The following is a 115,343-nucleotide window of genomic DNA, read 5'->3' on the forward strand; positions in this document are numbered from 1 at the left end:
GGTGTAGAAGCGGATGCTCTCGGGGCCGTACATGTGGGTGTCGCCGAAGAGCGAGTTCTTCCAGCCGCCGAAGGAGAAGCTCCCCACCGGAACCGGGATCGGCACGTTGACGCCCACCATGCCGGCCTCGACGTCGAACTCAAACTGCCGTGCGGCGCCGCCGTCGCGGGTAAAGATCGCCACGCCGTTGCCGAACTCGTTGTCGTTGACGAGCCTGACGGCGTCGGCGTAGGTTTCGACGCGGACCACGGAGAGGACCGGGCCGAAGATCTCGTCGTCGTAGACCTTCATGCCGGGCTTGACGTGGTCAACCAGGCTGACGCCGATGAAGAAGCCGTTGGAATCGAACTTCTGCTCCCGGCCGTCCACCACCACGGTGGCCCCCTCGCTGGCCGCGCCGGCGACATAGGAGGCGACCTTGTCCCGGTGCGCGGCGGTGATGAGCGGGCCCATCTGGGATGAGGGGTCCGTGCCGGGGCCGATCTTCAGGGTCCCCATCCGGGTGGTGATAGCGCCGACGAGTTCATCGGCGATGTTCCCGACCGCGACCAGGACGCTGACGGCCATGCAGCGCTCGCCGGCGGATCCGTAGGCGGCGGAGACAGCCGCGTCGGCGGCCATGTTCAGGTCCGCGTCCGGCAGGACCACCATGTGGTTCTTGGCGCCGCCCAGGGCCTGGACGCGCTTGCCGTGGTCGGCGGCGCGCTTGTAGATGGACTGGGCAATCGGCGTCGAACCGACGAAGCTGATGGCCTTGACGTCCGGGTGTTCCAGGAGCACGTCGACGGCTTCCTTGTCACCATGGACGACGTTGAGGACACCGGCGGGGAGGCCAGCCTCGGCGAAGACCTGGGCGATGAAGACGGCCGAGGACGGGTCCTTTTCGCTCGGCTTGAGCAGCACGGTGTTGCCGCAGGCCAGGGCGCTGCCGATCATCCACAGCGGCACCATGGCCGGGAAGTTGAACGGCGTGATGCAGGCGACCACCCCGACCGGCTGGCGCACCGAGTGGACGTCGACGCCGCCGGCCACCTGCTCGGAGCGCTCACCCTTGAGGGCGTGGGACAGGCCGGTGGCGAATTCGATATTCTCCAGGCCGCGGGTGATCTCGCCCTCGGCGTCGGAGAGGACCTTGCCGTGTTCGCTGGTCAGCAGGGCGGCCAGCTCGGGCCGGCGCTGCAGCAGCAGTTCGCGGACCTTGAAGAAAATGTTGGTGCGCTTGCCGAGGCTGGTGGCGCGCCAGCCGGGCAGGGCCGCGCGGGCGGCACGGATGGCCTCCTCGACACGGTCGGCGGAGGCGAGGGCAACTTCCTTTTCCTGCTCGCCGGTGGCCGGGTTGAAGACGGGGCCGTAGCGCTCGGCGTCGGAAATCAGGGCGCCGTTGATGAAGTGCGGGATGCGTTCCATGGGGGGTTCTCTTTCGTGGGGAGCTGTTGTGGGCAGCGGTGCGCGGCGTTTGCCTGCGCAGGGCCGTTGCGTGGCTGCGTTTGCCCGGCCGCGTTGGCTGGGAGGTGCCTACTTGCCGGTGTCCAGGGTGCCGTCGACCAGCTTGACGATCGCGGAGCAGTCCATGCCGGCGTTGCCGGAGTCGATGAGGCGCTGGAAGAGCTGCTGGACGTGCTCGCCGATTTCCAGCGGGGTGCCGGTGTCGCGTGCCGCGCTGATGGCGAGTCCGATGTCCTTGTTGGCCAGCTCGGTGGTGAAGGTCGGGGCGAAGTCGTTGTTGGAGGCCGCGGTGGGGACCACGCCGGCTACCGGGTACCAGGTGCGCAGCGCCCAGCTGTCGCCGGAGGAGACGGATGCGATGTCCCAGAAGACCTGCTTGTCCAACCCGAGCCGGTCCGCGAGGACGGCGCCTTCCGCGGTGGAGGCCAGGTTGATGAAAAGCATGAGGTTGTTGCAGATCTTTGCGGCCTGGCCGGTGGTGGCGCCGCCAGTGGGGATGATGTTGGCGGCCATCGGCTTGATGTACTCGGTGGCCTCGGCCACGGCGCCGGCTTCGCCGCCGATCATAAAGGTCAAGGTGGCGGCCTTCGCGCCGCTCATGCCGCCCGAGACCGGGGCGTCGACAAAGCGGAAGCCGGCGGCAGCCGCGGCGTCGTGTAGGGCCTGGGCGGAGGCGATGTCGATCGTGGAGGAGTCCACCAGCAGGGTCCGGGTGTCCGCGTGGGCCAGGACGCCGTCCTCGCCAAGGTAAACAGCGCGGGCGTGCTCGCCCTTGGGGAGCATGGTGAAGACGACGTCCGCACCGTCGACGGCGTCGGCGATGCTTGCTGCAGGCTTTACTCCGCCTGCTTCCGCGGCGGCGACGGCCTCGGCGTTGAGGTCGAACCCGCGGACATCGTGGCCGGATTTGGCGAGATTCACAGACATGGACCCGCCCATGTTCCCCAGTCCGATCCAAGCGATAACTGCCATGGCGTAAGCTCCTTTGCTTTGCTGCGCGTAGTGCTGTGGGTGCTGCTTTGCGGCGGCTTGTGTGCTGCCTGTGGTCCGGCCGTTCCGCCGGACTCTCCGGGTCAAGCATCACACCCTGCTACAGTGCAATCAAGGGAAAAAACTACAGATGGTATGTGCATGGATGCACATACCTGATTTCAGAGGAGTCATTGTGGACTTGCGGCGGCTTCCGAGTCCGGACGACCTGCTCATCCTGCTGACCGTGGCCCGGCTGGGCAGGTTCAATGCGGTGGCGGAAGCCCTCGGCACGACCCACACCACCATCTCCCGCCGGATCCTGGCGCTGGACAAACAGCTGGGCGGCCGGACGCTGGAACGGAGCCCGCACGGCTGGGAGCTGACGGACCTTGGCAACGAGGCCGTGGCAGCCGCCGAAGCGATCGAGGGCACCCTCGGGGCACTCACGAACCGGATCGCCCGGTCCGAAGATGTGCTGTCGGGGCTGGTCCGGATCAGCACCCCCGACGGCTTCGGCGCCGAGTTCGTCGCCCCGGCGCTGGTCCGGCTGCAGCGGGGCCACCCGCTGCTGAACGTTGAAATGCTCAGCGCCACCCGCAAGGTCAGCCAGAACCGGTCCGGGGTTGATCTCGAGGTGGTGGTGGGCAATCTGGACGTTAGCAACGCGCAGACCATCTTCCTGTCCAACTACTTCCTCCGGCTGTACGCCAGTCCGCAGTACGCCCGGGAGCATGGCCTGCCGGCGACGCTCGACGACGTCCGGCAGCACGGTTTTGTCTCTTACGTGGAGTCCGCACTGCAGGTCGCCGAGCTCGGCCACCGCTCCACCCAGCTTCCCGTCCCCCGCTCCAGCTTCCAGGCCACGAGCATCTTTGCCCAGCTCGAGGCTGTCCGGCGGGGTGCAGGGATCGGCCTGCTGCCCAACTTCCTGGCCGTCGGCGACCCCAATTTCGTGCCCGTGCTGCCGGACGACTTCCAGCGGCAGCTCCCGATCTGGGCGGCGGCACGCGCCGAATCGCTGCGTTCGGCCCCGGTGCAGGCGGTGCTCGGGGCGGTCCGGACGGAGATCTCCGAACGCCAGGATGTCCTCGCGGGCTGAGCCGAACACGCCGGCTGGGCCGTCCCGCCGGGATGGGCCGTCCCGCCGGGCTGGGCCGTCCCGCCGGGCTGGGCCACCCTAACAGCGACAGCCCGGGTCCCCGCACTGCAGGGACCCGGGCTGTCGCTCATCCGCTAATGATTCGTAGCGGGTGGATATTGCCAGTTACTTCTTGACTGCTATTTCTTGACTGCTACCTTGCTTGCGGCAAGGAGGTCGGCGGTGCCCTGGGCGTCGGCGGCGTCGACGTCGTGCAGCGAGACTCCGCGGGTTTCCTTGAGGAAGAACACGGCCACCATCGTGACCAGGCAGGCGCCGAGCAGGTAGATCGCCACCGGGGTGGAGGATTTGAACTGGCTCAGCAGGGCGACGGCGATGATCGGGGCCAGCGAGCCGGCGACGATCGAGGTGACCTGGTAGCCCAGGGAGACGCCGGAGTAGCGCATCCGGGTGGGGAACATTTCAGCCATGATGGCCGGCTGGCCGGCGTACATCAGGGCGTGGAAGAGCAGGCCGATGGTGACGGCGGCCAGGATGATGAAATCGTTCCCGGTGTCCATCATCGGGAACGCGAAGAAGCCCCAAGTGGCGCCCAGGACGGCACCGGCCATATAGACGGGCTTGCGGCCGAAGTGGTCGGACATGCGGCCGACCATCGGCACCACGCAGAAGTGGATGAAGTGCGCGATGAGCAGCAGGAGCAGGATCCGTGAGGTGTCGGTGTGGACCACTGTCTTGAGGTAGGTGATGGAGAACGTGACCACGAGGTAGTAAAGGATGTTCTCCGCGAAGCGCAGGCCCATGGCGGTGAAGACACCGCGGGGGTAGCGGCGGAAAACTTCCTTGACGCCGTAGCCCTTGTGGCCGGCGTCGACCTCTTTGCGGGCCTCCAGGAAGATGGGGGCGTCGCTGACCTTGGTGCGGATGTAGTAGCCCACGAGTACGATCACGGCGGAGAGCCAGAACGCCACACGCCAGCCCCAGGACAGGAAGTCCGCGGAGGAAAGCAGCGCGGAGAGGCCGAACAGCACCGCGGTGGCCAGGAGGTTGCCCAGCGGTACGGCCGACTGCGGCCAGCTGGCCCAGAAGCCGCGGGACTTGTTGGGGCTGTGCTCGGCGACGAGCAGGACGGCGCCGCCCCATTCACCGCCGACGGCGAAGCCCTGGGCGAAGCGCAGGAAGACCAGCAGCGCCGGAGCCCAGTAACCGATCTGCGCGAAGGTGGGCAGGCAGCCCATGAGGAAGGTGGAAACGCCGACCAGGATGATGCTCAGCTGCAGCAGCTGCTTGCGGCCGAACTTGTCGCCGAAGTGGCCAAAGACGATGCCGCCGATCGGGCGGGCGATGAAGCCAACAGCGTAGGTGAGGAAGGCGGCGAGGATGCCGTCCAGCTCGGTCCCCGAATTGGGGAAGAAGGCCTTGCCGAAAACAAGGGTGGCCGCGGAGGCATAGAGGAAGAACTCATACCATTCGACGACGGTGCCGGCCATGGAGGCCGCAACTACCTTCTTCAGGCCGGACGATTTGACGTCCGGCTCTTCTGCGCGCCTCGCGGCCGCGTTTTCCGTACTCATTGTGACTCCTTCGGTGTCTCCGTCGACACCCTATGGACCATTCGGGAGGAGGGCGCCTGTGATGTAAGACACGCGGCACCATTACCCACGAGTATGGTCCCATCCGGAGCGGGCCTCAACGGCCATTAGTGCAGGGGGCATCTGCAAAAATGCACACGGGACGCCGTTTCAGGCCGCAGGACTAGCCGAAGAAGTGCTGCCGGAGCTGGTCGTTGAGCTGGCCGATCTCGGTCAGGAAGCCGTCGTGCCCGATCGGCGCCTGGATGGTGTGCACCGCAACCTCGCCCGGCAGGGCATCGGCGAGCGCGTGGGACTGGGCCGGGAAGTACAGCCGGTCCGAGTCGACGGCCGCCACCAGGAACGCCGCGGTGGCCGGAGCCAGGGCCTCTGTGAGGGCGCCGCGGCCCCGGCAGATGTCGTGGCTCATGAGCGCCTCGGTGATGGCGATGTAGCTGTTGGCGTCGAAGCGGCGGACCAGTTTGTTGCCCTGGTGGTCGAGGTAGCTCTCCACCTGGTAGCGGCCGCGCCCGGCGAGGGATCCGGCTTCCAGCGGGGCCTCGGAGGCCTGGGCGTTCCGGCCGAAGCGTCCGTCTAGCTCTGCCGCCGAGCGGTAGGTGATGTGCGCTATCCGCCGGGCCAGGGCCAGCCCGGCTTCCGGTTCGGGTCCGCCGTAGTAGTCCCCGCCGTTGAAGTTCGGGTCCTGCCGGATGGCCAGCGTCTGGGCCTGGGCGAAGGCAATCTGTTCGGCGGTGCTGCTGGCTCCGACCGAAATCACGGCGCAGCGCTGGACCCGTTCCGGGTAGCTGACGGCCCATTCCAGGGCACGCGCCCCACCCAGGGACCCCCCCAGCACGGCGTACCAGCTGCGGACGCCCAGGGCGTCCGCCAGTCGTGCTTCGGCTTCGGTCGTGTCCCGGAGCGTGACAAGCGGGAACCGTGAGCCCCAGGGCTTTCCGTCCGGCGCCGTCGACGAGGGGCCCGTGGAGCCGTAGCAGCCGCCAAGGATATTGATCGAGACGACGAAGTACTTGTCCGTGTCCACCGGCGCGCCGGGACCGGCGAGCTGCTCCCACCAGCCCGGCTCCTCGGTGGCGCCCCGCGTGACGTGGGTATCCCCCGTCAGCGCGTGCTCGATCAGCACGGCGTTGGAGCGGTCCGCGTTGAGCGTCCCCCACGTCTCGTAGCCGAGGGTGACGTCAGGCAGCCGGGCGCCGGACTCGAGCTCCAGGTCGCCGATCCGGAGGTACCGGACCGTACCATCCGGGACAGTGCCGCCCGGGTCAGCGGCGTCCGGACCACCTGGGGCGGAGGCATCGGCGTGGGAGGTTTTGCTTACAGGTGCACCCTGGCGGGTGACGGCAATCGTCATCTGAGGACCTAACTTCGCGCTTGCCCGCCGACAGCTGACCGGCAGGCCAGGTCTTCACCCGGGGCACCCCGCCGCAAAAGGAGGGTTGCCGGCCAGCAAGCCGGGGCTGTCGCTGGCACTCATGACCTTCACTGAGTGTACGAAATGCGGCGCCCCGGTGGCGAAGATTGTGACGCCCGTATGACTCCCCGGGTCAAACCAGCGCGCCGGCCCCGACACCCCGGCGCCCGGCAGTGCGGCCGGGGGCGCCGGGCGTCGGGGCGCTCAGGCGGTCTTGGCCGCGCGGAATCCGGCGTCAAGGTCGGCGAGGATGTCGTCGATGTGCTCCAGGCCCACCGAGAGCCGCACCAGGCCGGGATTCACGCCGGCAACGGCCTGCTGCTCCGGGGAGAGCTGGCTGTGCGTGGTCGACGCCGGGTGGATGACGAGGGAGCGCACGTCGCCGATGTTCGCCACGTGCGAGTGCAGCTCGAGGGCGTCAACGAAGCGCTTTCCGGCCTCGGCTCCGCCGGCGAGATTGAAGGACACGACGGCGCCGGTCCCCTTCGGGCCGTACTTGCGGCCGCGCTCGTACCAGGGGCTGGAGGGCAGCCCCGCGTAGGCGACGGATTCGACGTCGTCCCTCGCCTCGAGCCATTCGGCCACCCTGATGGCGTTGGCGACGTGCCGCTCCATGCGCAGGCTCAGGGTCTCGATGCCCTGGGCGATGAGGAAGGCGTTGAACGGGGACACCGCCGAGCCGAGGTCACGCAGCAACTGGACGCGCGCCTTGAGGATGTAGGAGAGGTTGGCGCCGAGGGCACCGTCCGCGCCGAGGTCCCGGGCGTACACCAGGCCGTTGTAGGTGGGGTCCGGGGTGTTGAAGCCGGGGAAACGCTCCGGGTCCTTGCCGAAGTCGAAGTTGCCGGAGTCCACGATCACGCCCGCGATCGCGGCGCCGTGGCCGCCAAGGTACTTGGTGGCGGAGTGCACCACGATGTCCGCACCCCACTCGATCGGCCGGATCAGGAAGGGGGTGGAGAGGGTGTTGTCCACGATCAGCGGGACGCCGGCCTCGTGCGCAACCTGCGAGATGCCCTCGATGTCCAGCACGTCCTGGCGGGGGTTGGAGACCACTTCGCCGAAGAACAGCTTGGTGTTCGGCTGCACGGCGTCACGCCACTGGGCCAGGTTGTCCGGGTCCTCCACGAAGGTGACGGTGATGCCGAACTTCTTTAGGGTGTGCGCGAGCAGGTTGTAGGTGCCGCCGTAGAGGCTGGGGCTGGCCACCACGTGGTCACCGGCCTCGGCGACGTTGAGGATCGCGAAGGTCTCCGCGGCCTGGCCGGAGCTCAGCAGCAGCGCCGCGAGTCCGCCCTCCAGGCTGGCCACCCGCTGTTCGACGGCGTCCTGGGTGGGGTTGCCGATCCGGGTGTAGATGGGAGCCAGTTCGGCAAGGGCGAAGCGGTTGGCGGCGCTTTCCGCGCTGGGGAAGACGAACGACGTCGTCTGGTAGATCGGCAGCGAGCGGGCGCCGGTGGCGCTGTCCGGCTCCTGGCCGGCATGGATCTGGCGGGTTTCGAAAGACCAGGCATTGGACATCTGGAGGCTCCTTTTAGGGACTGGGCACAGACAACCCCGGACCCCGTTGGCCCGGGACAGTACTGGCGCCGCGCTTGCCGGCCGGCGGGCGCCGGCAGGCCAGGTCTTCACCCGGGGCACCCCACCGCGATACGAGGGTTGCCGGCCAGCGAGCCGGGGCTGTGTGCTGGCACTCATGACCTGCCCCCAGTCTAGGAACAGTGTGCGGGCTGTGAATAGCTTTATGACGAAGATGAAGTTGCCCTCGGAACGGTCCGGATGGCCCTTCCGTTCCGCCTTGCGATAAGAGATAGTGCCCCGCCGAGAGCCCCCGAAATGACATCCCACCACGGTTAGGGGAGCCTAAGCTGAGAGGCGCATCACAAAGTGTCAAGATGAGGGCATGCGCATGGATCACGTCTCTTACGCCTGTGAACAAGATGGCCTCGCTGCCACCACCGAACGAATTGCGTCTGCCCTCGGCGTGGAAGCCGTGAAGGGCGGAGTACACCCCAGATTCGGGACCCGCAACATGATCATCCCGCTCGCGGGACACAAATATGTCGAGGTCGTGGAGGTTCTAAACCACCCGGCATCGGACAAGGCACCCTTCGGCCAGGCCGTCCGCGCCCGCTCCGAAGCAGGCGGCGGCTGGATGGGCTGGTGCGTCGAAGTGGACAACCTTGCCCCCTTCGAGGAACGGCTCGGCCGGGCCGCTGTCAGCGGCAACCGCAAGTTCCCCGACGGCCGCGAACTGGTCTGGAAGCAGATCGGCATCCTCGGACTCATCGCCGATCCCCAGGTCCCGTACATGCTCAAGTGGGAAGGCGATCCGGAACTCCACCCGTCGAAGGCCTACGAGAGCAACGTCAAGATGTCCGCACTCACGATTGCCGGCTCGGCAGAGCGCGTGACCGAATGGCTGGGTGTTCCGGTGGAGAAGCCGCTGGAAGACGTGGCCGTGAACTGGCTCGCTCCCCGCGGCACCCCCGGCATCCTCTCCGTCACCTTTGAAACGGCCTCCGGAGCCGTCACCATCTAACGCCCTACCGCCCTACACTTCGGCCGCCATCAGCGGGTGCCAATGACGTCACCCAACGATGGCGGCCGAAATCTTTTAACGGCCGCCCGGCAACGCGGGGTCAGTTAGCGCCGGTCCGGAGGCTCCGGATGGGCGCTAAGTGACAGCGCGTTGCTTGGTGGGTGGGGCTTGGTGGGTGGGGCTTGGGACTTGGGGGTTGGTCGTTTGGGCTGGGTCAGCCCAGGCCGATGGCCTTGCCGAAGAGGCTGAAGCCGACGAACGCCACGGTGTCGAGCACGGCATGGGCGATCACCAGCGGCATGAGGCGCCGGGTCCTGGTGTAGACCAGCGCGAAAATCACGCCCATGATGGCGTTGCCGATGAACGGCCCGAAGCCCTGGTAAAGGTGGTAGCTGCCGCGCAGCATCGAACTGGCGAAGATCGCCAGCGGCAGGCTCCAGCCGAGCTTGGGGAGCCGGTCCAGCAGGTATCCCACCACGATCACTTCCTCCACGACCCCGTGCCGGACCGCGGAGAGGATCAGCACGGGCACCGTCCACCAGTAGGCGTCCAGCGCGCTGGGGATGATCGACGTCGTGATGCCAAGGGCTCGCCCGGCGGCGTAGAGGCCCAGCGACGGGATGCCGATCAGCGCCGCCAGGCCGAAGCCCTGCAGCAGGTCCCTGCCGGGCCGCGCAAAATTGAGCCCCAGTTTCTGGAATGCCGTGGCGCCATGGCTGCCGCGGCCGGCAGGGCCCGGCGTCAGGTGGTCGGTCAGGAAATAGAGCGCCAGGACCACCGGCACCAGCGCGAAGAAGATGTCCAGCAACTGGTAGGTGAGGTCAAAGTATTCGCGGGTGCTTTGCGAACGGTTCAGCGTGGAGGTGGCCTCGGACAGTGGCGCCCGGGTCAGCTTGTCGAGCAACTGAACGACCGAATACACGGCGGACTGCCCCAGGGACAGGCCCAGGACTATCCAGACTTCTAGCCGCAGGCGACGGCGGGAGGGAACCAGCATGTTCCTATCTTGCCCGGTCCCGGCTTGCCCTGCCTTACCGGCGTTGCCGCCTATGCTTGGGGTTTATGAGTGCGCCCGGGAAAATCATCATGATCCGGCACGGCCAGTCCGCCGCCAACGCCGACACCTCGATCTACAACCGGGTGCCCGATTACCGGATCCCGCTGACTGAACGCGGCGTGGAACAGGCCCGGGCGGCCGGCGAGGAGGTCCGGCGGCTGCTGGACGGGCGCCAAGTCTGCGTGTACGTCTCCCCCTATCTGCGTGCCTACCAGACCCTTGAGGCGCTCAAACTCGGTCCGCTGATCGAGCGGGTGATTGAGGAGCCGCGGCTGCGGGAGCAGGACTGGGCCAACTTCCAGATCGCCGGCGAGATCGAGGACCAGAAGGAACTCCGGAACGCCTACGGCCACTTCTTCTACCGCTTCCGGGAAGGCGAGTCCGGCTCCGATGTGTACGACCGGATTTCCTCCTTCATGGAGACGCTGCACCGCCACTGGTCCAAGCCGAGCTACGCCCCGAACGCCCTCTTCGTCACCCACGGGCTCACCATGCGGCTGTTCTGCATGCGCTGGTTCCACTGGTCGGTGGAGTACTTCGAGTCCCTCAACAACCCGGACAATGCCGAGGTCCGCACCCTGTACCGCACCGATGAGGGCAAATACGAGCTGGACAAGCCCTTCAGCCAGTGGGAGGACCGGCGGGTCGATGAGACAGTGCTGGACGCCCCGCCGATGTTCTTCTAGCGTCCCGCACGTCATTCCGGCAGGCGGGCGATCACCTGCCGGAACTTCCCGCTCTGGCCGCTCTGTTCCGGCGGCTCTTCCGCGCGCACGACGCCGACGTTCCCCAGTTCCAGCCCGGCGAGGTACTCCGACAGCTTCGCGGAGACGGTGAGCCACACCGCGCCGGCGTCGGCGCCGGGTTCCGGCTCGAGCCGGAGCCGGAGGGACTCCGGGGCCGTCTGGACCAGCTGGCTGCGGTGCAGTCCAGGAGTTTCGTCGAGGACAGATCCGATGGCGAGCGGGAGGATGCGCACCGTGGTTCCGTCGGCGGCCAAGAGCCGGAGGACGTCGTCGCGGCGGCCGGCGACCCGGATGGCCGGCAGCGGGTTGCCGCATTCGCACGGGCCGGACTTCGCCAGCACGGAGTCGCCGAGATCGTAGCGGATGATGGGCTGGACCCGGTTGGCGAGGTTGGTCAGCAGCACCGTGTGGGAGTACTCCCCCGCTAGCGTGGGGCCGTAGTCTGCCTCGACCGGTTCCAGGATGGCCCAGTCGCTGTTGACGTGCAGCCAGCCGCGGGCGCAGTCGTACGCCAGCGGTGTGAACTCTGAGGCCGCATAGGCGTCGTGAACGGCACCCCCGAACGCCTCCGCGATCCGGGCCCGCTCCTGGGGACCACTGGACTCACCGGCCAGCTCCACCACCACGGGCCTCAGGTGCAGCCGGCCGGCCATTTGTTCCCCGGCGAGCAGCGCGAGGGCACTCGGGTAACCGGTGATGGCCGACGGGTCGTAGTCGTTGAGGGCTGCCACGAGCCGCGCCAGCTTCTGTTGCACCGGAAACGCCTGGAATGCACGCCGGCGCCACCAACTGCGCCGGCGCTGCCACTGCACCCAGCCCGCCCCCGCGAAATGTCCGCCGGTGCCCACAACGGCCGCCCAGCGCACGCCGCGGCGGGCCATGGCCAGAAGGCCGGCGGGCGAGAGCCAGGCCAGGTCGATGCGGAGAATGAAGGACTGGGAGACGGCAAGGGAATGGGGATCGTGCACGAAGATACCGGGACGCCCGGTGGTCCCCGACGTGGTGCAGACGAAATACCGGCCCAGGAACGGCGTTCCGGCCAGGGACGGATCGGCGATGAAGGCCTCGACGCCGGCCCGGGTGACGGCGGGATCGGTGACCCAGTCATCGAAGTTGGCCATGAGCTCCTGCTTAGTGACCGGCGGCAGCTCCGCCAGGACGACGCCGCCGGAAGGCCGAGGGGGCGCCACGTCCCGGTAGCGGTGCCGGTAGAACGGCGAGCTGGTCCGGGCGTGCGCGACGATCGCGGCCAGCCGGGCTTCGCGGCGCCGGGCCAGGCCGGCTGGCCCCTGGCGCTGGGCCCGCAGCTGGTCCAGGGCGATGCCCAGTTCCTCCAACAGCCTGGCCATGGTTGCCTCCTGGCTAAAAACGGCGAAAGATAGGGTCAGCGGGCGCGGACGCCCGCCCGCCAGACGGCGTGGGTCAACGGAATCCCGGGCCGGTAGGCAAGGTGCGTGGCCGAGGGGGCGTTCAGCAGGTGCAGGTCCGCGCGGTGGCCGACGGCGATCGAGCCGACGGCGCGTTCGCCGTCGGCGTCCTTGCCGGACTCCCGGCCGAGGGCCAGCGCGCCGCCGTACGTCGCGGCACGCACGGCCTCGTGGACGCTGAGGCGCATCTGGAGCACGGCGGTGGTGACGCAGAACGCCATCGAGCTGGTGTAGGAGGTGCCGGGGTTGCAGTTGGAGGCCAGCGCGAGCTGCACGCCCGCGTCGAGCAGTTCCCGGCCCGGTGCCAGCGGCTGGCGGGTGGACAGGTCGCAGGCCGGCAGGCAGGTCGCCACCGTGCCGCGAGCAGTTCCTGTGTCGCCGTCACAGCCGTCCCAGCCGGACCAGCTGGCGGCGAGGGCGTCGACGTCGGCGGCGGACAGGTAGTTCACGTGGTCCACGCTGGCCGCGCCGAATTCCACTGCGAGCCGCACCCCGGGCCCAACGCCCAGCTGGTTGCCGTGCACGCGCAGCCCCAGTCCGGCGTCCCGGCAGGCCTGGAGCACGCGCCGGGACTGGGCCTCGTCGAAGGCGCCCCGCTCGCAGAAGACGTCGGCCCAGCGCACGAACGGCCGGACGGCGGAGAGCATGGGGCCGCAGACCAGCTCCGTGTACTCCTCGGCGTCCATCCCGGCCGGGACCAGGTGGGCGCCGAGGTAGGTGACCTCGTCCACCACGGTGGAGGCGATCCGGGCGCTGCGGGCCTCGTTTTCGACGTCCAGTCCGTAGCCGGTCTTGGTCTCAAGATAGGTGGTGCCCTGCGAGACGGCCTCGGCCACCCGGCCCATGGCGAGCCGGGTGAGGTCGAAATCGCTGGTGCTCCGGGTGGCGCCGGTGGTCACGGCGATCCCGCCGGCACTGTAGCTCTCCCCCGCCATCCGGGCCTCGAACTCGGCCGTCCGGTCCCCGGCGAAGATGAGGTGGGTGTGGGAATCGACCCAGCCGGGCAGCAGGGCCCTGCCGCCGGCGTCGATTGACTCGTCGGCGGCCGGCGCGTCCGCCGCGGGCCCGAGCCAGGCGATCCGTTCGCCCTCGAGAAGCACGGCCGCGTTCTTCAGGATGCGGTGTTCGGTGTCCTGGGTCATCAGCTCGGCGATGTTGGTTATCAGGGTGCTCATGGGTCCATTCTTCAGCGCCGGATGGACCAGCGCGTCGCCGCCAGCGCCTCCGCTGTCCGGGATGCCGGACCGGCGGCCGCAGCCGCCGCGGTTCCGTGGCCGGCAAGGATGAGCCCGGCGGCGAGTTCGGCGATCCCGGAGGAGGTCTGGAAGCCGTAGCCGCCCTGTCCGGCGAGCCAGAAGAATCCGGGGGCCTCGGCGTCGAACCCCACCACCGGCACTCCGTCGGCCGCTTCCGTCCGCAGGCCGGTCCAGGCCTGGCGGACGCCGCGGATGCCGAGGGCGGTGAGGTTGTTGAGCCGAATGATGAGTGCCTCGATGTCCCCGGGGTGCGGCTGCGCGTCCTCGGGCCCGCTCGGCTCGTGTTCCGAGGGCGAGATCAGGACCTGGCCGCCGTCGCGCCGGAAGTAGAACGAGTCGTCGGCGGCGGCGACCATGGGGCTGCTTTCCGGGAGGGGGTGCTCGACGTCGACAATCGCCGCGGTGCGCCGGTAGGGCTGCAGCTGGACCTTCTCGACGCCGCTGAGCACGGCAAGTTCGTCGGCCCAGGCGCCGGCGGCGTTGACCACGACGGCGGCCTGGAAGCCTTCCTGCCCGGCGCCCAGTTCCCAGCCGGAGCCGAGGCGCTGGGCCGAGTGGACCCTCGCGCCGGTGATGATGTCCACACCGCCGGCTTCCGCGATCCGGCGGTGCTCCTCGAGCAGCAGGGGCGCGTTGCAGGCGAAGGAGCCGGTGTCCAGCCCGGCGGCGGAGAAGGAGTCCGGGAGCAGGGCCGGGCAGAGTTCCAGTGCCTCGGCGTGCGTGATCGGACGCATGTGGCCGCTGGCCTGCTCCCGCACGGCGGCGTCGTCCCCGATCAGCATGAAGCTGCGCGGTGAGAGTACCGGTTCCGGCCGGTTGGCGTCCTGGGCGGCGATAAGTTCGAGGGTCCGGAGCGTGAGCTCCTGGACCGCGGGAGGCCCGTAGCTGGGGATCAGCTGCCGGGCCGAGCGCGCCGAGGTGTGGTAGGCCAGCGTCTGCTCGGCTTCCACCAGCGCGACGCTGCATTTCCCGGCAAGGGCTGAGGCAAGGGACAGGCCGGCGATACCGCCGCCGACAATCACGACATCGTAATTAGCTGACATGGTCCCATCCTTGCAGACGGAACGGTTGCGGCGCCGTTTGTGGCGCCGCAACCTTGGATCTGCCCGGCCGGTAAAGCTCCGCTCAGCCGGCGACGGCGGCGCGGCTGCGCACGAAGGCCTGCACGCACGCCTCGACATCTTCGGCGCTGTGCGCGGCGGAGAGCTGCACGCGGATCCGGGCCGCGCCCTTGGGCACCACGGGGTAGCTGAACGCGGTGACGAAGACGCCGTTGTGCAGCATCGCATCCGCCACCTTGGCGGCCATCACGGCGTCGCCGAACATGACCGGGACGATCGCGTGCTCGCCCGGGAGCAGCTCGAAGCCTTCCTCGGACATCCGGCTTCGGAACAGCCCGGCGTTGGCGAACAGCTTGCTGCGCAGTTCGCCGGAGTTCTCCACGAGGTCCAGGGCCGTGAGCGTCGCCGCCACGATGGCCGGGGCCAGCGAGTTGGAGAAGAGGTACGGGCGGGCCTTCTGGCGGAGCATGGCGACCACTTCGCGGCGGCCGGAGACGTAGCCGCCGGAGGCACCGCCCAGCGCCTTGCCGAAGGTGCCGGTGTAGATGTCCACCCGGTCCGAGACGCCGGCGTGCTCCGGGGTGCCGGCACCGCTGGCGCCCATAAAGCCGACGGCGTGGGAGTCGTCCACCATGACCATGGCGTCGTACTTTTCCGCGAGGTCGCAGATCGCTTCCAGCGGGGCGAGGAAGCCGTCCATCGAGAAGACCCCGTCCGTGACGATGATCTTGCGGCGGGCCGGATTCTCCTGCGTGGTGGCCTCGATCAGCTTCGATTCGAGGTCCGCCATGTCCTGGTTGGCGTAGCGGAAGCGCTGGGCCTTGCAGAGCCGGATGCCGTCGATGATCGAGGCGTGGTTCAGCGCGTCGGAGATGACGGCGTCTTCGGGGCCGAAGAGCGACTCGAACACGCCGCCGTTGGCGTCGAAGCAGCTGGAGAACAGGATGGTGTCCTCGGTGCCGAGGAACTTCGAGACGCGTTCCTCGAGGGCCAGGTGCAGGTCCTGGGTGCCGCAGATGAACCGGACGCTGGCCATGCCGAAACCGCGGGCGTCCATGGCTGCCTTGGCGGCGGCGATGATCTCCGGGTGGTCCGCAAGGCCCAGGTAGTTGTTGGCGCAGAAGTTCAGCACGTCGGCGCTGGACTCGCCGATCTGCCCGGCCTTGATGTGGCTGGCCTGGGGCGAGTCGATGTGCCGCTCGGTCTTGAACAGGCCGGCGCTGCGGATCTCGTCCAGTTCGTGCTGCAGCTGGTCCTTGATGGCTGAATACATGGGTTGTGCTCCTCAGCTGGTGGGGTCGGTGGGCCGAATCGGTGGCGGGTTAGAAGCAGGTCCAGTCGAGGACGACCTTGCCGCCCACGCCGGCGCGGGCGATCTCGAAGCCCTTTTCCCAGTCGGTGGCGGGGAGGGTGTCCGTCACGACGGCGGAGATGTTGGCGCGCAGGACCGGGTTGGAGGACAGCATGGCGCTCATGGCGTACCAGGTCTCGAACATTTCGCGGCCGTAGATGCCCTTCATGGTCAGCATATGCGTGACCACTTTGCCCCAGTCGATGTCGATGGACTGGCTGGGCAGTCCCAGCATCGCGATCCGGCCGCCGTGGTTCATGTTGTCGATCATCTCAGGCAGGGCCGTGGGGTGTCCCGACATTTCCATCCCGATGTCGAACCCCTCGCGCATGCCCAGTTCGCGCTGGGCGTCCTTGACTCGCATCTTCGAGACGTCGATCGCGAGGTCCACGCCGAGGGTGCGGGCCAGTTCCAGCCGCGGGGCGGAGATGTCCGTGATGGCGATCTTGCGGGCGCCGGCGTGGCGGGCGACGGCGATGGCCATCAGCCCGATGGGCCCGGCCCCGGTGATCAGCACGTCCTCACCGACGAGGGGGAAGCTGAGCGCGGTGTGGACCGCGTTGCCGAAGGGGTCGAAGATGGCGCCTAGTTCCGGCGTGACCGAGGGGTCCTGGTGCACCCAGACGTTGGTCTCGGGGATCACGACGAACTCGGCGAAGGCTCCGTCGCGCTGGACGCCGACGCTGACGGTGTTGATGCACATCTGCTTGCGGCCGGCACGGCAGTTGCGGCAGATGCCGCAGACGATGTGGCCTTCGCCGGAGACGCGGTCCCCGACCAACACGTCCAGGACATCCTCGCCGGTCTCGACGACTTCGCCGTAGAACTCGTGGCCGGCAATCAGGGGGGCGTTGATGATGCTCTGCGCCCAGGCGTCCCACGACTGGATGTGCAGGTCGGTGCCGCAGATGCCGGTGGTCATGACACGGATCTTCACGTCGCCGGGGCCGGTCTCCGGTTCGGGGCGGTCGAGAAGTTCAAATCCTGCGTGGGCGCCGGCTTTGTACAGAGCCTTCATGGGCGTTCCTAACTGTTTTCTGCTTAGTACACGTTTTGATCCGCTGCCGTCGGGCAGCTTGTGTGGGACTTGTGTGGGACAACTCACCCCCATTAGAGCCGCTGCAACGCATTAGCACAACCGGACTTTTCTCAATCGACGATTTAGATTTTGCTTGCGCATATACTGGGCGGCATGGAAATCCACCAGCTGGAGATGCTCCGCGAACTCGGGGCGCTCGGGAGCGTCAAGGCCGTCGCCGAAACCCTGCTCGTCACGCCCTCGGCGGTCTCGCAGCAGCTGGCGGCCCTGCAGAAATCCGTGGAGGTGCCGCTGACCCGCAAGGAGGGCCGGAACCTGGTCCTGACCGAGGCCGGGCAGGTGCTCGCGGATGCCGGGGCCGCCGTCGTCAGCGCCATGGCGGACGCCCGGACGGCGATCGGCGCGTACCACGGCTCCCCGGTGGCGCCGGTGACCCTCAGCGGTTTCCACAGTGCGGGGCAAGCGCTGTTCGCCCCGCTCGCCCGGCTGCTGGCCGGGCCGGGGCAGCCGCGGATCCTGCTCTCCGACGAGGACGTGGCCCAGCAGGACTTCCCGGCGCTGACGGCCCGGTATGACCTGGTGCTGGCGCACCGGATGGACCACAGCCCGCGCTGGCCGCAGGAGCGCGTCGCGGTGATTCCGCTCGCGCACGAGCCGCTGGATGTCGCACTGCCGGCCGGGCACCGGCTGGCCGGCCAGCGGTCGGTATCGGCGGACGACGTCGTCGGCGAACCCTGGGTCACCAGCCACGCCGGCTACTCCCCCGCGGATGTCCTGTCCGCCGTCGCGGCCGTCTCCAGCCGGGAACTGAACATCGTCCACCGGATCAACGATTACTCCACGGTGGCGGCGCTGGTGGCGACGGGCGGCGTGATCGGGCTGCTGCCCCGGTACACGGCACGGCCGGTGCTGAACCCGGGCATTGTGCTGCGGCCGCTGGAGGGGATCAGTACCCGGCGCCGGATCGACGTCCTGGCCCGGCCGGAGAACCTGAAGCGCAAATCGGTCATGATGGTCTGCGATGCGCTGCAGACCATCATGACCGGGCTGGTCACCTGACCGGCCCCGGGGTGTGTCCCGCGATCGTGCAGACGATCAACGGCCCGACTCCCGGGAGGCAGCCCTACGGGGCCTGGCCCGCGGCCTGGTCTTTCCAGTGCCCGTTTCCGGGGTGCTTGCCCACCCCGTTGCCCAGTCCGTTGCCCAGTCCCCTGCCCACTCCGTTGCCCGGCCCCGGAACGCCCGGGGCTCCGGCAACAATGTGCGTTGCAGTGATGCCGGACCCGTCCTTGACGCCTGTGATCCGCACCTGTTCGCCGGTCGTGAGGTCCGCTGCGGTGGCTGCGGCGGGCTTGAGCCGCTTGCCCGCGCTGTCCTTCTGAATCGTGCCGTCTGCGGCAGGAGGTGGCAGTTTCGTGATTTTTGTTCCGGCGTTGAGGGCGTAGGTCTGGCTGAAGCCGTCCTCGCTCTTGACGGTGATCGACGCACTGCTGACGGCCTCGACGGCCCCCTGCTGTGTCAGCCGGGTCTCGAATCCGCCGTCGTCTTTTTTGACCACGCTTTCGCCATGCAGTGGCACGGCACGTTTTTTCTGCTGGGCCTGCCCTTCGGCGGGCGGACTACCGGGTGGCGCGGCCGCCGAAGTCGTGGGGCTGGCCAGCGGGGTTGCTGACGGTGCGGCGCCGGCCCAGACTGCCGCCGCCCCGGCCCCGCTGAGGGCGACGGCGATTCCGCCCGCCAATACGACTCTTCGCCATCCGTTGCGCTGTGGAACCGCCATTGGTCCGCCCTTCCCCCTGCCCCGGCCTGTCACCGGAACCTTGGGCACCAGCATAGGGCCGGAACGGCCGGCTGAACATCTCCGGCGTTAACCCAAGCAGCTCGCAGTTGTGGACGTTTTGAGAGCTCAAAACGTCCACAACTGCGAGCCAGTTGGGCAGGACGGGGTGTCAGCCTTCGACGCCGAGGCGCTCCAGGATCAGCTCCTTGACGCGGCCGGCGTCGGCCTGGCCCCGGGTGGCCTTCATAACGCTGCCCACGATCGCACCGATCGCCTGGAGCTTGCCGCCGCGGATCTTGTCCGCGACACCGGGCTGCGCGGCGAGGGCCGCGTCGATGGCTTCGAGCAGCGGCCCGTCGTCGGAAACCACGGCGAGGCCGCGCTTCGCCACGATTTCCGCCGGGGTGCCTTCGCCGGCGAGCACGCCGTCGAGGACCTCGGTGGCCATCTTGTTGTTGATCTTGCCGTCCTCGACCATTTTGTTCAGTTCCACGATGGTGGCCGGTGCGACGCCGAGCTGGCCGGGGTCGACGTCGGCGTTCTTGGCCCGGCCGACGATCTCGCCCATCCACCACTTGCGCGCCACCGTCGCGGTGGCGCCGGCGGCGATGGTTTCCTCGATCTCATCCATCACACCGGCGTTGACGACGTCGCGGAACTCCAGGTCGGAGTAGCCCCAGTCGGCCTTCAGCCGCTTGCGGCGGGCGGCGGGCGGCTCGGGCAGCGTGGCCCGGAGCTCCTCAACCCACTCGCGCGATGCCACGATCGGCACCAGGTCCGGCTCCGGGAAGTAGCGGTAGTCGTCGGCGTCGGACTTGGGCCGGCCCGAGGTCGTGGTGCGGGTGTCCTCGTGCCAGTGGCGGGTTTCCTGGACGATCGGCTCGCCGGAGTCCAGCACGGCGGCGTGCCGCTGGATCTCGTAGCGGACGGCGTGTTCGACGGCGCGCAGCGAGTTGACGTTCTTGGTCTCGGAGCGGATGCCGAAGCGTTCCCGGCCGTGCGGGCGGAGCGAGACGTTGGCGTCGCAGCGCACGTTGCCGCGTTCCATCTTCGCGTCCGAGACGCCGAGGTTCTTGACGATTTCCCGGACCGCGGCGACGTAGGCCTTGGCGAGCTCGGGGGCACGGCTGCCCGCGCCCTCGATCGGCTTGGTGACGATCTCGACGAGCGGCACACCGGAGCGGTTGTAGTCCACAAGGGAGTAGTCCGCGCCCTGGATGCGGCCGGTGGCACCGCCCATGTGGGTCAGCTTGCCGGCGTCCTCCTCCATGTGCGCGCGCTCGATTTCGACGCGGAAGATCGTGCCGTCGGAGAGCTCGATGTCCAGGTAGCCGTCGTACGCGATGGGCTCGTCGTACTGGGAGGTCTGGAAGTTCTTCGGGGTGTCCGGGTAGAAGTAGTTCTTCCGGGCGAAGCGGCAGGTCTCGGCGATCTTGCAGTTGAGCGCCAGGCCGATCTTGATCGAGGACTCGATCGCGGTCTTGTTCACCACGGGCAGCACGCCGGGCATGCCGAGGTCCACCTCGTTGACGTTGGTGTTGGGCTCGTCGCCAAAGACGTTCGGGGCGGAGGAGAACATCTTGGACTTGGTGTTGAGCTCGACGTGGACTTCGAAGCCCAGTACGGGATCGTACTTCTCCATCGCCTCTTCGAAGCTGAGGGTTGCGTCAGACATTAGTGGGAACCTCCGTGGCTCGAAGCGGCAGCGTCAGTAAGGGCGGAGCCCGTCAGTGAAGGGTCCGTCAGGGAGGGGTCCGTCAGGGAGGGAGCACGGTCCAGCAGCGGGCCGCCCCACTGCGCCTCGAGCAGGGACTCCAACACGGCACCGACGCGGTACAGCCGGGCGTCCTGGCGGGCCGGAGCCAGCAGCTGGACGCCGACCGGCAGCCCGTCCTCATCGGCCAGGCCGCCGGGCAGCGAGAGCCCGGGAACGCCGGCCATGTTGGCGGGGATGGTGGCGACGTCGTTGAGGTACATCGCCAGCGGGTCGTTGAGCTTCTCGCCGAGCTTGAACGCCGTGGTGGGCGCCGTCGGGGAGATCAGCACGTCGGCCTTCGCGAACGCGGCGTCGAAGTCGCGCTGGATCAGGGTGCGCACCTTCTGGGCCGAGCCGTAGTAGGCATCGTAATAGCCGGCGCTCAGCGCGTACGTGCCCAGGATGATGCGGCGCTTGACCTCGTCGCCGAAGCCGGCGGCGCGGGTGGCACCCATGACGCGCTCGATCGTCATCGGGCCGTCCTCGGGCAGGACCCGCAGGCCGTACCGGACGCCGTCGAACTTGGCGAGGTTGGAGGACGCCTCGGAGGGCATGATCAGGTAGTAGGCGCCCAGGGCGTACTTGAAGTTGGGGCAGGAGACCTCGACGATTTCGGCACCGGCGCCCCTGAGCAGCTCGAGGGATTCGTTGAAGCGGTTCTCGACGCCGGCCTGGTAGCCCTCGCCGTGGAGCTCCTTGATGATGCCGATCTTCATGCCCGCCACGTTGCCGATCGAGGCGGCTGCGACGAGGTCCTCCAGCGGGTCCTGCAGCGACGTGGAGTCGCGCGGGTCGTGGCCGCCGATGACCTGGTGCAGCAGGGCGGAGTCCAGCACAGTGCGCGAGACCGGGCCGATCTGGTCCAGCGAGGAGGCCATCGCGATCGCGCCGTAACGGGAGACCCCGCCGTAGGTGGGCTTGACGCCGACGGTGCCGGTGACGGCGCCGGGCTGGCGGATCGAGCCGCCGGTGTCGGTGCCGAGGGCAAGCGGGGCCTCGAAGGCCGCGACGGCGGCCGCGGAGCCGCCGCCGGAGCCGCCGGGGATCCGGTCCAGGTCCCAGGGGTTGTGGGTGGGGCCGTACGCGGAGTGCTCGGTGGAGGAGCCCATCGCGAATTCGTCCAGGTTGGTTTTGCCCAGGATCGGCATTTTCGCGGCGCGCAGGCGCTCGACCACGGTGGCGTCGTAGGGGCTGTGCCAGCCTTCGAGGATCTTCGAGCCGGCGGTTGTGGGCTGGCCGATCGTGACGATCAGGTCCTTGACGGCGATCGGCACACCGGCCAGGGCGTGGAGTTCCCCGGCTGCGGCGCCGCCGGCGGCGCGGATGGCGTCCACCTCGGCGGCTACGGCGAGCGCCTCGTCCGTGTTGACGTGCAGGAAGGCGTGGACCTTGCCGTCGACGGCGGCGATGCGGTCCAGGTGCGCCTGGGTGACCTCGACGGCGGAGACCTCGCGGGCGGCCAGCTTGCCGGCGAGCGCTGCGGCGGAGGAGCGGATCAGTTCGTTGTTTTCAGTCATGTTCTTAGCCCTCATCCAGGATTGCCGGGACCTTGAAGCGGCCTTCGTACGCGTCGGGGGCGCCGGAAAGTGCCTGCTCGGCGGTGAAAGTGTGGCCCACAACGTCCTCGCGGAACACGTTCGTCAGCGGGATGGGGTGGGACGTGGCCGGGACGTCATCACCGGCGGCTTCACTGACGGATTTCACTGAATCGACGATGACGGCGAGTTCGCCGGCCATCCTGTCCAGCTCTTCAGCACTCATCTCGATGTGCGCGAGATGCGCGAGATGCGCGACGTCGTCGCGGTTGATCGCAGCCATGGATCTCCCCTGCAAGTAAAGGATTATTTTCCGTCCCAGTCTACGTGGGTTGGGCTGCTGTTACTGTCCGCCCCCGCCCCAAACAACGCGGGGTCACCTACGGCCCATCCGGAGGGCCGGAATGGGCGGTAAGTGACCCCGCGTTGCTGGTGGTGGTGGGGGTTAGCCGATGCCGATGGCTCCGGTGAGGACGCCGACGGCGAGCATGACCAGGGAGATGACGGCGGTGCGCCAGAGGACCTTCTTGTGGTGGTCGCCCAGTTCCACCTTGGCGAGCGAGACCAGGAGCAGGATCGCCGGGACCAGCGGGCTCTGCAGGTGGAACGGCTGGCCGGTGATCGAGGCGCGGGCCATGTCCGCGGCGCTGACGCCGTAGTGTGCCGCGGTCTCGCTGAGGACCGGCAGGGCGCCGAAGTAGAAAGCGTCGTTGCTCATGAAGAACGTCATCGGGATGCTCAGCACGCCGGTGATGATCGCCATGAACGGGCCCATGTCGGCGGGGATGATCGCCACGAGCCACTCGGACATGGCCTTGACCATGCCGGTGCCGTTCAGGACCCCGGTCAGGACTGCCGCGGCCATGACCATGCTGACGACGGCAACGATCGACGGTGCGTGGGCGATCAGCTGGGCGCTCTGTTCCTTGACCTTCGGGAAGTTGACCAGCAGGGCGATGGCGGAGCCGACCATAAAGACGTACGGGAGCGGAATGACGTTGGCGACGAGCGTCACCATGACTGCCACCGTCAGGCCGAGGTTGAACCAGAACAGCCTGGGACGCAGTGTCTTGCGGTTGGGGTCCAGTGCGGTGTCCGCCATGGCGGAATCGCGGTCGTCCACGAGGTCCTCGGTGCGTTCCAGGACCGCCACGGAGGAACCGCCTGCTGAGGGGCTTCCGGCGGCGGGGGTTCCCCCGGCAGGGCTGGAGGGCTTGCGGCCGAAACCGAAGCGGCCGGAGCTGCCCAGGGGCGAGCCGCCGTCGAACGCGTTGGCGGTATCCCAGATTTCCGGGGCGACGGCGCGGAGCCGGTTGCGTTCCTGCAGGCCCAGGAGCCACGCGAAGACGAAGACCACAACAAGGCCGGCAATGAGCGAGGGGATCATCGGAACGAAGACATCGTTGACGTCGAGCTTCAGTGCGGTTGCGGCACGGGCGGTGGGGCCGCCCCACGGCAGGATGTTCATGGTGCCGTTGGCGAGGCCCGCCACACAGGTCAGCACGACGGGGCTCATCCTGAGGCGCAGATAGACCGGCAGCATGGCCGCGGTGGTGAGGATGAAGGTGGTGGAGCCGTCGCCGTCGAGAGACACTGCCGCTGCGAGGATGGCCGTGCCCAGGACCACCTTGGCGGGGTCGTTGCCGAGCTTGCGCAGGATGAACCGGACCAGCGGGTCAAAGAGCCCGACGTCGATCATCAGGCCGAAGTAGATGATCGCGAACATCAGCAGGGCTGCGGTGGACGTCATGGACTTCATCGAGTCCATGACCATGGGGCCGATGCCGAGGCCTGCGCCGGCGAAAAGTCCGAAAACGGTGGGGACGATGATGAGCGCCAGGACTGGCGTCAGCTTCTTCGTCATGATCAGCACCATGAATACCGCGATCATGGCGAATCCTAGTAATACCAGCACGGCCGGCTCCTTCTTCAGTGAATCGCACCACCCCGGTGTGATGCGTACAACAGACGTTAGAGTGGCGTCCGTCACGGCTGGGCCTTTGCCTCATTTGATTGGCATACTGCTTATTGGACGCATTTTGCGCATTTTGCTCACCCGCTTGGAAGGACCGCCGTGCCACGCTTGACCCGCCGGGCTCCCCTGCGCTTCTCCACCCAGACATTGCTGCTCCAGCTGGGGGTCGTGGCGCTGGTGGTGCTCCTGACCAGCGCCGTCCACGTCTGGCTCACCTGGGAGCGGCTGGGCCGCGAGGCGGAGAACCAGGCGCTGACGCTGGCCCGGACCGTGGCCTCGGACCCGCAGGTGCGGGCGGAGGTCCAGCAGATCAGCGCCCAGCCCGGCACTCCCCCGGCCGCCGAACTGCTCGGCGGGCCGCTGATGGCCGCCGCCGAGGGTGCCCGCACCCGCACCGGCGCCCTGTTCGTGGTGATCACCGACGAAACCGGCTTGCGCCTCGCGCACCCCGATGCCGAGCGGCTCGGCGAACGGGTCAGCACTGACCCGTCCGAGGCACTGGCCGGCAAGGAAGTCACCACCCGGAACACCGGCACCCTCGGCCCCTCCGCCGGGGCCAAGGTTCCGGTGTTCGCCCCGGCCTCGGGCACCGTGGTGGGCGAGGTCAGCGTGGGCTACTCCACCGAAACCATCGGCCAGAGCCTGGCCCGGGACATCGTCCCGATCGCCCTGACCGCCGCCGGGGCACTGCTCGTCGGCGTTCTGGCCTCCTTCCTGCTCCGGCGCCGGCTCCAGCGGCTGACGCTGGGGCTGGAACCGGAGGAAATCAGCACCCTGGTCCACGACCAGGTGGCGGTCCTGCAGGGCGTCGACGACGGCGTGATCGGCGTCGCCGCGGACGGCCGGATCAGCGTCTTCAACGCCGCCGCCCGGCGCCTGCTGGGACAGCCCGACCTCACCGGGACCCCGTGGGCCGATGCCCCGGTTCCGGCCCAGCTGCTCGCCCTGACCCGGGCCGACGCCGCCGAAGGTGACGCCGTGGAATTCGTCGCCGGCGGCCGGGTGCTGGTGGCCAGCGCCCGCAAGGCCCTGCACGGCCGCGAGGACCTGGGCTGGGTGGTCATGCTCCGGGACCGGACCGACCTCCAGCACCTGACCCGCCAGCTCGACGCCGTGGGCACCATGTCCACGGCGCTCCGGGCCCAGCGGCACGAATTCGCCAACCAGCTGCACACCATTGCCGGCTTCATGAGCATCGGCCAGCACCAGCAGGCCCGCGAGTACCTGGCCCGGCTGGCCGCCACCGGGCCGCTGAAGTTCCCCGTGGACCAGGCGGAGCTGCTCCAGGACCCGTACCTGCAGGCCTTCCTCGGCGCCAAGGGCGTGGAGGCGGACGAACGCGGCGTGAGCCTGCGGCTCGGCCCGGAAACCCTGGTCCGGGGCCAGGTCACCGAACCGCAGGAAGTCACCACGGTCCTGGGCAACCTGATCGACAATGCCGTGAACGCCGCCGTCGCGGGCTCGGCGCCGGACCGCTGGGTCGAGGTGGAGGTGCTCGACGGACCCGGCACCGGGCCGGGCGGCGGCACGCTGCACATCGTCGTCGGCGACTCCGGCGACGGCCTCCCGGCCGCTGCTGCGGACGGCGCCGGCATGGACGCCGAGGCCGGCGCCGATGCGGTGTTCGCGGAAGGATTCACGACCTCGGAACGCCCGGCCCGGGCGGGCGCAGGCCAGGGCCTGGGCCTCGCGCTGGCCCGGCAGCTGGCGCGCCGCCGCGGCGGGGACGTGCGGGTGCTGGACCCCGGCTCCCCCGGCGGTCCCGGCGCGGTGTTCATGGCAACCCTGCCGGGGACGACGGCGCCCCATGCGACAGCGCTCAATGAGACGGCGCCCAACGAAAGGGACAACGATGTCTGAGGACTTCAGGGTGTTGATTGTCGATGATGATTTCCATGTCGCCAAGCTGCATGCGGCCTATGTGGACTCAGTGGCCGGGTTCCTGGCCCTGCCTCCGGCCGGATCGGCGTCGCAGGCCCTGCAGGCCATCCACAGCCTGCGCCCGGACCTGGTGCTGCTGGACGTCTACCTGCCGGATGCCTCCGGACTGGACCTGCTGCGCCAGCTGGACGTGGACACGATGATCCTCAGCGCCGCCTCGGACACGGCCTCGCTCCGGCTCGCGTTCCGGCGCGGCGCGCTGGGCTACCTCCTGAAGCCGTTCACGGCAGAATCGCTGTCCCAGCTGCTGCGCTCCTACGTGCGCTACCGGCGGATCCTGGCCCAGCCGGGGAACGTCAGCCAGGACACGGTGGAACGGGCCAAGCGCGCCCTGATCCCGGGGGATGTCATTGCCTCGGCCAGGCCCCGGTCCGCTACCGAGGCCGCCGTGCTGGAATCGCTGGTACCGGGCGAACAGTATTCGGCGGCCGAAGTCGCCACCCGCGTCGGCGTTTCCCGGGCCACCGCCCAGCGGTACCTGTCGGCGCTCGCCGACGACGGCGCCGTCGACATCCAGCTGCGCTACGGCACCACCGGCCGGCCCGAGCACCGCTACGGGCTGCCGCCGGCCGCCACCGGCTGATCCCGCCCCACCGAAGCCAACGCGGGGTCACCTACGGCCCGTCCGGAGCCCCGGGATGGGCCGTAGGTGACCCCGCGTTGCGGTGGGTTGCGGCTAGCTGGTGCTCTTGTGGGCCACGAGTTCGATTTCGACCAGCATCTTGGGGTCCAGGAACGGCAGGACGTGGACCAGGGCCAGGCTGGGGCGGATCTCGCCGAAGACTTCGCCGTGGGCGCGCCCGGCTTCCTCCCACTGGCTGATGTCCGTCAGGTACAGCTTGGACTGCACGACGTCGGCGTAGTCGAAGCCGGCGTCGGCCAGGACGGTGCCGAGCTTGTCGAGGATGAAGCGGGTCTGGGTGTAGAAGTCCTCGCCGACCACGCCGTTCTCGCCGCTGGCGGCGGTGGCGGAGATGTAGAGGGTGTTGTCCACCTGGACCGCCCGGGAGTAACCGACCTTCTGTTCCCAGACGGAACCGGTGCCGAATGTCTTGCGCATGGAGGTGCCTTTCGCAGTGTGGGGTGGAGTCGGGACCACTTTAGGGCGGCGGAAGGCGCCTCCGGTAAACCGCCGGAAATGTGTCGGACCGGAGCGGCATGGTCAGCTGCTGATGTCCCGGTTCGTCCGGAAGGCGTTGCGGCGGGCGTGCTCGTGGACGCGGGTCAGGGCCTCGATCTGGGACCGGGCCTCGTCGCCGAGGGCGGTGAAGGTGGCCGGGTTGAGCCCGAGCTCCGGGGCCAGCTCTTCCAGGGTCTGCCAGCCGCCGAGCTTGCCCAGGACCGCGGCACGCATCAGCTCGGCCTCCAGCACCATGGTCATCGGCGACCGGCGGACGATGCGCCCGTTCAGCTTGAGCCGGCCGGCGTGCTCGGCCAGCCAGGCGGCGGCCTGGCGGTGCGGGCGCTGGCGCAGGCCGAGGTCGTGGATCAGGCCGCGGAGCATGTCCCGTTCCCGGGTGATTTCGGCGCTGACCCTGGCGAGGTCGGCGGACACCGGGGTGTCTGCGAAGGCCTCGGCCATGCGCTGGATGCGGGAGACGCCGGCGGTGGAGCCGGTGAGGTGGTCCGAGAGGTACAGACCGAGGAGTTTACCGTCGATAGAGCCGGGGATGTGCGGTGCCATGGTTCCTCCAGGGTGCCTGTGGCTGAGCGTTGAGGTTGACCCACACCCTACCCGACGGCGGCTTTACAGCTCCTGGCGGTAAACCAGCAGCTTGATGTCGGTGTCCGGCACCACCCAGTCGCGCTCGGGGGCCCGCTGGAAGCCGGTCTTCAGGTAGAGTCCGTGGGCGCTTTCCCAGGTCAGGCCGGTGGTCAGCGCCACGGCCTGGATCCCGGGCAGCGACCGGGCATGGTCGAGGATGGCGTGCACCATGGCCTTGCCCGCGCCACTGCGCTGGACGGCCGGGTCCACCACGAGCATCCGGAATTCCAGCTCATCGCTCCGGGCGATGTCCGCGTAGGGTTCGCCGGCGACGGCCAGGGTCACGGAGCCGACGATGCGGCCCGCACGTTCCGCCACCCAGATGGTGGCCTTCGCGGCCCGCCGGGCCACGTCCTGGATCTGCCGCATGTAGGGGTGGTCGGCGCTCTCGAAGTAGCCGGCGGCCAGGTAGGCCTCCCGGGTGATACGCGCAATCGCGTCGTAGTCGGCCGGAACTGCGGGGCGGATGATGATCTGGGGATGCACCCATCCATGCTACGGGCGGGTACGCGTGACGGACCGCGGAACGGCGGTTTCCGTGACTGAACTATCAGGACGGGCCCGCCCGTACAGATCGGCCCGCACCGGCCGGTGCTAGAGCGGGAACCTGCCCGAGAGCTCCAGGGTCCCGGCGCAGGTCCAGGCCGAGAGACGTTCGTCGTCGGAGGGGCCGCCGGCCAGCGGGCTGGTCAGCCGCGGCCGGCGCACCCAGCAGCCGGCCTCTTCCGCGATCAGCGCGCCCGCGGCGAAGTCGTGCTCATTCAGGCCGCGTTCACCGTAGGCGTCGTGGGTGCCGTCCGCCACGAGGCAGAGGTCCAGGGCGGCGGAGCCGAGGCGGCGGACGTCGGCGAAGCCGTCCATGATGCCGCCCAGTCCGGCGGCCTGTTCCGCCCGGACGGCCGGGTCGTAGCTGAACCCTGTGGCCAGGATCTGCCCGGTGCGCCCCGGGACGGGTCCGGACAGCGACGTCAGCCGGCCCGCTTCCTCAAGCCAGGCGCCCTGCCCGCGGAGCGCGTAGTACCTCCGGCCCAGGGCCGGTGCGTTGACGACGCCGGCCAGCCAGACGCCGTCGGGGTCCGCCACAGCCACGGACGTGCCGTAGTAGACGATGTTGCGGATGAAGTTGGTGGTCCCGTCGAGCGGGTCGATGGACCAGCGGTAGCCGCTGGGCGCGGCCGGAAGGACAGTGCCGCCCTCCTCACCGGTGATGGTGTCGAAGGGCCTCGCCGCGGTGATAACGTCCCGGACGGCGGTTTCGGCTGCGAGGTCGAAGGCTGTGACCCAGTCCCCGGAGTCGCCCTTGTTGCTGACGTCGAGCTCTGCCGCGTTCCGGCCGGCCAGGACCGCAGCCCCGGCTGCTGCCGCCCGCTGGGCGAGTTCCAGCAGCGCGGCGGGGAGACCGGCGGTGCGGTCAAGGGCATTGGCGCTCATTCGGTCACAACTTCCTGGTGGTCTTCTTCGGCTTCCTCACGGGCGCCGTCGCCGGCATCGTCCCGGTCCCCGCCGTCACTTGATTCCGCGGCCGAGTCAGCGGAACCGCCCGCGGAACCGCCCGCCGGGCCGTCGGCCAGCAGTGCGCGGAAGCCGTCCTCATCCAGCACCGGCACGCCCAGCTGTTCGGCCTTGTCCAGCTTGGTTCCCGCGTTCTCGCCGGCCACAACGTAGTCCGTCTTCTTCGAGACCGAGCCGGCCGCCTTGCCGCCGCGGAGCAGGATCGCTTCCTTCGCCTCGTCCCGGCTGAAGCCCTCCAGGCTGCCGGTCACCACGATCGAAAGTCCCTCCAGGGTCCGCGGCATGGACTCGTCACGTTCGTCCTCCATCCGGACGCCGTCCGCAGCCCAGGTGTCCACGATCTCGCGGTGCCAGTCCTCGGCGAACCATTCGGTCAGTGCGGCGGCGATCACCGGCCCGACGCCGTCGACGTGGGCGAGCTCCTCCTCGGAGGCCTGGCGGATGGCGTCCATGCTGCCGAACGCCGTGGCGAGCGCACGGGAGGCCCGCGGACCGACGTGCCGGATGGACAGCGCCACCAGGACGCGCCAGAGCGGCTGGGTTTTGGCCTTCTCCAGCTCCCGGAAGAGCTTCTCCGTGGTGGCCGTCGGTTTGGACGGCGTCTTGGCGGTGCCCTTGCTGTAGAAGTACCGCACCAGCTCGAACTCGCCGGTAGCGACCCCCTTGGACCGCTTTTCCCGCCGGATGCGGACGTCGGCGAGGTCAGCGGGTGTCAGCCGGAACAGGTTCGCCTCGGTGGTCAGCGGCGGGGTCTCCGGCTCGGCGGGCTGGGTCAGGGCGATCGCGGCCTCCCAGCCCAGGGCCTCGATGTCGAAGGCGCCGCGGCCGGCGAGGTGGAACACCCGCTCGCGCAGCTGCGCGGGGCAGGAGCGGGAGTTGGGGCAGCGGATGTCCACGTCCCCCTCCTTGGCCGGCGCCAGCGGGGTGCCGCAGGCGGGGCATTCGGTGGGCATCACAAAGTCCCGGACCGGCGGATCCTGCTGCTCGCGCAGCGCCAGGACCGGCCCGACGATTTCCGGGATGACGTCCCCAGCCTTGCGCAGCACCACGATGTCGCCGATTTTGACGCCCTTGGCCTTGACCACCTCCTGGTTGTGCAGGGTGGCCATCTCCACGGTAGAGCCCGCGACCTTGACGGGTTCCATCACGCCATACGGGGTGACGCGGCCGGTGCGGCCGACATTGACCGCGATGTCCAGCAGCTTGGTGTGGACTTCCTCCGGCGGGTATTTGTAGGCGACGGCCCAGCGCGGAACCCGGGAGGTGTAGCCGAGGGCCCGCTGGGTGGCGAAGTCGTCGACCTTGACTACAATTCCGTCGATTTCGTGACTGAGGCTGTGGCGCTTGTCGCCGTAGCGGGTGATGAATTCCAGCACGTCCTGGAGCCCGGGCAGGACCTCGAAGTAGGGGCTGGTGGGCAGCCCCCACTCGGCGAGCTGCCGGTAGGTGTCCGACTGGCTGGTGGTTTTCAGTCCCTCCCGGGCGCCGATGCCGTGCACGTACATCCGCAGCGGGCGTTTGGCGGTTTCCGCCGGGTCCTTCTGGCGCAGCGAGCCGGCGGCGGCGTTGCGGGGGTTGGCGAGCGGCGCCTTGCCGGCCTCGATCAGGGCCTCGTTGAATTCAGCAAAGGCCTTGGACGGGATGAAGACCTCGCCGCGGACCTCCATCTCGGCCGGGAAACCGCTGCCGCTGAGCTGCTGCGGGATCTCCTTGATGGTGAGGACATTGTGGGTGATGTCCTCCCCCGTGGTGCCGTCGCCGCGGGTGGCGGCCCGGACCAGCACGCCGTCGCGGTAGAACAGGTTGACGGCGAGGCCGTCGATCTTGAGTTCGGTGAGCCAGGCCGGCGTCCCGTTGCCGAGCTTGGCGATGTTGGCCTCGGCCCTGGCAATCCAGGCTTCCAGCTCCTCGAGGGAAAAGACGTCCTCCAGGCTGTACATGCGCTGCAGATGTTCGACGGCGGCAAAGGCGGCGGACACTTCGCCGCCCACCTCCTGGGTCGGGGAATCGTTGGCCACGAGTTCCGGATGCATGGCCTCGATCGTTTCCAGCCGCCGGTAGAGTTCGTCGAACTCGGCGTCCGAAATGATCGGCGCGTCCTCCTGGTAGTACGCGAAGCGGTGCTTGCGGACCTCCTCGACGAGGTCCTCGTACTCTTCGCGCACGGCCTCGGAGGGGGTTCGTGTTTCGGCGTCTGCTGCAGTGTTCCCTGTGCTCACAGACCTATCCTGCCTTAGATCGCCGACATTGTCCGGCCAGGATTACCCGGTGCCGTGCCACCCCCGGACCCGGGCCGCACCAGCGGCCGGGACGGGCCGTGGCCGCTGCAGCGCCGTGTATCGACGGGTGCTGCAACGGCCACAGCTACCCCGGAGCTGCGTCCGGTCCGTGTGCTGTCGATCCTGGGCCTAGCGGGAAGCGCTTTCCTGCTCGGTGGCGTTGCGGCTGGCGTGCTTGCCGGCCTCCTGCAGCGCCTGGGACACCTTCGCCAGCGCGGCGACGTGCTGGCCGTTCCACTCGCTGCGGAACTTGTCCGCGTCCGGGCCCTTCCAGTCGGTGCCCTCCAGCACCTTGGTCAGCAGCGACTTCTGCTTGTCGATCTCCGACGAACCCGCCTGCAGCTTCGTCCCAAGAGTCTTGAGCTGAGCAATGTCTGCGCCCCAAATAGCCATTCGAAAATCTCCTCAAATAAAGTGAACGGACCCGGGCCCTGCCGGCGTCCCCCAAAGGCCCCCGGCTGTTCCCGGAAGTCCATTGCCTCGAACCTACCCTGCCCGCCGAAAAAGTGTCGATGGGCACCCCTCCCCATCCCGCGCCATGCAAAGGACATCCCTGAGGTCCGTCATCTGGTCGGGGGCGGCCGGTTCTCCCGCAGGCTGAGGGCAGCGGCGAGAAGGGCGGCCGTAGCGGCCGCTGCCGCCATGGCGTACACCATGGCGGTGTAGGTGCCCAGCCAGGCTGCGATGGCGGGGCCGGCTGCCGGGGCGATGGCGGTAACAGCTGTCAGCGGGGCCGCGAAGATGCCTTGCAGCGCGCCCAGGTTCTGGCTTCCCCAGCGGTCTCCAACGACCGTGGCCTGCAGCAGGGTCTGGCACCCGCGGACCGCACCGGCGAGCATTCCGGCCGCGACCAGGACCGGGACCGGGCCGGGCACCACCGCCAGCAGAAGGACGGCGCAGGCTGCTGTTCCGGCGATGGCCGGCAGCCGGGCGCCGGGCGGGATGGCGCCGAACAGCAGACGACCGCCGACCTGTCCGGCGCCCACGAGGCCGAGCCCGAGCGCAGCCGTGGTGTAGTCGGCTCCCTTTTCCATCAGCACGGGAATGATGTTCAGCGTCACGGTGTAGAGCCCAAGGCAGAGCAGGACCATGAGCGCCTGCAGGCCGAGGAATTCCGGGCTGCGCCGGACCGCCCGCACCATCACCCGGTGGTCTGTCGCGGGAGCGCCGGGAGCGGCCGGGGCCCAGTTCCGGTTCAGGTACCGGGCGTGCAGCGGAACGGTGATGATCCCCATCATCCCGGCGAGGACGATGAAGGCACCCCTCCAGCCGATCCCCGACGTCAGGGCAGCAGTGGCGGGAGCGAAGATGGTGGATGCGAACCCGGCGACGAGGGTCAGGACGGTCAGGGGCCGGATGCGGGCGGGTCCGTACCAGCGGCTGATCACCGTGAAAGCCGGCTGGTACAGCACGGCGGCCTGCGCGGTGCCGGCCAGAAGCCACGCCGCAAAGAACACCGGCAGGTTCGGTGCCGTCGCCACCAGGACCAGGGCCAGCACTCCGACGAGGGATCCGCCGATCATCAGCGTGCGCGGCCCGGTCCTGTCGAGGATCCTGCCGACGAGGATGCCGGCCGCTGCGGAGACCAGCAGCCCGGCGGAAAAGGCTCCCGTCACGAGGGCCGGATCCCAGCCGGTGTCCTCGCTGATGGGGCGGACCGCCGCGATCAGGGCGTAGTAGAGCACGCCCCACCCGGTGGTCTGGGTGATGCACAGCGCGGCGAGGCCGCCGCGCGGTGCACCCTCCGCAGCGAGGATCCGGGTGGGCGCGGGCGCGGGCATGGTCAGTTCCCGGTCAGCTCCGCATACAGCGTCTGGACCCGGGCCTTGATGTCGTCCCGGACCAGGCGCATGCGTTCCATGCCTTCGATGCCGCGCTCGGAGGGCTCGTCCGTATCCCAGACCTCGAGCCGCTTGCCCTCAGTGGCTATGACTCTTGCCTCGTTGCCCAGGACGATCACGACGTCGACCACCTTCAGTATTGCGTCGGTGACGGGTTTGGGGTGTTCGCCGGCGATGTCGATGCCGAGTTCTGCCAGCGAGTCCACGGACTGGGGGTTCAGCGACGTGCCGGGTTTGGTCCCGGCGGAGTGCACCGTGACGGTCCCATTCGCGAGCTGGTTCATCAGTCCGGCGGCGAGCTGGGACTTCCCGCCGTTCTTGCTGCAGACGAACAGGACGCTGGGCTTTTTCGTGGTCTGGGTCATGCGTGTGATTCTGCCTTGTCTGCGTCGGGGTTGGTGGGCAGTGATGCCTGCGCTGAGGGAAATGGAGCTCAGTTTTCGCCGGAGCGGCCGTGGGCCAGGCCGGTGGGAAATCCGACGAGGACCGGTTCGGGTGCTCCGCAGCAGCCGCCGGAGGTGTCGGCGGCGAGCCCTGCCGGTACAGCCGCGGGGGCGCCGCAGCTGCTGCCGACGTCGGAGGAGCAGACGCCGGTCTCGGGAAGCTCGAGCTGGACGGTGTCGGCCGCCTCCTGGTCCCCGGCCAGCGCCGCGGCGACGGAGCGGACTTGCTCGTAGCCGGTGGCGAGCAGGAAGGTCGGGGCCCGGCCGTAGGACTTCATGCCGACGATGTAGAAATCCTGCTCCGGGTGGGCCAGCATCCTGGCCCCGTGGGGCTCGACGGTGCCGCAGGAGTGGAATTCGGGGTCGATCAGCGGGCCGAGCTCACGCGGGGCTTCCACGGCCGGGTCCAGGTCCAGCCGGAGTTCCCGGAGGATGTCCAGGTCGGGGCGGAAGCCGGTGGCCGGGACCACGACGTCGGCCTCGAGGGTGCGGCCGTCGGTGGAGGCCAGGGTGACAGGTCCGTCGGCCGCGGCGAGGGCGGCGATCCCGAATCCGGTGTGCAGATCGATGGTCCCGTTCTCAACCAGTGCGCGGAGCCGGCTGCCCAGCTGGCCGCGCGCGGCCAGCTCATCGGCTGCGCCTCCCCCGTAGACCTTGGCGGCGGAGGCGCCGCGGATCGCCCAGACGATCTTCGTCCCGGGCACCTGGGCTGCAAGCTCGGCGAGGTTGATCAGGGTGTTGGCGGCCGAGTGGCCGGCGCCGACCACAAGCGCGGTGCGGCCCCCGAACGTCCCGCGGTCCCGGCCCAGGACGTCCGGCAGCGGTGCGGAAATCCTGTCAGCTGCGGCGATTTCGCCAACGGCGGGCAGGCCTGAGGTGCCGAGCGGGTTGCGGGTTGACCAGGTGCCGGAGGCGTCGATGACACCGGCGGCCTGGTACTCGCGGACCCTGCCGTCGGCGTGTTCGACCCGGACCACAAAGGGTGTGGTGTCGCGGTTTCGGCTGTGGGTTTTATCCATGCCCTGCCGGGTCACTGCCACGACGCGGGCGCCGGTGTGCAGGCGGGACGCGATCGCCGGGAGCGCGGCGAGCGCGGTGAGGTAGCCGTCGATTAGTTCGCCGCCGGTGGGCAGCGCCGCCGGCTCAGGTGATTCCCAGCCCGTGGCGCCGAGCAGGCGGACGGCGGCTGCGTCCGTGTTGTACCGCCACGGGGAGAACAGGCGGATGTGGCGCCACTGTTCGATGGCGGCGCCCGCCGTCGGGCCGGCCTCGAGGATGAGCGGCTCCAGGCCGCGCTCCAGCAGGTGCGCTGCGGCGGCGAGGCCGACGGGGCCGGCCCCGATAACAACGACGGGAAGGGTGGTGGTTACGGCCATGGTGTCCTCTTCGGTCAGGAGTGGGTTGGTTCCTCGACGAGCGCGGTTGCGATGCTGTCGGCATCATCGAGCGCAGCGAGGTAGCGTTCGGCGTCGAGGGCCGCGGCGCATCCGGTGCCGGCGGCCGTGATGGCCTGGCGGTAGCGGTGGTCCACGGCATCCCCACAGGCGAAGACGCCCGAGAGGTTGGTGACGGTGGTGGGTGAATCCACCTTGATGTAGCCCTCGGCGTCGAGGTCCACCTGGCCGTGCAGCAGCTCGGTGCGCGGCACATGGCCGATCGCAACGAAGATGCCCGTGGCGGCCAGCTCCCGGGTGTCACCGGTGCGGGTGTCGGTCAGGGTGATGCCGGTGACCTTGGCGTCGCCGTGGATGGCGGTGACGGCGGAGTTCCACGCGAAGCGGATCTTCGGGTTGTCCTTGGCGCGCTGGGCCATGATGCGGGAGGCTCGGAGTTCGCCCTTGCGGACCACGACGGTGACGGTCTTCCCGAACCGGGTCAGGAACGTCGCCTCCTCCATGGCGGAGTCTCCCCCGCCGACGACGATGATGTCCTGGTCGCGGAAGAAGAACCCGTCGCAGGTGGCGCACCAGGAGAGCCCGTGGCCGCTGAACTTCTTCTCCTCCGGCAGGCCGAGTTCCTTGTAGGCGGAGCCGGTGGCGAGGATGACGGCGGGCGCCTCGTGGGTCTCGCCGGTTGCGGTGACCACGCGTTTGAGGTGGCCGTTGAGCGTCACTTCGGTGACGTCGTCGAACACCACCTGCGCGCCGAACTTCTCGGCCTGCTGCTGCAGGCCGTCCATGAGCTCCGGTCCTTGGACGCCGGCGGGGAAGCCGGGGAAGTTTTCCACCTCGGTGGTGTTCATCAGGGCGCCGCCCGCGGTGACTGCCCCGGCGATGACGAGGGGCGTCAGGCCGGCGCGGGCGGCGTAGATCGCCGCGGTGTAGCCGGCGGGGCCGGATCCGATGATGATCAGCTGTTCAGTCATGGCGATGCTCCTACTTGGCGGCGGGGGTGAGGGATGCGATGAGGTCCTCGATGCGGGCCTTGATCTCGTCGCGGATGGGGCGGACGGACTCGACGCCCTGGCCGGCGGGGTCCTCGAGTTCCCAGTCCTCGTAGCGCTTGCCCGGGAAGATCGGGCACGTGTCGCCGCAGCCCATGGTGATGACGACGTCGGATTCCTTGACGGCCTCGGTGGTGAGGACCTTGGGGATCTCGGCGGACATGTCGATGCCGAGCTCGGCCATGGCCTCGACGGCGGCCGGGTTGACCTTGTCGGCGGGCTGGGAGCCGGCGGAGCGGACCTCAATGGCGCCCTTGGACAGGGTGGTGAGGAAGGCGGCGGCCATCTGGGAGCGTCCGGCGTTGTGGACGCAGACGAACAGAACGGAGGGTTTCTTGGCAGTTTCGGTGCTCATCGGGGTTCTCCTGAAGATTCTCGAGGTCAGACGGAAAGGGGGCTGGCGGCGAAGTAGCGTTTCCGGGCCCAAAGGGCCACGTAAACCAGTGCAACAAGGACGGGGACTTCGATCAAGGGGCCGACGACGCCGGCGAGGGCCTGGCCGGAAGTGACGCCGAAGGTGCCGATCGCCACGGCGATGGCGAGCTCGAAGTTGTTGCCCGCGGCGGTGAAGGCCAGGGTGGTGGTTTTGGCGTAGCCGAGGTCCAGCCACTTGCCGATCAGCATGCCGGCGGCGAAGACGACCAGGAAGTAGACCAGCAGCGGCACCGCGATCCGGACGACGTCCAGCGGGCGGGACGTGATCGTACCGCCCTGCAGGGCGAAGAGCAGGGTGATGGTAAAGAGCAGGCCGTACAGCGCCCACGGGCCCAGCCTGGGCAGGAACGTGTTCTCGTACCAGTCCCGGCCCCTGGCCTTTTCGCCGACGGTGCGGGTGAGGAACCCGGCCAGCAGCGGGATCCCCAGGAACACCAGGACGGAGGCGGTGATGGCCCAGAAGGAGAAGTCCGCGCTGGTGGTCGGCAGCCCCAGCATGGAGGGCAGCAGCTGCAGGTAGAACCAGCCGAGCGCGCCGAACGCGATGACCTGGAAGACGGAGTTGATGGCCACCAGCACGGCGGCGGCTTCCCGGTCACCGCAGGCGAGGTCGTTCCAGATCATCACCATGGCGATGCACCGGGCGAGGCCCACGATGATCAGGCCCGTGCGGTACTCGGGCAGGTCCGGGATGAAGATCCAGGCCAGCGCGAACATGAATGCCGGGGCCAGCACCCAGTTCAGCACCAGTGAGGTGACCATGAGCTTGCGGTCCCCGACGACGCGGTGCGCCTGGTCGTAGCGGACCTTGGCCAGCACCGGGTACATCATCACCAGCAGCCCGACGGCGATCGGCAGCGAGACTTCGCCGACCTTGACCGCCTCGAGGGCGGTGTTCAGGCCAGGGATGAAGCTGCCCAGGAGCAGCCCCAGGACCATGGCGGCGACGATCCACACCGGCAGGAAACGGTCCAGGGTGGAGAGTTTGCCGGCGACGGCAATCTCGCCTCCTGGAATGGGCGACGGGTCGGTCTGGGTGCTCACGGGACTCCTGTGCTGCTCAGCTTTAGATTGATGCTTGTCGATATGAAGTATTTCCGACTATATCGATGAATGTCAATCTGTGTGCATAATAGACACATGAATTCTCTGCAAACTGTTGAGCCGGCCCTCGACGCGGCCTGCTGTGCACCGTCCGCCCGGCCTGTCCTCAGTGCGGAGGATGCCCGTCAAAAGGCCCTCGTCTTCAAGGCCCTCGCCGATCCCAACCGGCTGCGGCTGCTCTCCATCGTCAAAGGCGAGGCCTCCGGTGAATCCTGCGTCTGCGACCTCACCGAACCGCTGGATCTGGGGCAGCCCACCGTGTCGCACCACCTCAAGATCCTGGTCGACGCCGGGTTGCTGCACCGCGAGAAGCGCGGCACCTGGGCGTACTATTCGCTCGTTCCGGGCGCCATGGAGAAGACGGCCGGCCTCCTGGCCTCCCTGTGATTCCCAGTCCGGCGATTCCCAGTCCGGCGTCCCACGCCACGGTCCGGACAAAGGCCGACACCAGGACCGCAACCAGGGAGGACACCCATGGATAACGAGACCACCAGCACCGAGGACCGGCTGCGCGCGATGCTGGAGAACGTCAGGACGGCAACCGCCAACACGCGCCAGGCGATGGACTCACCGGGCGACGAGAACTGGGTGCAGGACGGCGAGTCCGATGCCGAATACCTGCGGGCCATCCAACGGGACACGATCGCCAGGCTTAACGCCACCGCCCGGGACATCGAAGCACTGCTGGCCCAGCGCCTGGACGGCTAGCCAGACGCGTCCCGGCCACCGCCGCGCAAGCGTCGGCGGTGGCCCGGTCCACGTCAGGCCGGCCCCGGTCCACGTCAGGCCGGCAGGGAGCTGAGGGCAGTCAGCGCCGACAGCTTCTCCTCGCCGATGGGTTCCTCCGGCAGCAGCGGAATGAGCGCGACCCGGTCCGTCAGGGTGTGCACCTTCGTGATCTGTTCGGTTTCGCTCGCGGCGCGGGCCCGCAGGAACGGCGTCTGCGGGTGTGCGGCGGCGATCGAGTTGTTGATGACCCAGGCCCACGGGTGGATTCCGGCCCGTTCCAGGTCACCCTTCAACTCTTCGGCTTCCAGCACCGGCGTAGTCTCGGCCAGCGTAACGAGAACGACCTTGGTCTGCGCCGGGTCCTGGAGCCGCATGAGGGGCGTCACGAATCCCATGGTGTCGCCGACCTGGCGGGCGATCTCCCGGTGGTACGAACCGGTGGCGTCCAGGAGCAGCAGGGTGTGGCCGGTCGGTGCGGTGTCGATCACCACGAAGTGCCGGCGGGATTCCTGGACCACCCTGGAGAACTGCCGGAACACTGCCACCTCGTCCGTGCACGGGGACATCAGGTCCTCAGCGAGGGCCGCCCGTCCGTTGTCGTCCAGGTTCCGGCCCTTGGTCTCCATCACGTGATCGCGGTACTCCTGGATGGCCGCTTCCGGATCGATGCGCGAAACCGTGAGACCCGGGATGGAACCATGGAGTGTTTCGGTGAGGTGGGCTGCGGGGTCGGTCGTGGTGAGGTGGACCGCATGCCCGCGTTTGGCCAGGGCGACCGCAATGGCGGCAGCGACGGTGGTCTTCCCGACCCCGCCCTTGCCCATGCACATCACGAGGCCGTGGCCGTCGAGCTCCACTTCGTTCACCAGGGCAGCCAGCGGGGCGTCCTCAATCTCGGGGACCAGCGCGGCGTCAGCAGTGATATCGGCGCCGGATGTGGGCGCGAACAGGGATTCCAGCGCAGCAATGCCGACCATGTTGCCCGGCTTCAGGTCCAGGACATCCCGGGGCAGGCCGGCTACCGCGTCGGGAATGGCTGCGATGGCGGCAGCTTCCCGGGCGCGCAGAGCCTGCGCCAGATCCTCGTCCCCTGCGGCCTCCGGCAGGACGCCGTTGACCACAACGTATCCTCCCGCGATCCCGATCTGGCTGAGTTCGAGGTAAGTCCGCTCAATTTCGCTGAGCGAGGATGTCTGCGCGCGGCTGACCAGGACAAGCCGGGTCCTCGCCGGGTCCGTGAGGGCCTGGACCGCTTTGGCGTACACCTGCTTGTGCTTCTCGAGTCCCGACAGGGGGCCAAGGCAGGACGGGTCCCCCTTGCCTGCCGCCAGGAAATCGGTCCACGAGCCCGGCAGCTGCAGCAGCCGGATCGTGTGGCCGGTCGGGGCGGTGTCGAAAACGATGTGGTCATACCCGCCGTAGGAGCCCTCGTCGGCGAGCAGGTTGGTGAACTCGTCGAAGGAAGCGATCTCGGTGGTGCAGGAACCCGAGAGGCTCTCGGCGATGCCGGCCAATTCGGTCTCGGGCAGGAGTCCGCGGACCGGCGCGATGATCCGTTCCCGGTACGCCTCGGCCGCCTGCTCCGGGTCAATCTCCAACGCTGACAGGCCGGGCACATCCTGAATCGGCGTGACCGTGTTCCCAATGGTCACGCCGAAGACCTGACCGACGTTGGACGCGGGGTCTGTACTGACCAGTAAGACCTTCTGACCGGCCCGGGCAAGGGTGAGCGCTGTTGCGCACGCTACGGAGGTCTTGCCGACACCGCCCTTGCCGGTGAAGAACACGAACCGGGGTATGTTCGCCAGAAACTCCACGCCGGGACCTAGCAGCAGCTCGTCGAGCCGCCGCAGCAGCCGCCGGACTTTTCACTCAGGCCGAGTTCCGGCCGGGCCTGCGGGTCGACGCCGGCTGCGCCGAGTCCGGCCAGCGCCAGCAGCTGTCCCCTGCTCGGGTAGGTGCCGGTGGCGACCGTAACGCCGTCGACGATGGTGAGCGGAAGGCCCTTTGATCCGACCAGGTGCATAAATCCGCGGACCGTCTCGTCCTCCGCGAAGACGGTCGGTTCGCTGGCGAGATTGTGGCGCGCAATGTCGGCACCGAGGCCCTGGAGATGACGCACGTCCGCGGTCACTTCCACCAAGGACTGGTCCACGTCGGGGCCGCAGACACCGGTGTCACAGCAGAGGGCGGATTCGTAGATTCGGATAACAGGCATGTGGTTCTCCTTTGTTGCGGGTCTCCTCCCATTGTATCGATAATCGTCGATACACAGAAGGGGAGCCGGAAGTGACGCCCCTCGTTGACCTTGCAGTTGTTGCCCCTATAAGTGCTTCATAAGGACATTAACTGCAAGGTCAACGGGTTTAGTTCCGGTTCTCGGGGGGAAGCGCGACCTGGAGCTTGCGTACCTTGCCGCGGCCCACGATGTAGCCGCGGCCGGGGATGAAGTCCGTGCTGATCCGGCCCAGCGAGGTGCTGAGCAGGCTATCGCCGTCGATGTCTCCCGGGTTGAGCAGCAGGCCGCGGCGGCCGGATTTGAACGGCTGCGCGAGGGACCAGGCCGAGGACCAGGTGGACGTCTCGGATTCGCCGACCACCCACTGTTCGGCCTTGATCGACGCCGTGACGAGCCGTTCGATGCCCGACTCCGCGCCCGTGTCGGTGAAGTCGGTCAGGCCCTCGATGAAGATCGCAAGCTTGCCGGGCGTGCCGGTGGAGTAATCCACCAGCTCATCGATGGCCTCCTCGACGTTGTCGGCGCCGACCACCGAGCGGTCCCAGAGCTTCAGGGCCGCCGCCGTGGAACGCCGGGAGCCGACGTAGATCAGTTCGACGCCGGGGTTGGAGCGGCGCAGCGCGTAGGCCAGGGTCACGAGGGCCACGGTGCGCCCGGAGCCCGGAGGGCCTGCCAGCAGCAGCGGGCCCTTGGCCAGGATCTCGGCCGGCTGGAGTGTCTCGCCGTCGACGCCGATCACCGGCAGGTCCGGGCTGCCGGCCGGCAGGATGCCGAGGTCGATCTGGTCCGGCAGCCGTTCGATCTGCGGGGCACGTTCGACGCCCTGGCGCAGCATGGCCTCGCTGAGCTTGTGCACCTCGCGTGCCTGCACGGCCAGGTTGGAGTTGCCGCCCAGGACAGCGAGCTGGACCTCGAGGTTGCCCAGCAGGCCGCGTCCCGGAGGCGACGCCTGGCCCAGGACATCCTTGGGCACGTCCATGGACAGGTAGTCGTCCTCCGAAGAGAGCCGCAGCACCAGCCGGCGCTGGATCGAGGCCAGCAGCGACGCCGGCACCGAGTTGGGGCGGTCCCCGCTGACCACGAGGTGGATGCCGAGCGGGCGGCCGTCGGTGGCGAGCTGCAGGAAGATGTCCCAGAGCGCCGAGAGCTTGCTGTATTCGTACGCCTCGCGGAAGGCGGACATGCCGTCCACCAGCACGAAGATGCGCTTTTCCTCCGGCCGGTCCGCCAGTTTGCGGTACTCCACTATGGTCGACGCGCGCACTTCGGAGTAGCGGGCGGACCGGTCGTCGGCGAGGTCCCGGAGCCAGCGCAGCAGCCGGCCGACGCGTTCGACGTCGTCGCCGTTGATGATTTCCCCGACGTGCGGCAGCTCATCGAGCATCTTCAGCCCCGAGGAGCCGCAGTCGATGCCGTAGACGTTGACCGGCCCGCCGCGGGGGGTGACCGCGGCGGCGATCGCGATGCCGCGCAGCGCCGCGGACTTGCCGGAGCCGCCGGTGCCGTAGATGGCCATGTTGCCGTCCCGGTCCGGTTCGTAGAACACGGTGGGCTGGTCCTGGTGCGCCGGGTCGTCCGCCACGCCCAGGAGCAGGCGTTCGTCGGTGCGGGGGTTCGGCAGCAGGGAGAAGTCATAGCTCGTCGCCAGCTCATCGAGCCAGGGTTTGCGCGGCGGCTCGATGGAGAGCACGTCGGCGGCCCTGATGATGTTGGCCGTCATCCGGGCGATGTCGTTGGGGCCGGCAGCTTCTTCCTGGACCGGGGTCTCCGGGGCCGGTGCGGCCCAGGCCGGGCCGGAACCGAAGGCCATCTCGACGATCTCGATCTGCGGGCGCTGCGGCCTCTCCGTGGTCCAGCCGCCGGCGTAGCCGGTCTGGAAACCCTGGATCCGGCCGGGGCCGGTCTTGGCGGCGCCGCGCCCGGGGATGGCGGGGTCGAAGTACGCGGCCGTGGGCACACCGAGGATGTCGATCGCGTCGTCCTCGTCGGCCATCCGCAGCGCCACCCGCAGGTTGGTGTTGGCGCGCAGGCTTTCCTTGATCACGCCGGCAGGGCGCTGGGTGGCCAGGATCAGGTGCAGTCCGAGGGAACGTCCGCGGGCGGCGACGTCCACGACGCCGTCGACGAACTCCGGCACCTCGGTGGCGAGGGCCGCGAACTCGTCCACGATGATGATCAGGTAGGGGGGCGCCTCCGGATCCGCTTCGCGCTGGAGTTCCAGCAGGTCCTTGGCTTTCTTCCGGTTCAGCAGCCGTTCCCGGTAGTGCAGCTCCGCCCGCAGCGAGGTCAGCGCGCGGCGGACGAGGTGCTGGGAGAGGTCGGTGACCAGGCCCACGGTGTGGGGCAGGTGCAGGCAGTCCGCGAACGCGGCGCCGCCCTTGTAGTCCACAAACAGGAAGCTCACCCGGTCCGGGCTGTAGGCGGCGGCCATGCCCATCACCCAGGACTGCAGGAATTCGGACTTGCCGGCGCCGGTGGTGCCGCCGACGAGGGCGTGCGGGCCCTCGTTTTTCAGGTCGAGGTAGAGCGGTTCGATGCCCTTGGATCCGACGAGCGCCCGGAGCGTGCCGTTGTCCTTGCGGTTGGGCTTGGCGGAGGCGCGGACCGAATTGTTCTCGGTCCAGCGTTCCGCCACGGCCGCCGGGCTGTCCAGGAAGTCCTTGCCGATCAGGGTGGCGTAGGAAACGGCGCGCGGCAGGTCGGATTCGTCCTCCAGCGGCTTGCCGACGTCCACCACGGGCGAGAGCATCCGGGCGAGCTGGGCGGCGAGTCCGGCGTCGAGGCTTTCGCAGCTCACCGGGAAGGTGTGCCGGCCGAGCCGGACCTGCCCGGTGGTGGCGCCGTGGTCGCCGTCGACCGCCATGAAGTCCCGGCACGCGGCCGGAAGCTGCTGGACCGAGGTGGCGACCCACATGACGTGCACGCCGGAGTCCGGCCCCCGTTCCAGGACGCGGGTGAGCCGGCCGCGGTCCACCGGGGCGTCGTCCTCGACGACCACCAGCACGGTGGGCAGCAGCGGTTCCGGGAGGTCCATGCTGAGCGGATCGACGCCGGGCCGCAGGGCCGGGCGCGGGGTCTGCGACGCGGCCTCGCGCTGGTCGATCAGGTCTTCGAGCCGGGAGAGCAGGGCCGAGCCGCCCGCGGGGCCGGCGGCGAGGTGGTCGCCGCCCAGCGGGCTGTGGCCGGAGCCGACGTGCGGGAGCCACTGCAGCCATTCCCAGCGTTCCTTCGACTGCGCCGAGGTGATGGCGGTCAGGACAACTTCCGCGGGCGAGTGCAGGCCGACCAGCTGCAGGACCATCCCGCGGGCGACGTCGTCGACGAGGCCGCGGGAGCCCGCGAGGCCGAAGGAGCCGGCGGAACGCAGCTGCGAGACGACCGGCACACCCTCGATGTCGCGGAACTGTGCCAGGCACTCCTGGATTTCAGCCATGTACTCGGCTTCGGTGTCGTTGCTGTTGGGCTCCTCGAACTGGATCCGCGAGGGCGAGGTCCCCAGCCCGAAGCGCAGGCCCAGGAACCCGGTGTGCTCGGGACGGTGGGTCCAGAGCAGCGGGCCGAGCTTGTAGATCGAGTCGACCGTGTCGCTGACGGACGGTGCTTCCTGCAACCGGACCGAGCGTTCCACGTTCTGCAGCCGGGTGGTGTCGGTCCGGAACACGGCCATCGATTCACGGAACTGCTTGAGCTGTTCCTTGCGTTCCCGCTTGGACTGCAGCTTCTGGTCCACGTAATGGCCCACGATGAACAGCGGCATCATCAGCATAAAGACCACGGAGAGCACGTTCTGGGTGACGGCGAACAGTATGCCGCCCATCATCAGCGGCGCGAGCAGCATGATGTACGGGAAGGCGTGGTGCTCCTGGCGCTTGGGTCCGGCCGGGAGCATCCGCTTCTGCTGCTCGAAACGCGGCACCACGCGGGGCGAGCGGTTGAAATCGATCAGCGGGGAGCTCGGCGCGGAACCGTGCCCGGTGCCGAGGGACACCACGGAGACAGTCGTGTCCCCCAGGGCCACGGTGTCCGAGGAGCTCAGCGTGGCGCGGGTGACCGGCAGTCCGTCCATGAGCAGCCCGTTGGCCGAGTTCGTGTCAACGATCTCGACCGTCTCGCCCACCGTGATCCGGGCGTGCCGTTTGGAGGTGAGCGGGTCCGTGAGCCGGATGTCGACGTCGCGGTCCCTGCCGATGTAGCTGGTGCCGGACGGCAGCGGGAATTCCCGTCCGGCGTCGGGTCCGGACAGCACCCGCAGCGTCGCCGCCGCCGGGCCCCGGTTCGCGCCGGGCGTCCCGAACTGCTCACTCAGCCGGGTCAGCGAAACGATGGAGCCGGGCCGCAGCCCGGATTCCAGCAGGCTGTCCTTCCGGTCCAGGACGCTGCCCTTCATGCCGCCGGCGGCGAAGGCCTCCTCGATGCGCAGGGACAGGTTCGACGGCGGCGGGGTCCCCCGCCGTGCCGGGTCGGCCGCCCAGAGCTGGGTGGCGATGTCCGCGACGGTGGCGAGCCCGTCCACCGTGACAGCAAGGTCTTTGGCGTCGGCCGGGTCGCGGCGCAGCGTCAGTCGGATTCTCACGCTTCGTCGGCTCCGTTAATGGCCACGGCACTGTTTTTGGCATTCTGCTGGTCCAGCAGGTGCAGGTCGGCGGCGGTCACGAGATGTGAGGTCACGGCGTGTTCCACGAGCCTCGCTCGGCGGTTGGTGGCGAGCTTGCCGCCGCCGCCCCGAAGGCCGGCGACGCCGACTTTGTCCAGTTTGTCGCACACATTGTCCAGCTTTCTGTTGAACCGCGTCAGCGCCCAGCCCAGGGTCCTGGCGGCGTCGGCCGAGGACGGGATGGCGCTGAAGCCGGTCCCGTCGCGGCGCAGCATGGGTTCGGCGAGGGCCACAATCAGGGCCTTCTGCGAGTCGGTGAAGAGCACCGGTCCGATGGTGGTGTCCCCGCCGCTGTCCTCCTCGCGGGCTTCCTGCCGGAAGGCGGGGGTTTGCAGATGGACGGCGAATTCGTAGGTGGTGGGCCCGGCCGTGAAGATGACGTTGGTGTGGCTGAAGACCAGCGGGATCCGGGCCCCCGGCGAGAGCCAGGCCTGCATCCCGCCGGTGGCGTCGGCAATGGTCGCGGAGAGCATGCTGCCGACGTTGCTGAGCCACCAGATGCCGTCATAGCGGGCGATCTGCAGGAACTGCCGGTGCAGGTACGGGTTGTCGTCCACCTCAAGATCGCCTTCGCGGCCGATGCTGAAGATGTCCTCGTCCGAGGGCTCATGCCACTCGCCGCAGAAATCTATTGCCAGATCCCCCATAATCCGTACCTTTCCGGAAGTCGTTGGTTATTTGCTGACGCAGGCGATGGAGTCCGGGCCCAGTGGCGAGGAAGCCCCGTCCCTGCGGACGATCATGACCTGGATGCAGCTGGGCTCGGCCGGGTTCGCGGCCATTTCGGCTTTCGGCTCGGCGGCGGCCTGGTACTGCCCGTCGTCCTTGAGCGTATGGACCCGCCACTTGTAGCTGTCGCCCGGTTTGGGCTGCGGGTTGGTCCAGCTGAAGCTGACCTTCCCGGCCGCTCCGGCAGTCCCGGTCAGCCCCGTGACGTCCGGGACGGTGCCGTTGTCCAGCGCGTCGGCGGGCGGTTTGCTGATCTGCCCGGTGGCTTTCGGCGCCGGCTCGGGCCGGGTGGTGGCCGCCACAATCCCGAGGACGACGGCGGCCACCACCACGGTGCCGCCGACGATCGAGAGCATCAGGTTCCGGCGGCCGTGCCCGGCCGGGTGCCCCGCCGCGCCGTCGTCCGGGCCGCCGGCCGGATCCGCCGTGCGGGAGCGGCTGACCGTGGCCGCCACGTCGTCGTCGGGGGCGGCGGACCCGGCGGGAGTCCGCGGTCCGGACGGCCGGCCGGCGCCGGGTGTGTCGAAACCGGGCAAGGCCGGCGGGCGCTGGATGGTCGCGTTGTTGAAGGTGGTGGCGTTGTCGGCCGTGAAGCGGGTGTCCGCTTCAGGGACCCGCACCGGGAAGGTGGGGGCGTTGCCCGTGGCGTCCGGGTCGATCGAGGCGACGCTGCGGACGCGGGTTTCCTCGAAGCCGTCGTCGGGGTGGTTGTCCTCGGCGCGCTGCTCTTCCAGCACCTCGAACGAGGTCACGGAGAGGTTCAGTTCGGCCTGGATCCGCTGCAGGGCCAGGGCGAAGGCATGGGCCGAGGAGTAGCGGGACGCGGCGGACTTGGCCATCGCCGTCGAGAGCGCCAGTTCCAGGGATTCCGGCACGTCGGCGCGGCCCAGTTTCGGCACCGGCAGGTTGGTGATGCGGGAGATCAGCTCACGCTGTGAGTTGTCGGCTCCCGGCAGCACAAACGGGGACCGGCCGGCCAAGAGAGTATAGAGCGTGGCGCCGAGCGCCCAGACGTCCACCAGGACGCCGTCGACCTGGTGGCCGGTGAACTGTTCCGGCGGGGACCACGGGATGGACATGCCCGCGTCCTCGTCCTGGTCGCCGGCGAGCGTGCCGGAGATGCCGAAGTCGGTCAGGGCGGGCCGGTTGTAGTCGGTGACCAGGATGTTGGCGGGCTTGATGTCCCGGTGCGCGATGCCGGCCCGGTGGGCGGTCTCGACGGCGGATGCCACCTGGATGCCGACGGCCAGGACCTCGTCAACGCTGAAGCGCTGCCGCCGGTAGCGGACATCCAGGCTGGGCCGGGAGCAGTACTCCATGGCCAGGTAGGAATGCCCGGAGTCGGTGATCTCGGCTTGGAAGATCGTCACGATATAGGGGTGCGAGGACAGCTGCGCCATCAGGTTTGCTTCGGATTCGAAGCGGCGGCGGGCGCCCTCGGTCAACAGGTCCGATAGCAGCACCTTGACGGCCACCTTGCGGCGCGGCCGGTCCTGCTCGTAGAGGTAGACGTCGGAGAACCCGCCGGAGCCGAGCAGGCTGATGTAGTGGAAGCCCGGAATGATCGGCGGCGGGGCTACTGGCCGTTTTGAGCTCACGGGATCTCCTCAAAGCGCAGCGAGATGCCGTCGCCTACTTCTGCGATGTCGCCGTCGAGCAGGATGGCCATCTCGCCCTGCGCCAGCCGGCGCGGGGGCTGGCCTTCGCGGACCAGCACGGTGCCGTTGGTCGCCTTGAGGTCGCAGAGCATCACGTGCCAGCCTTCCAGCCGGACCTCCACGTGCGAGCGGGAGATATCCCCGCTGGGGCTGGCCACCTGGACCAGCTTGGGCATCACGGCGCCCTGGACGCGCGACACCGAGGGCTGGCGTCCCACGATGAGCGACTGGTCCAGGTCGATCAGGCCGCCGGTGGACAGGCGCATCCGGCCCAGGCGGGGGCGCCGGACCTGGACGCCGTCGCCGGGCAGCGGCTCTGCGCAGCGGCCGCAGTGTGAATAGGTGGACGGGTTGGCGTGTCCCTGCGGGCAGACCCGGGCCAGCACCATCGGGCCGGTGGCCGGTTCCGGGCCGCCGCGCTGGGTGCCGGCCGGCCGCGGGGCGGCTCCCGCGAGATCGCTCTTCATGATCGTCTGGCCGTCGTGGTCCACATCCGCTTCGGGCTGCGCGGCCGGGTCCGGCGGTACAGGCGTCTGAGGGGCCTGCGCCTGCGGGATTTGGACCTGCGGGACCGGTACCTGCGGGTCATTAGCCTGCGGGGCGGTGGGTGGCAACGGTGCGGCCGGCGCGGGCGGTTGCGTTGACGACCCGGACGACGGCGGGCGGCCACTGCCGGTGCCGCTGCCGGCAGCGGTTCCGGTGAGCCAGGGCACGGAGTCGATCAGTCCGGTGGGGACCGCAGGCCGCGGAGCCGCCGGAAGTTCCGGGGCGGGAGCGGGGAAGGACCGCACTGGTACGGATGCGGCCGGGTCCGGCACGGACACGGCACTGGAAGCCTCCGGGCTGGCGGCCCCGGGTCCGGTGGCGGGTTCGGTGGCGGGTTCGGTGGCGGGTTCGGTGGCGGGTTCGCCGTCGGCGTCGGGGTCCTCGCGGACGGCGGCGTCTTCGATGTTCCGCATCACCGTCTGTTCCCAGAGGTGGTCGTAGCTGCCCGTCGGCTCCTGCTCGGCCGGTTCCTGCTCGGCCAGTTCCGGCTCCAGGTGCGGCTCCGGCTCCTCCTGTTCAGGCTCCGGTTCCGGCTCCTGTTCCGTTTGCTGTTCCGGTTCTGCGTGCAGGGTTCCGCCGAGCTCGAGGTCCTCCCCGGGGAACCCCAGCACGGTCTCTGCGGAGGCGTCGTCATCGAGCGAGCCGGCCGCAATGTCGGCCTCGGCGGCCGCCAGCAGGTCGCTTTCCGGCGCTGCGCCGGCAAAATCCACCCGCAGGCCCCGGAGCAGGACCACACCGTCGGTCAACGGAAGGTCCCGCCCGGCACCGGCCGCACCCGTGGCTTCGGCGCCCGGGACGGTCAGGCTGAATCCGTTGGCGGCTGCGAAGCGCCGTTCCGTCCAGGTGGTCACCTCGCGGCCGCTCAGTTCCACCGGGCCCGACGGCAGGTCAACGGTCAGGTCGATCTCGCCGCGCAGGAAGAATTGCACGGCGCTCCGGTTGTCCACGATTGCGAACCACGGCAGCCGGGCCAGCGAACCGCCCGAGGCCGAGGTCACGGCGTCGAGCACCTCGTGCACCTGGGGACCGGTTGCAAGGAGTTCCCACACGGATTCCACCAGGGCAGCCGCGCTTTCCGGGCGCAGCAGCACCACGGTTCCGGAGCGCACCACACCGAGCCAACTGCCGGGCGTGTACCGCGCGGCAGCGGCCGGCTTACTTGCCATCATCCGGGTCCTTGCCATCTTCCGTGGCGGCCGCAGCCGTATTGGCCGGTTCACCGGCATCCGGTTGCCCGGCGTCCGGCCCGGCTTGGGAAACCGGTTCCCCGCTGGGGGTGAGGTCCAGCGCATCGGTCCGGGGCAGGGTGTCCTCGTCCTCCGCCGCGGCGGCGCTGCGCGGCGTTGTCTGGGCGGCACCGTCGTCGTTGGTGACATTGGTGGCGTCCAGCACGATGCAGGTGACATTGTCACGGCCGCCGCTGCGCAGGGCCGCCTGGATGAGTTCATCCACGGCCGCCTGCGGGTCCGTCCGGGAACGCAGGATAGTGGAAATGTGGTCATCGTCGAGTTCGCCGTTGAGACCGTCGGAGCAGACCAGAAGCCGGTCGCCTTCCTCGATGGGCAGCAGCCAGTAGTCCGCCTCGGTCTCGTCGCCGGTGCCGAGTGCCCGGGTGACGACATGCCGGCGCGGGTGCACGGCGGCCTGCGCCGGGCTGATCTGCCCGGCGTCGACAAGTTCCTGGACCTCGGAGTGGTCGACGCTGACCTGGCTGAGCTTGCCCTGGCTCAGGCGGTAGGTCCGGGAGTCGCCGATGTTCAGGACCAGCCAGTACGGGACGCCCATCTGCTCCACCACCACGACGCCGGAGAGTGTGGTCCCGGCGCGGGAGCCCGTGGCCACGCGGATGCTCTCGTCGGCCATCAGGAGGTACTCCTGCACGACGCCGGCGGTGGCGTCCCGCTCCCCGCTCGCCAGCTGCGGGATCTGGGCCAGCGTGCGCACGCAGATGCCGCTGGCAATCTCGCCAGCCTCATGTCCTCCCATGCCGTCCGCGACAGCGAAGACGGGATCCGCGGCGATGAAGGAATCCTCGTTCATTTCGCGGCGCAGGCCGCGGTCCGTGCCGTAGCCGACGCTAAGCCGGAGGCTGGAGGCACCGCTGGAGGAACCGCTGGGCGGAGTGCCCGGGGAGGGCACCGGGTCGTTGCCGGGGCTCGGAGGGGATGGCACGGCGGCCGGCTGGGGATTCATGCCTGTCCTAGGTAGAAGGAGCGGTCACCGAAGTGCACGGTGGAGCCTGGGCGTACGTGGGTGGGTTCCCCTGCCGCGAGGGAGGTTCGGATACCGTCCGGGGTGGTGACGGCGCTGCCGTTGGTGGAGTTGCGGTCGGTCACCCAGACTCCCCCGTTTCCGGCAAGGAGGTGGAGGTGGGTCTTGGAAATGGAACGGCCGGGATCGGCCATCGGGATGAGCTGCACGGAGTCCTCACCGGGGTGCCCGGCGGGGTTGCGGCCGATCAGCGCGGTGCGGTCCAATTCGATTTCGCGGCCGTCGTCCAGCCCGATCCGGAGCATCGCCACGGTGACGGGAGCCTGTGTGTTGCCGCGGACCTGGGTGCGGTCGTGGTCATCGTCCGGGTGTGTGCCGGGGTGCAAGGATGCGCTCCGTGCCGGCGGCGCGAAAGATACTGGGGGAAGCGGCGCCGGCGGGGCCGGCTGCGCTGTGACCGCCGGCGGCTGTCCGGCGGCAGGACGTTCCGCTGCGGCAGGCGCGGCAGGCGCGGCAGGAGCGTACGGCGCGGCAGTTGCGGACGCCGCCGCCGCGGCACCTGCCAGCGGCGAGGCGACCTGCTGGACCGGGGGGAGGTCGAGGGGCGCGAAGCTGTAGGGGCCCTGGATGCCGCCGGTGGTGATCGGGTTGCGTCCGGCCTTCACATCGAAGACGAGGGTTTTGGCTGCGGTGTCGTGCCAGCCGCGGAGCTGGCCGTTGCGGTCCCAGGCGCTGGAGAGCACCACGAGGACGGCCCAGGCCGCGCCGAGGAACAGGAGCGGTCCCAGCACCAGCACGGCGACGCCGAACCACTGGAAGGCCATGACCGCGGCGGCGGCGATCACGGCCAGCAGCACTCCGGCTCCGGTGATGAGGCCGCGGAGGAACACCGCTCCCCCGCCCGGGGCGTAGCCGTCGGCATCCGTGCTGCGGATCCCCATGAGGCGGTTGCCGACGGTGACTCCGGACCGGCCTTCGACCATGGCGAGGACCGCGGCGTAGACCAGGGTGAGGACCGCTCCGATGCCGCCGAAGAGCACCAGCGAGGAGGTGCCGTACACGATGAAGCCCCCGCTTTGGGTGCGGGTGATACCGGCGAAACCGACCGCCAGCAGGACTGTCAGGATGGTCACCGGGGGCAGCCAGTCCAGCACCGCGGCTCCCAGCCGTTTTCCGGCAGCGGCGGGGACCAGTTCAAGCTTGTCTGGCATGGCAGGACCTCCCCCTTGTCCACGGCCCGTGGCCGGGCCCTGCGTTAGGGGGATACTACCGGGGATCGGTCCCTGCGGCGGGAGGTGCTGCTGTCTGCGCGCGGACCTGTTGCTCAGCGGCGTGCCGCAGGAGGTGCAAAAGGCAGCCCCCGGTCGGAGCGGCTGCTGGCAGCGCGGGCAGCGCTCGGCGTCGTCGGTCATGGCTCGTTGCGGTTCTTCCTGGCGGTCTGGCTGGCGTCGGCTGCGGCGTCGGCAGCAGCACCATGTCCTGCTGCCGCCGCCGGACCCTCCACTGTATCTGCGGGGTGTTCTGATCCTGCGGGCGCGGCGCGCTTCCGGCGGAACCGGACTGGCTGCTCGCCCCGCTGCTTCAGGGCGGCCCGGCCGTCGGCCAGGAGGGAGCGCGGCGAGAACCGGGCCCGCTGCCGTCCCCAAAAACCGAGTGTTCCGGTCATCTCCTTGAGCGATCCGTCCACCGTCTCCCAGTAGTGCCGGACCTCGTCCTCACTCGGCTGGCCGGCGCCGAAGATCGCGGCGTCGGCACGGTTGGCAAGCAGCGTGATGGTCCCCCCGCTGGCCGGGAAGGCACCGGCGAGCACGACGGCGGACTCACGCCGGGTGGCGCGCTGGTCCACCCCGGCACCGAGGTCGGTCGCGAGGCTGACGACTTCGTTCCAGCCGCCGCCGACGCGCTGGGCAGGGTGGCCGTCGCGGAAGCGTGCCAGCCGGCGCCGGGACTTGAGCAGGGCGATCAGCAGGAGCGGCAGCGCCAGGACCACGACCGGGATCAGCGTGTACCCGATCGCAGTGAGGAGCGGGCCCCAGAACAGCCAGGGGTTGTTCTTCTTCTCGTCGGCATCCAGCGCGTCCGGTGAGGAGTCCGGCGGGAGGTCCGCGGGCTCCTGCGGCGGGGGCGGGGGCTGCAGCACCTGGGGCTTGGGTTTGGACTTGTTCTCCGGATCCGGCGGGATCGGCACATTGTCCTTCGGCGGGGTGGGGTCGAAGGACACCCAGCCCACCCGGTCGAAGGCGACCTCGACCCAGGCATGGACGTCCTTGCCGGTGATCTGCACGTCGCCGGCGCCGTTTTCCGGACTCTTGGGATCCGGGTAGAACCCCATCACCACCCGGGAGGGGATGCCGAGGTGGCGCAGCATCAGCGACATCGCGACGGCGTACTGTTCGTCGTCGCCGAGCATCTGCTTGGCGGTGAGCAGGCTCCGGATCCGGTTGGCGCCGTGGCCGGAGACGCTGGGCAGCTGGCCGTCGGCGATCAGGCCGTTGCTGAAGGCGCCCTTCTTCTGGAAGTGCGCCTCGATCTGGCGCACCCGGTCAATGGCGGTGGGGGCGTCGGCGGCGAGGTCGTTGGCCTGGGAGCCGACGACGGGGGGCACCTCGGCGGGGTCCGGCAGGGACAGCCTGGCGAAGTCGTACTGCGTCAGCTGCCCGTGTTCCAGGGTGGCGGGGTCGGCAACCTGGACCCGGTAGGCGTCGCCCTTGGCCAGGCCCCGGGTGGTCACGGCCGTGTCCGTTCCGGCGTTGAAGTACAGCCCGGCGGCGGCACCCGAACCGTCATTGGCAAAGCTGATCCCGGTGGTTTTGCTGCCGCCGGGCAGGAAGTAACCCTGGTAGTCCTCGATCGTGATGTCCAGGGCGTAGTTGGTGGTCGGCACGATCCCGGTGGAGTCCGCGAGGGTGTTGATGGATTTCGCGTCGCCCACCTTGCTGAAGCTGCCGGAGCCGTTCGGGTCCATGTTGTAGTTGGTGCCGTTGAAGGAATCGAGCGCGGCGAGGCGTACCCGGGCGTCCTTGGGCAGGCCCTTGACTTCGAAGAGCTTGTCATCCTTCTTGTCCTTGACGAGGTTGCGGAAGCTCGCCAGCGGGGTGACGTAGTCTTTCGGGTCGAACGGCGGGACGATCGTGTTGCGCAGCACGCGGCGGTCGTCACTGGCGGTGACCAGCGGGGAGGCGATGGCGGTGATCCCGACGGCGACGGCGATCACCGCGGCGGCGGTGCCAAGCCGGCGGAGGGCGGCCGCACGGGCTGTGGCGTCGTCCGTTTCCAGCCGGTTGACGGAGACCTTGCGGGTATCGCTGCGGCGCAGCACGTCGCGGCGGAAGGTGGCCCAGGAGATCGAGACCACGGTGAGCGCAATGCCTCGTTCCACGGTGAGGAAACCCGCGTTGGTGCTGAAGGCGATACCGGTGACGAACAGCACCAGCACCGAAAGCAGCGGCCAGTACGGGTTCTTGAGCCGCCAGATCAGCAGCCCGGCCGCCAGCGCCGTGAGGAGCGAGCTGAGGAACGGCACGATCAGGGTGCCGCCGGCGGTGCCGACCGGCACACCGACGGTGAGCATGTCCTTCCAGGCGAACACGACTCCGAGCAGCAGCGTGCGCAGCGAATCGAGGGTGGGCAGGACGCCGCCGACCGACGCCTCCGGGACCGCCAGCGCGGTGCCGAAGAGGAGGTACACGCCCAGCGTCAGGGCGGCGGTGATCAGCAGGCCCAGGCGGAAGTGCACATTGGCCGCCGCCAGGGCGAGGCCCAGCAGGATGCCGCCGAAGCCTGCGGCCAGGTAGTACGGGTCGCCGCCGAAGCTGAGGCTGAACCCGAGCACGCCCAGGCCCAGCAGCACGGTGAGCGCCCCGGCGTCGAGCGCGAGATGCCAGAGCGGCTGGCCGTCGGCGAAGCCGGAACGGCGGGACCGGGCGGCGTTGGCCCGCACGTTGTTGCGGGGACGGAGCGGGGTTGCGGTGCTCATGCTGCCGCCTTCCTCAGCACGATGGCCAGATCGGAGAGGTCGCCGAGGGTCAGCACGGTCAGCTCGCCAATATTGGCCCGGGCGGGCGCGGCGCCGAGCTGGAGCCGGACGGCGAGGCTGCGGACACCCATCGGCACGGAGGCCGAGGCGGAGCGCAGCTGGGCGGGGGTGACGTTGCTGCCGACGACCAGGAACACCACGGAGGCGTTGGGGACGGTGTCCGCCAGGCTCCGGGCGAGGTCGACGGCGGTCCTGCGCTGCGGTGCGCCGACGATCCGGGTCATGTCATCGAGCATGTTGCGGCCGGTTTCGCAGCGCAGCGGGCCCTTCTGGGTCAGCACGTCGAGGTCGCGCTGGTCGCGGATGGCCTGGCGTCCGATCGAGGCGGCGGTGGAGATGGCCAGTTCGAATTCCTCCTCCGAGGCGTATTCGTCCGTGTTGATGGACAGCGAGATGGCGAGGTGGGCCCGGCGGGTTTCCTCGAACTGGCGGACCATCAGCTTGTTGATGCGGGCCGTGGTCTTCCAGTGGATGTGCCGCCGGTCATCGCCCGGCACGTAGTCGCGCAGGGCGTGGAAGGACACATCGGCGCTGGAGAGGTCGGTGGTGGGCATGCCCTCGAGGTCACGGATGAAACCGGCGGCCGAGCCTGCCAGCGCCGCGGTCCTCGGGTGGACGAACAGGTCCTCGGGTTCGGTCCAGAGCACCTGGCGGCGCAGCAGGTGCAGCGGGTCCGCGCGGACGGACCGGACCGGGCCCACGGCAATCACCGCGCGCCGCGCGGTGGGGATGGTGAACAGGTCCTCGTGGACTTGCTGCGGCTTCATCCGGGGCAGGTGGAAGACGGCGGTGGCGGCTCCGACCGGGAGTTCCAGGTCCGCGGGCAGCAGCGGGCGGGCGGAGGTGTTGGAAACGGCGATGCTGCCGACAGCGCGGTCGCCCACCGCCACCCGGGTCCGGGCCAGGTCCAGCACCACCCCGTAGGAGGAGCGGCCCAGGATGAAGCCCACCGCCAGCGCGAACAGCACGAAGGCTGCGATCGCGGCGGCCTTGGCTTCCTGCCAGCCGAAGGCCTGGCCGACGGTCCACAGCAGGATCGACGCCGCGAGAACGGACCAGCCCAGGACGCTGACGACCGAGAGGACGGGCCACGCGTACCGCAGCCAGAGCCCGCGCACGGCACGCCAGACCGGCCTCAGGGCCAGGCTGGCGGTGCTGCCGGCGTCGGCCCAGAGGGAGGCAGGATGCAGCCGCGTGGGCCTGCCGTCCCGGTGGAAGGGCCGTTGCAGGCGTTCAGCAAGCCGGGTCAGCGGAGTGCTGGAGGACATTTGGGTGCCTTTGTTCGTGCTGGGTGACGGGGTGCCGGAGCCCTGCGGAGGGGTGCAGGGCGGGCTGAACTGCGGGGCGGTGGTGCCGGGCAGCTAGCCGACGGAGGCGCGCTGCTGCGGGGCGGCGACCTCGGAGAGGACGCGCGCCAGCACGGCTTCGGGGGTCGCACCGGAGAATTCGGCTTCCGGGTCCATGACGAGGCGGTGGGTCCAGACGACGGCGGCCAGGTCCTTGATGTCGTCCGGCAGCACAAAGTTGCGTCCCTGGCTGGCGGCCCAGACCTTGGCGGCGCGGACCATGGCGAGGGCGCCGCGGACGGAGACGCCGAGGCGGGTTTCCGGGGCGTTGCGGGTCTCCTCGCAGAGCCGGGAGATGTATTCCAGCACGGCGGTGTCGACGTGGGTGGTGGCGGCGAGGTCGGCCATGTCCGCGATCGCCTGGGTGGTGATGACGGGGGTGATGTCCTTGGAGCGGTCCTTGAGGTTGGCGCCGCCGAGCAGCTGCACCGTGGAGGCGTGGTCCGGGTAGCCGATGGAGGTCTTGATCAGGAAGCGGTCCAGCTGGGCTTCCGGCAGCCGGTAGGTGCCGGCCTGCTCGATCGGGTTCTGGGTCGCCATCACCATAAACGGGCGGCCGGCCTCGTAGGTGGTGCCGTCCACCGTGACGCGGGATTCCTCCATGACCTCAAGGAGCGCCGACTGTGTCTTGGGCGAGGCCCGGTTGATTTCGTCGGCCAGCACGATGTTGTTGAAGATCGGCCCCTTGTGGAACTCGAACTTCTGCGACTTCTGGTCGTAGATGGTCACGCCGGTGACATCCGAGGGCAGCAGGTCCGGGGTGAACTGGATGCGGTTGTTGGAGCCCTGCACGGTGGCTGCGAGGGCCCGCGCCAGCGAGGTCTTGCCGGTGCCCGGGGCGTCCTCGAAGAGGACATGCCCCTCGGCTAGCATCGCGGTGAACGTCAGGCGGATGACGTGGGCCTTGCCGAGGACGGCCTGGCCTACGTTGGCGACGAGCTTCTCAAAGGTGCCGGAAAACCATTCGGCCTGTTCGGTGGTCATGGTCATGGGTTGGTCCTCTTCTGTTCTGGGTGGGATAGCGTGGTGGGCCGCGGGCGGGAGGTCCCGCTCAGCAGCCCGGCGGTCAGCCGCATTGCGGGATTCCATGGCCCTCGGGCTCGCCCAGGGTGGTGTTGCCGACCTGGATGGTGCGGCCCACGAAACGGCCGTCCGGGTGCGAATTGATGCGGTACCACTTGTAGGTCCCGCGGGCATCCGGCACGGTGCGCCACATGAAGCAGTTGACGGTGAAGGACCCGTCGGAGCCGTAGGCCCATGGATAGTTCCGGATCACCCCGTCGCAGGTGTGTTCCGCGCCCGCCGGCGACCGCCACGAGGTCTGACCGGAGGCAGGCGCATCCGTGCAGGTGCGGTAACCGTTGACCGCGGCGTCCCAGTTGGTCTTGGCCGGGCCGGACTGGGCCGTGGCCGTGGCGATGCCCCCGCCGGTCCCCACCGAGTTGACCGTCTGGACCTGGATGGAGTGCCGTTCGTCGAATCCGCCGGTGTTCACGGTCCGGCTGCCTGAGGCGGCGACGTTTTCCCAGCCGCGGCCGTCGATGTTGATCCGGGTGGAGGCGACGTCGTTCGTCGCCGTGGACGGTGAGTTCCAGCTGAAACTGAGCGACTTCTGGTTCTGGCCGCCGTTCTGGCCGGAGGCGGAGGGCGTGCCGGGCGCGCCGTAGGGTGTGGCGGCGGCTGCGGCGCTGGCGTCCGAGCTCGGCGCCACGGTGGAGTTGGCCACCACGGTGATCCTGGTGGCGGCCCCGTTCGTGAAGCCGCCCACGGTCTGCCCGGGCCTGATGGGACCGGACTGTCCCGTGCTGGCGTTGTAGGTGTAGCTGACCTCATTGGGCGCCGAGCCGTTGCGCTCGGCGTCGCTGAGTTCCCGGAAGTTGATGGTCACGGCCCGGCCCGCGCCGCCGGTGTTGGCCTCGGCGGCGCTGACCCCGGACACCTGGGCGAGCTTGCCGGTGGCGCGCCGCGGCGCGGACGGTGCGCTGACGGCGCCCTTGCCGGCCTTGTTCTCCGCCTGCACAGTGAAGGTGTAGGAGGCCTCGGAGTTGTTCGCGGTGAAGTTCGCGGTCCGCACCGTCCCGGGAACCATCTGGGTCTGCGTCGTCCCGCCGCCGCCGCTCATGGTGACGTAGTAGTTCCTGATCGCGTCGCCGTTGGTGTTCGGTTCGCTCCAGTTCACCTTCAGCTGGTTGGAGGTGCCCACGGCGGAGGCCACCGTCGACGTCGGTGCCGCCGGGGCTGCCGGGACGCCGGCGGGGTTGTCCTCGGCGGAGTAGATGCCCCACTCGGACGGGCCGAGTTCGTTGACGGCCTGGGCGCGCACCTTGTAGCGGACGCCGTTGGTCAGACCCGGCCAGGTGTAGTTCAGGCCGGTGACGCCGTTCTTCACGGCGACCCCGGTGGCCGGCGGCGGGGATATCTCCAGGTTGTAGCTCTTGACGGCCGAACCCTCGGTCTTTGCCGCAGGCCAGGCGATCACCATGTTCTTGTCCCCGGCTTTGACCGTGGGGGCCTCCGGCGGGGAGGGCTTTTCATCCGGCCTGATCTCGTTGGACGACGCCGAGGGCGCTGACTGGCCGACTTCGTTGGTGGCGGTGACGGTAAAGACGTACTTGACGTCGTTGGTCAGGCCGCTGAGGGTGCAGGTGGTGGTGGGGCAGTCCTGGCTGAAGCCGCTGGAGCTGACGGTGTATTTGCTGATCGCCGCGCCGTTGTCCGAGGGCGGTGCCCACTTGAGCACGGCGGTGCGGCTGCGGACGTCGGTCGCGGACGGGGCCGAGGGGGCATCCGGCTTGTCCCGGACCGTGATGCGCACCCGGCCGCTGGCCTGCCGGGACGGATCCCCGGTCTTGTCCAGCACGGTGTAGCGCACCACCATCACGCCCTTGGAGCCGTCGGCGGGAGTCACGGTGATCGAGTCCCCGTTCACGGCGGGGGCGCCCGCGGCCGAGCCGGTTTCGACCGTGGCCGAGATGATCTTCAGCGGGGTTTCGGCGAACGGGTTGAAGTCGTTGGCCAGGACGTTGATGGTCTCGGTTTTGCCCGCGTTGGCCTTCTCGATGACGTCCTCATTGGCCGTCGGGAGGGGCCGGTTGGAGGCGACGACAGTGGCTTCCACCGTGGCCTTGACCGGCTCGGAGCGGCCGTCGGTGACCTTTAACGGGATGCTCCCCCGGCGGCCCGCGGCGATGGTGGCCTCCGCACTGACCTTGAGGGTCTGGCCCTCAATGGTGGCCTTGATCCCCTCGGGCAGGGTGCCGTCGAGCTCGAACTTGAGCTTCTCCTGGTCGCCCGAGTCCACATCCTTGGCGAGGTTGCCCAGCTCGAGACTGACGGACTCGGCCTTCGGCACCTCGAGGTCGGTCCCGCTGAAGGTGGGCTGGTGGTTGGCGTTGGGGTCGGGAATAACCCTGGTGATAATGCTCAGGGTCGATTTCAGGCCCTGCGGGTCGTCGGGCCCGGTGCCGTCCGTGACCTCGAAGGTCACGGAGCCGGGGCCCACGTAGTCCTTCAGTGCCGCGTAGCGCAGCGCAGTGCCGTTGCCCGCGACGACGTTCCGGGAGTCAGCCCCCTGCACCCGGACCTTGTCCACCTGCGTGACCCGGGGCGTGTGTCCTTCCCGGACCCGGACGTACTCGTTCAGGTCGAGGTTGATTTCGTTGCCGGCCATCACTTCGACGACGTCGGTGCGCGCCAGGGTGGGGTGCTGCTCGCCCTGGCCGGGTACCCAGATAACCGCCGTCGCGCTTTGGCCGTCCACGTCGGTGACGGTGTACGGGACCAGCTGGTCCTTCGGGGCGAGGGTCACGACGACGTTGCCGCCACCTCCGGCGCGTGCGTTCGGGTTGCCGTCCGGCAGGGAGACCTTGAGCTCGGCGGCGACGCCGTCGGGGTCGGAGTCGTTCTTGAGGACGGGGACGTCGACGGCGGACTTGCCGAGGGTCTCCGCGGCGGTGACCACGTCGTCTTTGGCGACCGGGAGCTTGAGGGCCGCATCCGGGCTGACCCGGACCCGGATCACTGCGCTGCACTGGGCCTTTTTGTCGTCCTGGATCTTGTAGCCGACGCTTTCGCTGCCGGCGGTGCCGGGGGCCGTGAGGAGGACCTTGCCGCCGTCGGCCGGCTCGACGCTGAGTTCGGGCCGGGCTTCGAAGGCGTTGGAGACCAGGCTGACCGGGTCCCCGTCCGGGTCCGAGTCGTTGCCGAGGGCGTCGACGGCGATCTTACGGCCGGGGCGGACGTCGACGGCGTCGTCGACCGCGATGGGTTTCTGGTTGTTGGCTTCGGGCGGGGCGATGCCGACAATCACGGTGCCGGTGTTTTCAGCGCCGATCCGGTCCCGGACGCGGTAGCTGAAGGTGTCGGTGCCGGCGGCGTCGCCGGTGGCGGTGAATTCGAGGTAGCCGTCCTTGACGACGGCCGTTCCCATGGCCGGGGCCTTGTCCACGCCGGTCAGCTGGACGGAGTCGCCGTCGGAGTCAATGCCGTCCAGCGGCACCGGGATGCGGACCACCATGCCGGCCACCACGCGGGCGGTCAGGTTCTTCGGTTCGGGGCGGGTGTTCCGTTCGTCGTCGCGGGCCCGGATCCGGATGGTGACCTGCTGGGAGTCCGACTGCCCCGAGTCGTTGGTGACCTTGTAGATGGCGTACACGGTTTTCGGCAGCTCGCCGGCGATGAAGCGCAGGGCGTTGCCGGAGGTGAAAATGCGGCCGTCGGCGGCGTCGGGCTGCTGTGCCAGCGCAGGTTCGAGGGTCAGCTTGCCGCCGTTGGGGTCAGTGTCGTTCCCGAGGACCGGGATGGTGACGACGTCGCCGGCACGCACGGTTGCTTCGTCCGGCTTGGCCTGCGGCGCCTGGAGTTTGGTGGGGGCCGGGACGACGAGGACGGCGATCTCGCCGGTGGCGGAGGACTTGCCGTTGGAGATGGTGTATTTGACGTTGAGCTGGCCCTCCGCGCGGATGTCGGTGATCCGGACCACCGAGTGGTCCAGGACGGACACGCTTACGGGCTCACCGTCCGCCGCGGTCACGGACTGGACCACCAGCACGCCGCCGGAGGGGTCCGAGTCGTTGCCGAGGACATCCACCAGGACGCTGCCGCCGCTGGGCAGCAGGGCGGTGTCGCGCACGGCCACGGGGGCGCCGTCGCCGTTGCCGGGGACGACGTCGACGCGGACCAGCTGCTGGGCGCTGGCCGGGCCGTTGGTGACGAGGTAGGAGACGTAGTGGGGTCCCTGGGCGGTGGAGGAGAAGGTGAAGGTCTGCTGGTCCGCCCCCATCGTGGCGCTGGAGTTCCCGTCCGGGGTGACCTGGGCGAGGCGCAGCGCGCCGCCCTGCGGATCCGAGTCGTTCTTGAGCGGTGCGATGACGGTGTCCACTCCGGCGACGGCGACGATGTGGTCCGCGTTGGCGATCGGCGGCAGGGCGCCCGGGGCGCGGACGTCGACAGTGATCTTGCCTTCGGTGCTGGACTGGCCGTCGGAGACCGTGACGGTGACGACCTTGCGGCCGGGCTCGGAGCCGGCGTCCTGGAAGCTGAGCAGCCCGTCGGGACGGGCTTTGACCTGGTCGCGGGGGTCGCTGCTGGTGGCGCTGACGACGTAGAGGTCGTCGCCGTCGGGGTCGATCCAGTCTGTGAGGATGTTCTGGCTGACCAGCTTGCCGCTCTGCACCAGGAGGGAGGTGTTCCGGTTGGGTTTCTGCCGCGGGGCGGAGTTCTCCCCTGCAGGGACGACGGTGAGCGTGACGTCGGCGGAGGCGGAGAGCCCGCGGCCGTCGTCCGCCGAATATTTGAACGTCTCCGTGCCGGTCCTCTCTGCGGGAACGCTGACCTGGAAGCCGGTGGAACCGTAGATCGGCGCCAGGAGTCCGGATTTGATCGGGTCCGGGGCCCGGACGGTGAGGATGTCCCCGTCGGGGTCCGTGTCGTTGTCGAGCACGGGCAGGATGGTGGTTTTGCCGGCGCGCACGCCGAAGCTGTCCGGTTTGGCGGCGGGGGCGCTGTTGGGTTTGGTGCGGTCCGGGAGGACGGTCTGCTGGACCTCGTCGGCGGAGTCCTTGTCCGCATCGTCGGAGGTCTGCTGCGGGGGGATGACGTCGTCCCAGTTGTTGACCAGCTGCATGTTCTGGTTCACCAGCCACACATTGCCCGAATTCACATCGTTGAGGACCACCAGGTCCCGGTTCACCCGGAACACATAGGACGGCGCCGCGCTGGCCTTCGGTACGTCCACCGTCTTGTCGTCGGCATCATTCACGCACTCACGCACATACTTGTTCGCCCCCGACCACGCCGCATGGACACAACCGCCCAGCTGCACCGGCGCCGCCGGAACACCCTGCCCCCCAAACGTCACCGTCTTCGCCGTCGACCCGTCCAACGGCTGAAGCAACAACGCCTTCGGCGTCGCCACCGCCACCGCATCTGCCGCCGGACCCGAGAGCTGCAACTTCGCATCCCGCGCATCCGCCAACGCCAGCTCACGCCCGCCCGGCAGGAACAACTTCCCCCGGCCCGCATCCAGCACCACCGGCCGGTCCCCCACCACCGCCAACTGCAGCTCCCCGGCACCCTTCAACCCGTCCCAGGTCTCCGTCTTCACCTCCGCAGCCCCACCACCGGCGCCCACCGCCGTCACCGAGACCTGCCCGGACTTCGGATCCGCACTGTAAATCCGGTCATCAGCCCCCACCGCCGACACCAGCCCCTGCGAACCAGTCAGAACCGGCTCCGACCCCTCCTCATCAAAACCATTCACCGTCGACGGCGACAACGCCCACACCCGGCCCTTGGCCGCATCCGTCACCGAAATCACCTTCGAACCAAAACTCACCGCCGCCGACCCCGGCAGCTTCTTATCCCCGCCCAAACGCAGCTGCGCCGCCGAGACCTGATTCAACGTCGAGGCCGCACTGTCATCAACAAACACCGTCCCGGCATCCTGCAGCACATCAAACGTCGCCGACGCCGGCGTCACCGCCCCATCCAACACCCGCGACGGATAATTCAACCGCCCCACCGCATTCTTCGACTTCGACACCACCCACACCCCGCCATCATTCAGCTCCACCTCAGTGGTCTTAAACCCCGGATAGATGATGGCGCCGGTGATGAGGACGGCGGAGGCGGCAGCGATGCCGGTTCCGGCCATCAGATGTTTGCGGCGGGCGGTCAGCGGGCGTGCCAGGACCGGGCGGCGCGTTTTTGGCCGCAGGGCTGCCAGGAAGGTCTTCATGTGTGCGGTGTCCCCCAAAGTCACGGCAGCCTCAGCAGGGGGCATCGCCCTCTGCTGGTGCCAGATAGCAACGACTATCCCATATTAGCTATCGATTAGAGAAACCCTGCCGCAGTCAAGCCCTGCGGTGCCGGCATCGGTGCAGGTCAGGATGCCTTCGGTCCGGGACCAGCTAGTCCAGCACCAGCCCGTGGCCGCTGCCGCGTTGCAGCTCCACCGGGTGGATTTCGCCGAAGCCGCGGACGTCCTCGGCGGGGCGCGGAAGCAGCACAAACCGTTCGTCCTGTTCGAGCGCGGACGCGGTCATGGAGTCCACCAGCACGGTTCCGGGATCGGCCAGCGCGGTGAGCCGCGCCGCCAGGTTCACGGTCGGACCGTAGATATCGCCCAGCCGGGAGAGGATGCGGCCCCACACCATGGCCACGCGGGCCTGGGGCAGGATCTCATCCTCGGTGAAGGCCTGGCACAGCGCGAGGGAGATTTCGGCGCCGGCAGCCGGGGTCTCGGCGATGTAGAGGACTTCATCGCCAACCGTCTTCACCAGCCGCCCGCCGCCCACCGAGATGATTTCGGCGCACTTGTTCTCAAAGCGCTGGACCAGCTGGGCGAGGGTTTTTTCGTTCATCCTGCGGGACAGGCTGGTGTAGGAGACCAGGTCAGCGAAGCCGACCGCCCGTGCCAGCGGCAGCGGGGCGTCGTCCTCGTCGCCTTCGCGGCCTTCCTCGCTGGACGCCAGCCCGGCCTCGGCGCGCACGGCCAGGCGCTGGACGCCGGCGTTGAGCTGGCGGCGCCAGGAGTAGACCAGCATTTCCTCCAGGGCGTCCACGAGGGACGGCAGCTCACTGACCAGGCGTTTGCGGGCCACGGCGTCGCTGACGCCCTGCTGGTGGACCATGTCCTCGACGAGGGCTTCGATCTGCCAGACCACCATGCGGTCCGTCATCTGGCCGATGGCGCGGGTGACGGAAATCGCGGCTTCCTCGGTGAGCTTGCCGGCGCGGACCAGGTCCACGATGGTGTTCAGCGCCGACTGGTCGCGTTCGGTGAAGGCAACGTCCTCGTCGCCGATGTTGGGGAAGCCCAGGGCGCGCCAGAGTTTGCGGGCGGACAGCAGGGACAGCCCGGCGCCGGAGGCGACTTCACGGCGGCGGAGCTTGCGTTCCCCGCCGAGCAGGCGCTGCTCCAGGGCCTTCAGCGCGATGCGTTCCGTGGACATGGTGGCGGTGGGTGGCACGACGGCGGCTGCCGCTTCCGCACCGGCCGAGTCGTCGTCCGCGTCGTCCGCGTCGTTCGCCGGGGCGGCGTCGTCGGCGTCGTCCGTCTGGGGCTCCACCGTCGCATCCGTGTCCGCGGAGTCCGGGAGCCAGGCCTCGGCGTTCGCTGCAGCTTCCTCGGCGTCCGCATCAATCTGCTCTGCCACGGAATCGAGGACGGCTTCCTGGAGGTTGGCGGTCTCGACGACGGCATCCGGAACCTGTGACGGTTCTTCGTCCAGGAGCCCGGTGTCCTGGTGGACGTTCTCAGCGCTCATCTCTTCCACCTTCTCTCGTCTCCCACGGCCACGCCGCATCGGGGTTGTGCATCATGCCCTCGGAGCCCCAGCCCCCGTCCTGCGGGAGATCGTTGATGGCGTCGAGGATGAAGTTTCGGAACGTCGCGACCTCCGGGACGTCGGGCACCACCATGCTGGTGGGGTGTCCGGTCTCCAAGGATATATTCCCGGAGCGCAATACGCGTTGGAGCAACGACTGATGGATGACCACATTACGGACAGTGCCGAGGGGGACCTGCTGGTCGCGCCGGCGCAACATGCCGTAACGGGCAACCAGGCGCTGGCTCGTCAGGATGTACTTCGTGGCGTGCCAGCCCATGACCCGCGGCAGGCAGTAGCCCAGCAGCACCCAGGCCGCAAGTGCAATGCAGACCCCGATCAGCCACGGCGTCCACTCCCTGGCGGAGTCCTTGGCCAGCGGGACGAGGTGGGCCGGCCCGCCCTTGACGATCCAGGCGCTGGCGTAGGCGGCGAGCGCCGGAACCAGGATAAACAGCAGCGCCGGGGCAATCAGGGTCCGGGGCTGCGGGCGGGTCACCACAATCACTTGCTCGCCCGGGTAGAGCTCTTTACGCATAACCGCTTTCGTGGCCCGGATGCCGGCTGGCACTGCCGGAAGCACCGCCGGGCTGGTCCGTGCCGCTTTCCGTGCCGCTTTCCGTGCCGGGAGGCGTCCAGGGACGCAGGTGCACCACGTCGCCGGCCGTCACCACATGCTCGTGGCCCCCGGAGTCCACCACCAGGAGTGAACCGTACTCATCCAGGCGGGTGGCGTGGCCGATGATTTCATGGTCGCCGGGCAGTTGGGCGCGGACCTGCTTGCCGAGCGTGGTCAGCAGGTGCTCCACCCGCTTGTGCAGGGAGTGGCCGCCGGCCATCCCGGCGGTGGGGTCGCCGTCGGCGTTGCAGAAGCTGCGGTAGAGGATGGCGAACCTGGACAGGAAGCTCTTCAGCAGCTCGGTCCGGTCCACCGTGGACGGGTGTTCGAGCAGGACGGAGGTGGCCGTGGGCACCGGGAGCTCGGCTTCGGTGAGGGTGACGTTCAGCCCGGTCCCCAGGACGACGGGCGGCACGGCGCCGCCCTCCATCGGGCCCAGCTGGGCGAGGATGCCGGCGATCTTCCGGCCGCGGACCAGGACGTCGTTGGGCCATTTGAGTTCGGCCGGGATTCCCGCGGTTTCCAGCAGCGCCTCGCGCAGGGCAAGTGCCGCGAGCAGCGAGAGCCAGGAGTAACTCTGCGTGGGCAGCGGGCGCCCCTCGGCGTTGACCGGACGCAGCACCAGCGACACGGAAACCGAACTGCGGGCAGGAGCTTCCCAGCGGCGGTCGAGGCGGCCGCGGGCGGCGCTCTGGTATTCGGCAGTGAGCACGGTGAGGTCCGGGTATGCCCCGGGATCCTCGGTGACACCGCGAATCAGGTCGGCGTTGGTGGAGCCGGTCGAGTCCACCACCGTGAGCCGGGGAATGCCGTTGGCGGAGAGGAACGCCTCATCGCTGAGGGCGTTCAGATCGAGGGGCGGACGGTCCGGGGCTTCCTGCGCGGCTTCCATGCTTTGAATCCTACCGAGTCATGGCGCTGCCGGCTCGATTCCGGACCGCCGGCGGCACCGAAGCACAGGAAACTCAGAGGAAGATGTCGGGGATCAGCTTCTCTTCCGGGGCGCCCAGGCTGTACGGGGTGAAGTCCGTGACGCCGGCGGCGGCAAGCACCTGCTCGTCCGTGTAGAAGTTGCCGCTCCAGCTTCCGGATTCCGGGATCGCGTTGCTGCTGGTCAGGACCGCGTGGGCGGCGTCCGCCATGATTTCGGGGCCGCGGGCGCCCAGCACGATCTTGTCGCCGCCGGGCATGTTGCGGATGGCGGCCGTGTTGATCAGGGTGCAGGGCCAGAGCGAGTTGACGTTGATGCCGTCGATCTTCAGTTCCTCGGCCAGTCCCAGGGTCGTCAGGCTCATGCCGTACTTCGCCATCGTGTATGCCAGGTGCAGGCCGGCCCATTGGGGGTCAAGGTTCAGGGGCGGGGACAGCGTCAGGATCTGGCCGGCGTCGGAGTTCCGCAGCGCGGGCAGGGCGAGCTTGGAGAGCAGGAAGGTGCCGCGGACGTTAATGTCCTGCATCAGGTCATAACGTTTCATGTCGACGTCGTCCGTCTTCGACAGGTCGATCGCGGAGGCGTTATTGATGACGATGTCGATCCCGCCGAAGCGTTCGATCGCGGCGGCCACCGCGCCGGCGACGTCGCTGTCGTTGCGGACATCCCCGACCAGCGGCAGGGCCTGGCCGCCGGCTGCCTCGATCTGTTCGGCGGCGGAGTAGACCGTGCCTTCCAGCTTGGCGTGCGGCTGGCCGGTCTTGGCCATCAGGACGATGTTGGCGCCGTCGCGCGCGGCGCGGGTGGCGATGGCCAGGCCGATGCCGCGGCTTCCCCCGGAGATGAGGATGGTGCGGCCCTGGAGGGAACCGGCGGCCTGGTAGGGCCCTGCAGCGGTGCCCGAAGCATCATTGCTCGAAGTCATGAGGACACTCTAGCGGAGTCATGTTACTGACGAGTAACTACGACGCGCCCGGCCGGCGCCCCCCGCTGGCAAGGTGGTCCGGGTGAGAGTTGGGGCGAATATTGTAGGTTTTCTACAGCGGCATGGGCCAATAGCGTCACTAGACTTGCCATCAAGGCCCGGCTTTTGTGGAGACCAGCTAAAGCGCCACGCGGGACAGGGCCGGCGAAGCACAGCAGCAGCACACGCAGGACCAGCAGCACTCGATTCAGCAGAACATCAGCTACAGAGCCGGAGACACTTGATGAGCCACGATCTGACCACGACCGCGGGAAAGATTGCCGACTTCCGCGACCGCCAGGCCCGTGCTGAGCAGCCCTCCGGCCCGGAAGCGGTCGAGAAGCAGCATGCCCGCGGCAAGAACACGGCCCGCGAGCGCATCGACCTGCTGCTGGACGCCGGCTCCTTCGTCGAGTTCGACGCCCTGGCCGTGCACCGCTCCACCGCCTTCGGCATGGAGAAGAAAAAGCCGCTCGGCGACGGCCTGGTCTCCGGCTACGGCACCGTGGACGGCCGCCCCATCGCCGTGTACAGCCAGGACTTTTCCGTCTACGGCGGCTCGCTGAGCCAGGTCAACGGCGAGAAAATCGTCAAGGTCCAGGAGTTCGCGCTGCGCAACGGCTGCCCCGTGGTCGGCATCCTCGACGGCGGAGGCGCCCGGATCCAGGAAGGCGTCGCCTCACTGGCCATGTTCGCGGACATCTTCCGCAACAACGTGCACGCCTCCGGGGTGGTCCCGCAGATCTCCCTCATCATGGGCCCCTCCGCCGGCGGCGCGGCCTATTCCCCCGCCCTGACGGACTACGTGGTCATGGTGGACAAGACCTCGCACATGTTCATCACCGGCCCTGACGTGATCAAGACCGTCACCGGCGAAGACGTGGACATGGAAACCCTCGGCGGCGCCCGCCAGCACAACGCCAACACGGGAACATCCACCTACCTCGCCTCCGACGAGGCCGACGCCATCGAGTTCGTCCGCGAGCTCCTGGACTTCCTGCCCTCCAACAACCTCGCCGAGGCCCCGGTGCTGGAGCACTCCCAGGAGCTGGAGCTCGACGACGAGGACCTCGCCCTGGACGCGCTGATCCCCGATTCGGCCAACCAGCCGTACGACATGCGCAAGCTCATCGGGCAGCTTGTGGACGACGGGCACTTCCTGGAGATGCAGTCCCTCTACGCGCCGAACGTGATGATCGGCTACGGCCGGATCGAGGGCCACACTGTGGGCATCGTGGCCAACCAGCCGATGCAGTTCGCCGGCACCCTGGACATCGCCGCCTCGGAGAAGGCCGCCCGCTTCGTCCGGAACTGCGACGCCTTCAACATCCCGATCATCACCCTGGTGGACGTGCCGGGCTTCCTGCCGGGCAAGGACCAGGAGTTCCAGGGCATCATCCGCCGCGGCGCCAAGCTGCTCTACGCCTACGCCGAGGCCACCGTGCCGAAGCTGACCGTCATCACCCGCAAGGCCTACGGCGGGGCGTACATCGTGATGGGGTCCAAGAAGCTCGGCGCGGACCTCAACCTCGCCTGGCCGACCGCCCAGATCGGCGTCATGGGCGCCCAGGGCGCCGTCAACATCCTGTACCGCCGCGAACTCGCCGCCGTTGCGGAGGCCGGCGGCGACGTCGAGGCCAAGCGCGCCGAGGTCATCCGGCAGTACGAGGAAGAGCTCCTCAACCCCTACCAGGCTGCCCAGCTCGGCTATGTGGATGCGGTCATCGCCCCGTCCGAGACACGGGTGCAGATCATCAAGGGCCTGCGTGCCCTGCGGGACAAGCGCGCCAGCCTGCCCGCCAAGAAGCACGGGAACATCCCGCTGTGACATCCGCGGTCGAACCCGAGGGGGCACCCCCGGCGGAGCAGCCCCTGCTCGCCGTCGTCAAGGGCGAGCCGACGCCGGAGGAGCTCGCGGCGCTCACCGCCGTCGTGCTGTCGCTGGGCAACGGCGAAGCTGCCGCACCGGAAAAGCCGAGCGCCCGGCACTGGATCCGCCGGCAGCAGCTGCAGCTGGCACCGAAGCCGGGGCCAGGTTCCTGGAAGCGCAGCCGCGGCTAAGCCCCCTGCGGGATTCCCTGCAACGTCCCTCGGGGAAGAAGTCCTCGGGAAAAGTCCTCCGGGCAAGAAGTCCCTGGGAAAAGTGCAGCAACCCTTTCATAACAGCCGGAGCCCGGCTAATGTCTTTCGGGTGACTATCGAAACCCCTGGAAATACTGCCCCCGGTCGCCCGCACACCGCCATCGATGCCGTCGCCGATGCGTTCACGGACACCCTGATCCGGCTTAACCCGAGCTTCGCCACCGAGCTCGGGCTCCCCGGGCACGAGACCGAGTACCAGGACTTCTCGCCCGCCGGGATCGAGGAGTTCGCGGTGGCCGCACGCGAGACTCTCGCCGCGCTGGACGGCCTGGAGCCGGCGGACGACGTCGACGCCGTGACCCTGGACGCCATGCGCGAGCGCCTGGGCCTGCAGCTGGAACTCCACGAATCCGGCTGGGACCTGGCCGAGCTGAACAACATCGCCTCCCCCGCCCAGGAGATCCGCGCGATCTTCGACCTCATGCCGATGGACACCGCGGCGCAGTGGGAGCACATCGCGGGCCGTGCGCACAACGTCCCCGCCGCCCTGGACGGCTACATCGTGTCTCTGCGCGCAGCCAAGGAGGACGGCAAGGTTTCCGCCGCGCGCCAGGTGAAGATTGTGATCGAACAGACCACCAGGCACGCCGCCGAGGACGGCTTCTTCGCGAAGCTGGCTGCCGAAGCCAAGACCGCGGAGGGCCCGCTGCCCGAGGACGTGCAGTCGAGGCTCGACGCCGGAGCGGCCGCGGCGCGCGTGGCATACTCCCGGCTGGCCGGCTTCCTGGAGTCCGAGCTGCTTCCCGTCGCCCCGGAGAAGGACGCGGTGGGCGTCGAGCGCTACGCGCTGGCGTCCCGCGTCTTCCTCGGCGCCGCGGTGGATCTGGCGGAAACGTACGCGTGGGGCGTGCAGGAACTGGACCGCCTGATTGCCGAACAGGAGCGTGTGGCCGGGGAGATCCGGCCCGGCGCCACGATCGAGGAGGCCAAGGAGGTCCTCAACAACGACCCCGCCCGGCAGCTCAAGGGCACCGACGCCCTCCGGGCCTGGATGCAGGAGCTCTCCGACAAGGCCGTGGCCGACCTCGCAGGCGTGCACTTCGACATCCCGGACGTCATGAAGACCCTGGAGTGCAGGATTGCCCCGACCGATGAGGGCGGCATCTACTACACGGGGCCGTCGGACGACTTCAGCCGCCCGGGCCGCATGTGGTGGTCGGTGCCGCCGGGAGAGGACACGTTCACCACCTGGGCCGAGACCACCACGGTCTACCACGAGGGCGTTCCGGGCCACCACCTGCAGGTGGCGACCGCCACCTACCGCCGGGAGCTGCTCAACAAGTGGCGCCGGAACGTCTGTTGGACCTCCGGGCACGGCGAGGGCTGGGCACTCTACGCCGAGAAACTGATGCAGGAACTGGGCTACCTCAAGGACCCGGGAGACCACATGGGCATGCTGGACATGCAGCGCATGCGGGCCGCCCGCGTGGTCTTCGACATCGGCGTCCACCTGGAACTGGAGATGCCCGAGCGTTGGGGCTCCGGCACCTGGACTCCGGACAAGGGCTACGCGTTCCTCACGCAGAACCTCGCGATCAGCGAAGGCCAGCTCAACTTCGAGTTCACCCGCTACCTCGGCTGGCCGGGCCAGGCGCCGTCGTACAAGGTGGGCCAGCGGCTCTGGGAGCAGATCCGCACCGAGCTCGAATCCCGCCCGGGTTTCGAACTCAGGGCCTTCCACACCAAGGCGCTGAACATCGGCTCCGTCGGCCTCGACACCCTCAAGCGCGCCCTGCTGCAGTAGGCCTCCGCCGCGGGGAACCGCGGCCCCAGGTTCCCGAGCGGGAGACAATCGCCACATCAGGGACTGGAATAACTTCACAAACGGGTAGTCTTCCGGCGTAATCCCCGGGAGTCCGCGGCCGGACCCGGAAAGCTGCCCCGTAACATTTCTCAACATCCGTTCGCCGTGATACTCGTGGCGGTCCTAGCGTGTTCCGGTGAGCACTCAGACAAGCACCCCCGCACCCGCCGGAAAGACCGGCTTCCAGCTGCCCAAGTGGGCCGGCTCGTTCGGCTTCCAGATCATCGCCGCCCTGATCGTGGGCCTGGGCCTCGGCCTCCTGGCCAAGTACACGGGCAGCACCAAGACGAGCCCCAACGCCCTGGGCGCCACTTTGCAGACCATCGGCTCGAGCTACGTCTCGCTGCTGCAGACCGCCGTCGTGCCCCTTATCTTCACTGCCGTCGTCAGCTCCATCTCCAACCTGCGCGCCGTCTCCAACGCCGCCCGGCTGGCCTGGAACACGCTGCTCTGGTTCGCCATCACGGCGCTGATCTCCGTGATGATCGGCATCGGACTCGGCGTGTTCCTGCAGCCCGGTGCCAACACCGGCATCACCCAGGAGGCCAAGTACGCCGGCAAGTCCGGCGACTGGTGGGCCTTCCTGACGGGCCTGTTCCCGAAGAACTTCCTCGGCCTTGGCGCCAGCACCACCGTCACCGAGGGCGTCGCCAGCACCACGGTGAGCTTCAACGTCCTGCAGATCCTGGTGATCGCGGTCGCCGTCGGCATCGCGGCGCTGAAGGTGGGCAAGGCCGCCGAGCCGTTCCTAAACCTCAACGCCTCCGCCCTCGCCGTGATCCAGAAGGTCCTTTGGTGGATCATCCGGATAGCCCCGATCGGCACCGTCGGCCTGATCGGCAATGCTGTGGCCATCTACGGCTGGGACACCATCGGCTCCCTGGGCAAGTTCACCTTCGCGATCTATGTGGGTCTGGCCCTCGTGCTGTTCGTGGTCTATCCGGTCCTGGTCCGCACCCATGGCCTGTCCGTCAAGCAGTACTTCTCCGGCGTCTGGCCGGCGGTGCAGCTGGCCTTCGTCTCCCGCTCCTCGGTGGGCACCCTGCCGCTGACCCAGCGCGTGACCGAACGCAGCCTGGGCGTCCCCCGTGCCTACGCCTCGTTCGCCGTGCCGCTCGGTGCCACCACCAAGATGGATGGCTGCGCCGCGATCTACCCGGCCATCTCGGCGATCTTCGTCGCCCAGTTCTTCGGCATCCAGCTCGACTTCACCCAGTACCTGCTGATCGCCCTCGTCTCCGTGCTCGGCTCCGCGGCGACCGCCGGCACCACCGGCGCCGTCGTGATGCTGACCCTGACCCTCTCCACGTTGGGACTGCCGCTTGCGGGCGTCGGGCTGCTGCTGGCAATCGACCCGATCCTGGACATGGGCCGCACCGCCGTCAACGTGGCCGGGCAGGCACTCATCCCCACCATCGTGGCCAAGCGCCAGGGAATCCTCGACGAGGCGCTGTACAACGCGCCGCGCACCGGTGACCCGTTCTCCGACGAAGTCGACGGCACAGTCGACGGCACTGTCGACGACTCCGGCACCGCCGCCGTCGACCCCTCCGCTGCCGCTGCCCCCACAGCGTCGCCGGAAGGCCGCGAACTGGCCGGCGCCAAGGCGTAACTGCCTGCACCAGGCACGACCAAAAAGAAGTCCCCGGGAACCTCCCGGGGACTTCTTCGGTTGTGCCGCGTCAGGGTCGGCGGCGAAGCGGGGGCTAGTGTCCGCCTCCGCCAATCACGCCCTTCTCGACGGCCTTGGTGACGGCGTCAGCCTCGGCCTGGGTGAGCGTGCCGTCGGTGACGGCCTTGTCCAGCCTGGTCTTCAGTTCCGCAGCGCGGCCGGTCTGGGCCGCGGTCCGCAGCTCCTCCAGGGCCGTCGTGACCTTGGCTTCGTCAATCCCCAGCGACGCCGCCAGCGACTTCGCCAGGGCCGCGTCCATCGCGGCGCGGTCCGGCTTGGTGCCTTCGGCCGGCGGGGTCGTGGGTTTGTTGGCCTGGCGGAAGGCCTGCAGGGCCTCGGTCACCTTGGCCTCGTCAACGCCGAGCTTGGCAGCCAGTGCGGCAGCCTGGGCGGCGCCGTGCTCTCCGCCGCGGCCGGGTCGGTGGCCGCCGCGCATGCCCTGACCGTCGGTGGTGCCGGTCGTCGTGTCCGCCGAGGCGCTGGAGCTGGGGGTGGGGGTCGGAGTGGTGGCTGCCGACGCCATCCCGGTGACTCCAAGGCCGGCGCCCAAGGCGAGCGCCCCGGCCGAGATGGCGAGCGTTATTCTCTTCGTACGTGACATGTGCTGTCTCCTGGTCTGCAGCATGGTGCCCGCTGCGATTGGTTACTGTCTCTTCCAAGACGTAGCTCAAGTCTCCACCAGCCCCTTCTGCGGGAGCTGTCCGGAACCTTTCATCTTCCTGTGAAGGGTTGCGAGTGACACGATGGCCGAGATACGCGGCCGTTTCCCGCCAACGTTCCCAACTGGAAAAACTTGCCCTGAGTGCAAACATGCACGTAGTGTAATTGCGTGTCCGCTTCCAGTCCGCTCCGCGCAGCCACGCCCCCGGCGTCCGGCACCCCGCCCGAGGCGCCGTCGCGCCGTGAGCTGAATAAGGCGGCCACCCGCCAGGCGATCACCGCCGCCGCCTTGGCGCTCCTCCGTTCCAACGGCCCCGGCAACTTCACGGTCGAGGACATCGCCGACGCCGCCGGCATCTCCCGCCGCACCTTCTTCAACTACTTCGGCAGCACCGAAGCCGCCATCGCCGCCGTCACCTTCGGCTTCCTGGACACTGCGCTTCAGCAGTTCCGGCTGCGGCCGGTCGGGGAACCTTTCCTGGAATCCGCCCGGGCCGCCCTCGTGGAACTCGCAGATCCGATGACCGTCGCTCCGCTGGCCGAGCTGTACAGCCTTGGCCAGGCCAACCCGCAACTGAGCAGGTCCGAGCTGGAAGCCTGGGACCACTGCACCGCCCAAATCATCTCCGCGGCCCGCGAGCGCTTCAGCGCCGGCGGCGGCGTCGAACTCGATGAGCTGTACCTCCGCGCGCTGGCCGGCTCTGTCATCTCCTGCGGCAAAGCCGCGATGGACGTCTGGTTCGCCCGGTGCGGCGGATCCCTGACGCCGGAATCCCTGTCCACCCTCCGGCAACTCCTGATCGATTCCATGAGCATGCTGGGCTCCGGGTTCGCCCGCCCCGGCATTGTCCAGGCCGCCCAGACAGCCACCCCGGCCGCCCACCCCACCGCCTCCCCTTCCCCAGATCGGCACTGACATGGCCCTACTGCTTTACCGCCTCGGCAAGTTTTCCTACCGCCACCGCTGGCTCGTCATCTCCGTCTGGCTTGCCGTCATGGTCGCCGTCGGTGGCGCGGCAGCCGCCTTCCACGGCACCCTGTCCAACAACTTCCAGATCCCGGGCACCGAAACCCAGCAGATGGCGGACAAGCTGAAGAAGGAGCTTCCCTCATCCTCCGGCGGTTCCGCCAGCGTGGTGTTCGAAGCCAACGACGCCCGGTTCAGCCCGGCCGGCCAGGAAGCCGTCACGGCCGCCCTCGCCAAGCTCAAGACCCTTCCGGACGTCCAGGGCACGGTTGATCCCTTCGCCACCCAGGCCCAGCTGGACAAGGCCGCCACAGACCTCGCCGCCGGCAAGGAGCAGTCCGCTGCGGGCAAAGCCCAGCTGGACCAGGCCGCCGCAGACCTCGCCGCAGGTAAGGCCAAGCTGGACGCTGCCGAACAGCAGATGACGTCTGCCGGACTGCCGCCCGCTGCGATTGAGGCCCAGCTCGGCCAGCAGAAGGCAGCCCTCGCGGCAGGCCAGGCCAAGATCGACGCCGGCACCACAGAACTGGAAGCCGGCGAAGCCAAGCTGGCCCTTGGCACCCGGCAGCTGGAGGCGTCCAAGGGCCTCCGCTTCGTCTCCGAGGACGGCAAGGCCGCGATCGCGCAGATCCAGTTCAAGACCTCCATCAACGGGCTCAAGCCCGAGGTCCGCCAGGAAGTCCAGGACATCGTCAAGGAGGTTTCCGCCGCCAACGTGACCGCGCTGCCCAGCAAGGAAATCAGCGAGGACATCTCCGAACTCTTTGGCACCGCCGAGATCCTCGGCATCGCAGTGGCAGCACTGGTCCTGATCATCATGCTCGGGACCCTGGTCGCCGCCGGGCTTCCGCTGCTGATGGCCGTCGTCGGCGTCGCCGTCGGTGTGGGTGCCACCTTCGCCCTGAGCGGGGCCTTCGACATGAGTTCCATCTCCCCGATGCTGGCGCTCATGCTGGGCCTCGCCGTCGGGATCGACTACTCCCTGTTCATCGTCAACCGGCACCGCGGGCAGCTGCTCTCCGGCATGGAGCCCGAGGAGTCCGTGGCCCTGGCCACCGGCACCTCCGGCAATGCTGTGCTTTTCGCCGGCCTGACCGTCATCATCGCCCTCGCTGCCCTCGTCGTCCCGGGCCTTCCGTTCCTGGCCGTCATGGGCCTCTCCGCCGCCGCCACGGTGGCCGTCGCCGTCGTCGTCGCCCTGACCCTGACGCCGGCTGTGCTCTCCCTCGTGGGCCGGAAACTGATCTCCAGGCGGGCCTGGGCCAAGGCGGACAAACACAATGCCGCTCCGGGCCACGAAACCGAGGACCGCGCCAGGGACGAATACCGCAGCAGCCACGGCTGGGGCGGCATCGTCACCAAGCACCCGTGGCTGGCCCTGCTGGCCGGCGTGGCGCTGCTCGGTGTCTTGGCGCTGCCGGCCAGCCAGCTCCGGCTCGCCCTGCCGGACGCCAGCTCCGAGCCGGTCTCCTCGCAGGCCTTCAAGGCCTATGACGTCACCAAACGGAGCTTCGGCGAAGGGATGACCGGCCCGATCATCGTGGTGGGCGACCTCCCCGCCGGACTCAGCGAAGCCGACGCGAAGGCCAAGCAGTTCGACGTCGCGGACATCCTGCGCGGGACCGAGAATGTCAGCGCCGCCGTGCCGCTGGCCCTGAGCGAGGACCGCCGCACTGCCGTGTTCCAGATCATCCCGAACGAAGGCCCGGCCAGCGCCAGCACCGTGCAGGTGGTCTCCGAGCTCCGCGCCGAAAAGGGCCAGATCAAGGACAGCACCGGCGTCAGCATCGGGCTCACCGGACAGACCGCCGGTAACGTCGATGTGTCCACCAAACTCGGTGCCGCGCTGCCGCCGTACCTGGCGATCGTGGTGGGCCTCTCGCTGATCCTGCTGCTGCTCGTGTTCCGCTCCATCTGGGTGCCGCTGCTGGCCACCGGCGGATTCCTGCTCTCGCTCGCCGCCGCGTTCGGCGCCGTCGTCGCGGTCTACCAGTGGGGCTGGCTGGGGACCATCTTCGGCGTGGAGAACCCGGGCGCCGTGCTGAGCTTCCTGCCGATCATCCTGATCGGCGTGCTGTTCGGCCTGGCCATGGACTACCAGGTGTTTATCGCCTCGGGAATGCGCGAGTCCTACATGCACGGCGAACCGGCAAAGCATGCGGTCCGCTCGGGCTTCAGCCACGCAGCCGCCGTGGTCACGGCGGCTGCGATCATCATGGTCAGCGTGTTCTCGGGCTTCATCTTCTCGCACCTGAACATGGTCCGGCCGCTTGGCTTCGCGATGGCCTTCGGTGTCCTGATCGACGCGTTCGTGGTCCGCATGACGATCGTCCCGGCCGTGATGTACCTGCTTGGTGAAAAGGCCTGGTGGCTCCCGCGCTGGCTGGACCGCATCCTCCCGGACGTGGACGTCGAAGGCGCCAAGCTGCGCAAGCCGACCCGCGCCGTCGCGGCCTCACCCGAGGCTGAGCCTGAAACGGTCGCCGCACGCTAGCGTCCGCCGTCGACACGCAACTGCCCGCTGATCACACGATCGGCGGGCAGTGTCGTGTCCGGCGCCCTGGCTTGCCGGCAGAGTCAGCGATTGCGGTAGTAGTCCTTCCAGACCAAGCGATGAAGAGGGATCTTCCGTGGCAGCGACCTCAGACCGGGGATGAACGGCAGGAGGGTCAGCAATGCCGTGAGCACCAGCATCGTGACCACGACCAGGGCATCGGCATTAGGAGCGGACTTGAACGGTTCCACCTGGTAAAGGAGCGAGAAGAGCCACAGCCAGGACTGCCCCGGAGTATCGCCGGTTTCGTTCATCACGCCCCACTGATCCCCGGAGAGGTGCTGGCTTGCCGCAAGACCCGGGAAGTAGCTGCCGTCCCCCAGAAACAGGAGGCTGCGCGTGTAGTCCATGTTGTAAAAGTTTCCGCCGTTCTGCAGCACGCCGTCCAGACTGCCCTGGCGGGCCATGTCCAGCAATGCCCCGGTCAGCGCAGGGGCCGGGCCGTAGTCGCCGTCGGCTACCTTGGCGGGGTCGTTGTCGGGCGCAGCGGCGAGGGCGACGGAATAGGCAGCTGCCCAGTCCGAGCGCTGCTGATCGGTGGCGGCCGTCCAGAGTGCAAGGTCAGCTGGCGGCGACGGCAGCGTTGCCAGCGGGGCGATCACGAAGTCGTTGGCGTTATCGACCGGAAGGCGGACGCCGGAGAGGCTTTGAAGGTCAACGGGGCCGATCTTCTGCGATGCGTCCGGCGTCGAGTTGTAGGGCGGACCGTAGCCCGCGCTATCGCTGGTGCCGGCAAGTTCCTTAGTTGCAGTGGCAACGAAATCCGCCGGGGCGGCCGTGGCCCACGCTTTGAGGCTGACGCTTGGCTCATCAGGGGACCCGAAGATTGCGGAGACGCCAAACACGAGCAGGCCGACGACCACGACACCGATGATCAGTTCCTTGATCAGGTCATATTCGCGGACGCTGCCCGTCCAGGGCCGGCTGGCAAGGTCGTCCGTCTTCCGCCAGGAGATGCTCCCGCTTTTCCTGGTCATCGCACTGCGTCCCGGGATTCGGTGGACTCCGGGCGATTGTGAAGCAGCTGGGCGTCGGACTCCGCGGCCTCAAGCGGCGGTGCAACGCCGTGGACCCGGACCAGCAGGACATGCAGGACCACCACCGCTCCCACGGCCAGAGGCAATAGCGTGATGTGCCAGGTGAAGAGCTGTCCGACGTTGGCCACATTGAACCACGCGCCCACTCCGACCGCGTTCAGCGCATCCTTCGCTTCGAAGGCAATCCACTGGGAATCGAAGTTCGTCTGGAGCAGGTACCCGGTGAAGGCCGCCACGATCGAAACGACAAAGGAGATCACTCCCGTGATCCAGGTCAGGACCCGGCCCCCGCGCCAGGCCGCCATCCAGAATTTCAGCCACAAGTGCACCACCATGAAGATGAAGAACAGTTCCACGCTCCACAGATGGGTGCTATTGACAAAGCTCCCCAGCGAGGACACGTGATACCAATGGGGTCCGTTCAGTCCCAGCACGATTCCGGAGACGATGATCCACAGCAGGGAAGCGATGGCCCCCATGCCGAAGACGTACGCCCAGGACGCCACGTAGCTTGGCTGATCCTCGGGCAGGAGCTTGTCCGCAGGAAGCTTCTTCAGGAGCCACCGGCGGGCCCTGCCGGTCAAGGTGTGGGCGTCAGTTTCATCGGCCGGCGTACCGGGCCGCGGTGTGGCACGGGCGCTCATTTCCGCCCCTTCCCGCCGGGAAAGGGAAGGACCAAGGCCAGAACGAACAGGATGATCATCACGACGATCACTATCAGGTTTCCTGACTGGATCGTGAAGCCGTCCCAGCCAAAATACGTTCCGGCACCAACCGTGCCAACGCTTGCCACTAGCCATCCGGTCATGGGCTGCTCGATTCTCCATAGGATCCCCGTTCAACTCCACCACGCGCAAACATCCACTGACAGGGTCTTCTGCCCCGACCAAGGCCCCTGTTGGGACTCCCGGGTCAATCCGCGAGGGACCGGAAGGCCAGCCCCCTCGGACATCTACGAGAAACTCGGCTGGTTTTCCCAGCGAACGTCAAGGTTCGCCCACTCATAATGGACCGGAGCTCCGGTCAACCGCTATTTGACCGGAGCTTCGCTATTTGAGCGGGGTATCGCGCGGCGCCTCATAAAGTCCGGCGGCCGTCAACAGTTTCCCGGAGTGCGCTGCCGCCGCGATGACACCGGATACTTCCTTTCTGAGGCAGCAGCCGTGTTTGATCCCGAATTGGATAATTTCGCGTGCACTCCGGCCGCTCCACTATGAAGAAGATGCACGAAGTCGACACCTGGATTTTGGGCCGTAAGGCTTTGGACCACCAACCTTCGGGCACCTTCTGGAGCGCGTATTGATGCCCACCCCCTGAAAGGAAACCTCTTGCCAGTGCTGCCGCCGGATCAGGCGAACTCGTTTCTCCGCGGTGAACGCGGCTTTGTTCCCTCCAAAGATGGTCTTCACCGTGTTCTCCCCCGAGCCGTCCACGGGGTTCAGTTCCCCCGAGATATCGAGGAGTGAGCCGAAAATTTCCGGCCTCTTGGCCGCGGATGAGAGGGCGCGTTCGCCGCCGTTGGAGTCCCACGCTATGGCCCACTGGGTACGGCCGGTGGCACCGTGGAGGTTCTTGCGGACGTAATTGACGACGTCGGTTGTGACATCCCGTGGCGGATCGGACGCGGCAACAGCACTGGGCGCACGAGCAGGTAGAGCGCCGCCAGCGCGGAGGGAGCATAGCTGGCGTAGAGCAGTGACTGGTCGACGATGCACGCCAGTCATCACGGACGCTGGGGATCTGGATTCCCAGCCGGCAGCCATCTTCAGCCGCTATCATCAGCGGCGGGGACCGGACGGGAAGTCCGGGATTGGTAAAGCGGTGTCACCGCCCTGGCGCTCCGGAGGACCCAATTCCGGCGGGACGGCAGCCGCGCAATGTGGTCGGGAAGTGCCATGGAAAAATTCATTCTGGCTCTCAACATCATTGACGGGCCCTTGATCGTCGCGTCATACGTGCTCAGCATCGCCCTCTGCGCCCTTCTCCTGGTGCGGCGCGCGCGCAGGCCGATGGCCATGACAGTACTCTCGGGCGCAGCCGGCGCCGCGGTCGGGGCCGTCACCTTACTGGTGGCGGAGCGTATCATGCATGCATTCGGTGGTCCCCTCGGGTGGCCCGTGCGCATCTGGGCCATGGCGTTCTTCGCGGGTCTCGGCCTCTGCGGCGCAAACCTCCGCGCCTCCGGTACTTGGCGCAAGGTGCTCGCAGCCGTGGCGGCTCTCAGCTTCGCGGCCACCGCGGCCTTAGGAATCAACGCATATTACGGACTGAACGCGACCCTGGCCTCATTCCTGGGGGTCTCCCTCGCCCCGAGGATTGACCTGGGACCGGCGGCACCCCGTGCCGCCGCACCGCAGAAGCCCCTGTGGGAGACCTGGAAGGCGCCTGAAGGAATGCCCTCCGAGGGTTCAACGGCCCAGGTCGTCATCCCGCCGCAGATCTCCGGGTTTTCCTCCCGCCCGGCGGGACTGTACCTGCCCCCGGCAGCACAGGTCCCCAACCCTCCGGCCCTGCCGCTGGTGGTTCTGATGATGGGACAGCCCGGCGATCCGGACCCCCAGCATGCCGCCGAGGTCCTGAACGACTACGCCGCACACCATGACGGACTGGCGCCGATCGTCATCGTTGCCGACCAGCTTGGCGACCCCCTGGTCGACAATCTGTGCCTCGACTCACCCCTTTTCGGACGTCCGGAAACCTTCATCAACCGCGACGTGGTCGACTGGGCACGAAGCCACCTGAACATCATTGACAACCCGAAATACTGGACCATCGCGGGCTATTCCCATGGCGGCCAGTGCGCCATTTCCTTCGCCGCCAAGTACCCCTCGATCTGGGGCAACGTTTTGGACATCTCCGGGGAGGAATACCCCGGTGCCGAGAACCCCGAGACCAACCTCCGCGAAGTGTTCGGCGGCAACCAGGCAGCCTACGACGCCGAAAAACCAGTCAACATCCTGAAGCAACAGAGGTATCCCAATACCGCGGCCATCTTCACGGCCTCCACCGACGACCCCGTCTACCTCGAGGCTGCCCGTCATGTTTCGGCAGCAGCAGCTGCCGCGGGAATGGCCGTCACCTATTACGAGGTCCCTGACGGGGGACACGGAATCGCGGCGCTGAACGGTGGCCTGAACAAGGGATTCGAAGTCCTTTTCCCCCGGCTCGGGCTCTCCCGGCCCTCCCCGTAGGCGCAAGGCGGCGAGCGACGGCGGACCGGCGCCGTCGCGTTCGACAAGCTCAGGGCCCACCCACAGCAACGCGGGGTCACCTAGCGCCCATAATCCGCCGCCGGATGGGCCGGAAGTGACCCCGCGTTGCTGTGCCGCGGTGAACTAGGCTGGAGCGGTGACCCGCCTCATTCTTGCCTCCCAGTCCCCCGCCCGCACCAAGCTGCTGACCGACGCCGGCATCCGGCACGAGATCCTCGTCTCCGATGTGGACGAGGACGCCGTCCAGGCCCGCTACGGCGTGACCGACCCGCACGACACCGCCCTGCTCCTGGCCCGGGCCAAGGCCGAGGCCGTCGCTTCCCTGCCCGAAGCCGACGGTGCGCTGGTGATCGGCTGCGACTCGGTCTTTGAATTCGACGGCGAGGCGCACGGCAAGCCGTACACCGCCGAGGTCGCCAGGGAGCGGATGCTGCGGATGAGCGGCAGCAAGGGTGTGCTGCACACCGGCCACTGGCTCGTCGACTGCCGCGACACCGAGGACTCCGATGAATCCGGGGAGGCAGGTTCCGGCGCGACCCTCGGGCATGTCACCTCCGCCGAGGTCCACTTCATGGAAATGAGCGCCGAGGAAATCGACAGCTACATCGCGACCGGGGAGCCGTTGCAGTGCGCCGGCTCCTTCACGATCGACGGCTACGGCGGGGCTTTCATCCGCAAGGTCGACGGCGACCCGCACGCCGTCGTCGGGCTTTCCATTTCCACCCTCCGCGGGCTGCTGGGCCAGGCGCAGGTGGGCATCACCGAACTGTGGACCACCGGCGCCGCGGATCCCGCACTGCTCCGGGCTGAGTGAGCTAATTCGCAGACCTTTGTAGCAACCCTACAAAGGCTGGGCGCTTTACGCGCGGAATCCGCAAGTAATATCGGCGGAACCCACAAAACCGCGCTAGGCTCCCTGAAGGAAAGAAGGAGACGCCTTGTCAGCAAATTCGGAGCAGTCCGCAAATACCGTGCCGCGCTCAGCCCACGAGGGCACCGCCGCAGCCACCCAGCCGGGCACACGTCCTCTGAGCAAGGTGCTGATCGCCAACCGCGGCGAAATCGCGGTGCGCATCATCCGCGCCGCACGCGATGAAGGCATCGCCTCCGTGGCGGTCTATGCGGACCCGGACCGCGACGCGTTGCACGTCAAGCTCGCCGACGAGGCCTACGCCCTGGGCGGCAACACCGCCGCCGAGTCGTACCTCGTGATGGACAAGCTGATCGAGGTGGCCCACCGCTCCGGCGCCGACGCCATCCACCCCGGCTACGGCTTCCTGGCCGAGAACGCCGAGTTCGCCGCGAAGGTGATCGACGCCGGCATCACCTGGATCGGGCCCTCCCCCGCCGCGATCTCCGCCCTGGGCGACAAGGTCCAGGCCCGCCACATCGCCGAAAGAGTCGGCGCCCCCCAGGTCCCCGGCACCGCCGACCCGGTGGAGACCGCAGAGGAAATCCTCGAGTTCGTGGACAAGTTCGGCCTGCCGGTCGCCATCAAGGCAGCCTTCGGCGGCGGCGGACGCGGCATTAAGGTAGCCCGCACCCGCGAGGAAATCCCCGAACTGTTCGAGTCCGCCGTGCGCGAGGCCGTCGCTGCCTTCGGCCGCGGCGAGTGCTTCATCGAGCGCTTCCTGGATGCCCCGCGGCACGTCGAGACCCAGTGCCTTGCTGATGCGTACGGCAACGTGGTGGTCGTCTCCACCCGCGACTGCTCACTGCAGCGCCGCAACCAGAAGCTCGTCGAGGAAGCACCGGCCCCGTTCCTCACCGAGGAGCAGAACCGCCGGCTCTACGAATCCTCCAAGGCCATTCTCAAGGAGGCCGGCTACCTCGGCGCCGGCACCTGCGAATTCCTCGTCGGCCAGGACGGCACCATCTCCTTCCTCGAGGTCAACACCCGCCTCCAGGTGGAGCACTGCGTCTCCGAGGAAGTCACCGGAATCGACCTCGTCCGCGAGCAGTTCCGGCTGGCCCGCGGCGAGGAACTCGGCTATGGGGACCCCGAAGTCCGCGGCCACTCGATCGAGTTCCGCATCACCGGCGAGGACCCGGGCCGGAACTTCATGCCCGCTCCGGGCACCATCACCCGGCTGTTGAACCCCACCGGCCCCGGCGTCCGGATCGACTCCGGTGTGGAGCAGGGCGACGTCATCAGCGGCAACTTCGACTCGATGCTCTCCAAGCTGATCGTCACCGGCGCCACCCGCCCGCAGGCCCTGCAGCGCGCCCGCCGCGCGCTCCAGGAGATGGTGGTCGAGGGCATCCCCACCGTCATTCCGTTCGACCTCGCCGTCGTCACCAACCCCGATTTCGCTCCCGCCGAGGGCCCGTTCAAGGTCCACACCCGCTGGATCGAGACGGCCTTCGTCAACGACATCCCCGCCTGGACCCCGACCGGCACCGATGCTGAAACGCCCGACGCCGGCGAACGCCAGCGCGTCGTCGTCGAGGTCGGCGGCAAGCGCCTGGAGGTGGTCCTCCCCGCGTCGCTGGGCACCGGAGGCGGAGCGGGAGCCGCCAAGCCGGCCAAGGCCAAGAAGCGTTCCCGCAGCGGCGGCGGCGGCGTGGTGGCAGCCAGCGGCAACGCCCTGACCTCGCCTATGCAGGGCACCATCGTGAAGGTGGCCGTGGTCGAGGGCGACCTCGTTGCCGAGGGCGACCTCGTGGTGGTGCTGGAGGCCATGAAGATGGAGCAGCCGCTCACCGCGCACCGCGCCGGAATCGTGATTGGCCTGTCCGCCGCCGCCGGCGAGACCGTTTCCGCGGGCGCCATCATCGCCCTGATCGAGGACGCGGCCGCCGAATAGCAGCCCGAAGGGCGGGACGCAGGCGCGCCTCTGGCGTCCGCGTGTCCCGCCCGTGCAGACTTGGTCTGTGAAGCCATTCCTGCTCCTTGCCTCCCGGGCCGAGGACGCCGCCGCCGAGGACGAATACGAAGCCTACCTTCGCTACGGCAGACTCGAACCCTCGCAGCTGAGGCGCATCCGGATGGAGGCCGCTCCGCTGCCCCCGCTGGACCTCTCCGACTACTCCGGCGTGATTGTGGGCGGCAGCCCCTTCACCTCCAGCGACGCCGCTGACGAGAAAAGCGATGTCCAGCTCCGGGTGGAGCATGAGCTTGCTGCCCTGCTCGACCGGATCGTGCCTGCTGACTTCCCCTTCCTCGGCGCCTGCTACGGGGTCGGCACGCTGGGCCGGCACCAGGGCGCCGTGATCGACCGGACCTATGGCGAGGGGCTTGGCGGCGTGACCATCAAGCTGACCGGGGAGGGACTGCTGGATCCGCTCCTGCGCGGGATGCCGGAGAGCTTCACGGCTTTCAGCGGCCACAAGGAAGCCTGCACCCTCCTCCCGCCCCACGCAGTGCTCCTGGCCAGCTCCGCAGCCTGCCCCGTGCACATGTTCCGGATCAAGACCAACCTGTACGCCACCCAGTTCCACCCGGAGCTCGATGCGCTGGGTCTGGTCACCAGGATCGACATCTACCGCCATGCCGGATACTTTCCGGCCGAATCTGCAGAGATGCTGATGGTGGAGGCCCGGCGGTTCACAGCCAGCGAACCGATGAAAATCCTGCGGAACTTCGTGGAGCGGTTCGCGCGCTGACCCTGCCGGCCGGCCGGCAGCCAGCACGGAAATGCCCGGCGTGTTCAACGAACACACCGGGCATTTCCGTCACTACCTGGGCCGGAGCGTCAGGCCACGTTGTTGGTGTAGTCCAGGTCGCGGGTTTCCTTGCTGAGGAACAGTGCGATCAGCGTCAGCACCGACATGACGGCGAGGTACACGCCGACCAGCACGGGGCTGCCCTTGGCCATCTCCCAGAGCCAGACGGCGATGAACGGGGCCACGGCCGCACCGAGAATGCTGGAGAAGTTGTAGCTGATCGCGGAGCCGGTGTACCGGACGTTCGTCGGGAACAGCTCCGGCAGCAGCGCACCCATCGGACCGAAAGTCAGCCCCATCAGGGAGAAGCCGATGATCAGCAGGGCCATCGTGCCGACGAAGCCGGCGCTGAACAGCGGGACGAAGAGCAGTCCGAAGGCGAAGATGCCGATGGTCACGGCGATCAGCATCTTGCGGCGGCCGTACTTCTCAGCCAGCGGGCCGGAGACCAGGGTGAAGATGCCGAAGAACACGACGCCGGCAATTAGCATCCAGAGGAAGTCGTTGCGGCTGTAGCCCAGGCCGGGGACGAATGCGGCGGCGGCGGCCTCGGTCATCGGCTTGCCGGCCTTCTCGGCGGCGGCCTTGGCGGCGTCCAGGCTGGCGGCGCGGGTGCCGTAGGTCAGCGTGAACGTGGTCATCAGGTAGAACAGCACGTAGGTGGCGAGCATGATGAACGTGCCCAGGATCAGCTGGCGCCAGCTGGTCTTGAAGACCCGGGCCAGCGGCAGCTTGGCGACCTCGTTGGACTCCAGGACCTTGGTGAAGGCGGGGGTCTCGATCAGCTTGAGCCGGACGTACAGACCGATGATGACCATCACGGCACTGAGCAGGAACGGCACGCGCCAGCCCCAGTCCATGAAGGCCTCGGGCGTCAGGGTGTAGCTGAAGACCAGGAAGATCACGTTGGCGATGATGAAGCCGATCGGCGCACCCAGCTGCGGGAACGTGCCGTAGATGGCTCGCTTGTTCGCCGGGGCGTTCTCGGTGGCCAGCAGCGCCGCGCCGCTCCATTCCCCGCCGAGGGCAAGGCCCTGGGCAAAGCGCAGGACAACCAGCAGCGCCGGTGCCCAGAAAGTCCAGCCGGGAACGGTCGCCGTCGGCAGGCAGCCGATCAGGAAAGTGGCAATACCCATGGTCAGCAGCGATGCGACCAGGGTGCCCTTGCGGCCGAACTTGTCACCGAAGTGGCCGAAGACTACGGAGCCGAGCGGCCGGGCGATGAACGCGACGCCGAACACAGCGAAGGAGGCCAGCAGCTGCGTGGTCTCGTTCTGGCCGGGGAAGAAGAGCTTCGGGAAGACGAGCACAGCGGCGGTGGCGTACACGTAGAAGTCGTAGAACTCAACGGTGGTGCCGATCAGGCTGGCGACGATGACGCGGCCGCGCGAGTTCACCTGTTTGGCGGACCCCTGCTCTGCGGAAGTGGCAGTGGATGACATGTAGTAGCGCTTTCATGAAGGCCGGACCGGTGCTGTTCGAGACCGCCCGGAAAAGGATTCGTATGCTTACATAATAAGTTCCGACGTCCAGTCAGTGGACAAATGTTCCACTATTTGGACATTGAGATTCGTCTCACGTGGTGGTCATCACACTATGCCTCACTGCACCCCTCACGCCGCCACGAACGCGCCGATAGGCAAACGTCACAGCACGTTAACAAACGGCGAGGGTCCCGGAAACGCGGCTTCCCTACTTTGGAAGGACAACATCCCCAAAGGAGGTCCCCGTGACTGCTGAACGAACTGCGAGCGCCGAAGCCGGCGTTTCCCCCGGCCTTTCCGCCCGACTCGACGCCGGCACCCCCGTCGCTGGCACCACCCTCGGCGGCCCCGCCCTGGAGTTCCGTCCCGGCCGCTGGATCGCCAACTGGGATGCCGAGAACAAGGACCAGTGGGAGTCCCAGGGCCGCTCCATTGCCAGGCGCAACCTGAACTGGTCCATCTTCGCGGAGTTCCTGGGATTCGTGGTCTGGCAGCTGTGGTCGATTGTGGTCGTCCAGCTTCCCGCGGCCGGCTTCACCTTCACCACCTCGGAAATCTTCTGGCTGATCTCGATGCCCAGCCTGGTCGGCGCCACGCTGCGCATCCCCTACACCTTTATGGTCCCCCGCTTCGGCGGCCGCAACTGGACCATCGTCTCGGCCCTGCTGCTGCTGATCCCCTCGACCGGGCTGGCCATGTGCGTCTCCAACCCGGAGACCCCGTTCGGCACCATGCTGTTCGTGGCGGCGCTGGCGGGCTTCGGCGGCGGCAACTTCGCCAGCTCGATGGCCAACATCACCTTCTTCTACCCGGCCCGTGAAAAGGGCTGGGCGCTGGGCCTGAACGCCGCCGGCGGAAACCTTGGCGCCGCCGTCGCACAGCTTGCCGTTCCGATTGCGATCACCCTGCTGGCTGCCGGCACCGTGAACCTGCCGGTCGCCGGGCTCATGTGGGTCCCGTTGATCCTGCTCGCCGCGTTCGGCGCGTGGAGGTACATGGACAACCTCACCAGCGCCAAGGGCGACGTCGCAGGCTCACTCGCCGCGCTCAAGGAACCGCACCTGTGGATCATGGCACTGCTGTACATCGGCACCTTCGGCTCGTTCATCGGCTTCGCCGGCGTGTTCCCCAAGCTCATCAAGGACTACTTCCCGGCGTTCTCCTCCATCGGCGTCGGCACCGTGGCCCTGTCCCTCGCATTCCTGGGCCCGCTGGTCGGCTCGCTGGCCCGCCCCTACGGCGGACGCATGGCGGACCGCATGGGCGGCGCCCGGATGACCGTCGCAGCATTCGGCGCGATGGCCGTCATCACCCTCACCATGGTCTGGACCCTGCCGCTGAAGAATTTCTGGCTCTTCCTGGGCCTGTTCCTGCTGCTCTTCACCGCCAGCGGCTTCGGCAACGGTGCAACGTACCGGATGATCCCGATCATCTTCGCCACCTCCAGCAGGGCTGCAAAGGCGGGCGCCAGTACCGTGGCCACCCAGCGGCTGGCCTCCTCGGCACTGGGCCTGATCTCGGCCATCGGCGCCTATGGCGGCTTCGTCATCCCGCAGGTACTCAACGCCTCGAACACCGCTAGCGGCTCCTATACCCCGGCGTTCTGCGGCTTCGTCGCGGCCTACGTCCTGATGCTGGCCGTCTGCTGGTTCTGCTATATCCGCAACGCCAACCGAAACGCGATGGGACACGTCTAGCATGACCAACGGCGCCGCCACGCACTGCCCCTACTGCGCCCTGCAGTGCGCCATGACGCTCACCGCCCCAGCGGCTCTGACCCCGGCTCCGCGGCCGGGGTCAGACCCGGTGCCGGGGCAGCCGGCCGCCGGCACCGCACTGTCCCCCGGCGCCGGCCTCCCGGACGCGCCCCTCGCCGTGTCCGGCCGGGACTTCCCCACCAACCGCGGCGGGCTCTGCCGCAAAGGCTGGACCTCCGCGTCGCTGCTGAACCACCCGGGCCGCGTGACCGAACCGCTGCTCAAGGGCGCCGACGGCGTCCACCGCCCGATCGGCTGGGAGGAGGCCCTGGCGCTGGTGACCAGCGCGGTGACGTCCACCCGCGCCCGGTACGGGGCGGACGCCGTCGGAGTCTTCGGCGGCGGCGGTCTCACCAACGAGAAGGCCTACCAGCTCGGCAAGTTCGCCCGGCTGGCCCTGGGCACCTCGCGGATCGACTACAACGGCCGGTTCTGCATGTCCTCCGCCGCGGCTGCCGGGATGCGCGCCTTCGGCCTGGACCGCGGCCTGCCGTTCCCGCTGGCGGACCTCGATTCCGCCAGCACCATCCTGATGCTCGGCTCCAACGTCGCCGAGACCATGCCGCCGTTTGTGCAGCACCTGCAGGGCGCCCGCGACGCCGGCGGACTGATCGTAGTGGACCCCCGCCGCTCCGCCACCGCGGCGTTCACCTCCGACGGCGGCGGCCTGCACCTGCAGCCGCTGCCCGGCACCGACCTCGCCCTGCTGCTGGGCCTCTCCCACGTCGTGATCCACGAGGGCCTGGCCGACGCCGGCTACATCGCGGCCCGCACCGCCGGCTACGACTCTCTGGTCCGCAGCGTCGCCTCCCACTGGCCCGAACGCGTGCAGTCCCTCACCGGCGTCCCCGCCGGACTGATCCGCGAAACGGCGCGCCGGCTCGCCGACGGCTCCCGCAAGGGCGGCAGCTACATCCTCACCGGCCGCGGCGTGGAACAGCACGTCGACGGCACGGACACCGCCACCGCCGCCATCAACCTCTCGCTGCTGCTGGGCCTGCCCGGATCCGCCCGCAGCGGCTACGGCACGCTCACCGGGCAGGGCAACGGCCAGGGCGGCCGAGAACACGGCCAGAAGGCGGACCAGCTCCCCGGCTACCGCAAGATCACCGACCCCGGCGCACGTGCCCACGTCGCCGCCGTCTGGGGCGTGCCGGAATCACTCATCCCCGGCCCGGGACTCCCCGCCGTGCAGCTCCTGAAGTCCTTGGGACAGCCCGACGGCGTCCGCTGCCTCTTCGTGCACGGCGCCAATGTGGCGGTGTCCGCGCCGGACGCCAACGCCGTCATCGCCGGCCTGCGGAGCCTGGATTTCCTGGTGGTCTGCGACTTCTTCCTCTCCGAGACCGCCGCGGAGGCGGACCTGGTCCTGCCGGTCACCCAGTGGGCCGAGGAGGAAGGCACCCTGACCAATCTGGAGGGCCGGGTGCTCCGCCGCCGCCGGGCGATCGCTCCCCCGCCCGGGGTGCGCAGCGAACTGTGGATCATGACCCGGCTGGCCGAACTGCTGGACGCACCCGCGATGTTCAGCGAGGACCCGGAGACCGTCTTCGAGGAACTGCGGCTCGCGTCCTCCGGCGGCCTGGCCGACTACTCCGGAATCGACTACGCCATGCTGGACCGCGGCGAAGCGGCCTACTGGCCCTACCCCGCCGGCAGCGCCGGGACCCCGCGGCTCTTCCTGGACTCCTTTGCCCACGCGGACGGGCGGGCCGTGTTCACTCCGGTGACGCCCCGCCGGCGTGCTGTTGCCTCGGCTTCCGCCGATGCTGCGGCCGCTGCCGGCCGGGCCGGCACGGCGATGACCCTTATTACCGGGCGGCTGATGGAGCATTACCAGTCCGGTGCGCAGACCCGGCGGGTGGCCGCGCTGGCCGGGGCCCAGCCGGAGGCACGGCTGCAGATCCACCCTGCGGCGGCCGCCGCGCAGGGCATCGCCGAGGGCGACGTCGTCGCCATTTCCAACGGGCGGGGCGAGGTGTCCTGCCGTGCCGAGCTGAGCACGGACATCCGGCCCGAAACGGTGTTCCTGCCGTTCCACTTCCCGGAGCTGGAGAGCGCCAACCGTCTCACGGAGGCGGCCACGGACCCGATTTCCGGAATGCCGGAGTTCAAGTTCACCCGGGTCTGGGTCCGTCCCGGCGCTGCCAATCTCCGCGCCGACGAACTGCAGAAGGAAGGTGCCTCATGACTGAACGCATTGTTGTTGTGGGCTTCGGGCCGGTGGCCGCGCGGCTGGTCGACGAACTGCTGCCGGCGGTCCGCAGCGGACTCGTGCACCTCACGGTGGTCGGCGAGGAGGCAGAGGCCGCGTACAACCGCGTGCTCGTGGCGGATCTTGGGGTCGGCCGGACCACGGCGGCGGCCCTGGCACTGTCCGACGCCGCCGCCCTGATGGCCGACGGCGTCGACGTCCGGCTGGGCGTCCGGGTCCGCCGCGTGGACCGCGCCCGGCAGCAGCTGATTCTCAGCGACGGCAGCACCCCCGGCTACGACCGGCTGGTCTTCGCCACCGGCTCCCGCCCGGTGATCCCCAACCTCACCGGGCTCAACCCGGACCCCGCCGCACCCGTACTGCCCGCGGGCATCACCGCGCTGCGGGACCTGCGCGATGCCTCGGTGCTGCAGGCGGCAGTGGCCGGCGGCAGGCGAGTGGTGGTGCTGGGCGGCGGCGTGCTGGGCCTGGAGACGGCCCTCGCGGCGGCGGAGGAAGGCGCCACGGTCACGGTGGTGCACAACGGCCCGCATCCGCTGGGCCGCAACATCGACCGCGGCGGCGGCGCCGTGCTCGCGGCGTCGCTGCGGACCTGCGGCGTGCGGGTGGCCGGCAACGCGCGCTCCACCGGCGTGGAACACAACGCTCCCGACGGCGGCTTCTCGGCGCTGCTGCTGGACGACGCGTCCGCGATCGACGGCGACCTGCTGGTGCTCTCCTGCGGCGTCCGGCCGCGGACCGAGCTCGCCGAAGGCTGCGGCCTGTCGACGGCGGCCGGGATCCTGGTGGACCACAAGCTCCGGGCGCACCACGAGCCGCACATCTTTGCGATCGGCGACTGCGCCGAGGTCCGCTGCCCCGATCCGGAATGCCTTCAGTGCCGCACCGCACGCGGCCCGTCCGGACTGGTGGGCCCGGGCTGGCGGCAGGCCGAATGGCTCGCCGAGTACCTGACGCTGCTGGCGTCCGGGACGCCGGAGGCTGAGGCTTTTCCGGCGCTGCCGGCCGAACTGCCGGGTGTGGTGGTGCTCAAGGCCCGCGGCTTGAACATGGCCGTGGCCGGGGATGTTTCCGCCGACCCGTGGGATGAGGAAGCCCTGACTGCCGGGTCCGTGAACGGCCGGGCCCGGCTGCAGATCGCGCAGTGGGCCGATCCCGAGCACGGCCGGTACGTGAAGATGACCACCCGGGCCGGAGTGCTTGCGGGCCTGGTGGCGGTGGGCATGCCCCGCACCGCGGCCGAGCTGGTGCAGCTTTTCGAGCGCGGTGCCGAGCTCCCCGCGGACCGGTCCCTGCTGCTGCGCCTCGACGGACCGGACCAGGCGGCCGCAGCCCGGGCGGTTGATCCCGAGCGGACCGTCTGCCGGTGCGCCGGGGTCAGCGGGACCAGGATTGCTGCTGCGGTGACCGACGGCTGCGGGACGGTGGCCGACGTCTCCGGCGCCACCCGCGCCGGGACAGGATGCGGCGGCTGCCATGACGACATCAAGGGGCTCATCGAAAAGCACTTTCAGGGGGCCGTGGCCTGAGATTGGCGTGGCGTGAAACGTCCATTCAACGGCCGCGGTTCGGTCGATAATTTCACGTGCCGCCCGCAACGGCCCGCCGCCTGGCCCGCCAGGTCGAGATGACTTGCCATTCCGGGGACGGGCCGTAGACTCGGCCCATGTCTGGTCCGGGGGGAACAAGAACGGTCCGCTGTGCTGCGGCGCTCATGGTTGGCGTGGTGTTGGCCGGCGGTGTGGCCGCCTGTGCCTATGAGGGCACCGGGGATCCTGAGGGCAGCGGGGATCCGCAGCCGACGGCGGCCGGGCAAAGCCGCCGGCCCGCGCCTGCCGTCCCGTCCAAGGGCCCGGACATCCTGGCCGCGGAAGCCCGCAACTACGCCGAACTCGAAAGGCGCCTTTCGGGGGCCCCGGGGTCTGTGCTCCTCGCCGACTCCGGCCCGGCCGACGGGCCCGGGGTGGGCTTCAGCAAAGCGGCAACCGTCATGACTGCCGGTCCCCACACGGTCACCACGGCGTGCGTGGGCACCCCCCAAGCCCAGATGTCCCTCTCCCAGGACACCAAGGGCGGCACCGAGCACGTCGTGTTCGACGTCGATTGCTCAGGAGCCCAGTCGCAGGTCGTCCAACTCCAGAAGGGGTACGTCAGCGCCCACCTGACCCGCTACGACCCCACCGGGCCCTGGACCGGGGCGGTCGCGGGAATCAAGATCACGGTCCGGTGAGAGTAAGTGTGCTCAAAGCATCCGAACGGGAATGGGGAACCGATGAGGTTAGAGGGATAGCACCTGATGACCACCCTGCGTTCGGGACATGCGGATCCGTTCGAGCGGCAGACAAGGTCCCGGGAGAGAAAAGAAGGCCCCGCCGTCACTGACAGCGGGGCCTTCGGGTTGGTGGTTCGTGCCGGATCAGGGCGCGTCCTGGCGCCGGTCTACAGGCCGGGTGCGTCGAAGCGCTGGCCGGCCGGCTTGGACTCCATCACGGTGAAGACAATCAGGATGATGCCGCCGGCGAACGGGACGAGGCCGAGCAGTGCCATCCAGCCGCTGAAGTTCGCATCATGGAGCCGCCTGACCATCAGGGCCAGGGACGGGACGATGACCGCGGCAAACCAGATGACTGCCAGGATCAGCACAATGATGTAGCCGGGGCCGGGAACGCTGGTGCCGTCGGCGGCCATTTTCGCGCCGGGCACGCCTGCGGCGAGCATGCTGAAGTTCAAGATCATCGATACCACGCCGGAGACAAGCGCCCACCACCAGTACTCACTTCGGCTCGCGCGCCCGGAGAAGGTCGCGTACTTCTTGAAGAACCTCGAAACGGCGTCCGGCAGGGACGCACCGTACAGGGGTGCCGCGAGCGGGACGGCTCCGGCGGGAGGGGCGGCGTACTGCTGTTGCGGGGCATAGGTCATGTGGATCTCCTTGAAGTTTGTAATTATGGGCCGGGCTGCCATGTCGGCAACCGTCATCCGGGGGTGAAGGCTGGCGCAGGCCGGACCGGACCGCGCCGTCGTCGCCGATGAACAGCGGGGCTACGGGGTTAAGGGGCCAGGGCGCAGCGGATGCCTGGACGAGTCCAGCTTCGAAGCCTGTGCCTGCTGAATGTTGGCCGATGAGATGGCTCGGCTGGAGCGCAATGTTTCCCCCAATTGATGCCGACTCCAATAGGAGTCGATCTTCATAGTACCGGGGTTTATCCATCAACGGTAGTAATTGCCCGCCTCGCCAATCCCCAATACCTGCGGCGGCCCACATCACCAGAAGCCCGGGTAATGCTGAGGCAGACTTCAGCACGTTGCCCGCGCATCCGTGAGCGGGCAAATTGTCGACCCCCTGCCCGGCCGGGTCTTACTGAGCTGCGTTGTCGAACCTCTTCTGCCACTGGGCATGCTCGCGGGCTGCGTCAAGCCGGTGGCTCGCATTCCATCTGGGCAGGTATTCGGGCGCGGGCATCTCGCGCGCACGCTTGGGCTCAGGCCGGGTCCGGACGGGTTTGGGTCGAGGACGCGTCTGGACAGGCATGGCCACAGGCCGTGTCTGGACGGGCGTCCGGGGGGTAGCTCGGCTTCGGGTAGGCCACCGCCCAGTTGATCATGGCGCGCATAATGAGCACGAGCACCCAAAGGCCGAGCCCAGCCAAGATGTACTGCCACAACAAGACCAGTAAGAGGATTGCTATTAGCACGAAAGGAAACATGGCGACATTATGCATTTGCGGCTTGCCCGGAGGTAGAGGACTTACGCCCTGACCACGCGGCCAGTCCGAGTCCGGCCAGGGTCGGTCAGATGCGCCCTGATTCTCCGGGGCTTAGACACTGGTTAATCCCGGCGAACAGAACTCCTGTTCGCCGGACAGCGATGCGGGCAGTGGCACTGCCGATGGGAAGCGGCACGCTTCGTGATCCGGTGCTAGTTGGATTAAACTGGGGGCATTAAACCCCTTCGAGGACTGGTTGCCCGTGGAGACGATATTCTTCCTGGTCGTAATTCTGATCGTCGCATGGCTCATGTTCGGCCTCTTGCGAAAGTTCAGGGCAAGAACCCGCTGGAGGGGGTCGATCTACTACGTGCCCACCTTCAAGGCCAACTTCGACACATGGGACAGCAAGTGGACCATGGACCGAAGGTTGAGCGAGAGGCAGAGCAAAGCGCGGTGGCAGCAGGAGTTTAACCGTCAGTTGAGCCGACCGTAGCGCCTCAAGAACGGGGCACGCCGGACTTAAGCGCGACCACTGTCGATCAGCCAGACGGGTCTTTCTGCCCTTGGCCAGCCCTCGCCTCCGGCGTGTACTGAACCTAGATCCCGTAGGTCCGCAGGAGGCACCCCGTGAACGTCCCCATCATCCTGGCCCTCGGCGCGATCATTGTGGTCGCCGTCGTGCTGGGCATTGTCTTCGCACGACAGAAGGATCCGTTGCGCCGGGCCACAGCGCTGAAATGGACCGGGGCGGCCATCATGGCGGTGTTCACCGTTCTCGGGGGATTCTTCATCGGGGGCTACGCGATGTCGGATCCGGGCGGAAATGCCGGCCTGCTGATGACCCTCGCCTGGGTGCTGCCCATGCTCATCCTTGCCGTCGCGGCCTGGTTCTGGCCGGCCCCGACCGCTCCCCTGCTGATCGCCCTCACGTCTGCCTTCATCGCGGCCTGCGTCTGGCTCGCCTTCGATCCCGCGGCCCTGCGCAGCTTCATCAGCGACAACGGACCCGTGATCGCCGTCAGCGTCATCGCCCTGGCGTTCCCGGCCGCCGTGCTCGGCCTGAAGCGGACCGCCCTGGCCGGCTGGCTGCTGGTGTCACTGGGTGTGCTGCCGCTGCTCATCACGATCATCGGCAGGTCGGGCCCGGTCGCGTCGCTCACCGCGGCCAGCGTGGTCCCCCTGATCGCCGGGATCGTCTATCTCGTGTCCGCCCGGATGGCGCGGGGCAGTTCGGCATCGGGGAATATCCGGGCGGCTGCGGCCTGATCCGGCCGCACAGGTGTGCGTAACGCGAATCGGGCCGGGAGCGGATGGCGGGTAGCATCGGGGCCATGAGCGCCGACGACGACGACATCACTGAAGAACTCCTGGCTGACGCCGGCAAGCTGACCGGGCTGGGCCTGGAACTGCTGGGCCTCGATCCCCACCCGGATGACATGACCCCGGAGCAGCGGCTCCAGTTCGATCCGGAAGACCTGGAGGAAATGGCCGCCGTCTCGCCGGAGGAACGCCAAAAAGCGGTGAGCCAGACGCGCCTCCTGGCAGGGCTGTTGTGGAACTCATCGAGCATCCTCATCGACCAGCTCTTCCGCGATCTGGGAACCCTGAGCCGGCTGGAGACCATCACCCCGAAAGACATCGCCGGGACCTCGGTGCTGTCCTCGCTGCCGCCCCAGTTCGCGTCCAGCTACGACTCGAAATTCACCCAGAAATTCATCGTGGTCGCCTCCGACGTCACCGCCTCCCTGGTCCGCGGCTGGACCGCGCCCGGATCCCTCGCAGCCGAACTGGCCGTCCGCTGCCTGCTCGATCAGGCGGAGATCACCGAGGACATCTACGAACTCGACCTCCCGGAGGACTGGCGGGCACAGGTTGAAGAAGTCCTGCTGGAGGACGCCGACAGTGAGGCCCTCTACTCGGACAGCCTCGACGTGCTCGAGGACGACGCCGACAGGCTGGGCTTCGAGCACTGGTTCACGCCCTTCAGCGCCGGGGACACGGTTCCGCCCTACGCCTGCTCCTGAGCCGTATGCCTGTTCCCAGCTGGACTGCCCCTGTTCCTAACTCGACGGGGCAGCCAGTCCGGCCAGGAAATCCTCGGTGAACCGCTGGACGCCGTCCCACTCGGTGTACACATAATCGCGGGACGTATCCAGGCCAGGGGAACCCTTGTCCCTGGTGATCCTCTTCATGAGCTGGCGTTTGAGGAAGTTGTAGTGGGTGTACAGCAGCGCGCCGCCGAACATCCCGACATGGGCCGGGTGCCAGCCGGTCTCCTCCTCGAACTTCGCGACGTAGCTCTCGGCGTTTCCCCCGTCCCCGTGGGCGGCCAGGCTGACCGAGATCAGGGCGGACGGGAGGCGCTCCAGCTCCCCGCGGTTCTTCTTGACAAAGTCCGTGACGTAGCCCTCGTGTTTGCCCATGTGCACCGATGCCGCCACGATCACGGCGTCGTACCCGCGCGGCAGGGTGTGCCCGGAGTGCTTGAGGTCCGCCGTTTCTGCCTCGTGGCCGTGGGCCCGGATCAGCTCGGAAATGTACCCCGCGATCTGGGCTGTCTGTCCTTCAACACTCCCGTAGGGGATGTAGATCTTGGCCATGTCCCAGTGTGTCGGCGCCCGGTGGGCACGAGATAGGGCCCAACGTCCCCAGTGACCGTCCCACAGCCCGTGCGCCGCGCGGGTGCACCGCGTGGTGCACAATGATTCCATGACTGAGCTCCTGGACTTTTTGGCGTTCAATATCCGCAAGCTGCGCGACATGCACGGACTCTCGCTTTCCCAGCTTGCCGAAAAGTCCGGCGTCGCCAAGGGCACTCTCTTCAAAGTCGAGCGCGGCCAGACCAATCCCAACCTGGACACCCTGCAAGCGATTGCCCAGACGTTCGAGGTTCCCGTCACCGAGCTTCTGACGCCCCCCGAGGTCCCCTCGGTGGAGATCGTTCTGGACGGCGACGGCGAGGAAATCACCGATGAGGCCGCCGTCGGACATGTCCTGCGGCGGCAGCTGGTGGGCTCCGGAATGGTGGAAATCCATTCGAAGACCTTCCACAACGGCAAGGTGCAGCTCTCCGTCTCGCACGGCGTCGGCACGCGCGAGCATGTGTTCATCCGGACCGGCGCCATCTGGCTGGGCCCGATCGGGCAGCAGGTCCTGGTCCACGCCGGCACCTACGTCACCTACGCAGCGGACCAGGCCCACCGATGGCAGGCCGACGGCGGCGACTGCACACTGTGGATCGTCCACACTTTCCCCCGGACCACGTCCTTAAAGGAACAATCGAAGCAAAAATAAGGCGGAGTCCCCGCCCCGGCCCGGCCGTCCACAGCCGGACTTTGGACCCCCTGTTGCCTCATTGCAATACCTCCGGGAAGGGTGATTCGTTGCCTCATCTGAAAACCTCCGGATGAGTGCTTCGTTGCCTCATTGCAATACTTCCGGAACTTTCAGTTGTTCCAAGCTGTGTTGACGGGTTTGACGGTGGCCGGTTGTTTGGCTCTGGCCAGTGTTTCCAGCTGGGCGGTGAGTGCCATGATTTGGCGTGAGAGAGCGCCGGGTTTGATCTGTTTGAAGGCGGCGTTCATCCGGATGATTGGGCGCTTGCTCATCTTCTCGTGCCGGACCGCGCGCTGGTGGGGTGTGGCCGGTGCGTCGTGCTTTTTGGTCACTTTCGCGCCGTGCCGCTCTTTCTCGATGAGTTTTTGCTGGGGCAGCAGGTAGTTGGTGAAGATCCGGTCCAGTTCCCAGATCTCGTTGAGTTTCTCCAGCTCCGCGGGGGTGTCGTAGCGCAGGTATCCGACCAGTTCACGGACCCTGGCCCAGTTCTTCTGCTCCACGTGGGCGCCGTCGTTCTTGTTCCCGGGCCGGGACCGGGTGAAGGTGATCTGGTGCGCACGGCAGTAGGCCAGCAGATGGTCGTTGATGAACTCCGAGCCGTTGTCCGAATCGATTCCGATGATCGGGAACGGGAACACGGCGGTGACGTGCTCGAGGGCCTCGAAGACCCATTTGGCCGCCTTGTTCCGCACGGACCGGTTCACCGTCCATCCGGTGGAAATATCGGTCACGGTCAGGGTGAAGCAGAACTCCCCGAAGCTGTTGCCTCCCTCGTGGCCGACCAGATCGATCTCCACGAATCCCGGCACGGCGTCGTCCCATTCGGCCCAGGTCCGGACCGGGATCTGGGATTTCAGCAGGGTGCCGGGCTTGGTGTGTGAGCGTCCCCGCGGGAAGAGTTTCGCCCGTTCGCCGGCGAGCTTGCGGTCGATGGTTGCGGCGCTCATGCGCATCAGCAGTGCGGCCTGGTCATCGGTGACCGCGAGCTCCTTGTCCCGGCGCAGCAGCGGCACCAGGACCGGCAGCATCGGTGCCAGCAGCCTGCCGGCAGGGGCGCGCAGTACCGCCCAGCACTTGATCAGCGGCGGCAGCAGATCCGGACCGTAGACCGGCGTCCTGCCCGGTCTGGGCTTCACGATCTTCAGGACCAGGGCTTCCCGCAGGGCCGTCCGGGCGTAGTCGCGGTGCCAACCGGTCAACTCGACCAGCTCGTTCAGGATCCGGGTCTTCCCTGCACGATCGACGCTCTTGTAGGCGAGGGCTTTCTTCTTCGTCACAGCCTGGCGCTGGGCCATCGTTAGCTCCATGAAAACGGGCATAACCCTCATCCGCTGCCACCGCCGTGAACCACGCCGCTACGCGGAGGTTTTCAACTGAGGCAACGTATCCGGCTACGCGGAGGTTTTCTATGAGTCAACGCGGACCCTTGACGGAACGTCGTCCCGGGAATATCTTGGTCAGAACGATGTTCATTCCGATGAAATGATCGTTCATTTAAGCAACACACCGGGTATGGTTCCTGGCTTCCTGCCCGCCGGCAAGTTCAGCTTTCGTCGAAGGAGACGGACATGTGCTCAAACATCGTCGGCGGTATGGATCGCCGTCAGCTGCTAAAGGTCCTGGGCCTGAGCGCCGCGGCCATCGGAGGTTCCTCCGCCCTCGTCGGCTGCGACGGGCTCAAAGGCTCCTCTTCTTCCGCCAGCTCTGCGGGCGGTGTCCTGAAGATCGGCTTCGTCAGTCCGCAGACCGGTCCGCTGGCCAGCTTCGCCAACGCGGACAACTTTGTGGTCAAGCAGATCCAGCAGGCCCTCTCCAACGGCTTCACCGCCGGCGGTTCCAACCGCAAGATTGAGATCATCGTCAAGGACACCCAGTCCAGCTCGACGCGCGCCACCTCGGCGACCAAGGAGTTGATCACGCAGGACCAGGTGGACATCGTCGTCGGCTCAGGAACACCGGACACCACCAACCCGGTGGCAGACCAGTGCGAGGCCTCGGGCATCCCCAACATCACCACGATCGCCCCGTGGGAGGCCTGGTTCCATGGCCGCGGAGGCAAGGACGGCGAAGGCTTCAAATACACCACCCTGTTCTTCTTCGGCATGCAGGAATTTGCCGACTGCTTCGTCCCGATGTGGGACCGGATGAGCGTCGCCAATAAGAACGTTGCTGCACTCTGGCCGGACGACACGGATGCCAACGCCTTCCGTAAGGGCCTCACTCCCCTGGCCGAAAAAGCCGGGTACACAATGATTGACGGCGGCGCGTACCAGGACGGGGCGACCGACTTCAGCTCACAAATTTCCAAGTTCAAGGCCGCCAATGCCGAGCTGTTCACCTGCACCCCCATCCCGCCGGACTTCCAGACCTTCTGGAAGCAAGCCGCGCAGCAGGGCTACCGTCCCAAGCTGGCTACCGTGGCCAAGGTCATGCTGTTCCCCTCCGAGGCCGAAGCCCTGGGAGAGCTGACCAACAACATCGCCACTGACATCTGGTGGAGCCCCAGCCACCCCTACAAGTCCAGCCTCGACGGCACCACGGCCCAGCAGCTCGCGGACAAGTTCGCCCAGGAGACCGGAAAGCAGTGGACGCAGGCCCTCGGCTCCGTCTACTCACTCTTCGAAATCGCGGTCGAGGCATTCAAGAAGGCTTCCGATCCGAAGGACAAGAACGACGTCGCGGACAAGCTGCAGAAAATGAACACCACCGGCATGAGCGGCCCGCTGGACTTCACCAAGGGCCCCCAGCCGGGCATCGCCATCCAGCACCCCGTGGGCGGGCAGTGGCGCAAGGGCACCAAGTTCCCGTGGGACATTACGATCGTGGACAACTCCGCCAACAAGGATGTGCCTGTCGGCGGGGATCTCCAGGCGACTAACGCGTGAGTCCCTTGCTTGAACTTAGTGGACTGGGCAAGCGCTTCGGCCAGGTTGTCGTGGCCGAAGCTCTGTCGCTGTCCGTCGGAGCCGGGGACGCCGTCGGCGTCGTAGGTCCGAACGGGGCGGGGAAGACAAGTCTCTTCGCCATGGTGTCCGGTGACCTGAAGCCGGACACCGGAAGGGTCACATTCGACGGCGTCGACATCACCAGTGCGCCGGCGCAGCAACGCTGCCGTGCCGGCATCGGCCGGACCTACCAGATCCCGCGGCCGTTCGAGAAGATGACCGTGTTCGAAAATGCCCTGGTCGCCGCGACCCAGGGCGCCGGACTGCGCGGCCAGACGGCCTACGACAAGGCCGCCACCGTGCTGGCCCTCTCGGGACTTGAAGCAACCGCCAACCAGCGCGCCGGGGCTCTGTCCCTTCTGCAGCGCAAGCGGCTCGAAGTGGCGCGCGCACTGGCCACCGGCCCCAGTCTTCTGCTGCTGGACGAGGTCGCCGGCGGCCTGACCGAACCGGAAGTGATTGAGCTCGTCGCGCTGATCCGTGACGTCCGGGAAAGCGGGGTGGCCGTGGTCTGGATCGAGCATGTGGTCCATGCCCTGGTGCGGACGGTGGACCGGCTGCTGTGCCTGGCAGGCGGCAGGTTCGTCGCCGACGGAACCCCCGAGGAGGTGCTCCGGAACCCTGCCGTCCTGGAGCTGTACTTCGGGGCCGGCCCGGAGACGGCCGAGTTCCAGGATGGCCAGAGCGAACCACACCACGACGCCGGGGGGCGGCCGTGACGCTCCTTGCGGTCGAAGGGCTCGACGTCCACCATGGCCAACTGCACGCCGTCCGGAATTTCAGCCTGTCCGTCGAGGCCGGGCAGACCGTGGCGGTGATCGGTGCCAACGGCGCCGGCAAATCCACACTGATGCGCGCCATCGCCGGATCCCACGCCGCCTCCCGTGGACGCATCTCTGTCAGCGGCACGGATGTGACCCGGCTTCCGGCACACCTCCGCATGCGTGCGGGAATCTGCCTGGTCCCGGAGGGCCGGCGGCTGTTCAAATCGCTGACCGTGCGGGAGAACCTGGAAACCGGCACCTACCGTGCCGCGTCGGGCCGCTGGAACGTGGAGTCCGTGATGGACCTGTTCCCCTGGATGCGGGAGCGTGCCAGGCAGAACGCCGCGTCCCTGTCCGGCGGGCAGCAGCAGGCCGTGGCCATCGGCCGTGCCCTGGTGGGCAACCCGAAAGTCCTCCTCATCGACGAGCTGTCTCTCGGGCTTGCCCCGGCCGTGGTCAAGCAGATGTACGCACTGCTGCCGGATATCGTCGCCGGCGGAACTGCCGTGCTCGTCGTCGAACAGGACGTGTCCCAGGCCCTGGCCGCGGCGGACCTGGTGCATTGCCTGTTGGAGGGCCGGGACGTACTCTCCGGCAAGCCCGGGGACCTTTCAGCGGCCCAGATCGAACAGGCGTACTTCGGCCTCGCGTCCTCCGGCGGCCGGCCGGGCGGCCCCCCCGGCGGGGAAAGAACCGGCGGGGAAAGAGCGGGCGGGGAAAGACACTGACATGGAATTTCTCAATACCCTCGTCCAGGGCGTAATGCTGGGTGGCCTCTACGCCCTCTTCGCCGCGGGGCTGTCCCTCATGTTCGGCGTAATGCGCATGGTCAACCTCGCCCACGGGGACCTGGCCGTCGCCGCGGCCTACCTCGTCGTGGTGCTGCTGGGTGCCACGGTCCTGCCGCTGTGGCTGGTGATCGTGATCGCCCTGCCGCTGTTCGCCCTGTTCGGCTATGCCACCCAGCGTGGCCTGTTCAGCCGCAGCCTGAAGGCGGGACCGCTCTCCACCCTGCTGGTGACCTTCGGCCTGTCCATCATCATCCAGAACGGGCTGCTCCAGGTCTTCTCGGCCGACACCCGGACCATCGACCTTGGCGCCCTGAACACCGGAGCATTCCGTCTGGGCGCGTCCCTCTCCGTGTCGTATCTGGGGCTGCTCACGCTGGGTCTGGCCATCGCCGTCATCTCCGGGGTGCAGCTGTTCCTGACCCGGACCCGGACCGGCCGTATGATGCGCGCGGTCTCCGACGACGCCGACACGGCGTCCCTCGTCGGCGCCAACTCCCGGCATCTCTATGCGATCGCCACGGCCATCGCGTTCGGGACCGTCGCCTTAGCCGGCATCATGTCCGGGGCCAGATCGTCTTTCGACCCTTCGACCGGACCCACACAGCTGCTCTTCGCCTTCGAGGCTGTGGTCATCGGCGGGCTCGGATCGCTCTGGGGCACTTTGGCGGGCGGCGCCGTCCTGGGCCTGACCCAGGCCTTCGCCGCCCAGGTTGACCCGTCCAGCACCCTCCTTGCCGGGCACCTCGTGTTCCTGGCCGTGCTCGCCTTCCGCCCTCAGGGCCTGATCCCGCAGAGGGCAGTATGACGACGATTCAGCGCCCCGCCCTCCTTGATGTCTCGGTCGTCCGCTCCGGAAAGGCAGCCAAGGCCACCGCCGCCCTCCTGGTCGCTGCCGTCCTCGTCCTCGCCGCCCTCCCCTATGTGGCCTACACCGGAACCACCAGTTCCATGGTCACTTTCTTCGTACTGCTGGTGATGGCGAGCATGTGGAACCTGCTCGCGGGCTTCGGCGGGATGGTGTCGGTGGGCCAGCAAGCCTATGTGGGGGTTGGCGCCTACACCGTGCTCGCCTTTGCCAACCTCGGTGTCCAGCCCTTCCTCGCCATCCCGCTGGCTGCCCTGAGCTGCGCGGTGTTCGCCATCCCGACGTCATGGCTGGCATTCCGGCTGCGCGGCGACTATTTCGCTGTGGGCACGTGGGTGATTGCGGAGGCCTACCGGCTGATCATCATCCGCATCGACAGCCTCGGCGGAGCCAGCGGAAAATCCTTGCCCGGGCTGAACCGGATGGACCCGGTTCTCCGCGGCGCCATGACCTACTGGGCCGCCCTGGCCCTGGCCGCGGTGACCATACTCGGGTGCTATCTGCTGATGCGCGGACGGACCGGACTGGCACTGACTGCGGTGCGCGACGACGAGACGGCGGCACGCGCGAACGGCGTGGACGTGACCTGGTCCAAGCGGCTGGTCTATCTGATCTCCGCCGCAGGCTGCGGCGCTGCCGGCGGCATCCTCATCATCGATTCCCTCAGCGTCCAGCCGGCCGCCATCTTCAGCGTCCAGTGGTCGGCATACATGATCTTCATCGTCATTGTGGGGGGCATCGGCTACCTCGAGGGCCCTATCGTCGGCGCGATCGTGTTCTTCCTCCTGCAGCAACTGCTGGCCGGCTATGGATCCTGGTACCTCATCGTCCTCGGCATCGTCGGCGTGGCCGGGGCTATCTGGCTTCCCCGCGGCCTCTGGGGCACCATCACCAGGACCACCGGGATCCAGCTCTTCCCGGTGGGCTACATCGTTCGCACGGAGAACGTGGGTGGGCCCAAACGGGTCCGCGCCCTCCCGCGGTAACGCGCCGCCGCCATCCGTCACCGACTGCAACCGGCTATCCGAGGAATGGAATATGAAGATCAACGCACTGGTGGTCGAATCGAAGGACGCGCCGTTTGTCCGCGAGGAGCTCTTTGTCGATGCCCCCGGACAGGGCGAGGCGCTGGTGCGGGTGGTCGCCTCCGGCGTCTGCCACACCGACGCCAACACCCAGGCCGGAGATATGCCCTTCCCGCTGCCCGGGGTACTCGGCCATGAGGGCTCCGGAGTGGTGGAGGCGGTCGGCACCGGCGTTACGAGGGTGGCCCCCGGAGACCACGTGATCATTGGATGGCCTTTCTGTGGGGAGTGCCGCAACTGCCTGCGCGGCGAGAACCGCTACTGCGCGCGGCTGGGCGAGGCCCTCGTGGGCGGCCACCGCTTCCAGGGACCCGACGCCGGGACCAGCGGCTACGCCCGGGCCGACGGCACCCCGATTTCCGGACACTTCTTCGGCCAGTCCTCCTTCGCCGACCACTCGCTCGTCACCGCGTCCTCCCTCGTCAAGGTGGACAAGGACGTCCCTCTGGAGCTGGTGGGACCGTTGGCCTGCGGCATCGCCACCGGCGCCGGCGCAGTGTTCAACACGGCCAGGCCGGAACCGGGCGAATCGCTCGTGGTCTACGGTGCCGGCGCCGTCGGACTGGCCGCGGTCATGGCAGCCCGGAACACCCCGGCCGCCATCATCATTGCCGTCGACCTGCACGACTCGCGGCTGGAACTGGCCCGTGAACTCGGGGCAACGCACACCATCAATTCCGGTACATCCGATGCAATCGAGGAAATCCGGAGGATCTGCGGCGGTCCGGCCGACTACGTGCTTGAGTGCACCGGCTCCATCCGGGTCCTGGAGGAGGCCGCCGAAGTCATCGGCATGCTTGGCACCCTCGTCCTGATCGGCGGCGCTCCCGCCGGGGCACGGTTTTCGGTGGACCACCTCCGGACCCTCTGGGGCAAGCGGATCGTCGGGACCCTGGGTGGCTCTTCCGCTTCCGCACGGCTCATCCCGGCGCTGATCAGCCTCTACCAACAGGGCCGCTTCCCCTTCGACCGGCTGGTGAAGTTCTATTCCGTGGACGAGATCACCCAGGCCATGGCGGACAGCAAATCCGGCAGCACGATCAAACCCGTCCTGCGGATCAACTTCGAGCAAGACTCCAATCCAATGCTCCAGCACACGACTCACCCACGATGAAAGGACAGGACATGTCCCTGCTTGACGCCTCCCTCTGGGAGGGAAAGATCTACCTCAACGGCTGGCGCCCCGGAGGCGGCGGGACAGCCGACGCTATCGAGCCCGCCACCGGCGAATCGCTCGGCAGCTACGGCCTCGCCTCCGCCGACAATGTCCGCGAAGCCGCCACAACAGCGGCGGCCGCCCAAAAGGACTGGGCGAAACTCAACCCCGAGGACCGCGCCGCCGTGCTGCGCCGCGCCGGGATGCTCTGGGAGGAGCATGCCGCCGAGATCCAGGAATGGATCGTGCGCGAGTCCGGCGGCATCGGGCCCAAAGCAGGACTGGAGACGCACATTGCGGCCAACGAATGCTACGACGCCTCGGCTTTGCCCTCGCTCCCGGCCGGGGACGTCCTCACCTCGAACGAAAACCGCTGGTCCTTCGCCCGCCGGCGTCCGGCCGGCGTCGTGTCCGTGATTGCGCCGTTCAACTTCCCGCTGATCCTCTCCATCCGTGCCGTCGCCCCGGCGCTGGCCCTCGGCAATGCCGTGCTGCTCAAACCGGATCCCCGCACGGCCGTCTGCGGCGGGGTTACCCTGGTCCGGATCTTCGAGGAGGCCGGACTGCCACCCGGGGTGCTGGCGCTGCTGCCCGGCGGAGCCGAGATCGGCGCCGCCGTCGTCGAGGCCCCCGAGGTCGCCGTCATCGCCTTCACCGGCTCGACGGCGGCCGGGCGGAAGATTGGCGAGGCGGCCGGGCGGCTGCTCAAACGCGCGCACCTGGAGCTCGGCGGCAACAACGCGCTTATTGTGCTGCCGGGCGCTGACCTGCCGAAGGCCGCCTCCGCCGCGGCCTTCGGCTCCTTCATGCACCAGGGCCAGATCTGCATGGCCGCCGGGCGCCACATCGTCCATGAGGACATCTACGATGACTATGTCAGCGCCCTGGCGGAGAAGGCCACGCATCTTCCCGTTGGAGACCCGACGAGCGGGACCGTGGCGCTGGGGCCGATCATCGACGATAAGCAGCTGCACCGGATCGATTCGATCGTCCAGGACGCCGTGCAGGGCGGGGCCCGGCTGGCGGCCGGCGGAACCCACGACGGCAGGTTCTACCAGCCCACCGTCCTCGCCGACCTCGACGTGGCCAGCCCGGCGTGGAAGGACGAGATCTTCGGCCCCGTAGCCCCGGTGATGAAGTTCTCCACCGTGGAGGAAGCCGTGGCCCTCGCCAACGGCAACGAATACGGGCTCTCGATCGGCATCCTGGGCGATGTGGGCATGGCCATGACCATCGCCGACCAGCTGGACTCCGGGAAGGTCCACATCAACGAACAAACAGTGTCCGACGAGGCGAACTCACCGTTCGGAGGCACGAAGAACTCCGGCAACGGCTCCCGGATCGGCGGGCACCACGCCAATATGGAGTCCTTCACGGAAATCCAGTGGCTCACGGTGCGTCCGGACATCGCCCCCTACCCGTTCTAAGCGGATAAGCGGATAAGCAGAAGGGTCCAACGGCGATGGCCGTTGGACCCTTCTGACGTGGGGCGCCCGGGCTACATGTGGACGTGCAGGCGCCGGGCCGCTTCGGAAATCGAGCCGCTCAGTGACGGGTACACGGTGAAGGTGCTGGCGACGTCGTCGACGTGCAGTTTCTGGGTGACGGCGAGGGAGATGGCGAAGATCAGCTCGGAGGCGTTCGGCCCCACCACGACGCCGCCGATCACGGTGCCGGAGCCCTTGCGGGCGAAGATTTTGACGAAGCCGTCCCGGTGGTTGCGCATCTTGGCGCGGGCGTTGCTGCGCAGGGACAGCTTGATAACGTCGGCCTGGTACTTGCCGGACTCGATCTCGGCCTCGGAGACGCCCACGTTCGCGATCTCGGGCGAGGTGAAGATGTTGGACGCGACCTGGTGCAGCTTCAGCGGCATCACACTGTCGCCGAGGAAGTGGGCGATCGCGATCCGGCCCTGCATCGCGGCGACCGACGCGAGCGCCAGCACCCCGGTGCAGTCGCCGGCGGCGTAGATGTTCGGCGCGGTGGTGCGGGAGACGCCGTCGACCTTGATGTGGCCGCTCTCGGTGAGCGCCACGCCGGCCTCCTCGAGGCCGATCCCGGCGGTGTTCGGGATGGAGCCGACGGCGACCAGGCAGTGGCTGCCGGTGACCTTGGAGCCGTCGCCGAGGGTGACGATGACGCCGTCCTCAGTGCGTTCCACGGTCTCGGCGCGGGCGCGGGACAGCACCTTGACGCCGCGGCGTTCGAAGACGCCCTCCAGGACCTCGGCGGCGTCGGCGTCCGAGCCGGGCAGCACGCGGTCGCGGCTGGAAATCAGGGTGACTTTGGACCCGAGGCCGTTGTAGGCGGAGGCGAACTCGGCGCCGGTCACGCCGGAGCCCACCACGATCAGGTCCTTGGGGAGCTCGTCCATGTTGTAGATCTGGGCCCAGTTCAGGATCCGGATGCCGTCCGGGCGGGCGGTGGGCAGCTCGCGCGGGTGCGCACCGACGGCCAGCAGGATCGCGTCCGCCTCGATGGTTTCGGTGCCGTCGGCGGTAAGGACCTCGATGGTGTGGCTGTCCAGCATTTTCCCGGAGCCGAGGATGATCCGGACGCCCTGGTTCTCGAGGCCCTTCTGGATGTCGGAGGACTGCTGCCGGGCCAGCCGCAGCAGGCGGTCGTTGATGTGTTTGAGGTCCGCGCGCATCGTCGGGGTGCAGTCGCCGCCGTCGAGGTCGAACTTGACGCCGAGCTCGCCGGCCTCGCCGACGCGGGTCATCAGGTCAGCCGTCGCGATCAGGGTCTTGGAGGGCACGACGTCGGTCAGCACCGCGGAGCCGCCGAGCCCCGCCCGTTCGATGATGGTGACCGTCGCGCCAAGGGAGGCGGCGACCATGGCGGCTTCGTAGCCGCCGGGCCCTCCGCCCAGGATTGCGATGCGGGGTGAGCTGAAATCGGGATGCGTAGTCACAATCAGCCATTGTCCACCATTCGGACCGGCTCCACCAAGAATCAGGGCCCGCATCACACCGGGCAGAATGCAGGAACAGGCGGCCGGACCCGTTGCCCGGCACGGTGCTGGGCAGCACGCCGCCGGCAAGATAACTTGTACCGGTGAGTACAACAGAATTCCTGAACACGGACCCCTTCGACGCCGCGCGCGCCGCCGCCGACTACATCGCCGAGGAGACGGGGATCGACGCGCACGACGTCGCCCTCGTGCTCGGCTCCGGCTGGGCCGACGCCGCCGACCTGATCGGCGAGACCACGGCCACGCTGTCCGCGGACGAGGTCCCGGGCTTCTCCTCCCCCTCGGTGGTGGGCCATGTCGGCACCATCCGCTCCGTGCTGACCAGGGAGGGCAAGCGCGCCCTGGTCCTGGGCGCCCGCACGCACTACTATGAGGGCAAAGGGGTGCGCGCCGTGGTCCACGGTGTCCGCACCGCCGCGGCGGCCGGCTGCAAGACCCTGGTCCTGACCAACGGCTGCGGCGGCCTCAACGAGGACTGGACGCCCGGCACCCCTGTCCTGATCAGCGACCACATCAACCTCACCGCCACCTCGCCGCTTGAGGGCGCCACCTTCGTGGACCTCACCGACCTGTACTCCCCGCGGATCCGCGGCCTCGCCCGCGAAGTCGATCCCTCACTGGACGAGGGCATCTACGCCCAGTTCACCGGCCCGCACTACGAAACCCCCGCCGAGGTGCAGTACGCCAAGCGGATCGGCGCGTCCCTGGTGGGCATGTCCACCGCGCTCGAAGCCATCGCCGGCCGCCACGCTGGCATGGAGGTCTTCGGCATTTCACTCGTGACCAACCTCGCCGCGGGCATCAGCCCCGTGCCGCTGAGCCACGAGGAAGTCCTTGAGGCCGGCCAGGCCGCGGGCCCGCGGATCTCCAAGCTGCTCGCGGAGATCATCGCGAAGCTTTGAGCCCAGGTTCCTGCGTTCAGCTCCCTGACGCCAGGTAGCGCACGGCCTTCACCTTGTCCTGCGGGAAGCGCCGCTCCATCGAATCGGCGATCCCGGCGATGGTCTGCCGGGCCAGGGCCTGCCGCCAGGCGAGTTCGGCCTGGCGCATGGTCTGGGAGATCAGGCAGGTCCGGACGAAGTTGTGTTCCGTGTCGGCATCCGGGACATTGACCAGGATGCCCTCGCAGCGAAACACCGGGTCGGGGCCTTCCAGTGCCAGGACGATGTCCAGCACCGTAACGTTTTCGGGCCTGCGGGCCAGGTGGAACCCGCCGCGCGGGCCCGAGACGGAGCCCAGGATGCCCGCGCGGACCAGCGCCTGGAGCTGCTTGTTCAGATAGGCGCCCGGGAGCTTGTAGTACTCCGCCAGCCGGGCACTGTTGACAGCCTCCCCGGCCGGTGTCCACGCCATGTTGACGCAACTGTGCACAGCCCATTCCACCCCACGGCCCATCTTCATATTCCAGACGCTACGTGTCCGGAAAATTGCCTGTCAAGGGCTGGCGTGCGGGACGGCTGTGATCGGTCCGTAAGCCGGGCACTCGCTTGTCGGGGGAGGCATCCGCCGCGATTGGCACTAGTTTGGTTCCTATGACGTCTCCTGATGCCGAACTCACCCGCCTGCTGAGCGAAGCCCGGACCTGGGCCGCCCAGGACCCGGATCCCGCCACCGCCGCCACCCTGACCGAACTGGTCCGGCTCGCCGGCGACGGCACGGCGTCGGCCCGGCAGGAGCTCACCGACAGCTTCAACGGCACCCTGCAGTTCGGCACCGCTGGCCTGCGGGCGCCCCTCGGCCCCGGCCCGAACCGGATGAACCGCGTGGTGGTCCGCCGCGCCGCCGCCGGATTCACGGCATTCCTGACCGGCGCCGTGGCCCAGGCCGCCCCCGGAGTCCGGCCGCGCGCCGTCGTGGGCTACGACGCCCGCCACAACTCCGCGATCTTCGCGGCAGAAACGGCCGCTGTCCTCACCGCTGGCGGCGTCGAGACCTTCCTGATGCCAGCCGCCCTGCCGACCCCGCTGCTCGCCTACGCGGTGCGGGCACTGGAATGCGACGGCGGCGTGATGGTCACCGCCAGCCACAACCCGCCGCAGGACAACGGCTACAAGGTCTACCTGGGCCGGCACGCCGTCGAGGAGAACGGACGCGGCGCGCAGATCGTGGCGCCCTACGACGGGCTGATCGCGGCGAAGATCGACGCCGTCGGCGAGCTGTCCGGCGTCGCCCTGGCCACGGAGGGCTGGACCGTGCTGGACCCGTCCATCGCCGCCGGCTATGGGGCCGCCGTCGCCGCACTGGCCGACCCGGAGCACTTCCCGGCCCGCGACCTCAAGATTGTCCTGACCCCCATGCACGGTGTGGGCGGCGGGACCGCCGTGGCGGTCCTGCACGCAGCGGGCTTCGCCGACGTCACGCTGGTGAGCGAGCAGGCCGAGCCGGACCCCGACTTCCCCACCGTGAACTTCCCGAACCCCGAGGAGCCCGGCGCCCTGGACCTGGCCCTCGAAACCGCCGCCCGGGTGGACGCGGACATTGTGATCGCCAACGACCCCGACGCCGACCGCGCGGCGGTTGCTGCGAAGGATCCCGACACCGGTGCCTGGCGCATGCTGCGCGGCGACGAGGTCGGCGCCCTGCTCGGCGCGCACGTCGTGGCGCGGCTGCGCAGCGGCGGCAGCAGTAGCGGCGAAACCACAGCAGGAGTGTTCGCGAATTCGATCGTGTCCTCGCGGCTGCTGGCCCGGATCGCGGCGGCGGCGGGCTACGCCCATGAGGAGACCCTCACCGGATTCAAGTGGATCGCCCGCGTTCCCGGGCTGCTCTACGGCTACGAGGAGGCGCTGGGTTACTGCGTCGCGCCCGCACTGGTCCGGGACAAGGACGGGATCTCCGCAGCAGTGCTGATCGCCGAATTCGCGGCAGCTGCGAAGGCCGCAGGCAAGACCATCTTTGACACGCTCGACGAGCTGTACCTGGTGCACGGCCTGCATGCGAGCGACCAGCTCAGCATCCGCGTCGCTGACCTGGGCCTGCTGGATGCCATGATGAACCGGCTGCGCGTCAGCCCGCCGGAATCCTTTGGCGGCTCCGCCGTCGAAACCGTCACCGACCTCGCCGAGGGCACTGCACAGCTGCCGCCCACCGACGGCCTGCTGTACCTGACCAGGGACCTCAGCCGCATCATCATCCGCCCCAGCGGAACCGAGCCCAAGCTAAAGTGCTACCTGGAGGTCATCCGCAGCGTGGACTCCGCCGCCGAACTGCCCGCGGCGCGGCACGAGGCGCGTGCCGCGCTCGACGGCGTCCTCGCGGACGTCCGCGAGGCGCTGGGGCTCTAGCGCCTCGCGGCTCCGCCCCTAGAGTTCGACCTCAATGTACCCGCCCACAATCCGGGTACCGAAGGTCGGGAGGCGGAGTTCCGGCGAGCCCAGGCACTCCCCCGTGCCGAGGTCGTAGACCTCCTTGTGCAGCGGCGAGGCAAGCGTCGGGCGCGAGCCGCGGGACCCGGTGATACCCCGGGCCATCACGTGCGCCCCGGTCGCCGGATCCTCCTGGGCGACGGCAAAAACCTCGCCGGCCCCTGTCCGGAACAACGCCACCTGGCGCCCCGCAATGAGCGCGGCCTCGCCCCAGGCCGGTTCCAGGTCCTCCACTGCGCACACGCGGTGCCAGCCGGTCCCGCAGCTGGGGTGTTCAACAAAGCTCCGTGCTGCGCTCTCAAGTACGGCAGTCATTCCGGCCCCTCTCTGGTACATCTCTCCCGGGCTCAGCCGCAACTGCGGCCACATACCCAAGCTAGGTCCGGGGTGTAACAGCAGCGTGCAGTTAATGTGTCCGGCGGGTAAAAGAGACCTCACGCCGCCGGAAACGAGTCCGTGATGCAGAAGTTAAGATCACGAAACATAAGGGAAACTGAAGCGAAACTGCGCTTGCCTAGTCTGGATGGACACCTCGATTTGAGAAGGCCGCAGTGCATTGACTGCGGCCCCTGCGAAAGGCCCACCGTGACCGGACAGACTTCAAGCCCCCAGAACCAGGATGCTGAGCGCAGCACAGCTACGCGCCGCATCGTGGTTGCCGGCGGCGGCCCTGCCGCCCACCGTTTCGCCGACGCAATGCACGCCCGGGGCCTCGACGGCTGGAACGTCACCGTCCTCACCGAGGAAGCGCACCTCCCCTACGACCGCGTCGCGCTGAGCAAGGCCCTCACCGACTCCGGCGTCGACCTCACCCTGGGTGCCGCCTCGATGTGGGAGCACGAGGCGCTGACGCTGCAGACCGGCGAGCGCGTCACCGGCATCGACATCGCGGGCAAGGCCGTGACCACCGCGGGCGGCACCGTGTACCCCTATGACGAGCTGGTGGTCGCCACCGGCTCCGACGCCGCCCGCCTGCCGATCCCCGGATCCGAACTCACCCACGTCTACCGCACGCTGGAAGATGTCTGGGCCATCAACAAGGCCATCGCGGAGCTGACGGAGAAGCTGGGCCGCAGAGTCAACGCCGTCACCATCGGCGGCGGCCTGCTGGGCCTGGAATCCGCGGCCGGCACCGAGCAGCTCGGCGCCACCCCGATCGTCATCAACGGCTCCCCCTGGCTGATGAACACCCAGCTGGACCAGGGCGCCGGGCAGGCCCTCGGCCGCCTGATCGAAGCCAGGGGCTTCACGGTCCACGGCGGCGTGTTCCCCTCCGAAGTCCTGTCCGACGACGACGGCCAGGTCACCGGCGTGCTGATGGCCGACGGCCGCATCATCGACGCCGACCTCGTGATCGTCGCGGTCGGCGTGAAGCCCCGCGACGAGCTGTTCCGCGCCGCCAACGGCACGGCCGACGGCACGGCACCGGAAAGCATGGAAGGCACCGCGGCGGAGGACACAGCTCCGCTGTTCCAGCTCGGCCCGCGCGGCGGCGTCGTGATCTCCGACGGCTGCGAAACGCAGGTTCCCGGCATCTGGGCGATCGGCGAGGTCGCCAACTTCGGCGGCATGTGCCTGGGCCTGGTGGCGCCCGCCAACACCATGGCGGAGGTCGTCGCGGACCGGCTGCACGGCGGCGACGCGACCTTCCCGGGCTTTGACACCGCCACCAAGCTCAAGCTCTCCGGCGTCGACGTCGCCAGCTTCGGCGACGCGTTCGCCCGCACCGAGCACGCGCTGGAAATCGTCTACGCCGACCCGGCCCGCGGGGTCTACCAGAAGATCGTCACCACGGACGATGCCAAGACCCTGCTGGGCGGCATCTTCGTCGGCGACGCCACCCCGTACACCTCCCTGCGCCCCATGCTGGGCCGCGAACTGGCCGCCGAACCCGGCGCCTACCTCACCGCGGCCGGCGGCGACGCCGGGGACGAAGTCTTGGAGACCCAGCTCCCGGACGACGCCATCCTGTGCTCCTGCAACAACGTGTCCGCCGGAACCATCCGCGACACCGTCAACGGCTGCGGGGCCTGTGACGGCAACGCCCCCGTCCGGGAGCTCGGCGAACTGAAGGGCTGCACCCGCGCCGGGACCAGCTGCGGTTCCTGTGTGCCGATGCTCAAGAAGCTCCTCGAAACCGAACTGACCAAGTCCGGCGTCGCGGTCTCCAAGGCCCTCTGCGAGCACATCGAACTCTCCCGCCAGGAACTCTTCGAAACCATCCGGGTCCTGGAGCTGACCTCCTTCGAGGAGGTCATGGCCAAATACGGCACCGGCGAAGGCTGCGACATCTGCAAGCCGACCATCGCCAACATCCTGGCCAGCCAGAACAGCGCCTACGTCCTGGACGCCGGCCGCGGCACCCTGCAGGACACCAACGACCGCGCACTGGCCAACATGCAGAAGGACGGCACCTACTCGGTGGTCCCGCGGATCGCGGGCGGCGAGATCACCCCGAAGAAGCTCGGTGTGATCGCCGCCGTCGCCGAGAGGTACAGCCTTTATACCAAGATCACCGGCGGCCAGCGGATCGATATGTTCGGCGCCCGGCTGGAGCAGCTTCCGGAAATCTGGAAGGAACTGGTCGACGCCGGGTTCGAGTCCGGCCAGGCCTACGGCAAGTCCCTGCGCACGGTGAAATCCTGCGTCGGGTCCACCTGGTGCCGCTTCGGGGTCCAGGACGCCGTCGCCATGGCCATCAACCTGGAGCTGCGCTACCGCGGCCTCCGCAGCCCGCACAAGCTCAAGATGGGTGTCTCCGGCTGCGCCCGGGAATGTGCCGAAGCCCGCGGAAAGGACGTCGGAGTCATCGCCACCGCAGACGGCTGGAACCTTTACGTCGGCGGCAACGGCGGTGCCACCCCGGCACATGCCCAGCTGCTGGCCAAGGACCTCGACGACGACACCCTGCTGAAGTATATCGACCGCTACCTGATGTACTACATCCGCACCGCGGACCGGCTGCAGCGCACCGCGCGCTGGCAGGAGGAGCTCGACGGCGGCCTGAAGCACGTCGAGGAGGTGGTGGTGAAGGATTCGCTCGGCATCGCCGCGGAACTCGAGGCCGCCATGGCCAAGCACGTCGACACCTACGTGGACGAGTGGGCCGACACGCTGAAGGACCCAGAGCGCCTGCGCCGGTTCCGCTCGTTCGTCAACGCGCCGGGCCAGTTGGACGATTCCATCACCTTCGTCCCCGACGAGCGCGGCCAGATGCGTCCCGCCACGGCGGAGGAGAAGGCGCTGGCCGGCAGGCAGCCGGTAGTCATCGGTTCTTCCATCCCGGTCCGTGCAAGCGACAAGAACGAGGTATAACCATGCAGCTCAGCATCGATCTCAGTGGACGCGAAGTCCTCGTCACCGGCTCGGACACCGCAGCCCGCCAGGCCGTCCGCCGCTACCGGGCCGCCGGTGCCGTCGTCTCACGGCTCAGCAGCCCCGGCGGTGCCCGCCACGACGGCCCCCTGCCGGAGCGCCCCTTCCTGGTCGCCGCCGTCGATGACGGCCAGCACGGCTGGGCGGCGCTGCTGGACCGCTGCCGGGAAACCGGCATCCCGGTCGCGGTGGAACCCGCCGCCGGCGCGGCCGGCCACGTCACCCTGGTCGGCGGCGGGCCGGGAACCATCGAGCTGCTGACCGTCGCCGCCGTCGAGGCCCTGCGGGACGCCGACGTCGTCTTCTACGACCGGCTGGCCCCCTATCAGGAGCTGCCGGCACTGAGCACGGCCGACCTGGTGGATGTGGGCAAGCGCCCCGGCCACCACAAGGTCAGCCAGTCCGGCATCGAGGAGCTGATGGTGGAGGCCGCCCTGGCCGGGAAGAACGTGGTGCGGCTCAAGGGCGGCGACCCGTACGTGTTCGGCCGCGGCGGCGAGGAAGTGGCC

The 115,343-nt window shown here is 68.4% G+C and carries 91 protein-coding genes and 2 riboswitches (2 of these 93 cut by a window edge); of the genes, 36 read left to right on the top strand and 55 right to left on the bottom strand.

What is annotated here, in order from left to right; translation table 11 throughout:
• Positions 1-1,407 carry the 5' portion of a CoA-acylating methylmalonate-semialdehyde dehydrogenase gene (locus AC1MFL_RS03400; RefSeq protein WP_479813463.1) on the bottom strand. Its footprint begins 78 nt before the window's first position, so the window shows 1,407 of its 1,485 coding nt (coding positions 1-1,407); its start codon is at positions 1,405-1,407; its stop codon lies beyond the left edge, outside the window.
• A 108-nt stretch (positions 1,408-1,515) separates the two neighbouring features.
• Complete coding sequence (gene mmsB / locus AC1MFL_RS03405; RefSeq protein WP_479813464.1) at positions 1,516-2,418, bottom strand: 3-hydroxyisobutyrate dehydrogenase; 903 nt, start codon at positions 2,416-2,418, stop codon at positions 1,516-1,518.
• A 199-nt stretch (positions 2,419-2,617) separates the two neighbouring features.
• On the opposite strand from mmsB, the gene AC1MFL_RS03410 reads away from it, so the two are divergent.
• Complete coding sequence (locus AC1MFL_RS03410; RefSeq protein ID WP_479815287.1) at positions 2,618-3,517, top strand: LysR family transcriptional regulator; 900 nt, start codon at positions 2,618-2,620, stop codon at positions 3,515-3,517.
• A gap of 179 nt (positions 3,518-3,696) precedes the next feature.
• Here the strand turns inward: AC1MFL_RS03410 and AC1MFL_RS03415 are convergent, their stop codons facing one another.
• From AC1MFL_RS03415 to AC1MFL_RS03425, 3 genes are all read right to left on the bottom strand, one after another.
• Positions 3,697-5,091, bottom strand: a complete 1,395-nt coding sequence (locus AC1MFL_RS03415) for an MFS transporter (protein WP_479813465.1) — start codon at positions 5,089-5,091, stop codon at positions 3,697-3,699.
• A 181-nt stretch (positions 5,092-5,272) separates the two neighbouring features.
• Positions 5,273-6,460, bottom strand: coding sequence for a homoserine O-acetyltransferase MetX (gene metX, locus AC1MFL_RS03420; protein ID WP_479813466.1), 1,188 nt, complete (start codon positions 6,458-6,460; stop codon positions 5,273-5,275).
• An 11-nt stretch (positions 6,461-6,471) separates the two neighbouring features.
• Positions 6,472-6,587: riboswitch (SAM riboswitch) on the bottom strand.
• 137 nt (positions 6,588-6,724) lie between these two features.
• Positions 6,725-8,041, bottom strand: coding sequence for a bifunctional o-acetylhomoserine/o-acetylserine sulfhydrylase (locus AC1MFL_RS03425; RefSeq protein ID WP_479813467.1), 1,317 nt, complete (start codon positions 8,039-8,041; stop codon positions 6,725-6,727).
• A 65-nt stretch (positions 8,042-8,106) separates the two neighbouring features.
• A riboswitch (SAM riboswitch) is annotated at positions 8,107-8,222 on the bottom strand.
• Between the two features lie 201 nt (positions 8,223-8,423).
• Between AC1MFL_RS03425 and AC1MFL_RS03430 the strand changes: the two genes are divergently transcribed.
• On the top strand, positions 8,424-9,062 hold the full coding sequence (locus AC1MFL_RS03430) for a VOC family protein (RefSeq protein ID WP_479813468.1): 639 nt from the start codon (positions 8,424-8,426) through the stop codon (positions 9,060-9,062).
• Positions 9,063-9,276: 214 nt separating this feature from the next.
• Here the strand turns inward: AC1MFL_RS03430 and AC1MFL_RS03435 are convergent, their stop codons facing one another.
• Complete coding sequence (locus tag AC1MFL_RS03435; protein WP_479813469.1) at positions 9,277-10,059, bottom strand: CPBP family intramembrane glutamic endopeptidase; 783 nt, start codon at positions 10,057-10,059, stop codon at positions 9,277-9,279.
• A 65-nt stretch (positions 10,060-10,124) separates the two neighbouring features.
• On the opposite strand from AC1MFL_RS03435, the gene AC1MFL_RS03440 reads away from it, so the two are divergent.
• Positions 10,125-10,805, top strand: coding sequence for a histidine phosphatase family protein (locus tag AC1MFL_RS03440; RefSeq protein WP_479813470.1), 681 nt, complete (start codon positions 10,125-10,127; stop codon positions 10,803-10,805).
• Positions 10,806-10,816: 11 nt separating this feature from the next.
• Here the strand turns inward: AC1MFL_RS03440 and AC1MFL_RS03445 are convergent, their stop codons facing one another.
• The 5 genes from AC1MFL_RS03445 to tdh all read right to left on the bottom strand — a co-directional run bounded on the left by AC1MFL_RS03445 (position 10,817) and on the right by tdh (position 16,978).
• Positions 10,817-12,214, bottom strand: a complete 1,398-nt coding sequence (locus AC1MFL_RS03445; protein ID WP_479813471.1) for a phenylacetate--CoA ligase family protein — start codon at positions 12,212-12,214, stop codon at positions 10,817-10,819.
• A gap of 35 nt (positions 12,215-12,249) precedes the next feature.
• A complete protein-coding gene (locus tag AC1MFL_RS03450) occupies positions 12,250-13,467 on the bottom strand; it encodes an amidohydrolase family protein (RefSeq protein WP_479813472.1) in 1,218 nt (405 codons plus the stop codon).
• An 11-nt stretch (positions 13,468-13,478) separates the two neighbouring features.
• Positions 13,479-14,591 (bottom strand): NAD(P)/FAD-dependent oxidoreductase, encoded by a 1,113-nt coding sequence (locus AC1MFL_RS03455; protein ID WP_479813473.1) that lies wholly within the window; start codon positions 14,589-14,591, stop codon positions 13,479-13,481.
• An 82-nt stretch (positions 14,592-14,673) separates the two neighbouring features.
• Positions 14,674-15,882: a glycine C-acetyltransferase gene (locus AC1MFL_RS03460; RefSeq protein ID WP_479813474.1), complete on the bottom strand. Its 1,209-nt coding sequence runs from the start codon at positions 15,880-15,882 to the stop codon at positions 14,674-14,676.
• Between the two features lie 49 nt (positions 15,883-15,931).
• Entirely contained in the window at positions 15,932-16,978 is a 1,047-nt protein-coding gene (gene tdh / locus AC1MFL_RS03465; RefSeq protein ID WP_479813475.1) for an L-threonine 3-dehydrogenase, read from the bottom strand.
• 174 nt (positions 16,979-17,152) lie between these two features.
• Between tdh and AC1MFL_RS03470 the strand changes: the two genes are divergently transcribed.
• Positions 17,153-18,058 (top strand): LysR family transcriptional regulator, encoded by a 906-nt coding sequence (locus AC1MFL_RS03470; protein ID WP_479813476.1) that lies wholly within the window; start codon positions 17,153-17,155, stop codon positions 18,056-18,058.
• Between the two features lie 64 nt (positions 18,059-18,122).
• Here the strand turns inward: AC1MFL_RS03470 and AC1MFL_RS03475 are convergent, their stop codons facing one another.
• The 5 genes from AC1MFL_RS03475 to AC1MFL_RS03495 all read right to left on the bottom strand — a co-directional run bounded on the left by AC1MFL_RS03475 (position 18,123) and on the right by AC1MFL_RS03495 (position 23,985).
• Positions 18,123-18,779 (bottom strand): hypothetical protein, encoded by a 657-nt coding sequence (locus tag AC1MFL_RS03475; RefSeq protein ID WP_479813477.1) that lies wholly within the window; start codon positions 18,777-18,779, stop codon positions 18,123-18,125.
• 169 nt (positions 18,780-18,948) lie between these two features.
• Positions 18,949-20,454: an Asp-tRNA(Asn)/Glu-tRNA(Gln) amidotransferase subunit GatB gene (gene gatB, locus AC1MFL_RS03480; protein WP_479813478.1), complete on the bottom strand. Its 1,506-nt coding sequence runs from the start codon at positions 20,452-20,454 to the stop codon at positions 18,949-18,951.
• Complete coding sequence (gene gatA, locus AC1MFL_RS03485; RefSeq protein WP_479813479.1) at positions 20,454-22,052, bottom strand: Asp-tRNA(Asn)/Glu-tRNA(Gln) amidotransferase subunit GatA; 1,599 nt, start codon at positions 22,050-22,052, stop codon at positions 20,454-20,456. Before gatA ends, gatB begins: the two co-directional genes overlap by 1 nt.
• A 4-nt stretch (positions 22,053-22,056) precedes the next feature.
• On the bottom strand, positions 22,057-22,353 hold the full coding sequence (gatC, locus tag AC1MFL_RS03490) for an Asp-tRNA(Asn)/Glu-tRNA(Gln) amidotransferase subunit GatC (protein ID WP_226761403.1): 297 nt from the start codon (positions 22,351-22,353) through the stop codon (positions 22,057-22,059).
• Positions 22,354-22,515: 162 nt separating this feature from the next.
• Positions 22,516-23,985 (bottom strand): CitMHS family transporter, encoded by a 1,470-nt coding sequence (locus tag AC1MFL_RS03495; RefSeq protein WP_479813480.1) that lies wholly within the window; start codon positions 23,983-23,985, stop codon positions 22,516-22,518.
• A 159-nt stretch (positions 23,986-24,144) separates the two neighbouring features.
• Between AC1MFL_RS03495 and AC1MFL_RS03500 the strand changes: the two genes are divergently transcribed.
• Together AC1MFL_RS03500 and AC1MFL_RS03505 are read left to right on the top strand one after the other, a co-directional pair.
• The gene (locus tag AC1MFL_RS03500) at positions 24,145-25,905 is read left to right on the top strand and encodes a sensor histidine kinase (protein ID WP_479813481.1); all 1,761 of its coding nucleotides are present in this window, start codon (positions 24,145-24,147) and stop codon (positions 25,903-25,905) included.
• The gene (locus AC1MFL_RS03505; protein WP_479813482.1) at positions 25,898-26,569 is read left to right on the top strand and encodes a response regulator; all 672 of its coding nucleotides are present in this window, start codon (positions 25,898-25,900) and stop codon (positions 26,567-26,569) included. The genes AC1MFL_RS03500 and AC1MFL_RS03505 overlap by 8 nt, the downstream gene beginning before the upstream one ends.
• Before the next feature lie 93 nt (positions 26,570-26,662).
• Here AC1MFL_RS03505 and AC1MFL_RS03510 read toward each other — a convergent pair whose 3' ends face one another.
• From AC1MFL_RS03510 to arsB, 12 genes are all read right to left on the bottom strand, one after another.
• A complete protein-coding gene (locus AC1MFL_RS03510; RefSeq protein ID WP_479813483.1) occupies positions 26,663-27,046 on the bottom strand; it encodes a RidA family protein in 384 nt (127 codons plus the stop codon).
• A gap of 102 nt (positions 27,047-27,148) precedes the next feature.
• The gene (locus AC1MFL_RS03515; protein ID WP_479813484.1) at positions 27,149-27,670 is read right to left on the bottom strand and encodes a hypothetical protein; all 522 of its coding nucleotides are present in this window, start codon (positions 27,668-27,670) and stop codon (positions 27,149-27,151) included.
• Positions 27,671-27,733: 63 nt separating this feature from the next.
• Positions 27,734-28,237, bottom strand: a complete 504-nt coding sequence (locus tag AC1MFL_RS03520; RefSeq protein ID WP_479813485.1) for a GNAT family N-acetyltransferase — start codon at positions 28,235-28,237, stop codon at positions 27,734-27,736.
• Positions 28,238-28,345: 108 nt separating this feature from the next.
• Positions 28,346-29,182, bottom strand: coding sequence for an inositol monophosphatase family protein (locus AC1MFL_RS03525; RefSeq protein ID WP_479813486.1), 837 nt, complete (start codon positions 29,180-29,182; stop codon positions 28,346-28,348).
• Positions 29,179-31,482, bottom strand: coding sequence for an NAD-dependent DNA ligase LigA (ligA, locus tag AC1MFL_RS03530; protein WP_479813487.1), 2,304 nt, complete (start codon positions 31,480-31,482; stop codon positions 29,179-29,181). Before ligA ends, AC1MFL_RS03525 begins: the two co-directional genes overlap by 4 nt.
• A 189-nt stretch (positions 31,483-31,671) precedes the next feature.
• Entirely contained in the window at positions 31,672-31,935 is a 264-nt protein-coding gene (locus AC1MFL_RS03535; RefSeq protein ID WP_226761412.1) for a hypothetical protein, read from the bottom strand.
• A gap of 170 nt (positions 31,936-32,105) precedes the next feature.
• Positions 32,106-33,323 (bottom strand): MFS transporter, encoded by a 1,218-nt coding sequence (locus AC1MFL_RS03540; protein WP_479813488.1) that lies wholly within the window; start codon positions 33,321-33,323, stop codon positions 32,106-32,108.
• 2 nt (positions 33,324-33,325) lie between these two features.
• A complete protein-coding gene (locus tag AC1MFL_RS03545) occupies positions 33,326-33,748 on the bottom strand; it encodes an arsenate-mycothiol transferase ArsC (protein ID WP_479813489.1) in 423 nt (140 codons plus the stop codon).
• A 68-nt stretch (positions 33,749-33,816) separates the two neighbouring features.
• The gene (locus AC1MFL_RS03550) at positions 33,817-35,202 is read right to left on the bottom strand and encodes an FAD-dependent oxidoreductase (RefSeq protein ID WP_479813490.1); all 1,386 of its coding nucleotides are present in this window, start codon (positions 35,200-35,202) and stop codon (positions 33,817-33,819) included.
• A gap of 14 nt (positions 35,203-35,216) precedes the next feature.
• On the bottom strand, positions 35,217-36,191 hold the full coding sequence (gene trxB / locus AC1MFL_RS03555; RefSeq protein WP_479813491.1) for a thioredoxin-disulfide reductase: 975 nt from the start codon (positions 36,189-36,191) through the stop codon (positions 35,217-35,219).
• Between the two features lie 10 nt (positions 36,192-36,201).
• Entirely contained in the window at positions 36,202-36,624 is a 423-nt protein-coding gene (locus AC1MFL_RS03560; protein WP_479813492.1) for an arsenate reductase ArsC, read from the bottom strand.
• A 26-nt stretch (positions 36,625-36,650) separates the two neighbouring features.
• Complete coding sequence (gene arsB, locus AC1MFL_RS03565; protein ID WP_479813493.1) at positions 36,651-37,748, bottom strand: ACR3 family arsenite efflux transporter; 1,098 nt, start codon at positions 37,746-37,748, stop codon at positions 36,651-36,653.
• Positions 37,749-37,844: 96 nt separating this feature from the next.
• Here arsB and AC1MFL_RS03570 point away from each other — a divergent pair, with 96 nt between their 5' ends.
• Together AC1MFL_RS03570 and AC1MFL_RS03575 are read left to right on the top strand one after the other, a co-directional pair.
• A complete protein-coding gene (locus AC1MFL_RS03570; protein ID WP_301229209.1) occupies positions 37,845-38,195 on the top strand; it encodes an ArsR/SmtB family transcription factor in 351 nt (116 codons plus the stop codon).
• A gap of 87 nt (positions 38,196-38,282) precedes the next feature.
• On the top strand, positions 38,283-38,516 hold the full coding sequence (locus AC1MFL_RS03575; RefSeq protein WP_479813494.1) for a hypothetical protein: 234 nt from the start codon (positions 38,283-38,285) through the stop codon (positions 38,514-38,516).
• Positions 38,517-38,590: 74 nt separating this feature from the next.
• Here AC1MFL_RS03575 and arsA read toward each other — a convergent pair whose 3' ends face one another.
• From arsA to AC1MFL_RS03655, 16 genes are all read right to left on the bottom strand, one after another.
• Positions 38,591-40,354 (bottom strand): arsenical pump-driving ATPase, encoded by a 1,764-nt coding sequence (gene arsA, locus AC1MFL_RS03580; RefSeq protein WP_479813495.1) that lies wholly within the window; start codon positions 40,352-40,354, stop codon positions 38,591-38,593.
• A gap of 8 nt (positions 40,355-40,362) precedes the next feature.
• Complete coding sequence (arsD, locus tag AC1MFL_RS03585; protein ID WP_479813496.1) at positions 40,363-40,755, bottom strand: arsenite efflux transporter metallochaperone ArsD; 393 nt, start codon at positions 40,753-40,755, stop codon at positions 40,363-40,365.
• 148 nt (positions 40,756-40,903) lie between these two features.
• Entirely contained in the window at positions 40,904-45,349 is a 4,446-nt protein-coding gene (locus tag AC1MFL_RS03590; RefSeq protein WP_479813497.1) for an FtsK/SpoIIIE domain-containing protein, read from the bottom strand.
• Positions 45,346-46,077: a hypothetical protein gene (locus AC1MFL_RS03595; RefSeq protein ID WP_479813498.1), complete on the bottom strand. Its 732-nt coding sequence runs from the start codon at positions 46,075-46,077 to the stop codon at positions 45,346-45,348. The genes AC1MFL_RS03590 and AC1MFL_RS03595 overlap by 4 nt, the downstream gene beginning before the upstream one ends.
• 27 nt (positions 46,078-46,104) lie before the next feature.
• Positions 46,105-47,757 (bottom strand): serine/threonine-protein kinase, encoded by a 1,653-nt coding sequence (locus AC1MFL_RS03600; RefSeq protein ID WP_479813499.1) that lies wholly within the window; start codon positions 47,755-47,757, stop codon positions 46,105-46,107.
• Positions 47,754-49,529: an FHA domain-containing protein gene (locus AC1MFL_RS03605; protein ID WP_479813500.1), complete on the bottom strand. Its 1,776-nt coding sequence runs from the start codon at positions 49,527-49,529 to the stop codon at positions 47,754-47,756. The genes AC1MFL_RS03600 and AC1MFL_RS03605 overlap by 4 nt, the downstream gene beginning before the upstream one ends.
• Entirely contained in the window at positions 49,519-50,556 is a 1,038-nt protein-coding gene (locus AC1MFL_RS03610) for a PP2C family protein-serine/threonine phosphatase (RefSeq protein ID WP_479813501.1), read from the bottom strand. The genes AC1MFL_RS03605 and AC1MFL_RS03610 overlap by 11 nt, the downstream gene beginning before the upstream one ends.
• Positions 50,553-51,986 carry an RDD family protein gene (locus AC1MFL_RS03615; RefSeq protein WP_479813502.1) on the bottom strand — a complete coding sequence of 478 codons (1,434 nt, stop codon included), beginning with the start codon at positions 51,984-51,986 and terminating at the stop codon, positions 50,553-50,555. The genes AC1MFL_RS03610 and AC1MFL_RS03615 overlap by 4 nt, the downstream gene beginning before the upstream one ends.
• Positions 51,983-54,550: a transglutaminase-like domain-containing protein gene (locus AC1MFL_RS03620; protein ID WP_479813503.1), complete on the bottom strand. Its 2,568-nt coding sequence runs from the start codon at positions 54,548-54,550 to the stop codon at positions 51,983-51,985. The genes AC1MFL_RS03615 and AC1MFL_RS03620 overlap by 4 nt, the downstream gene beginning before the upstream one ends.
• The gene (locus AC1MFL_RS03625; RefSeq protein ID WP_479813504.1) at positions 54,547-55,878 is read right to left on the bottom strand and encodes a DUF58 domain-containing protein; all 1,332 of its coding nucleotides are present in this window, start codon (positions 55,876-55,878) and stop codon (positions 54,547-54,549) included. Before AC1MFL_RS03625 ends, AC1MFL_RS03620 begins: the two co-directional genes overlap by 4 nt.
• 93 nt (positions 55,879-55,971) lie before the next feature.
• Positions 55,972-56,946 (bottom strand): AAA family ATPase, encoded by a 975-nt coding sequence (locus AC1MFL_RS03630; RefSeq protein WP_479813505.1) that lies wholly within the window; start codon positions 56,944-56,946, stop codon positions 55,972-55,974.
• A gap of 76 nt (positions 56,947-57,022) precedes the next feature.
• Positions 57,023-63,193, bottom strand: coding sequence for an Ig-like domain-containing protein (locus AC1MFL_RS03635; RefSeq protein WP_479813506.1), 6,171 nt, complete (start codon positions 63,191-63,193; stop codon positions 57,023-57,025).
• Between the two features lie 172 nt (positions 63,194-63,365).
• Entirely contained in the window at positions 63,366-64,724 is a 1,359-nt protein-coding gene (locus AC1MFL_RS03640) for an adenylate/guanylate cyclase domain-containing protein (protein WP_479813507.1), read from the bottom strand.
• Positions 64,714-65,322: a PH domain-containing protein gene (locus tag AC1MFL_RS03645; protein ID WP_479813508.1), complete on the bottom strand. Its 609-nt coding sequence runs from the start codon at positions 65,320-65,322 to the stop codon at positions 64,714-64,716. The genes AC1MFL_RS03640 and AC1MFL_RS03645 overlap by 11 nt, the downstream gene beginning before the upstream one ends.
• Entirely contained in the window at positions 65,315-66,295 is a 981-nt protein-coding gene (locus tag AC1MFL_RS03650) for a biotin--[acetyl-CoA-carboxylase] ligase (protein WP_479813509.1), read from the bottom strand. Before AC1MFL_RS03650 ends, AC1MFL_RS03645 begins: the two co-directional genes overlap by 8 nt.
• A 73-nt stretch (positions 66,296-66,368) precedes the next feature.
• On the bottom strand, positions 66,369-67,259 hold the full coding sequence (locus tag AC1MFL_RS03655; protein ID WP_479813510.1) for an SDR family oxidoreductase: 891 nt from the start codon (positions 67,257-67,259) through the stop codon (positions 66,369-66,371).
• A 283-nt stretch (positions 67,260-67,542) separates the two neighbouring features.
• Between AC1MFL_RS03655 and AC1MFL_RS03660 the strand changes: the two genes are divergently transcribed.
• The 4 genes from AC1MFL_RS03660 to AC1MFL_RS03675 all read left to right on the top strand — a co-directional run bounded on the left by AC1MFL_RS03660 (position 67,543) and on the right by AC1MFL_RS03675 (position 72,856).
• Positions 67,543-69,126, top strand: coding sequence for an acyl-CoA carboxylase subunit beta (locus AC1MFL_RS03660; protein WP_479813511.1), 1,584 nt, complete (start codon positions 67,543-67,545; stop codon positions 69,124-69,126).
• On the top strand, positions 69,123-69,359 hold the full coding sequence (locus tag AC1MFL_RS03665) for an acyl-CoA carboxylase subunit epsilon (RefSeq protein ID WP_479813512.1): 237 nt from the start codon (positions 69,123-69,125) through the stop codon (positions 69,357-69,359). The genes AC1MFL_RS03660 and AC1MFL_RS03665 overlap by 4 nt, the downstream gene beginning before the upstream one ends.
• A 130-nt stretch (positions 69,360-69,489) precedes the next feature.
• Positions 69,490-71,184, top strand: a complete 1,695-nt coding sequence (locus AC1MFL_RS03670; RefSeq protein WP_479813513.1) for a DUF885 domain-containing protein — start codon at positions 69,490-69,492, stop codon at positions 71,182-71,184.
• A 196-nt stretch (positions 71,185-71,380) separates the two neighbouring features.
• Entirely contained in the window at positions 71,381-72,856 is a 1,476-nt protein-coding gene (locus AC1MFL_RS03675; protein ID WP_479813514.1) for a dicarboxylate/amino acid:cation symporter, read from the top strand.
• 94 nt (positions 72,857-72,950) lie between these two features.
• On the opposite strand, the gene AC1MFL_RS03680 is transcribed toward AC1MFL_RS03675, so the two are convergent.
• Positions 72,951-73,517 carry a hypothetical protein gene (locus tag AC1MFL_RS03680; RefSeq protein WP_479813515.1) on the bottom strand — a complete coding sequence of 189 codons (567 nt, stop codon included), beginning with the start codon at positions 73,515-73,517 and terminating at the stop codon, positions 72,951-72,953.
• A gap of 228 nt (positions 73,518-73,745) precedes the next feature.
• Here AC1MFL_RS03680 and AC1MFL_RS03685 point away from each other — a divergent pair, with 228 nt between their 5' ends.
• Positions 73,746-74,492 (top strand): TetR/AcrR family transcriptional regulator, encoded by a 747-nt coding sequence (locus AC1MFL_RS03685; protein ID WP_479813516.1) that lies wholly within the window; start codon positions 73,746-73,748, stop codon positions 74,490-74,492.
• A 1-nt stretch (position 74,493) separates the two neighbouring features.
• The gene (locus AC1MFL_RS03690; RefSeq protein ID WP_479813517.1) at positions 74,494-77,037 is read left to right on the top strand and encodes an MMPL family transporter; all 2,544 of its coding nucleotides are present in this window, start codon (positions 74,494-74,496) and stop codon (positions 77,035-77,037) included.
• Between the two features lie 83 nt (positions 77,038-77,120).
• On the opposite strand, the gene AC1MFL_RS03695 is transcribed toward AC1MFL_RS03690, so the two are convergent.
• The 3 genes from AC1MFL_RS03695 to AC1MFL_RS03705 are packed head-to-tail and all read right to left on the bottom strand — an operon-like array spanning position 77,121 to position 78,942.
• Positions 77,121-78,074 (bottom strand): hypothetical protein, encoded by a 954-nt coding sequence (locus AC1MFL_RS03695; protein WP_479813518.1) that lies wholly within the window; start codon positions 78,072-78,074, stop codon positions 77,121-77,123.
• Positions 78,071-78,778 carry a cytochrome b N-terminal domain-containing protein gene (locus AC1MFL_RS03700; protein WP_479813519.1) on the bottom strand — a complete coding sequence of 236 codons (708 nt, stop codon included), beginning with the start codon at positions 78,776-78,778 and terminating at the stop codon, positions 78,071-78,073. The genes AC1MFL_RS03695 and AC1MFL_RS03700 overlap by 4 nt, the downstream gene beginning before the upstream one ends.
• A complete protein-coding gene (locus AC1MFL_RS03705) occupies positions 78,775-78,942 on the bottom strand; it encodes a hypothetical protein (RefSeq protein WP_479813520.1) in 168 nt (55 codons plus the stop codon). The genes AC1MFL_RS03700 and AC1MFL_RS03705 overlap by 4 nt, the downstream gene beginning before the upstream one ends.
• A 1,087-nt stretch (positions 78,943-80,029) precedes the next feature.
• Here AC1MFL_RS03705 and AC1MFL_RS03710 point away from each other — a divergent pair.
• From AC1MFL_RS03710 to AC1MFL_RS03725, 4 genes are all read left to right on the top strand, one after another.
• On the top strand, positions 80,030-81,325 hold the full coding sequence (locus tag AC1MFL_RS03710; protein ID WP_479813521.1) for an alpha/beta hydrolase: 1,296 nt from the start codon (positions 80,030-80,032) through the stop codon (positions 81,323-81,325).
• A 157-nt stretch (positions 81,326-81,482) separates the two neighbouring features.
• Positions 81,483-82,160: a Maf family protein gene (locus AC1MFL_RS03715; protein WP_479813522.1), complete on the top strand. Its 678-nt coding sequence runs from the start codon at positions 81,483-81,485 to the stop codon at positions 82,158-82,160.
• A gap of 157 nt (positions 82,161-82,317) precedes the next feature.
• Positions 82,318-84,153, top strand: coding sequence for an acetyl/propionyl/methylcrotonyl-CoA carboxylase subunit alpha (locus tag AC1MFL_RS03720; protein WP_479815289.1), 1,836 nt, complete (start codon positions 82,318-82,320; stop codon positions 84,151-84,153).
• Between the two features lie 67 nt (positions 84,154-84,220).
• Positions 84,221-84,952, top strand: coding sequence for a glutamine amidotransferase (locus AC1MFL_RS03725; RefSeq protein ID WP_479813523.1), 732 nt, complete (start codon positions 84,221-84,223; stop codon positions 84,950-84,952).
• An 89-nt stretch (positions 84,953-85,041) separates the two neighbouring features.
• Here the strand turns inward: AC1MFL_RS03725 and AC1MFL_RS03730 are convergent, their stop codons facing one another.
• Complete coding sequence (locus tag AC1MFL_RS03730) at positions 85,042-86,454, bottom strand: MFS transporter (protein WP_479813524.1); 1,413 nt, start codon at positions 86,452-86,454, stop codon at positions 85,042-85,044.
• Between the two features lie 287 nt (positions 86,455-86,741).
• Here AC1MFL_RS03730 and AC1MFL_RS03735 point away from each other — a divergent pair, with 287 nt between their 5' ends.
• The 4 genes from AC1MFL_RS03735 (at position 86,742) to AC1MFL_RS03750 (ending at position 92,698) form a co-directional block, all read left to right on the top strand.
• The gene (locus tag AC1MFL_RS03735; RefSeq protein ID WP_479813525.1) at positions 86,742-88,193 is read left to right on the top strand and encodes an MFS transporter; all 1,452 of its coding nucleotides are present in this window, start codon (positions 86,742-86,744) and stop codon (positions 88,191-88,193) included.
• A 1-nt stretch (position 88,194) separates the two neighbouring features.
• Positions 88,195-90,444 (top strand): molybdopterin oxidoreductase family protein, encoded by a 2,250-nt coding sequence (locus tag AC1MFL_RS03740; RefSeq protein ID WP_479813526.1) that lies wholly within the window; start codon positions 88,195-88,197, stop codon positions 90,442-90,444.
• Positions 90,441-91,997 carry an FAD-dependent oxidoreductase gene (locus tag AC1MFL_RS03745; protein ID WP_479813527.1) on the top strand — a complete coding sequence of 519 codons (1,557 nt, stop codon included), beginning with the start codon at positions 90,441-90,443 and terminating at the stop codon, positions 91,995-91,997. Before AC1MFL_RS03740 ends, AC1MFL_RS03745 begins: the two co-directional genes overlap by 4 nt.
• 137 nt (positions 91,998-92,134) lie before the next feature.
• Positions 92,135-92,698 (top strand): hypothetical protein, encoded by a 564-nt coding sequence (locus tag AC1MFL_RS03750; protein ID WP_479813528.1) that lies wholly within the window; start codon positions 92,135-92,137, stop codon positions 92,696-92,698.
• Positions 92,699-92,907: 209 nt separating this feature from the next.
• On the opposite strand, the gene AC1MFL_RS03755 is transcribed toward AC1MFL_RS03750, so the two are convergent.
• Entirely contained in the window at positions 92,908-93,390 is a 483-nt protein-coding gene (locus AC1MFL_RS03755; RefSeq protein ID WP_479813529.1) for a DUF805 domain-containing protein, read from the bottom strand.
• A gap of 1,415 nt (positions 93,391-94,805) precedes the next feature.
• Between AC1MFL_RS03755 and AC1MFL_RS03760 the strand changes: the two genes are divergently transcribed.
• Both AC1MFL_RS03760 and AC1MFL_RS03765 read left to right on the top strand, forming a co-directional pair.
• Entirely contained in the window at positions 94,806-95,444 is a 639-nt protein-coding gene (locus AC1MFL_RS03760; protein ID WP_479813530.1) for a hypothetical protein, read from the top strand.
• 65 nt (positions 95,445-95,509) lie between these two features.
• Positions 95,510-96,202, top strand: coding sequence for a hypothetical protein (locus AC1MFL_RS03765; protein WP_479813531.1), 693 nt, complete (start codon positions 95,510-95,512; stop codon positions 96,200-96,202).
• A 36-nt stretch (positions 96,203-96,238) separates the two neighbouring features.
• Here the strand turns inward: AC1MFL_RS03765 and AC1MFL_RS03770 are convergent, their stop codons facing one another.
• Positions 96,239-96,778, bottom strand: coding sequence for a flavodoxin domain-containing protein (locus AC1MFL_RS03770; RefSeq protein ID WP_479813532.1), 540 nt, complete (start codon positions 96,776-96,778; stop codon positions 96,239-96,241).
• Positions 96,779-96,887: 109 nt separating this feature from the next.
• Between AC1MFL_RS03770 and AC1MFL_RS03775 the strand changes: the two genes are divergently transcribed.
• Positions 96,888-97,472, top strand: a complete 585-nt coding sequence (locus AC1MFL_RS03775) for a helix-turn-helix domain-containing protein (protein ID WP_479813533.1) — start codon at positions 96,888-96,890, stop codon at positions 97,470-97,472.
• 152 nt (positions 97,473-97,624) lie between these two features.
• Here AC1MFL_RS03775 and AC1MFL_RS03780 read toward each other — a convergent pair whose 3' ends face one another.
• Positions 97,625-98,809 carry an integrase catalytic domain-containing protein gene (locus tag AC1MFL_RS03780; protein WP_479813534.1) on the bottom strand — a complete coding sequence of 395 codons (1,185 nt, stop codon included), beginning with the start codon at positions 98,807-98,809 and terminating at the stop codon, positions 97,625-97,627.
• A 273-nt stretch (positions 98,810-99,082) separates the two neighbouring features.
• On the opposite strand from AC1MFL_RS03780, the gene AC1MFL_RS03785 reads away from it, so the two are divergent.
• The 7 genes from AC1MFL_RS03785 to AC1MFL_RS03815 are packed head-to-tail and all read left to right on the top strand — an operon-like array spanning position 99,083 to position 106,547.
• Positions 99,083-100,399 carry an ABC transporter substrate-binding protein gene (locus tag AC1MFL_RS03785; RefSeq protein ID WP_479813535.1) on the top strand — a complete coding sequence of 439 codons (1,317 nt, stop codon included), beginning with the start codon at positions 99,083-99,085 and terminating at the stop codon, positions 100,397-100,399.
• Positions 100,396-101,178 (top strand): ABC transporter ATP-binding protein, encoded by a 783-nt coding sequence (locus AC1MFL_RS03790; protein WP_479813536.1) that lies wholly within the window; start codon positions 100,396-100,398, stop codon positions 101,176-101,178. Before AC1MFL_RS03785 ends, AC1MFL_RS03790 begins: the two co-directional genes overlap by 4 nt.
• A complete protein-coding gene (locus AC1MFL_RS03795) occupies positions 101,175-101,951 on the top strand; it encodes an ABC transporter ATP-binding protein (protein WP_479813537.1) in 777 nt (258 codons plus the stop codon). Before AC1MFL_RS03790 ends, AC1MFL_RS03795 begins: the two co-directional genes overlap by 4 nt.
• A gap of 1 nt (position 101,952) precedes the next feature.
• Positions 101,953-102,819 (top strand): branched-chain amino acid ABC transporter permease, encoded by an 867-nt coding sequence (locus tag AC1MFL_RS03800; protein ID WP_479813538.1) that lies wholly within the window; start codon positions 101,953-101,955, stop codon positions 102,817-102,819.
• A complete protein-coding gene (locus tag AC1MFL_RS03805; protein ID WP_479813539.1) occupies positions 102,816-103,865 on the top strand; it encodes a branched-chain amino acid ABC transporter permease in 1,050 nt (349 codons plus the stop codon). The genes AC1MFL_RS03800 and AC1MFL_RS03805 overlap by 4 nt, the downstream gene beginning before the upstream one ends.
• A 52-nt stretch (positions 103,866-103,917) precedes the next feature.
• Positions 103,918-105,078, top strand: coding sequence for an NAD(P)-dependent alcohol dehydrogenase (locus tag AC1MFL_RS03810; RefSeq protein WP_479813540.1), 1,161 nt, complete (start codon positions 103,918-103,920; stop codon positions 105,076-105,078).
• Between the two features lie 11 nt (positions 105,079-105,089).
• On the top strand, positions 105,090-106,547 hold the full coding sequence (locus tag AC1MFL_RS03815; RefSeq protein WP_479813541.1) for a benzaldehyde dehydrogenase: 1,458 nt from the start codon (positions 105,090-105,092) through the stop codon (positions 106,545-106,547).
• A gap of 71 nt (positions 106,548-106,618) precedes the next feature.
• Here the strand turns inward: AC1MFL_RS03815 and AC1MFL_RS03820 are convergent, their stop codons facing one another.
• The gene (locus tag AC1MFL_RS03820) at positions 106,619-108,034 is read right to left on the bottom strand and encodes an NAD(P)H-quinone dehydrogenase (RefSeq protein WP_479813542.1); all 1,416 of its coding nucleotides are present in this window, start codon (positions 108,032-108,034) and stop codon (positions 106,619-106,621) included.
• A 143-nt stretch (positions 108,035-108,177) separates the two neighbouring features.
• Between AC1MFL_RS03820 and AC1MFL_RS03825 the strand changes: the two genes are divergently transcribed.
• Positions 108,178-108,996: a purine-nucleoside phosphorylase gene (locus AC1MFL_RS03825; protein WP_479813543.1), complete on the top strand. Its 819-nt coding sequence runs from the start codon at positions 108,178-108,180 to the stop codon at positions 108,994-108,996.
• A 16-nt stretch (positions 108,997-109,012) separates the two neighbouring features.
• Here the strand turns inward: AC1MFL_RS03825 and AC1MFL_RS03830 are convergent, their stop codons facing one another.
• Positions 109,013-109,495, bottom strand: a complete 483-nt coding sequence (locus tag AC1MFL_RS03830) for an RrF2 family transcriptional regulator (RefSeq protein ID WP_479813544.1) — start codon at positions 109,493-109,495, stop codon at positions 109,013-109,015.
• A 131-nt stretch (positions 109,496-109,626) separates the two neighbouring features.
• Here AC1MFL_RS03830 and AC1MFL_RS03835 point away from each other — a divergent pair, with 131 nt between their 5' ends.
• Entirely contained in the window at positions 109,627-111,378 is a 1,752-nt protein-coding gene (locus AC1MFL_RS03835) for a phospho-sugar mutase (RefSeq protein WP_479813545.1), read from the top strand.
• Between the two features lie 18 nt (positions 111,379-111,396).
• Here AC1MFL_RS03835 and nirD read toward each other — a convergent pair whose 3' ends face one another.
• A complete protein-coding gene (gene nirD, locus AC1MFL_RS03840; protein WP_479813546.1) occupies positions 111,397-111,774 on the bottom strand; it encodes a nitrite reductase small subunit NirD in 378 nt (125 codons plus the stop codon).
• Positions 111,775-112,044: 270 nt separating this feature from the next.
• Between nirD and nirB the strand changes: the two genes are divergently transcribed.
• Both nirB and cobA read left to right on the top strand, forming a co-directional pair.
• Positions 112,045-114,774 carry a nitrite reductase large subunit NirB gene (gene nirB, locus AC1MFL_RS03845; RefSeq protein WP_479813547.1) on the top strand — a complete coding sequence of 910 codons (2,730 nt, stop codon included), beginning with the start codon at positions 112,045-112,047 and terminating at the stop codon, positions 114,772-114,774.
• A 2-nt stretch (positions 114,775-114,776) separates the two neighbouring features.
• Positions 114,777-115,343: the 5' portion of a uroporphyrinogen-III C-methyltransferase gene (gene cobA, locus AC1MFL_RS03850; RefSeq protein ID WP_479813548.1), read on the top strand. 468 nt of this gene lie beyond the right edge of the window; 567 of the gene's 1,035 nt are visible here — the first part of the coding sequence; its start codon is at positions 114,777-114,779; its stop codon lies off the right edge, out of view.

The organism is Arthrobacter sp. BG3 (assembly GCF_056680185.1).

Coding starts and splice junctions, on each gene's coding strand:
- mmsB (WP_479813464.1), bottom strand. CDS start 2,418: ATGGCAGTTATCGCTTGGATCGGACTGGGGAACATGGGCGGGTCCATG.
- AC1MFL_RS03415 (WP_479813465.1), bottom strand. CDS start 5,091: ATGAGTACGGAAAACGCGGCCGCGAGGCGCGCAGAAGAGCCGGACGTC.
- metX (WP_479813466.1), bottom strand. CDS start 6,460: ATGACGATTGCCGTCACCCGCCAGGGTGCACCTGTAAGCAAAACCTCC.
- AC1MFL_RS03425 (WP_479813467.1), bottom strand. CDS start 8,041: ATGTCCAATGCCTGGTCTTTCGAAACCCGCCAGATCCATGCCGGCCAG.
- AC1MFL_RS03430 (WP_479813468.1), top strand. CDS start 8,424: ATGCGCATGGATCACGTCTCTTACGCCTGTGAACAAGATGGCCTCGCT.
- AC1MFL_RS03435 (WP_479813469.1), bottom strand. CDS start 10,059: ATGCTGGTTCCCTCCCGCCGTCGCCTGCGGCTAGAAGTCTGGATAGTC.
- AC1MFL_RS03440 (WP_479813470.1), top strand. CDS start 10,125: ATGAGTGCGCCCGGGAAAATCATCATGATCCGGCACGGCCAGTCCGCC.
- AC1MFL_RS03445 (WP_479813471.1), bottom strand. CDS start 12,214: ATGGCCAGGCTGTTGGAGGAACTGGGCATCGCCCTGGACCAGCTGCGG.
- AC1MFL_RS03450 (WP_479813472.1), bottom strand. CDS start 13,467: ATGAGCACCCTGATAACCAACATCGCCGAGCTGATGACCCAGGACACC.
- AC1MFL_RS03455 (WP_479813473.1), bottom strand. CDS start 14,591: ATGTCAGCTAATTACGATGTCGTGATTGTCGGCGGCGGTATCGCCGGC.
- AC1MFL_RS03460 (WP_479813474.1), bottom strand. CDS start 15,882: ATGTATTCAGCCATCAAGGACCAGCTGCAGCACGAACTGGACGAGATC.
- tdh (WP_479813475.1), bottom strand. CDS start 16,978: ATGAAGGCTCTGTACAAAGCCGGCGCCCACGCAGGATTTGAACTTCTC.
- AC1MFL_RS03470 (WP_479813476.1), top strand. CDS start 17,153: ATGGAAATCCACCAGCTGGAGATGCTCCGCGAACTCGGGGCGCTCGGG.
- AC1MFL_RS03475 (WP_479813477.1), bottom strand. CDS start 18,779: ATGGCGGTTCCACAGCGCAACGGATGGCGAAGAGTCGTATTGGCGGGC.
- gatB (WP_479813478.1), bottom strand. CDS start 20,454: ATGTCTGACGCAACCCTCAGCTTCGAAGAGGCGATGGAGAAGTACGAT.
- gatA (WP_479813479.1), bottom strand. CDS start 22,052: ATGACTGAAAACAACGAACTGATCCGCTCCTCCGCCGCAGCGCTCGCC.
- gatC (WP_226761403.1), bottom strand. CDS start 22,353: ATGGCTGCGATCAACCGCGACGACGTCGCGCATCTCGCGCATCTCGCG.
- AC1MFL_RS03505 (WP_479813482.1), top strand. CDS start 25,898: ATGTCTGAGGACTTCAGGGTGTTGATTGTCGATGATGATTTCCATGTC.
- AC1MFL_RS03510 (WP_479813483.1), bottom strand. CDS start 27,046: ATGCGCAAGACATTCGGCACCGGTTCCGTCTGGGAACAGAAGGTCGGT.
- AC1MFL_RS03515 (WP_479813484.1), bottom strand. CDS start 27,670: ATGGCACCGCACATCCCCGGCTCTATCGACGGTAAACTCCTCGGTCTG.
- AC1MFL_RS03525 (WP_479813486.1), bottom strand. CDS start 29,182: ATGAGCGCCAATGCCCTTGACCGCACCGCCGGTCTCCCCGCCGCGCTG.
- AC1MFL_RS03535 (WP_226761412.1), bottom strand. CDS start 31,935: ATGGCTATTTGGGGCGCAGACATTGCTCAGCTCAAGACTCTTGGGACG.
- AC1MFL_RS03540 (WP_479813488.1), bottom strand. CDS start 33,323: ATGCCCGCGCCCGCGCCCACCCGGATCCTCGCTGCGGAGGGTGCACCG.
- AC1MFL_RS03545 (WP_479813489.1), bottom strand. CDS start 33,748: ATGACCCAGACCACGAAAAAGCCCAGCGTCCTGTTCGTCTGCAGCAAG.
- AC1MFL_RS03550 (WP_479813490.1), bottom strand. CDS start 35,202: ATGGCCGTAACCACCACCCTTCCCGTCGTTGTTATCGGGGCCGGCCCC.
- trxB (WP_479813491.1), bottom strand. CDS start 36,191: ATGACTGAACAGCTGATCATCATCGGATCCGGCCCCGCCGGCTACACC.
- AC1MFL_RS03560 (WP_479813492.1), bottom strand. CDS start 36,624: ATGAGCACCGAAACTGCCAAGAAACCCTCCGTTCTGTTCGTCTGCGTC.
- AC1MFL_RS03570 (WP_301229209.1), top strand. CDS start 37,845: ATGAATTCTCTGCAAACTGTTGAGCCGGCCCTCGACGCGGCCTGCTGT.
- AC1MFL_RS03575 (WP_479813494.1), top strand. CDS start 38,283: ATGGATAACGAGACCACCAGCACCGAGGACCGGCTGCGCGCGATGCTG.
- arsD (WP_479813496.1), bottom strand. CDS start 40,755: ATGCCTGTTATCCGAATCTACGAATCCGCCCTCTGCTGTGACACCGGT.
- AC1MFL_RS03595 (WP_479813498.1), bottom strand. CDS start 46,077: ATGGGGGATCTGGCAATAGATTTCTGCGGCGAGTGGCATGAGCCCTCG.
- AC1MFL_RS03605 (WP_479813500.1), bottom strand. CDS start 49,529: ATGGCAAGTAAGCCGGCCGCTGCCGCGCGGTACACGCCCGGCAGTTGG.
- AC1MFL_RS03610 (WP_479813501.1), bottom strand. CDS start 50,556: ATGAATCCCCAGCCGGCCGCCGTGCCATCCCCTCCGAGCCCCGGCAAC.
- AC1MFL_RS03615 (WP_479813502.1), bottom strand. CDS start 51,986: ATGACCGACGACGCCGAGCGCTGCCCGCGCTGCCAGCAGCCGCTCCGA.
- AC1MFL_RS03620 (WP_479813503.1), bottom strand. CDS start 54,550: ATGAGCACCGCAACCCCGCTCCGTCCCCGCAACAACGTGCGGGCCAAC.
- AC1MFL_RS03625 (WP_479813504.1), bottom strand. CDS start 55,878: ATGTCCTCCAGCACTCCGCTGACCCGGCTTGCTGAACGCCTGCAACGG.
- AC1MFL_RS03630 (WP_479813505.1), bottom strand. CDS start 56,946: ATGACCATGACCACCGAACAGGCCGAATGGTTTTCCGGCACCTTTGAG.
- AC1MFL_RS03635 (WP_479813506.1), bottom strand. CDS start 63,193: ATGAAGACCTTCCTGGCAGCCCTGCGGCCAAAAACGCGCCGCCCGGTC.
- AC1MFL_RS03640 (WP_479813507.1), bottom strand. CDS start 64,724: ATGAGCGCTGAGAACGTCCACCAGGACACCGGGCTCCTGGACGAAGAA.
- AC1MFL_RS03645 (WP_479813508.1), bottom strand. CDS start 65,322: ATGCGTAAAGAGCTCTACCCGGGCGAGCAAGTGATTGTGGTGACCCGC.
- AC1MFL_RS03650 (WP_479813509.1), bottom strand. CDS start 66,295: ATGGAAGCCGCGCAGGAAGCCCCGGACCGTCCGCCCCTCGATCTGAAC.
- AC1MFL_RS03655 (WP_479813510.1), bottom strand. CDS start 67,259: ATGACTTCGAGCAATGATGCTTCGGGCACCGCTGCAGGGCCCTACCAG.
- AC1MFL_RS03660 (WP_479813511.1), top strand. CDS start 67,543: ATGAGCCACGATCTGACCACGACCGCGGGAAAGATTGCCGACTTCCGC.
- AC1MFL_RS03680 (WP_479813515.1), bottom strand. CDS start 73,517: ATGTCACGTACGAAGAGAATAACGCTCGCCATCTCGGCCGGGGCGCTC.
- AC1MFL_RS03690 (WP_479813517.1), top strand. CDS start 74,494: ATGGCCCTACTGCTTTACCGCCTCGGCAAGTTTTCCTACCGCCACCGC.
- AC1MFL_RS03695 (WP_479813518.1), bottom strand. CDS start 78,074: ATGACCAGGAAAAGCGGGAGCATCTCCTGGCGGAAGACGGACGACCTT.
- AC1MFL_RS03700 (WP_479813519.1), bottom strand. CDS start 78,778: ATGAGCGCCCGTGCCACACCGCGGCCCGGTACGCCGGCCGATGAAACT.
- AC1MFL_RS03705 (WP_479813520.1), bottom strand. CDS start 78,942: ATGACCGGATGGCTAGTGGCAAGCGTTGGCACGGTTGGTGCCGGAACG.
- AC1MFL_RS03710 (WP_479813521.1), top strand. CDS start 80,030: ATGGAAAAATTCATTCTGGCTCTCAACATCATTGACGGGCCCTTGATC.
- AC1MFL_RS03730 (WP_479813524.1), bottom strand. CDS start 86,454: ATGTCATCCACTGCCACTTCCGCAGAGCAGGGGTCCGCCAAACAGGTG.
- AC1MFL_RS03740 (WP_479813526.1), top strand. CDS start 88,195: ATGACCAACGGCGCCGCCACGCACTGCCCCTACTGCGCCCTGCAGTGC.
- AC1MFL_RS03745 (WP_479813527.1), top strand. CDS start 90,441: ATGACTGAACGCATTGTTGTTGTGGGCTTCGGGCCGGTGGCCGCGCGG.
- AC1MFL_RS03750 (WP_479813528.1), top strand. CDS start 92,135: ATGTCTGGTCCGGGGGGAACAAGAACGGTCCGCTGTGCTGCGGCGCTC.
- AC1MFL_RS03755 (WP_479813529.1), bottom strand. CDS start 93,390: ATGACCTATGCCCCGCAACAGCAGTACGCCGCCCCTCCCGCCGGAGCC.
- AC1MFL_RS03765 (WP_479813531.1), top strand. CDS start 95,510: ATGAGCGCCGACGACGACGACATCACTGAAGAACTCCTGGCTGACGCC.
- AC1MFL_RS03770 (WP_479813532.1), bottom strand. CDS start 96,778: ATGGCCAAGATCTACATCCCCTACGGGAGTGTTGAAGGACAGACAGCC.
- AC1MFL_RS03775 (WP_479813533.1), top strand. CDS start 96,888: ATGACTGAGCTCCTGGACTTTTTGGCGTTCAATATCCGCAAGCTGCGC.
- AC1MFL_RS03780 (WP_479813534.1), bottom strand. CDS start 98,809: ATGGCCCAGCGCCAGGCTGTGACGAAGAAGAAAGCCCTCGCCTACAAG.
- AC1MFL_RS03785 (WP_479813535.1), top strand. CDS start 99,083: ATGTGCTCAAACATCGTCGGCGGTATGGATCGCCGTCAGCTGCTAAAG.
- AC1MFL_RS03800 (WP_479813538.1), top strand. CDS start 101,953: ATGGAATTTCTCAATACCCTCGTCCAGGGCGTAATGCTGGGTGGCCTC.
- AC1MFL_RS03805 (WP_479813539.1), top strand. CDS start 102,816: ATGACGACGATTCAGCGCCCCGCCCTCCTTGATGTCTCGGTCGTCCGC.
- AC1MFL_RS03810 (WP_479813540.1), top strand. CDS start 103,918: ATGAAGATCAACGCACTGGTGGTCGAATCGAAGGACGCGCCGTTTGTC.
- AC1MFL_RS03815 (WP_479813541.1), top strand. CDS start 105,090: ATGTCCCTGCTTGACGCCTCCCTCTGGGAGGGAAAGATCTACCTCAAC.
- AC1MFL_RS03830 (WP_479813544.1), bottom strand. CDS start 109,495: ATGAAGATGGGCCGTGGGGTGGAATGGGCTGTGCACAGTTGCGTCAAC.
- AC1MFL_RS03835 (WP_479813545.1), top strand. CDS start 109,627: ATGACGTCTCCTGATGCCGAACTCACCCGCCTGCTGAGCGAAGCCCGG.
- nirD (WP_479813546.1), bottom strand. CDS start 111,774: ATGACTGCCGTACTTGAGAGCGCAGCACGGAGCTTTGTTGAACACCCC.